The 112072-nt window shown below is 72.0% G+C and carries 107 protein-coding genes and 1 tRNA gene (1 of these 108 only partly in view); 44 read left to right on the top strand and 64 right to left on the bottom strand.

Translation table 11 applies throughout. From position 1 onward, the window contains the following. Positions 1-396: 396 nt before the first annotated feature. From MFF56_RS07725 to MFF56_RS32430, 12 genes are all read left to right on the top strand, one after another. Positions 397-1167 (top strand): ABC transporter ATP-binding protein, encoded by a 771-nt coding sequence (locus MFF56_RS07725; RefSeq protein WP_066925429.1) that lies wholly within the window; start codon positions 397-399, stop codon positions 1165-1167. Between the two features lie 28 nt (positions 1168-1195). After that, positions 1196-2077, top strand: a complete 882-nt coding sequence (locus tag MFF56_RS07730) for an ABC transporter permease (protein ID WP_156453911.1) — start codon at positions 1196-1198, stop codon at positions 2075-2077. A 350-nt stretch (positions 2078-2427) separates the two neighbouring features. Beyond that, on the top strand, positions 2428-3435 hold the full coding sequence (locus MFF56_RS07735; protein WP_066925424.1) for an ABC transporter substrate-binding protein: 1008 nt from the start codon (positions 2428-2430) through the stop codon (positions 3433-3435). Continuing rightward, the gene (locus MFF56_RS07740) at positions 3432-4187 is read left to right on the top strand and encodes a succinate dehydrogenase/fumarate reductase iron-sulfur subunit (protein ID WP_066925421.1); all 756 of its coding nucleotides are present in this window, start codon (positions 3432-3434) and stop codon (positions 4185-4187) included. The genes MFF56_RS07735 and MFF56_RS07740 overlap by 4 nt, the downstream gene beginning before the upstream one ends. Then, positions 4184-4513, top strand: a complete 330-nt coding sequence (locus tag MFF56_RS07745) for a succinate dehydrogenase (RefSeq protein WP_066925418.1) — start codon at positions 4184-4186, stop codon at positions 4511-4513. Before MFF56_RS07740 ends, MFF56_RS07745 begins: the two co-directional genes overlap by 4 nt. 424 nt (positions 4514-4937) lie before the next feature. After that, the gene (locus tag MFF56_RS07750; protein ID WP_066920267.1) at positions 4938-5315 is read left to right on the top strand and encodes a succinate dehydrogenase, cytochrome b556 subunit; all 378 of its coding nucleotides are present in this window, start codon (positions 4938-4940) and stop codon (positions 5313-5315) included. Between the two features lie 32 nt (positions 5316-5347). Next, positions 5348-6220, top strand: a complete 873-nt coding sequence (locus MFF56_RS07755; RefSeq protein ID WP_066920269.1) for a fumarate hydratase — start codon at positions 5348-5350, stop codon at positions 6218-6220. A 91-nt stretch (positions 6221-6311) separates the two neighbouring features. After that, positions 6312-7091 carry a fumarate hydratase C-terminal domain-containing protein gene (locus MFF56_RS07760; protein ID WP_348626801.1) on the top strand — a complete coding sequence of 260 codons (780 nt, stop codon included), beginning with the start codon at positions 6312-6314 and terminating at the stop codon, positions 7089-7091. Beyond that, positions 7088-8821, top strand: coding sequence for an L-aspartate oxidase (locus tag MFF56_RS07765; protein WP_066920273.1), 1734 nt, complete (start codon positions 7088-7090; stop codon positions 8819-8821). The genes MFF56_RS07760 and MFF56_RS07765 overlap by 4 nt, the downstream gene beginning before the upstream one ends. A gap of 11 nt (positions 8822-8832) precedes the next feature. Further along, a complete protein-coding gene (locus MFF56_RS07770; protein ID WP_066920275.1) occupies positions 8833-10455 on the top strand; it encodes a thiamine pyrophosphate-binding protein in 1623 nt (540 codons plus the stop codon). Between the two features lie 45 nt (positions 10456-10500). Further along, positions 10501-11505, top strand: a complete 1005-nt coding sequence (locus tag MFF56_RS07775) for an ABC transporter substrate-binding protein (protein WP_082772937.1) — start codon at positions 10501-10503, stop codon at positions 11503-11505. A 493-nt stretch (positions 11506-11998) separates the two neighbouring features. Next, on the top strand, positions 11999-12472 hold the full coding sequence (locus tag MFF56_RS32430; protein ID WP_505744316.1) for a DUF4279 domain-containing protein: 474 nt from the start codon (positions 11999-12001) through the stop codon (positions 12470-12472). A 52-nt stretch (positions 12473-12524) separates the two neighbouring features. Here the strand turns inward: MFF56_RS32430 and MFF56_RS07785 are convergent, their stop codons facing one another. Beyond that, positions 12525-13268 carry a sulfite exporter TauE/SafE family protein gene (locus tag MFF56_RS07785; protein WP_066920279.1) on the bottom strand — a complete coding sequence of 248 codons (744 nt, stop codon included), beginning with the start codon at positions 13266-13268 and terminating at the stop codon, positions 12525-12527. An 846-nt stretch (positions 13269-14114) separates the two neighbouring features. Between MFF56_RS07785 and MFF56_RS07790 the strand changes: the two genes are divergently transcribed. From MFF56_RS07790 to MFF56_RS07815, 6 genes are all read left to right on the top strand, one after another. Then, positions 14115-14432 (top strand): UxaA family hydrolase, encoded by a 318-nt coding sequence (locus MFF56_RS07790; protein WP_066927131.1) that lies wholly within the window; start codon positions 14115-14117, stop codon positions 14430-14432. 7 nt (positions 14433-14439) lie between these two features. Further along, positions 14440-15720 carry a UxaA family hydrolase gene (locus MFF56_RS07795; protein WP_066927133.1) on the top strand — a complete coding sequence of 427 codons (1281 nt, stop codon included), beginning with the start codon at positions 14440-14442 and terminating at the stop codon, positions 15718-15720. Between the two features lie 150 nt (positions 15721-15870). Continuing rightward, positions 15871-17229: a cation:dicarboxylate symporter family transporter gene (locus tag MFF56_RS07800; protein ID WP_066927132.1), complete on the top strand. Its 1359-nt coding sequence runs from the start codon at positions 15871-15873 to the stop codon at positions 17227-17229. Between the two features lie 13 nt (positions 17230-17242). Continuing rightward, positions 17243-18184: a hydroxyacid dehydrogenase gene (locus MFF56_RS07805; protein WP_238229905.1), complete on the top strand. Its 942-nt coding sequence runs from the start codon at positions 17243-17245 to the stop codon at positions 18182-18184. Positions 18185-18188: 4 nt separating this feature from the next. Further along, positions 18189-19178 (top strand): Ldh family oxidoreductase, encoded by a 990-nt coding sequence (locus MFF56_RS07810; RefSeq protein ID WP_066928076.1) that lies wholly within the window; start codon positions 18189-18191, stop codon positions 19176-19178. Between the two features lie 75 nt (positions 19179-19253). Further along, complete coding sequence (locus tag MFF56_RS07815) at positions 19254-20063, top strand: GntR family transcriptional regulator (protein WP_066928078.1); 810 nt, start codon at positions 19254-19256, stop codon at positions 20061-20063. Positions 20064-20231: 168 nt separating this feature from the next. Here the strand turns inward: MFF56_RS07815 and MFF56_RS07820 are convergent, their stop codons facing one another. Continuing rightward, positions 20232-20462 carry a hypothetical protein gene (locus MFF56_RS07820; RefSeq protein ID WP_066928080.1) on the bottom strand — a complete coding sequence of 77 codons (231 nt, stop codon included), beginning with the start codon at positions 20460-20462 and terminating at the stop codon, positions 20232-20234. A 134-nt stretch (positions 20463-20596) separates the two neighbouring features. Between MFF56_RS07820 and MFF56_RS07825 the strand changes: the two genes are divergently transcribed. After that, a complete protein-coding gene (locus MFF56_RS07825) occupies positions 20597-21670 on the top strand; it encodes a YeiH family protein (RefSeq protein WP_066928082.1) in 1074 nt (357 codons plus the stop codon). Between the two features lie 195 nt (positions 21671-21865). Here the strand turns inward: MFF56_RS07825 and fhuF are convergent, their stop codons facing one another. The 5 genes from fhuF to MFF56_RS07850 form a co-directional block, all read right to left on the bottom strand. Further along, positions 21866-22612, bottom strand: coding sequence for a siderophore-iron reductase FhuF (gene fhuF / locus MFF56_RS07830; RefSeq protein ID WP_238229906.1), 747 nt, complete (start codon positions 22610-22612; stop codon positions 21866-21868). Next, positions 22609-23844 carry an MFS transporter gene (locus MFF56_RS07835; RefSeq protein ID WP_066921657.1) on the bottom strand — a complete coding sequence of 412 codons (1236 nt, stop codon included), beginning with the start codon at positions 23842-23844 and terminating at the stop codon, positions 22609-22611. Before MFF56_RS07835 ends, fhuF begins: the two co-directional genes overlap by 4 nt. A gap of 441 nt (positions 23845-24285) precedes the next feature. After that, positions 24286-24762 carry a response regulator gene (locus MFF56_RS07840; RefSeq protein ID WP_066919433.1) on the bottom strand — a complete coding sequence of 159 codons (477 nt, stop codon included), beginning with the start codon at positions 24760-24762 and terminating at the stop codon, positions 24286-24288. Between the two features lie 222 nt (positions 24763-24984). After that, positions 24985-25197 carry a hypothetical protein gene (locus tag MFF56_RS07845; protein WP_156453531.1) on the bottom strand — a complete coding sequence of 71 codons (213 nt, stop codon included), beginning with the start codon at positions 25195-25197 and terminating at the stop codon, positions 24985-24987. Between the two features lie 3 nt (positions 25198-25200). After that, on the bottom strand, positions 25201-26184 hold the full coding sequence (locus MFF56_RS07850; protein ID WP_066919431.1) for a LacI family DNA-binding transcriptional regulator: 984 nt from the start codon (positions 26182-26184) through the stop codon (positions 25201-25203). A 199-nt stretch (positions 26185-26383) separates the two neighbouring features. Here MFF56_RS07850 and ptsP point away from each other — a divergent pair, with 199 nt between their 5' ends. The 4 genes from ptsP to MFF56_RS07870 all read left to right on the top strand — a co-directional run bounded on the left by ptsP (position 26384) and on the right by MFF56_RS07870 (position 33352). After that, complete coding sequence (ptsP, locus tag MFF56_RS07855; RefSeq protein ID WP_238229907.1) at positions 26384-28930, top strand: phosphoenolpyruvate--protein phosphotransferase; 2547 nt, start codon at positions 26384-26386, stop codon at positions 28928-28930. After that, positions 28927-29877 carry a 1-phosphofructokinase gene (gene pfkB, locus MFF56_RS07860; RefSeq protein ID WP_066924671.1) on the top strand — a complete coding sequence of 317 codons (951 nt, stop codon included), beginning with the start codon at positions 28927-28929 and terminating at the stop codon, positions 29875-29877. Before ptsP ends, pfkB begins: the two co-directional genes overlap by 4 nt. Before the next feature lie 103 nt (positions 29878-29980). Continuing rightward, a complete protein-coding gene (locus MFF56_RS07865; RefSeq protein ID WP_066924669.1) occupies positions 29981-31723 on the top strand; it encodes a fructose-specific PTS transporter subunit EIIC in 1743 nt (580 codons plus the stop codon). A 123-nt stretch (positions 31724-31846) separates the two neighbouring features. Beyond that, positions 31847-33352: a carbohydrate porin gene (locus tag MFF56_RS07870; protein WP_238229927.1), complete on the top strand. Its 1506-nt coding sequence runs from the start codon at positions 31847-31849 to the stop codon at positions 33350-33352. A 16-nt stretch (positions 33353-33368) separates the two neighbouring features. On the opposite strand, the gene MFF56_RS07875 is transcribed toward MFF56_RS07870, so the two are convergent. The 5 genes from MFF56_RS07875 to MFF56_RS07895 all read right to left on the bottom strand — a co-directional run bounded on the left by MFF56_RS07875 (position 33369) and on the right by MFF56_RS07895 (position 36934). After that, complete coding sequence (locus tag MFF56_RS07875) at positions 33369-34607, bottom strand: cytochrome P450 (RefSeq protein WP_066926780.1); 1239 nt, start codon at positions 34605-34607, stop codon at positions 33369-33371. Beyond that, the gene (locus MFF56_RS07880; RefSeq protein ID WP_066926778.1) at positions 34604-35890 is read right to left on the bottom strand and encodes an NAD(P)/FAD-dependent oxidoreductase; all 1287 of its coding nucleotides are present in this window, start codon (positions 35888-35890) and stop codon (positions 34604-34606) included. The genes MFF56_RS07875 and MFF56_RS07880 overlap by 4 nt, the downstream gene beginning before the upstream one ends. Beyond that, the gene (locus tag MFF56_RS07885) at positions 35887-36129 is read right to left on the bottom strand and encodes a ferredoxin (RefSeq protein WP_066926776.1); all 243 of its coding nucleotides are present in this window, start codon (positions 36127-36129) and stop codon (positions 35887-35889) included. Before MFF56_RS07885 ends, MFF56_RS07880 begins: the two co-directional genes overlap by 4 nt. A 93-nt stretch (positions 36130-36222) precedes the next feature. Further along, on the bottom strand, positions 36223-36453 hold the full coding sequence (locus tag MFF56_RS07890) for a hypothetical protein (RefSeq protein WP_066926774.1): 231 nt from the start codon (positions 36451-36453) through the stop codon (positions 36223-36225). Between the two features lie 250 nt (positions 36454-36703). Next, positions 36704-36934, bottom strand: coding sequence for a hypothetical protein (locus MFF56_RS07895; RefSeq protein ID WP_066926772.1), 231 nt, complete (start codon positions 36932-36934; stop codon positions 36704-36706). Positions 36935-37133: 199 nt separating this feature from the next. On the opposite strand from MFF56_RS07895, the gene guaA reads away from it, so the two are divergent. Next, on the top strand, positions 37134-38690 hold the full coding sequence (gene guaA / locus MFF56_RS07900) for a glutamine-hydrolyzing GMP synthase (protein ID WP_066926770.1): 1557 nt from the start codon (positions 37134-37136) through the stop codon (positions 38688-38690). 344 nt (positions 38691-39034) lie between these two features. Here guaA and MFF56_RS07905 read toward each other — a convergent pair whose 3' ends face one another. Then, complete coding sequence (locus tag MFF56_RS07905; RefSeq protein ID WP_066923990.1) at positions 39035-40333, bottom strand: RsmB/NOP family class I SAM-dependent RNA methyltransferase; 1299 nt, start codon at positions 40331-40333, stop codon at positions 39035-39037. Between the two features lie 138 nt (positions 40334-40471). Between MFF56_RS07905 and MFF56_RS07910 the strand changes: the two genes are divergently transcribed. Next, positions 40472-40642, top strand: a complete 171-nt coding sequence (locus MFF56_RS07910) for a hypothetical protein (protein WP_197430627.1) — start codon at positions 40472-40474, stop codon at positions 40640-40642. Between the two features lie 13 nt (positions 40643-40655). Here the strand turns inward: MFF56_RS07910 and panE are convergent, their stop codons facing one another. The 5 genes from panE to MFF56_RS07935 form a co-directional block, all read right to left on the bottom strand. Further along, positions 40656-41591, bottom strand: coding sequence for a 2-dehydropantoate 2-reductase (gene panE / locus MFF56_RS07915; protein ID WP_066923980.1), 936 nt, complete (start codon positions 41589-41591; stop codon positions 40656-40658). Between the two features lie 63 nt (positions 41592-41654). After that, positions 41655-42062: a type II toxin-antitoxin system VapC family toxin gene (locus MFF56_RS07920; RefSeq protein ID WP_066923982.1), complete on the bottom strand. Its 408-nt coding sequence runs from the start codon at positions 42060-42062 to the stop codon at positions 41655-41657. Further along, positions 42059-42325, bottom strand: a complete 267-nt coding sequence (locus MFF56_RS07925) for a hypothetical protein (RefSeq protein ID WP_238229908.1) — start codon at positions 42323-42325, stop codon at positions 42059-42061. The genes MFF56_RS07920 and MFF56_RS07925 overlap by 4 nt, the downstream gene beginning before the upstream one ends. A gap of 43 nt (positions 42326-42368) precedes the next feature. Continuing rightward, positions 42369-43862 (bottom strand): IMP dehydrogenase, encoded by a 1494-nt coding sequence (gene guaB, locus MFF56_RS07930; protein WP_066923985.1) that lies wholly within the window; start codon positions 43860-43862, stop codon positions 42369-42371. 190 nt (positions 43863-44052) lie between these two features. Next, positions 44053-44961: a DUF3313 domain-containing protein gene (locus MFF56_RS07935; RefSeq protein ID WP_066923988.1), complete on the bottom strand. Its 909-nt coding sequence runs from the start codon at positions 44959-44961 to the stop codon at positions 44053-44055. Between the two features lie 251 nt (positions 44962-45212). Here MFF56_RS07935 and MFF56_RS07940 point away from each other — a divergent pair, with 251 nt between their 5' ends. Next, positions 45213-46634, top strand: a complete 1422-nt coding sequence (locus MFF56_RS07940; RefSeq protein ID WP_238229909.1) for an MFS transporter — start codon at positions 45213-45215, stop codon at positions 46632-46634. Here the strand turns inward: MFF56_RS07940 and MFF56_RS07945 are convergent. Together MFF56_RS07945 and MFF56_RS07950 are read right to left on the bottom strand one after the other, a co-directional pair. Then, positions 46631-47131 (bottom strand): DoxX family protein, encoded by a 501-nt coding sequence (locus tag MFF56_RS07945; RefSeq protein WP_066919882.1) that lies wholly within the window; start codon positions 47129-47131, stop codon positions 46631-46633. The two genes, MFF56_RS07940 and MFF56_RS07945, sit on opposite strands and share 4 nt — an antisense overlap. Before the next feature lie 74 nt (positions 47132-47205). Further along, complete coding sequence (locus MFF56_RS07950) at positions 47206-48492, bottom strand: multidrug effflux MFS transporter (protein WP_373324040.1); 1287 nt, start codon at positions 48490-48492, stop codon at positions 47206-47208. Between the two features lie 181 nt (positions 48493-48673). On the opposite strand from MFF56_RS07950, the gene MFF56_RS07955 reads away from it, so the two are divergent. Continuing rightward, positions 48674-48847 carry a YqaE/Pmp3 family membrane protein gene (locus tag MFF56_RS07955; protein ID WP_082772915.1) on the top strand — a complete coding sequence of 58 codons (174 nt, stop codon included), beginning with the start codon at positions 48674-48676 and terminating at the stop codon, positions 48845-48847. 329 nt (positions 48848-49176) lie between these two features. On the opposite strand, the gene MFF56_RS07960 is transcribed toward MFF56_RS07955, so the two are convergent. The 3 genes from MFF56_RS07960 to MFF56_RS07970 all read right to left on the bottom strand — a co-directional run bounded on the left by MFF56_RS07960 (position 49177) and on the right by MFF56_RS07970 (position 52502). Then, complete coding sequence (locus tag MFF56_RS07960; RefSeq protein WP_066927056.1) at positions 49177-50637, bottom strand: L,D-transpeptidase family protein; 1461 nt, start codon at positions 50635-50637, stop codon at positions 49177-49179. A 135-nt stretch (positions 50638-50772) separates the two neighbouring features. Further along, positions 50773-51543 (bottom strand): DUF1796 family putative cysteine peptidase, encoded by a 771-nt coding sequence (locus MFF56_RS07965; protein ID WP_066927055.1) that lies wholly within the window; start codon positions 51541-51543, stop codon positions 50773-50775. Beyond that, complete coding sequence (locus MFF56_RS07970) at positions 51540-52502, bottom strand: acetyl-CoA carboxylase carboxyltransferase subunit alpha (protein WP_066927054.1); 963 nt, start codon at positions 52500-52502, stop codon at positions 51540-51542. Before MFF56_RS07970 ends, MFF56_RS07965 begins: the two co-directional genes overlap by 4 nt. Positions 52503-52700: 198 nt before the next feature. Here MFF56_RS07970 and MFF56_RS07975 point away from each other — a divergent pair, with 198 nt between their 5' ends. Next, positions 52701-53051, top strand: a complete 351-nt coding sequence (locus MFF56_RS07975) for a hypothetical protein (RefSeq protein WP_066927053.1) — start codon at positions 52701-52703, stop codon at positions 53049-53051. A gap of 4 nt (positions 53052-53055) precedes the next feature. On the opposite strand, the gene MFF56_RS07980 is transcribed toward MFF56_RS07975, so the two are convergent. Together MFF56_RS07980 and MFF56_RS07985 are read right to left on the bottom strand one after the other, a co-directional pair. Next, positions 53056-54429: a PleD family two-component system response regulator gene (locus MFF56_RS07980; RefSeq protein ID WP_066927052.1), complete on the bottom strand. Its 1374-nt coding sequence runs from the start codon at positions 54427-54429 to the stop codon at positions 53056-53058. A 54-nt stretch (positions 54430-54483) separates the two neighbouring features. Beyond that, on the bottom strand, positions 54484-54858 hold the full coding sequence (locus MFF56_RS07985; protein WP_066927051.1) for a response regulator: 375 nt from the start codon (positions 54856-54858) through the stop codon (positions 54484-54486). 82 nt (positions 54859-54940) lie between these two features. On the opposite strand from MFF56_RS07985, the gene MFF56_RS07990 reads away from it, so the two are divergent. Beyond that, positions 54941-55234 (top strand): DUF3572 family protein, encoded by a 294-nt coding sequence (locus MFF56_RS07990; RefSeq protein ID WP_066927057.1) that lies wholly within the window; start codon positions 54941-54943, stop codon positions 55232-55234. A gap of 40 nt (positions 55235-55274) precedes the next feature. Here the strand turns inward: MFF56_RS07990 and MFF56_RS07995 are convergent, their stop codons facing one another. The 6 genes from MFF56_RS07995 to MFF56_RS08020 all read right to left on the bottom strand — a co-directional run bounded on the left by MFF56_RS07995 (position 55275) and on the right by MFF56_RS08020 (position 60209). Further along, positions 55275-56180: a cell envelope integrity EipB family protein gene (locus MFF56_RS07995; protein WP_238229912.1), complete on the bottom strand. Its 906-nt coding sequence runs from the start codon at positions 56178-56180 to the stop codon at positions 55275-55277. Between the two features lie 78 nt (positions 56181-56258). Next, positions 56259-56759, bottom strand: coding sequence for a DUF3016 domain-containing protein (locus tag MFF56_RS08000; protein WP_066921814.1), 501 nt, complete (start codon positions 56757-56759; stop codon positions 56259-56261). Next, positions 56756-56971 carry a hypothetical protein gene (locus MFF56_RS08005; protein WP_066921812.1) on the bottom strand — a complete coding sequence of 72 codons (216 nt, stop codon included), beginning with the start codon at positions 56969-56971 and terminating at the stop codon, positions 56756-56758. Before MFF56_RS08005 ends, MFF56_RS08000 begins: the two co-directional genes overlap by 4 nt. Positions 56972-57078: 107 nt before the next feature. After that, a complete protein-coding gene (locus MFF56_RS08010; RefSeq protein ID WP_066921811.1) occupies positions 57079-57615 on the bottom strand; it encodes a ComEA family DNA-binding protein in 537 nt (178 codons plus the stop codon). A gap of 252 nt (positions 57616-57867) precedes the next feature. Next, the gene (locus MFF56_RS08015; RefSeq protein ID WP_066921809.1) at positions 57868-59337 is read right to left on the bottom strand and encodes a right-handed parallel beta-helix repeat-containing protein; all 1470 of its coding nucleotides are present in this window, start codon (positions 59335-59337) and stop codon (positions 57868-57870) included. Next, a complete protein-coding gene (locus MFF56_RS08020; RefSeq protein ID WP_156453680.1) occupies positions 59334-60209 on the bottom strand; it encodes a response regulator transcription factor in 876 nt (291 codons plus the stop codon). Before MFF56_RS08020 ends, MFF56_RS08015 begins: the two co-directional genes overlap by 4 nt. A 411-nt stretch (positions 60210-60620) precedes the next feature. Between MFF56_RS08020 and MFF56_RS08025 the strand changes: the two genes are divergently transcribed. The 4 genes from MFF56_RS08025 (at position 60621) to MFF56_RS08040 (ending at position 64905) form a co-directional block, all read left to right on the top strand. Next, positions 60621-61664, top strand: coding sequence for a hypothetical protein (locus MFF56_RS08025; protein WP_066921806.1), 1044 nt, complete (start codon positions 60621-60623; stop codon positions 61662-61664). 70 nt (positions 61665-61734) lie between these two features. After that, positions 61735-62850, top strand: coding sequence for an acyltransferase family protein (locus tag MFF56_RS08030; RefSeq protein ID WP_066921804.1), 1116 nt, complete (start codon positions 61735-61737; stop codon positions 62848-62850). Between the two features lie 73 nt (positions 62851-62923). Next, positions 62924-64441, top strand: coding sequence for a UbiA family prenyltransferase (locus MFF56_RS08035; protein ID WP_238229913.1), 1518 nt, complete (start codon positions 62924-62926; stop codon positions 64439-64441). After that, entirely contained in the window at positions 64438-64905 is a 468-nt protein-coding gene (locus MFF56_RS08040; RefSeq protein ID WP_066921802.1) for a GtrA family protein, read from the top strand. Before MFF56_RS08035 ends, MFF56_RS08040 begins: the two co-directional genes overlap by 4 nt. A 7-nt stretch (positions 64906-64912) precedes the next feature. Here MFF56_RS08040 and MFF56_RS08045 read toward each other — a convergent pair whose 3' ends face one another. The 7 genes from MFF56_RS08045 to larC form a co-directional block, all read right to left on the bottom strand. After that, positions 64913-65680: a hypothetical protein gene (locus tag MFF56_RS08045; RefSeq protein WP_156453678.1), complete on the bottom strand. Its 768-nt coding sequence runs from the start codon at positions 65678-65680 to the stop codon at positions 64913-64915. Between the two features lie 130 nt (positions 65681-65810). Continuing rightward, a complete protein-coding gene (locus MFF56_RS08050; RefSeq protein ID WP_238229914.1) occupies positions 65811-66899 on the bottom strand; it encodes a CobW family GTP-binding protein in 1089 nt (362 codons plus the stop codon). Between the two features lie 86 nt (positions 66900-66985). Beyond that, positions 66986-67570 carry a HupE/UreJ family protein gene (locus tag MFF56_RS08055; RefSeq protein ID WP_066920517.1) on the bottom strand — a complete coding sequence of 195 codons (585 nt, stop codon included), beginning with the start codon at positions 67568-67570 and terminating at the stop codon, positions 66986-66988. 52 nt (positions 67571-67622) lie between these two features. Continuing rightward, on the bottom strand, positions 67623-68732 hold the full coding sequence (locus MFF56_RS08060; RefSeq protein WP_066920520.1) for an aldo/keto reductase: 1110 nt from the start codon (positions 68730-68732) through the stop codon (positions 67623-67625). 61 nt (positions 68733-68793) lie between these two features. Then, the gene (gene larB, locus MFF56_RS08065; RefSeq protein WP_238229915.1) at positions 68794-69465 is read right to left on the bottom strand and encodes a nickel pincer cofactor biosynthesis protein LarB; all 672 of its coding nucleotides are present in this window, start codon (positions 69463-69465) and stop codon (positions 68794-68796) included. After that, positions 69462-70298: an ATP-dependent sacrificial sulfur transferase LarE gene (larE, locus tag MFF56_RS08070; RefSeq protein ID WP_238229916.1), complete on the bottom strand. Its 837-nt coding sequence runs from the start codon at positions 70296-70298 to the stop codon at positions 69462-69464. Before larE ends, larB begins: the two co-directional genes overlap by 4 nt. Continuing rightward, a complete protein-coding gene (gene larC / locus MFF56_RS08075) occupies positions 70295-71563 on the bottom strand; it encodes a nickel pincer cofactor biosynthesis protein LarC (protein ID WP_066922560.1) in 1269 nt (422 codons plus the stop codon). Before larC ends, larE begins: the two co-directional genes overlap by 4 nt. 272 nt (positions 71564-71835) lie before the next feature. On the opposite strand from larC, the gene ggt reads away from it, so the two are divergent. Then, positions 71836-73425: a gamma-glutamyltransferase gene (gene ggt, locus MFF56_RS08080; RefSeq protein ID WP_066922558.1), complete on the top strand. Its 1590-nt coding sequence runs from the start codon at positions 71836-71838 to the stop codon at positions 73423-73425. An 80-nt stretch (positions 73426-73505) separates the two neighbouring features. On the opposite strand, the gene MFF56_RS08085 is transcribed toward ggt, so the two are convergent. Further along, entirely contained in the window at positions 73506-74909 is a 1404-nt protein-coding gene (locus MFF56_RS08085; protein ID WP_238229917.1) for a Wadjet anti-phage system protein JetA family protein, read from the bottom strand. A gap of 30 nt (positions 74910-74939) precedes the next feature. Beyond that, complete coding sequence (locus MFF56_RS08090; RefSeq protein WP_066924181.1) at positions 74940-75359, bottom strand: FKBP-type peptidyl-prolyl cis-trans isomerase; 420 nt, start codon at positions 75357-75359, stop codon at positions 74940-74942. A gap of 120 nt (positions 75360-75479) precedes the next feature. On the opposite strand from MFF56_RS08090, the gene MFF56_RS08095 reads away from it, so the two are divergent. Continuing rightward, complete coding sequence (locus MFF56_RS08095; RefSeq protein WP_066924183.1) at positions 75480-75818, top strand: hypothetical protein; 339 nt, start codon at positions 75480-75482, stop codon at positions 75816-75818. Here MFF56_RS08095 and MFF56_RS08100 read toward each other — a convergent pair. The 11 genes from MFF56_RS08100 to MFF56_RS08150 form a co-directional block, all read right to left on the bottom strand. Continuing rightward, a complete protein-coding gene (locus tag MFF56_RS08100; RefSeq protein WP_066924185.1) occupies positions 75815-76093 on the bottom strand; it encodes a hypothetical protein in 279 nt (92 codons plus the stop codon). The genes MFF56_RS08095 and MFF56_RS08100 overlap by 4 nt on opposite strands. Then, positions 76093-76299 carry a hypothetical protein gene (locus tag MFF56_RS08105; RefSeq protein WP_066924187.1) on the bottom strand — a complete coding sequence of 69 codons (207 nt, stop codon included), beginning with the start codon at positions 76297-76299 and terminating at the stop codon, positions 76093-76095. Before MFF56_RS08105 ends, MFF56_RS08100 begins: the two co-directional genes overlap by 1 nt. A 105-nt stretch (positions 76300-76404) precedes the next feature. Next, complete coding sequence (locus tag MFF56_RS08110) at positions 76405-77949, bottom strand: FAD-dependent oxidoreductase (RefSeq protein WP_238229918.1); 1545 nt, start codon at positions 77947-77949, stop codon at positions 76405-76407. A 94-nt stretch (positions 77950-78043) separates the two neighbouring features. Continuing rightward, the gene (lpxB, locus tag MFF56_RS08115; protein WP_066920988.1) at positions 78044-79198 is read right to left on the bottom strand and encodes a lipid-A-disaccharide synthase; all 1155 of its coding nucleotides are present in this window, start codon (positions 79196-79198) and stop codon (positions 78044-78046) included. Beyond that, positions 79195-80043: an LpxI family protein gene (locus tag MFF56_RS08120; protein ID WP_066920987.1), complete on the bottom strand. Its 849-nt coding sequence runs from the start codon at positions 80041-80043 to the stop codon at positions 79195-79197. Before MFF56_RS08120 ends, lpxB begins: the two co-directional genes overlap by 4 nt. Positions 80044-80048: 5 nt before the next feature. Continuing rightward, entirely contained in the window at positions 80049-80867 is an 819-nt protein-coding gene (gene lpxA, locus MFF56_RS08125; RefSeq protein ID WP_066920984.1) for an acyl-ACP--UDP-N-acetylglucosamine O-acyltransferase, read from the bottom strand. Next, complete coding sequence (gene fabZ / locus MFF56_RS08130; protein WP_066920983.1) at positions 80864-81328, bottom strand: 3-hydroxyacyl-ACP dehydratase FabZ; 465 nt, start codon at positions 81326-81328, stop codon at positions 80864-80866. The genes lpxA and fabZ overlap by 4 nt, the downstream gene beginning before the upstream one ends. 371 nt (positions 81329-81699) lie before the next feature. Next, a complete protein-coding gene (gene lpxD / locus MFF56_RS08135; protein ID WP_066920980.1) occupies positions 81700-82752 on the bottom strand; it encodes a UDP-3-O-(3-hydroxymyristoyl)glucosamine N-acyltransferase in 1053 nt (350 codons plus the stop codon). A 163-nt stretch (positions 82753-82915) separates the two neighbouring features. Beyond that, a complete protein-coding gene (gene bamA, locus MFF56_RS08140; RefSeq protein ID WP_066920978.1) occupies positions 82916-85480 on the bottom strand; it encodes an outer membrane protein assembly factor BamA in 2565 nt (854 codons plus the stop codon). A 404-nt stretch (positions 85481-85884) separates the two neighbouring features. Continuing rightward, on the bottom strand, positions 85885-87042 hold the full coding sequence (rseP, locus tag MFF56_RS08145) for an RIP metalloprotease RseP (RefSeq protein WP_066920977.1): 1158 nt from the start codon (positions 87040-87042) through the stop codon (positions 85885-85887). A 203-nt stretch (positions 87043-87245) separates the two neighbouring features. Beyond that, the gene (locus tag MFF56_RS08150) at positions 87246-88175 is read right to left on the bottom strand and encodes an AEC family transporter (RefSeq protein ID WP_066920990.1); all 930 of its coding nucleotides are present in this window, start codon (positions 88173-88175) and stop codon (positions 87246-87248) included. Between the two features lie 171 nt (positions 88176-88346). Here MFF56_RS08150 and MFF56_RS08155 point away from each other — a divergent pair, with 171 nt between their 5' ends. Beyond that, positions 88347-89204: a 3'-5' exonuclease gene (locus MFF56_RS08155; RefSeq protein ID WP_066920975.1), complete on the top strand. Its 858-nt coding sequence runs from the start codon at positions 88347-88349 to the stop codon at positions 89202-89204. 10 nt (positions 89205-89214) lie between these two features. Here the strand turns inward: MFF56_RS08155 and MFF56_RS08160 are convergent, their stop codons facing one another. The 3 genes from MFF56_RS08160 to MFF56_RS08170 are packed head-to-tail and all read right to left on the bottom strand — an operon-like array spanning position 89215 to position 92037. After that, positions 89215-89556 (bottom strand): DUF6883 domain-containing protein, encoded by a 342-nt coding sequence (locus tag MFF56_RS08160; protein WP_066920972.1) that lies wholly within the window; start codon positions 89554-89556, stop codon positions 89215-89217. 6 nt (positions 89557-89562) lie between these two features. Further along, positions 89563-89790 carry a DUF4926 domain-containing protein gene (locus MFF56_RS08165; RefSeq protein ID WP_066920970.1) on the bottom strand — a complete coding sequence of 76 codons (228 nt, stop codon included), beginning with the start codon at positions 89788-89790 and terminating at the stop codon, positions 89563-89565. A 45-nt stretch (positions 89791-89835) separates the two neighbouring features. Next, positions 89836-92037, bottom strand: a complete 2202-nt coding sequence (locus MFF56_RS08170) for a 3-hydroxyacyl-CoA dehydrogenase NAD-binding domain-containing protein (protein ID WP_066920968.1) — start codon at positions 92035-92037, stop codon at positions 89836-89838. 95 nt (positions 92038-92132) lie between these two features. On the opposite strand from MFF56_RS08170, the gene MFF56_RS08175 reads away from it, so the two are divergent. Then, positions 92133-92915, top strand: coding sequence for an EAL domain-containing protein (locus MFF56_RS08175; protein ID WP_238229919.1), 783 nt, complete (start codon positions 92133-92135; stop codon positions 92913-92915). A 27-nt stretch (positions 92916-92942) separates the two neighbouring features. Here MFF56_RS08175 and MFF56_RS08180 read toward each other — a convergent pair whose 3' ends face one another. The 5 genes from MFF56_RS08180 to MFF56_RS08200 all read right to left on the bottom strand — a co-directional run bounded on the left by MFF56_RS08180 (position 92943) and on the right by MFF56_RS08200 (position 98531). Beyond that, the gene (locus MFF56_RS08180) at positions 92943-93449 is read right to left on the bottom strand and encodes a DUF2059 domain-containing protein (protein ID WP_238229920.1); all 507 of its coding nucleotides are present in this window, start codon (positions 93447-93449) and stop codon (positions 92943-92945) included. Between the two features lie 112 nt (positions 93450-93561). Then, entirely contained in the window at positions 93562-94770 is a 1209-nt protein-coding gene (locus MFF56_RS08185; RefSeq protein ID WP_066921580.1) for an acetyl-CoA C-acetyltransferase, read from the bottom strand. Between the two features lie 82 nt (positions 94771-94852). Continuing rightward, positions 94853-95080, bottom strand: a complete 228-nt coding sequence (locus MFF56_RS08190) for a DUF4259 domain-containing protein (RefSeq protein WP_066921582.1) — start codon at positions 95078-95080, stop codon at positions 94853-94855. Positions 95081-95094: 14 nt separating this feature from the next. Next, on the bottom strand, positions 95095-96873 hold the full coding sequence (locus MFF56_RS08195; RefSeq protein ID WP_066921584.1) for an acyl-CoA dehydrogenase C-terminal domain-containing protein: 1779 nt from the start codon (positions 96871-96873) through the stop codon (positions 95095-95097). Between the two features lie 143 nt (positions 96874-97016). Next, entirely contained in the window at positions 97017-98531 is a 1515-nt protein-coding gene (locus MFF56_RS08200; protein ID WP_066921586.1) for an alginate O-acetyltransferase AlgX-related protein, read from the bottom strand. 182 nt (positions 98532-98713) lie between these two features. Between MFF56_RS08200 and MFF56_RS08205 the strand changes: the two genes are divergently transcribed. From MFF56_RS08205 to MFF56_RS08230, 6 genes are all read left to right on the top strand, one after another. Beyond that, complete coding sequence (locus MFF56_RS08205; protein WP_238229921.1) at positions 98714-102217, top strand: hypothetical protein; 3504 nt, start codon at positions 98714-98716, stop codon at positions 102215-102217. Positions 102218-102370: 153 nt separating this feature from the next. Further along, positions 102371-102808, top strand: a complete 438-nt coding sequence (locus tag MFF56_RS08210) for a DUF3429 domain-containing protein (RefSeq protein WP_066925955.1) — start codon at positions 102371-102373, stop codon at positions 102806-102808. 122 nt (positions 102809-102930) lie between these two features. Further along, the gene (gene htpG / locus MFF56_RS08215; protein ID WP_066925957.1) at positions 102931-104757 is read left to right on the top strand and encodes a molecular chaperone HtpG; all 1827 of its coding nucleotides are present in this window, start codon (positions 102931-102933) and stop codon (positions 104755-104757) included. 223 nt (positions 104758-104980) lie between these two features. Continuing rightward, positions 104981-105070 (top strand) — tRNA-Ser (locus MFF56_RS08220). 97 nt (positions 105071-105167) lie between these two features. Continuing rightward, the gene (locus MFF56_RS08225; protein ID WP_238229922.1) at positions 105168-106691 is read left to right on the top strand and encodes a site-specific integrase; all 1524 of its coding nucleotides are present in this window, start codon (positions 105168-105170) and stop codon (positions 106689-106691) included. Between the two features lie 309 nt (positions 106692-107000). Next, positions 107001-107234: a site-specific integrase gene (locus MFF56_RS08230; protein ID WP_156453937.1), complete on the top strand. Its 234-nt coding sequence runs from the start codon at positions 107001-107003 to the stop codon at positions 107232-107234. A 492-nt stretch (positions 107235-107726) separates the two neighbouring features. Here the strand turns inward: MFF56_RS08230 and MFF56_RS08235 are convergent, their stop codons facing one another. From MFF56_RS08235 to MFF56_RS08255, 5 genes are all read right to left on the bottom strand, one after another. Then, entirely contained in the window at positions 107727-107864 is a 138-nt protein-coding gene (locus tag MFF56_RS08235; RefSeq protein ID WP_197430712.1) for a hypothetical protein, read from the bottom strand. 438 nt (positions 107865-108302) lie between these two features. After that, positions 108303-109565, bottom strand: coding sequence for a ComEC/Rec2 family competence protein (locus tag MFF56_RS08240; RefSeq protein WP_156453938.1), 1263 nt, complete (start codon positions 109563-109565; stop codon positions 108303-108305). A gap of 54 nt (positions 109566-109619) precedes the next feature. Continuing rightward, entirely contained in the window at positions 109620-109955 is a 336-nt protein-coding gene (locus MFF56_RS08245; protein WP_066925963.1) for a hypothetical protein, read from the bottom strand. Between the two features lie 25 nt (positions 109956-109980). Next, positions 109981-110832, bottom strand: coding sequence for an ImmA/IrrE family metallo-endopeptidase (locus MFF56_RS08250; RefSeq protein WP_197430713.1), 852 nt, complete (start codon positions 110830-110832; stop codon positions 109981-109983). A gap of 127 nt (positions 110833-110959) precedes the next feature. Then, positions 110960-111268, bottom strand: coding sequence for a helix-turn-helix domain-containing protein (locus tag MFF56_RS08255; protein WP_066925969.1), 309 nt, complete (start codon positions 111266-111268; stop codon positions 110960-110962). Positions 111269-111417: 149 nt separating this feature from the next. Between MFF56_RS08255 and MFF56_RS08260 the strand changes: the two genes are divergently transcribed. Next, positions 111418-112072: the 5' portion of a patatin-like phospholipase family protein gene (locus MFF56_RS08260; RefSeq protein WP_082773280.1), read on the top strand. 590 nt of this gene lie beyond the right edge of the window; the window shows 655 of its 1245 coding nt (coding positions 1-655); its start codon is at positions 111418-111420; its stop codon lies beyond the right edge, outside the window.

A 112072-nucleotide genomic window follows, 5' to 3' on the forward strand; every position in this document is an offset into this window, starting at 1 on the left:
CTCTGCCCGTCCGTTCTGTCGGCTCCCCACGATCAAAACCCAGCCCGTCCCGTCTTGCGCTCTGCGAACATATGCGTCCGACAGCGCTCGCGGCCACATGGGCCAAGTACAACATCTCTTATATATGATATATGATCTTGCTGCTGACGTCGGTGGTTGTTATGGAGGGTGGGGATCCGGCGCTGTGCGCGGAGGATGGTCGTCGGGATACGGGAACGCCACCCGGATCCGGAAGGGCCGGAATCGGCACGGCGGAACCGACGTCGGGGCCGGGCGGTGGAGGTATCGCCCGGGATCCAGGAGAGCCGAACGGCCGAGGCGCGGAACCGGACCACGACGGAACAAGACATAGCTCGCAGAAGATCGCGGCCTGAGCCGCGGCGCAGGGAGGAGCGTATGGGCTTGAAGGAAGCATTGCTGCAGGTGGACGGCGTCACGCTGCAGTACAAGACGCCGCATCACCTGATCACGGCGACCTACCGGGTCAGCTTCGACGTCCTGCCGGGCGATCGCTTCGTCCTGCTGGGCCCCTCAGGCTGCGGGAAGTCGACCCTGCTCAAGGCGGTGGGCGGCTACATGCCCCCGACCGAGGGCGAGATCCGGCTCAAGGGCCGGCCCGTCACGGGCCCCGGCCCCGACCGGATGATGGTCTTCCAGGAGTTCGACCAGCTCCTGCCCTGGAAGACGGTCAAGCAGAACGTAATCTTCGCCCTCGAAGCCTCGGGCCGCCTCACGGGACGGGCCGCCGAGGAGCGGGCGATGGCCTATATCGACAAGGTCAACCTCACCAAGTTCGCCGACAGCTACCCGCACATGCTCTCGGGCGGCATGAAGCAGCGCGTCGCCATCGCGCGCGGCATGGCGATGGAGCCCGACATCCTGCTGATGGACGAGCCCTTCGCGGCGCTCGACGCGCTCACCCGCCGCAAGATGCAGGACGAGCTGCTGATGCTGTGGGAGGAGACCCGCTTCACGGTCCTGTTCGTCACCCACTCCATCCCCGAGGCGATCAAGATCGGCTCGCGCATCCTCCTGCTCTCGCCCCATCCCGGCGAGGTGAAGGCCGAGCTCAACAGCGCCGGCTCCGTCATCGAGCAGGCCGAGCTGGAGAGCCGCATCCAGCAGATGCTGTTCGCCGAGGAGATCAAGGAGGCGGAGAATGTCTAGCGCGAACGCCCTCGCGGAGGCCGGCACCATGTCCGCGCCCTCCTCCCTGTCCGCGCCTGCCCGGCCGGAGATCGTCCGCGACCGCACCGGCCCGATGGGCGGCACCGTGGTCGAGAAGCCGCTCTCGACGCTGGAGCTGCTCTACAACCAGGGCTGGCTGCGCAAGATCCTGATCCTGGCCGTGCTGGCGCTGATCTGGGAGGCCTACGGGCGCTACCTCGACAACGACCTGCTCTTCCCCACCTTCTCGGCGACGCTCGGGGCCTTCTTCCGCGGCGTGGCGGACGGCACCCTGCCGCTGCGCGCCTGGGGCTCGGTGAAGATCCTGCTGGTCGGCTACGGCCTCGGCATCCTGCTGGCCACCGTGCTCACGGGCATCGCCATCGCCTCGCGGATCGGCACCGACTTCCTCGAGACCATGACGTCGATGCTGAACCCGCTGCCGGCCATCGCGCTCCTGCCGCTGGCGCTGATCTGGTTCGGACTTGGCAACGGCAGCCTCGTCTTCGTGCTGGTGCACTCCGTGACCTGGGCGATCGCGCTCAACACCCATTCGGGCTTCCTCTCGGTCAGCCGCACGCTGAAGATGGTCGGGCGCAACTACGGGCTCAGCGGCGCGGGGCTGATCCGCAAGATCCTGATCCCGGCGGCCTTCCCGTCGATCCTCACCGGCCTGAAGGTCGGCTGGGCCTTCGCGTGGCGCACGCTCATCGCGGCGGAGCTGGTCTTCGGCGTGTCCTCGGGATCGGGCGGCCTCGGCTGGTTCATCTTCGAGAACAAGAACATGCTCGATATCCCGAACGTGTTCGCCGGACTCCTCACCGTGATCCTGATCGGCCTCGTGGTCGAGAACCTGATCTTCCAGACGATCGAGCGCCACACCATCCGGCGCTGGGGCATGCAGGCCTGACCGGCCCGCCGAATCCGCGCGACCCGCGTCCCGGGGCCCTTTCACGGCGCCCAGGATGCGGGCGCGGCGATCGGCTCCGATGCTCCCCTTCGACGCCCGCGTGGCCGTTCGCCGAACCGCCACCGCGTCGTCACCGCGTCGTCACCGCGTCCTCCACCGCGTATCACCGCGAGGCGCACCGCGTCGTCGCCTCGAGGCTAACGCGCCCGCCGGGCCCCTGCAGGGATCCGCCCCGCCGGGCAAAACATATATAAGACATATGAGTGTTGACACGCCCCGACCCGGGCGTATCCTCGCAACGACGCCGACGGGTCGCACAGATCGGCGCACAGAACGGGTGAGGGAACGCCATGACGGCACGGAGCATCGTCCGGCTCGTCGGCACGGTCGCGGTCCTCTGGGGGGCGCTCGGCGCCGCCCGGGCCGAAGTCTCGACCGTCCGGCTCGCCAAGCAGTTCGGCATCTCCTACCTGCCGCTGACGGTGATGGAGGAGGAGGGCCTGCTGGAGAAGCAGGGCAAGGCCCGCGGCCTCGACCTGAAGGCCGAGTGGCTGCGCTTCACCGGCGGCTCGGGCATGAACGAGGCCCTGCTCTCGGGCAACCTCGACCTCGCCTCGGGCGGCGTCGGCCCGTTCCTGACGATCTGGGGCCGCACACAGAGCAACATCAAGGTCAAGGGCGTGGCCGCGCTGAACGCGATGCCGCTCTGGCTCGTCACGGTCAACCCGGACGTCAAGTCGATCAAGGATTTTGGCGCGAAGGACAAGATCGCGCTGCCCACCGCCAAGACCTCGATCCAGGCGATCACCCTGCAGATGGCCGCCGAGCAGGCCTTCGGCGCGGGCCAGCAGGGCAAGCTCGACCCGCTCACCGTCTCGATGGGCCATCCCGACGCGCAGACCGCGATGATGGGCGGCCGCTCGGAGATCACCGCGCATTTCGGCTCGCCACCCTTCCAGGAGCTGGAGCTGAAGGATCCGCGCGCCCGCAAGGTGCTCGACAGCTACGACGTGATGGGCGGGCCCCACACCTTCAACCTCGTCTGGGCGTCGAGCCGCTTCGTCACGGCGAACCCGAAGGTCACGGCGGCCTTCGTGGCCGCGCTGGAGGACAGCCTGAAGCTGATCCGCGACGATCCGGGCAAGGCCGCCGACCTCTGGATCAAGGCGGAGGGCTCGAAGCTCTCGCGGGAGGAGGCGGTCGCCATCATCCTGGCGCCGCAGAACGCCTGGACGACGAAGCCGCAGCGCATGCTCGCCTACCTCGCCTACATGAACCGCGCCGGCCTGGTCTCGGCCAAGGCGAGCGCCGAGGACGAGCTGTTCTTCCCCGCGGGCGGCGCCGAGGCCGCCCGGTGACGGCGCCGGTCGATCCGGCCGCCGCGGCCGAGGGCGCGACCGAGGCGCTGCGGGTGCGCGTCCGGCGCGGGGACGGCGTGCAGGACTACGCCGTGCCGCGCCGCGCCAACCAGACGGTGCTCGACGTCGTCACCGAGATCCAGCGCGACCAGGATCCGACGCTGGCCTACCGCTTCGCCTGCCGGGTCGGCATGTGCGGCTCCTGCGGCATGACGGTGAACGGGCGCCCGCGCTGGACCTGCCGCACCCGCGTCGCCGCCGTGGCGCCCGAGGGCGAGCTGCTGCTGGAGCCCCTGCGCAACCTGCCGGTGGTGAAGGATCTCGCCGTCGACATGGAGCCCTTCTTCGAGAAGTGGCGCCGGGCCCACGGCTATTTCGAGCCCGGCGAGAACCCGCCCGACGACTTCGCGGCGGTGCCGCCGGAATCGCCCGAGCGGCAGGAGGTCGATGCCGGCATCGAGTGCATCAATTGCGGCGTCTGCTACGCGGCCTGCGATCTCGTGACCTGGAACCCCGATTATCTCGGGCCGGCCGCCCTCAACCGGGCCTGGACGCTCGTCAACGACGTGCGCGACCGCGGGCAGGCGGCGCGGCTCGGCGCGGTCGCGGGGGATGCGGGCTGCCATTCCTGCCACAGCCACATGAGCTGCACCGAGCACTGCCCGAAGGGCCTCAGCCCCACCTTCGCCATCGCCGGGCTGAAGCGCGAGACCGGCAAGGCGGCGCTGCGCCGCTTCTGGAGGCGCGGATGAGCCCGCTCCTCTACCTCGCCCAGCGCGGCACCGCCGCGATCCTGGCGCTCACGGTGGCGGTCCATCTCGGCACGATCCTCTACGCCGTGCGGGGCGGGCTGACGGCCGGCGAGATCCTGGGGCGGACGCAGGGCAACCTCGGCTTCCTCCTGTTCTACGCGGTCTTCGTGCTGGCGGCGGCGATCCACGCCCCGATCGGCCTGCGCAGCATCCTGCGCGAGTGGACCGGCTGGCGGGGCCGCTCCCTCGACCTCGCGATGCTCGCCCTCTCGGCGCTGCTGGCGGGCCTGGGGCTGCGGGCGGCGCTCGCGGTGTACTGGGCATGAGTGCGCGCGATCCCGGCCGGGTCGGCCCGGCCGCTTCAGAAACCCGCGCGGGTCCCCTCTCCCATAGGGAGAGGTCTGCTTTCGCAGAAAGCCGGGTGAGGGGTATGACGTGGCCTATGAGGGCTCGCCCCGAACGCGCGTCGATGGCGTGCTCGGGTCTGCAACGTCATACCCCTCACCCCAACCCTCTCCCTATGGGAGAGGGGGCGCGGTGCAGTTCCGGCCCGAGCCTTGAGCGCGCGTTCACGCACGGCGAGCGAAGGCTGCGCCCCCGATCCTCCGCCAGCCGCGTGCCGGTTCGGAACCCGTCTCCCCGCCCGAAGTCGGGCCTGCCCGACTTCGGTTCCCCAGTGCCAATCTCGGGCAGGCCCGAGATTGGTCGGGGAGAGGGATGTGGTTCGTGTCCCGAGAGGGGAGACCTCGCATGAGATCCGCCGCACGGTCCGCCATCGGCCCCGGCATCACCCACGCCCCCCACCGCCGCCCGGGCTTTGCCGCCGCGCTGATCCACCGGCTCTCCGGCATCGCGCTGGCGCTCTTCCTGCCGATGCACTTCATCGCGCTCGGCACCGCGCTCCAGGGGGCCGACCGGCTCGAGAGCTTCCTCGGGCTGACCCACAACGGCTTCGTGCGGGTGGCCGAGTGGGGTCTCGTCTGCGCGCTCGCCGTCCACATGGCGCTGGGCCTGCGCGTGCTCGCCATCGAGTGGCTGAGCTACCGCGAGCGCACGGCCGTCGTCGTCTCGGCCTGCCTCGCCGCCGCCTTCGCGGTCGGCCTCCTGTTCCTGCTCAGCGGGGCCTGACGCCCCCTCCCCTCGCCTCTCGGAGAACCGCCATGGATCTCGACATCCGCGAATTCGAGGAGGTCTGCCGCGACCTCTACGTCCGGGCCCTGAAGATCCTGCCGCCCGACATCAAAGCGGGCTTCTCGGACCTGCAGAAGGCCGAGACCAGCGCGACCGGGCGCGCCATCCTCGACACGATGGTGGAGAACGTCGCGGTCGCGGAGCGCACGAAGAACATCCTCTGCCAGGATACCGGCATCCCGATCTACAACATCCGCATCGGCCGGGACGTGACGTTCGACGGCGCCGAGCTGAAGGCGGCGATCCGGCGCGGCTGCGAGCGGGCCACCAAGGAATTCTCCCTGCGCTCCTCGGTGGTCCACCCGATCACCCGCAAGAACGAGCAGACTTCCTGCGGCATCCGCGTGCCGATCATCCACGTCGATTTCGACGAGGCCCCCGAGACCGTCGCGGTCGAGATGATCCCGAAGGGCTCGGGCTCGGAGAACGGCTCCTTCCTGCAGATGCTGCTGCCCTCCGACGGGATCGGGGCGGCCAAGCGCTTCGTGATCGACCGGGTGATCGAGCTCGGCGGCCGGGTCTGCCCGCCGACCATCGTGGGCGTGGGGCTGGGCGGCACCTCGGACCTCTGCATGCATCTGGCCAAGGTCGCCGCCACGCGCCCCCTGCGCACGGTCTGCGCCGACCCGGAGGGAGCGCGGATCGAGGCGGAACTGTCGCGCGCGGTCAACGAACTCGGCGTCGGCCCGCAGGGGCTGGGCGGGCGCTCGACCAGCTTCGCGGTGCACGTGGAACTCGCCGCCACCCACATCACCCAGAACCCGGTTGCCGTGAACATCCAGTGCCACTCGGCCCGCCGCGCCCGCGCGACGATCACGCCGGGGGGCATCGCGTTCGATTGAGGCGATGCGGGCCATCACCCGAACGCTCCGAGAACGCGCCCCCATTCCCGGACGCCTGGAACGCAGTGGAAGGTGATCCGGGATCCAGAGAATGGAGTGCCGCGAAGCGGCTCGATCTCGAGCAACCTCGCAGCATTCGGACGCTTCGCGACATCCTGTGCTGGGTCCCGGATCACCTTCCACTGCGTTCCAGGCGTCCGGGAATGGGCGGTCGCGAGATCCGAAACGTCCATCCAGATCCGCTTCCAGGGAGACCCCCGTGGCCCACCACGTCCTCGACATGCCGGCCAATGAGGCCGAGATCCGGGCCCTTCGGATCGGCGACACCGTGACCCTGCGGCGCTGGCTGTTCGGCATCCGCGACGCCACCCTGATCCACATGTTCGACCGGGACCGGCGCACCCGGCTCGACCTCGCCGGCCACGCGGTGATCCACACCGCGCCCAACGTCCACCGGGTCGCCCCCTCTCCCGAGGCGCCGGTCGGCTACGCGCCCTTCTGCATCGGCACCACCACCTCCATGCGCATGGAGCGCTTCACCGAGGCGCTGATGGAGCGGGAAGGCGTGCGCCTGATCGTCGGCAAGGGCGGCATGGGCCCGGCGACGCTGAAGGCCTTTGCCGAGCGGGGCGGCGCCTACCTCGCCATCGTCGGGGGCGCGGCGGCTTTGGAGACCACCTGGATCGAGCGGATCGAGGACGTCGACATGGACGACCTCCACCCCGAGAGCCTGTGGCGCTTCGCGATCCGCGATTTCGGGCCGCTGCTCGTCGGCATGGATTCGCACGGCGGCTCGCTCTTCGCCGAGGTGCAGCGGGACGTGGCCGCCCGCCGCGACGCGGTGATGGCCAGCCTGGAGGACGCCCGATGAACCCGGCCCAGGTCCAGCAGGTCGCGACCGACATCCTGATCCTCGGCTCCGGCGGGGCCGGCCTGTTCGCGGCGCTCCACGCCAAGAAGACGGCGCCCGACCTCGACGTCACGGTCGCCGTGAAGGGGCTGCTCGGCAAGTGCGGCTGCACCCGCATGGTCCAGGGCGGCTACAACGTGGCGCTGGCGCCGGGCGACTCGACCGAGCGGCACTTCATGGACACGGTCGAGGGCGGCAAGTGGCTGAACGACCAGGCGCTCGCCTGGACGCTCGTCACAGAGGCGCAGGTGCGCATCCGCGAGCTCGAGACCGAGCTCGGCTGCTTCTTCGACCGCAACCCGGACGGCAGCGTCCACCAGAAGGCGTTTGCCGGCCAGACCTTCGACCGCACGGTGCACAAGGGCGACCTCACCGGCATCGAGATCATCAACCGGCTCTCCGAGCAGGTCTGGCGCCGCGACGTGAACCGCCTGGAGGACCACCGGGCGCTGGAGCTGATCCCGGCCCGCGACGGCTCGGGGCTCGCCGGCGTGCTGATGCTCGACATGCGCACCGGCGAGCCGAAGCTGGTGCGCGCCAAGGCGGTGCTGCTCGCCACCGGCGGCGGGCCGACCATGTACAAGTACCACACGCCGTCCGGCGACAAGTCCTGCGACGGGCTCGCCATGGCGCTTCGCGCCGGGCTTCCCTTGCGCGACATGGAGATGGTGCAGTTCCATCCCACCGGCCTGCTCGCGGGTGCCGGCACCCGCATGACCGGCACGGTGCTGGAGGAGGGCCTGCGCGGGGCCGGCGGCTGGCTCCTCGATTCCACGGGCGAGCGCTTCATGGAAGCCTACGACCCACGGGCCGAGCGGGCGACGCGCGACATCGTCAGCCGCTCGATCATCCGGCGCATCCGGGACGGCTACGCCACACCGAACGGCGGCGTCCACATCCAGATGAGCCATCTCGGGCCCGAGGACGTGCGCCGCCGGTTCAAGGGCATGGTCGAGCGCTGCGCCGATTGCGGCTTCGACCTCGCGGGCGGCCGCGTCGAGGTGATCCCGACCGCCCACTACATGATGGGCGGGATCCAGTTCGCGGTGGACTGCACCACGGCGCTGCCGCGCCTCTACGCGGCGGGCGAGGACACGGGCGGCGTCCACGGGGCGAACCGCCTCGGCGGCAACGGGGTGGCGAACTCCACCGTCTTCGGCGGGCTCGCCGGCCAGTCGATGGCCCGCGCGGTCTCGCGCGGGGGCTCGCTCGCCGATCCGGATCCGGCCGCGATGGAGGCCGGGCTCGCCCGCGCCTACGGGCCGCTCGGCCGGCCGGCGGACGACCTCCCGGCCATCCGCGAGGCGCTCTACGAGACGATGTGGAACGATGTCGGCATCCTCCGGGACGCGGCCGGCCTCACCCGCGCGCTCGGCGCCCTCGACGGCCTCAGCCAGGCGGTCGCCCGCGCGGGCGCGCCGGACGGCGACCGCCGCTACGCGCTGACCTGGATGGACCGGCTGAACCTCGAGAATCTCGTGCTGGTCTCGCAAGGGATCGCGCGGGCCGCCCTCGCCCGCACCGACAGCCGCGGCGCTCATTTCCGCGAGGACCACCCCGAGACCTCGGATCTCGCCACCTCCGCCTACACGGTGGTGCGGCGCCAGGACGAGGGCTTCGCGATCGCGATGGAGCCGGTCGCCTTCACCCACGTGCGGCCTGGCGGCTCGCTCCTCGACGCGGCGGCCTGAGGGAGGAACCGATGGAGACCTTGCGCGGCGCCGACATCGTCGCCCGGACCCTGGAGGCGCTCGGCGTCACCCGGATCTTCACGCTGTCGGGCAACCACATCATGCCGGTCTTCGACGCGCTCCTGGACACCGGCATCGCGGTGGTCCACGTGCGCCACGAGGCGGCCTGCGTTCACATGGCGGACGCCTGGGGCCGGCTCACCGGCGAGGTCGGCGTCGCGCTCGTCACCGGCGGGCAGGGCCACACCAACGGCGCGGCCGCGCTCTTCACGGCGCTCGCCGCGGAATCGCCCGTGCTGCTGCTCTCGGGCCACGCGGGCGTCGGGGAGATCGGGCGCGGCGCCTTCCAGGAGATGGAGCAGGCCGCGATCGCCCGACCGACCACGAAGGCGTCGTGGACCGCGACCTCGACCGCCGGCCTCGGGGCCGACCTCGCCCGGGCCTTCCGGATCGCCCGCGAGGGCCGGCCGGGCCCGGTCCATCTCAGCCTGCCGGTCGATCTGCTCGAACGGGCGATCCCGGCCGCCACGGTGCGGATCCCCGGCCCGGAGGCCGCCGCCGCCCGTCCGGCCGAGCCCGCGCCGGACCTCGTCGGCGACCTCCTCGGGGCGATCGCGCGGGCGGAACGGCCCCTCCTCCTCTGCGGCCCGGCGCTCTGCGACGCGTCCGGCCGCGAGGCGATGGCGGCGCTCGAGGAGCGGCTCGGCCTGCCCGTCCTCGGCATGGAGAGCCCGCGCGGGGTCAACGACCCGGCCCTCGGCGCCTTCGCGGAGGTCCTGGCGCGGGCCGACCTGCTCGTGCTGCTCGCCAAGCCCCTCGACTTCACCCTGCGCTTCGGCGACGCCCCGGCCGTCGCGCCCGATTGCCGTTTCGCGATCGTCGATCCGGATTCCGTGCTGCTCGCCCGCGCCCCGGCCGCGCGGCTCGCGGTCTCCGGGATCGCCGAACCGCGCCCCACCCTCGCTGCGCTCGCCGGGCGCGCGACCGCCCTGCCCCGCCACGCCGCCTGGTACCGGGAGGCGCGCGCGGCGATCGCCCACCGTCCGCCCGCCTGGGCGGATCTGCAGGGCAACGGGCGCCTGCACCCGGTCGAGCTCTGCCGGGCGGTCGACGGCTTCCTCGCCGGCCACCCCGAGGCCACGCTGATCTGCGACGGCGGCGAGATCGGCCAGTGGCCGCAGGCCCTGGTGCGGTCCGGCCGGCGCCTGATCAACGGCGTGTCGGGCACGATCGGCGCCGCGATCCCCTTCGCGCTCGCCGCCGCCCTGCAGCGTCCCGGCGCGCCTGTGGTGGCGGTGATGGGCGACGGCACCTTCGGCTTCCACATGGCCGAGTTCGACACGGCCGTGCGCCACGGCATCCCGTTCGTCGCGGTGGTCGGCAACGACGCCCGCTGGAACGCCGAGCACCAGATCCAGCTGCGCAGCTACGGGCCGGAGCGGACGCGCCACTGCGACCTCCTCCCCACCCGCTACGACGCGGTGGTCCAGGCGCTCGGCGGCTTCGGCGCGCTGGTGACGGAGGCGGCCGCGCTGCCGGCCGCGCTCGAGGCGGCCCATGCGAGCGGCCTGCCCGCCTGCGTCAACGTGATGATCGAGAGCGTGCCGGCCCCCGCCATCCGGCGCCCGGGCTGAGGACGGACGGCGCCGCGCCCGCGGCGCGCCTTGGGGAGGGTGACGATGCGCAGACGCGATGTCCTGGCGGGTGCAGCCTGTGTGCTGGGGGCGGGCCTCGGCCCGGCCCGCGCGGAGGTCGGCGCGGTGGCGATCGCCCGCCAGCCGAGCCTCGGCCACCTGCCCCTGATGCTGATGGAGGAGCAGGGCCTGCTCCAGAAGGCGGCCGCCGCCCGCGGGGTGGCGGGGCTGGAGGCGCGCTACCTCACCCTCGCGGGCGGGGCCGCGATGAACGACGCGCTCCTCTCCGGGCAGATCCAGTTCGCAGCCGGCGGGGTGCCGCCCCTCGTCCTGCTCTGGTCGAAGACCGAGGGCAGCGCGATGGCGGTGAAGGGCGTGGCGGCGATGAACAGCATGCCGCTCCTGATGAACACCAACAATCCCCGGGTGCGCAGGCTCGCGGACTTCACCGACCGGGACAAGATCGCGCTGCCCGCCGTGAAGGTCTCGGTCCAGGCGATGTTCCTGCAGATGGCGGCCGAGAAGGAACTCGGCCCCGCGCGCCGCAACGACCTCGACCGGCTCACCGTGACCCTGTCGCATCCGGACGGGATGGCGGCGCTGCTGGCCGGCAACGAGATCACCGCGCATTTCACGGCGGCGCCGATCCAGGAGCTGGAGCTGCGCCGGCCCGGCATCCGCACGGTGCTCAACAGCTTCGACGTGCTGGGCGAACCCTCGACCTTCAACGTGGTCTGGGCCTCCTCGGCCTTCGCGTCGGCCAACCCGCAGGTCTGCGCGGCGTTCGGGGCGGCTCTCGACGAGGCGCTCGCCGCGATCGAGGCCGACAAGCCGGCGGCGGCGCGCGCCTACGTGCGGCTCGCGCGCGATTCCAGCGATGTCGGGCTGATCACCGAGATCCTGAACGACCCGCAGGTGCGCTTCACCGCCACGCCCCAGGCGATCGGCAAGGTCGCCGACTTCATGCACCGCACCGGCACGATCCGCCGCCGCCCGGAGAGCTGGAAGGACCTGTTCCTACCGAGCGTGCACGGGCGGGCGGGAAGCTGATAGCGCCTCGCGTCGAACCGATGGATCGCACGCGGCCTACCCGACCAACGGCCGTTCCGACCGAACGCGCGTCTCCGATGCTGCCCGTGGCGTCACGGCACCACAGCGCCGAGATGTGTGAACAGCCTACACCCGCGACCGGGGGTCGGCTTATACAGTCTAGCTTGCGCTTGCCGCTGTGGCATGATGCTCCAAATTGGAGCTTGGTTGAGGTGGGTGCCTCGGGCATGAGCCAGGCAGGGGCATCGCGCTTGCATCATGTGTCTGGGCGGCGATCAGAGGGCGGTGATATGGAGAGGCCAGAAGAGCCCGACCAAAAGCATCGCCCAACGCTTCGGCGTTCCGCCGGATGTCGTCAGAACGGTCATCCACAACGTCAAGGACCGCGAAGGCCTGAACGGAGCCGACAATATCATCATCTACGACAACGGAGACATAGAGGACGAGTTCGACAACTGGTTGGGCAATTTATGCGACGAGCCTGGAGTCCACTGTGGCCCTTAAAGCTTTTGCATCGCTGCGGTTCACCGGCGAGACTTTAGAGCCCTCGCTTGTCGGTGATATCCTACGCACCCGGCCAACCTTGTCTTACCACAAGGGCGAGCCGTTCCCCGTCGGGGAGTCTCGACGTGAGAGGATCGGACGCACGGGACTCTGGCTTCTCAACACGGAGGGCAGGGCGGATCCTCACGATTTGAGCAACCACATCGCACTTGTCGTGAGAACGATCTTTCTCGACGATGCGGGGCGGCCTGATCTACGCAAGGCACTCGATCTGCGCGGATTGGTCATCCGTCAGCAGATCGACATGCGGGTCTCACTTTTTTGGCACGGCACAAGCCTTGAGGAAGAGCCCGCGATCGGAGAAAATTTCCATACCCTGATCCGTCTCGTCGGCGGACGGGTCGAAACGGATTTCGATCGCGAAGAACCTGCATCTTCGGCGAACACATTGCAGATTGCCTGACGGGACAGACCGGCTGCAACGGTCACACTCGTCTCGGCGCGGTCAGGGCATCTCACCCCAGCAGCCCCGGCAGCGCGAGCGCGGTCGTGGTCAGCCCGATCGCCGCCAGCAGCGCCAGGACGATGGTGCGGAACCGGCGCTGGTCGATCCGGGCGAACAGCGAGAGGCCGGCCAGGACACTCACCAGCACCACCGGCAGGGCGAGCGCGAGGTCGCCGACGAGTTCGGGCGGCATCGGATCGAGCCAGAGCAGGATCGCGAGCGCCCAGACCTGCATCACCAGCGTGAAGCTCTGGTAGACCGCCCGCTGGGTGCGCGGCTCCCAGCCGCGCACGAGGCTCCAGGCGGTGGGCAGCGCGCCGGAGAGCCCGGCGATGCCGCCGAGCACGCCGCCGAGGAACCCGACGGCGCCGTCGCTCCAGGGATTGCCGAACGCCACCGTGTAGTCGGCCCGCAACAGGGCGACGGTGCCGCTGTAGAGGATCAGGAAGGCGCCGATCGCCACCTTGATCAGCTGCGGGTCGAGGTCGTGCAGCAGGTGGATGCCGATCGGCGCCCCCACGAGGCCAGGCAAGATCATCGCGAAGGCGGTGTTCCGCGGCGGCCAGGCCCGCAGGCGCAGGATCGAGATCATCTGGGAGACGGTGCTGCAGACCAGCACCAGGGCGGTCGCCTCCACGGGCGAGCGGATCGAGAGCAGCGTGCCCGACGCGATCAGCGCGAAGGCGAAGCCCGTCAGCCCCGAGATCAGGCCCGCGCAGCCGATGCACAGGACGAGGAGCAGCGTCTCGTTCACCGTGCGCGGCCCGCCGCGTCGATTGCCCGCCTCACCATCGCGTGCCCCCCAGGTGCCGCACCGCGCGGCGATCGTGTTTGGAATGTATCTTATATAAGACTTGGGTTGGTGCAAGATGAGGAGACGTCTGCGTGAGGCGGTCTCTCTTCCCGGCTACCCCAGACCCTCTGGGTCATGCACGAACCGCTCGTTCGCACCTCCGAACGGTCGGCTCCCGCGTCCTCCCTCCCCTCTGTGGAGGCGTGGACCGCGGTGCCCGAGTCGGGCCGCGCCCTGCATGACGCCCATCGCCTCAACCTTCACCGTCGCCCCTCACTCCGCGGAACTTCGTCCCGACCGATCCCCTTCGGGGGCCACCCTCCCCGCAAAGCAGGGCGATCGCGTCTGGCAAGCGCCGTGAGGTTTGCACGGGAGCCGCGACGCGCTCCCTCTCCCATAGGGAGAGGGTTGGGGTGAGGGGTATGACGCCCCAGGAGAGCGCTCAGCATCGACGCGCGTTCAGGGCAGCGCCATTCTTGGAAGCCTCATACCCCTCACCCGGCTTTCTGCGAAAGCAGACCTCTCCCTACAGGAGAGGGGACCCGCGCCTCGGCCTGCGGCGAGGCGCGAGCCGCCTCATGCGATCGCCTTGCCCGCAGAGGAACAGGGAGAGCGCGTGGAGGGCGAGGATACGGGACGGCTGCCCGATCCGCCGGCGTCGAACCATCCAGGAAAGGGACACTCGACCTCAGCGTGGTCCCCGTCTCCGGCCCCACCCGCGATCCACCGTTGACGCCGCTCGAGTTATGCGTCTTATATAAGACCAGTCGCCGCCAAGAAGCCGACGACAGCCATCAGGAGGACCGCATGAGCAGCCACGCCGCATCCGGCGAGGGGCGCCGCAAGCCGCATCTTCTCGCCCACTCCCCCGACGACAACGTCGCCGTCGCGGTGATCGAGGGCCTCTCGGCCGACACCGACGCGTTCGGGGTCGTCACCGAGAACGACACGACCTTCGCGGTGCATGTGCGCCACGACATCCCGATCGGCCACAAGGTCGCGCTGACCGACCTGAAGGCCGGGGACACGGCCATCAAGTACGGCCAGGACATCGGCAAGGTCATCAAGGACGTCGCCAAGGGCGAGCACGTCCACGTCCACAACGTCAAGACGAAGCGCTGGTGAGGTGATCATGTTCAAGGAAGCCGCTCAGCTCGAACACGAGATCGCCACCCCCTTCGTGGGCGGGGCCCCCGACCAGTTCGCCACGAAGGCGCTCCAATCCAAGCGCGCCTCCGAGGATTACCGCGGCGCCACCTTCATGGGCTGGCGCCGGGAGAACGGCCGCGTCGGCGTGCGCAACCACGTCGTCCTGCTGCCGCTCGACGACCTCTCCAACGCGTCCTGCGAGGCGGTGGCCAACAACGTGAAGGGCACGATGGCGCTGCCCCACGCCTACGGCCGGCTCCAGTTCGGCGAGGATCTCGAGCTCCACTTCCGCACCCTCATCGGCATCGGCTCGAACCCGAACGTCGCCGCCGTGGTGGTGATCGGCATCGAGGACCAGTGGACCAACCGGGTGGTCGAGGGCATCGCCAAGACCGGCAAGCCCGTGATCGGCTTCGGCATCGAGGGCCACGGCGACATCGCCACGATCGCCAAGGCCAGCTACCAGGCCAAGCGCTTCGTGCAGTGGGCGACCGAGCTGCCGCGCGAGGAATGCCCGATCTCGGACCTCTGGGTCTCGACGAAGTGCGGCGAGTCCGACACCACCACGGGCCTCGCCTCCTGCCCCACCGTCGGCAACATGTACGACAAGCTGATCCCGCACGGGATCTACGGGGTGTTCGGCGAGACCTCGGAGATCACCGGCGCGGAGCACCTCTGCCGGGAGCGGGCGGCGAGCCCGGAAATCTCGGACAAGTGGTACGCGATGTGGAAGTCCTACCAGGACGACGTGATCGAGGCCCACAAGACCGACGACCTCTCGGATTCGCAGCCGACCAAGGGCAACATCGCGGGCGGTCTGACCACGATCGAGGAGAAGGCGCTCGGCAACCTCGAGAAGATCGGCCACGAGTGCCGGTACATCGACGCGCTGCAGCCGGCGGAGGCGCCTGCCAAGGGGCCTGGCCTCTACTTCATGGACACCTCCTCGGCGGCCGCCGAGTGCGTGACCCTGATGGCGGCGGCGGGCTACGTGGTGCACACCTTCCCCACCGGCCAGGGCAACGTCATCGGCAACCCGATCGTCCCGGTGATCAAGATCACCGGCAACCCCCGCACCGTGCGCACCATGGGCGAGCACATCGACGTCGATGTCTCGGGCGTGCTCACCCGCGAGATGACGATCCCGCAGGCCGGCGACGCCCTGATCGACATGGTGGTGCGCACCGCCAACGGCCGGCTCACCGCGGCCGAGTCGCTCGGCCACCGCGAGTTCGTGATGACGAAGCTCTACCGCAGCGCCTGAGACAGCTGCCCAGGGGGCCGCGGACCGGTACAGGGTCCGCGGCCCCTGCCCCGACGCCATGGGGCAGGACACCCGAGCCTGACACGCGAGAGGAGGCGCGACCGCGGGGATACATCGCGGCGGCTTTCGTCCCGTCACAAGGAGGAATGCATGCGGTTGTTGCGGTCGATCTACGGCCAGGTCCTGCTCGGCATCGCGCTCGGCATCGCCGTTGGGGTCGTCGCCCCCGAATTTGCGGTCGGCTGCAAGATTCTCGGCGACATGTTCATCAACCTGATCAAGATGATCGTCGCCCCCGTCATCTTCTGCACCGTCGTGGTCGGCATCGCGCATGTCGGCGACATGAAGGCCGTCGGGCGGATGGGCCTGAAGACCATCGTGTATTTCGAGCTCGCCACCACCGTGGCGCTCGCCGCCGGCCTGATCTTCGTCAACGTCCTGCGCCCCGGCGACGGCGTGAACGCCACGGTCGAGAGCCTGGACGCCAAGCTCGTGGCGGGCATCGCCGGCAAGGCGCACGCCCAGTCCCCGATGGAGATCGTCGCCAACATCATCCCGCACAGCGCGGTCGACGCCTTCGCCAAGGGCGACCTGATCCAGGTGATGTTCTTCTCCGTCCTCGTCGGGATGGGGCTGGCCATGCTCGGCCGCAAGGGCGAGTTCCCCTTGCGCGTGGTCCACGCCTTCGGCGACGTGCTGATGAAGGTGGTCGGCATCATCATGCACTTCGCGCCCGTCGGCGCGTTCGGCGCGATGGCCTTCACCATCGGCAAGTTCGGCCTCGGCATCCTGGCCCAGTACGGGATGCTGATCGTCTCGCTCTACCTGACCTTCATTGTCTTCATCGTGTTCTTCCTCGGCGGGGTGATGCGCTTCTACGTCGGCCTCAGCCTGTGGAAGCTGTTCCGCTACAGCCGGGAGGAGATGTTCATCCTGCTCGGCACCACCAGCTCGGAATCGGTGCTGCCGCGGATCATGGCCAAGCTCAACGGGCTCGGCGTGGACAAGAGCGTGACGGGCCTCGTGATGCCGGCCGGGCTCTCCTTCAACATGGACGGCTCGTGCATCTACCTGACCATGGCGGTCGGCTTCATCGCCCAGGCGCTCAACATCCCGCTGACCTGGGAGCAGGAACTCGGCATCCTGGCGATCGCGCTCGTCACCTCGAAGGGCGTGGCGGGGGTGGCCGGCGCCATCCTGTTCGTGCTGGCCGCGACCCTGCAGGCCTCGCAGCTCCTGCCGGTCGCCGGAATCGCGCTGATCATCGGCGTGGACCGGATCCTGAACGAGCTGCGCTGCGTGACGAACGCGATCGGCAACATGGTGGCGACCCTCGTGATCGCCCGCTGGGAGGGCAAGCTCGACGTGGCCCACGCCCGCGCCGTGCTCGACGGCCGCATCACCCCGAGCCTCGACACCCTGGACGACGAGAGCGACGCCGCCGACCTGCCCGCGCAGGAGCCGGCCGCGCTCCGGAATCCCCTGCCGGCCGCCGTGCCGGCGACCTGAGGAAGAAAGAATCATGCCCAAGGTCGTCATCAGCGAGTTCATGGACGAGGCGGCCATCGCCGCCGAGCTCCAGGGCTTCGACACCCTCTACGATCCCGGCCTCGTCGACCGTCCGGACGCGCTGGCCGCCGCGCTGAAAGGGGCCGACGCGCTCATCGTGCGCAACCGGACGCAGGTGCGCGGCGCCCTGCTCGAGGCCGCCCCCGACCTGAAGGTGGTGGGCCGTCTCGGCGTCGGCCTCGACAACATCGACGTCGCGGCCTGCAAGGATCGCGGCATCGCGGTCTACCCGGCGACCGGCGCCAACGACGGGGCGGTGGCCGAGTACGTGATCGGCACCGCGATGCTGCTCCTGCGCGGCGCCTACGGCGCCACCGCCGAGGTCGCCGCCGGCACCTGGCCGCGCAACGCCCTGATGGGCCGCGAGATCGCCGGCAAGCGCCTCGGCCTCGTCGGGTTCGGCGCCATCGCCCGCGAGACGGCGCGCCGCGCCGCCGCCCTCGACATGATGGTCTCGGCCCACGACCCGTTCCTCGGCGCCGACGACCCGGCCTGGACGCCGCCCTACGGCGGGATCGCCCGCCGCGACCTCGACGCCCTGATCGCCGAGAGCGACGTGCTCTCGCTCCACGTGCCGCTCACCGAGGGGACCCGCGGCCTGATCGGCGCGGAGGCGATCGCCCGGATGCCGAAGGGCGCCGTGCTGATCAACGCGGCCCGCGGCGGCGTGGTGGACGAGGCGGCGGTCGCCGCCGCGCTCCGATCGGGCCATCTCGGCGGCGCGGCCCTCGACGTGTTCGACCGCGAGCCGCTCGACGCCGCGGCCGGCGCCGTCTTCGCGGGCGTGCCGAACCTCGTCCTCACGCCCCACATCGCGGGCGTGACGCAGGAATCGAACGTGCGCGTCTCGGCCGTCACCGCGCGGGCCGTGCGCCGCCACCTCACGGAGCGCTAAGGCGATGGCCACCCTCACCCTCACGGAAGCGGAAGCGCTCGCCGCCGACGCGCTCGTCCGCTGCGGCACCCTCGAGCCCGCCGCCCGCAGCGTCGCCCGCGCGCTCGTCGGCGCGGAGGCCGACGGCCTGAAGGGGCACGGCCTCTCGCGCGTCGCCCCCTACGCGGCCCAGGTGCGGGCCGGCAAGGTGGTGGGCGACGCCCTCCCCCGGGCCGAGCGCCCGCGCCCGGGGCTGCTCGCGGTCGATGCCGCGCACGGCTTCGCCTATCCGGCGATCGACCTCGCCCTCGAGGCGCTGCCGACCATGGCCCGGGAGCAGGGCATCGCGGCCGCGGGCATCCGGCGCTCGCACCATTGCGGCGCCGCCGGCCGCCCGGTCGAGGCGCTGGCCGAGCAATCGTGCGTCGCGCTCCTCTTCGCCAACACGCCCGCCGCCATGGCGCCCTGGGGCGGCCGGCGGGCCGTGTTCGGCACCAACCCGCTCGCCTTCGCCTGCCCGCTGCCGGGCCGCGCGCCGATCGTGGTCGATCTCGCCCTCTCGAAGGTGGCGCGCGCCAACATCGTGGGCGCGGCCAAGCGCGGCGAGGCCATTCCGGAGGGCTGGGCCCTCGACGCCGAGGGACACCCCACCACCGACGCCAAGGCCGCGCTCGCGGGCACGATGGTCCCGCTCGGCGACGCCAAGGGCACGGCGCTCGCCCTGATGGTGGAAGTGCTCGCCGCCGGCCTCGTCGGCGCGCGCTTCGCGGACGAGGCCTCCTCGTTCCTCGACGCGGAGGGCGACCCGCCGGGCACCGGCCAGCTCATCATCGCCATCGACGCCGCCGCGCTGAGCCCGGACGCGCCGGAGCGCTTCGCCGCGCTCGCCGGGGCGATCGAGGGCCAGGATGGTGCGCGCCTGCCGGGCGCCCGCCGGCTCGGCCTGCGGCAGCGCGCGGCGGAGGCCGGCCTCGACCTGCCCGACGCGCTGGTGGCGGAGATCCGGGCCCTGTGAGTGGATCGCCTGTGCGGCGCGGCGAACCTGTGATTGCCCCGGCCGGTGGGGCGACGTAAGCGAGAGGAGGGAGAGGTGCTGGACACATCCTTCGACGCTCTGCCCGCGGGTGGGGCACAGCGTCGTCACGAGATGGAACGGTCAGGCGCAGGTCAGGCGGGTTCGGGGCGCGGCGGCGCGGTCGGTTTCCGGCCGCTCTACCGGCAGGTCTACGACACGCTGCTGAAGCGCCTCGCCGACGCGGTCTGGCAGCCGGGCCAGATCCTGCCGAGCGAGGGGCAGCTCGCCGCCGAGCTCGGGGTCAGCCAGGGCACGGTGCGCAAGGCGCTCGACGCGCTGACCGCCGACAGCCTCTTGGTGCGCCGCCAGGGCCGCGGCACCTTCGTGGCCGACCACGACGACAAGCAGAGCGTCTTCCGCTTCTTCAAGCTCAGGCCCGACGGCGACGGCACCGGCATGCCGACCAGCCGGGTCACGGCGATCGCGGAAGCGCCCGCCAGCGCCGACGAGCGCGGGCGCCTCGATCTCGCGCGCGCCGCCCGCGTGGTGCGGATCGAGCGCGTGCGCCTCGTCGATGCGCGGCTCTGCGTGTCGGAGACGATCAGCGTACCGGCGTCCCTCTTCCCCGGCATCGCCCAGATCGAATTGCCCAACACCCTCTACAGCCTCTACGCCGCCCGCTTCGGCATCACGATCGCGACCGCGAACGAGCGCCTCAAGGCGGTGGCGCTGGGCGCCCGCGAGGCCGGCCTGCTGGAGGTGGCGGAGGGCACGCCCGCGCTCGAGATCGACCGCGTCGCCGTCGATCTGGAGGAGCGGCCGGTCGAGTGGCGCCTCTCGACCTGCCTGACGCAGGAGATCCACTACCTCTCGGTCCTGCGCTGACCGGGGCCCAGCGCCGCCGGCGTTCCGCGGCGAGAAACCAGGGGGAACGCGCTGCATCGGCCGGACGGAGCGCGCGATCGCGGATCGCGGATGACGGAACCTCTCGGGGCGGCACGATCTGCGCATCGGCCGGCGGCCGTGCGGATCCCCGTCGGGCGGGAGCGGGCGTCAGCGCGTCAGCGCGGGGGCGGGGCGCTCGATCGCGGCGGACGGGACGGCCGCGTGGGCGGCGAAGTGGACGCGCCCGGCGAGGATGAGGAGCGCGAGGCCCCAGAACAGGGCGACGCCGAGGTTGCGCGCCCGGTATCCGTCCGGCATCGCGTCGCGGTGGCCGGGCCGCTCGACAGGCTCGCCGAACGGGTCGTAGGCGGAACGCCGCGGGTGGACGAGAGTGGGCATGGGCGGAGTATCGCGCCCGGCCCGGGAGCAGACAATGGTTGCATCGCTGCGATCTTCCACGCTCAGGGAGAACGCCCTTCTTCCCAAGGCGCCGGAGAGAGAGCGTTGTTCCCCTACCGTGTGAGGACGAGACCATGAGCGCCAAGGCACCCGCGAAGGAGGCTCTGCCCGGCACGGCCGCCGGCGAGGCGCCCTCGCTCCTGCCCGGGCTCCTCGTCTGCCTCGCGATCACGGCGGCGGCGGTCGCGGTGCAGGCGGTCGAGGAGCATCTCACGGGCCACCCCTATGTCGAGGCGCTGGTCGTCGCGATCCTGGCGGGCATCGCCTTGCGCACCGTCTGGGTGCCGGGCGAGCGCTACCGGGCCGGCATCGCCTTCTCGGCCAAGCAGGTGCTGGAGGTGGCCGTCACGCTGCTCGGCACCTCGATCAGCCTCGGGGCGATCGTGGCCTCCGGCCCCGCGCTCCTCATCGGCATCGTCGGGACGGTGATCCTGGCGATCACCGCGAGCTACGGGATCTGCCGGGCGCTGGGCCTGCCGGCCCGGATGGCGATCCTGGTGGCGTCGGGCAACGCCATCTGCGGCAACTCGGCGATCGCCGCGGTCGCGCCGGTGATCGGCGCCGACAGCAAGGACGTCGCCGCCTCCATCGCCTTCACGGCGGTGCTCGGCGTGCTGATGGTGCTGGGCCTGCCGCTGTTCCTGCCGCTCGCGGGCCTCAGCGAGCACCAGTACGGGGTGCTGGCCGGGCTCACCGTCTACGCGGTGCCGCAGGTGCTGGCCGCCACGGTGCCGATCAGCCTGCTCGCCACCCAGGTCGGCACGCTCGTCAAGCTCGTGCGGGTGCTGATGCTCGGGCCCGTCGTGGTCGCCTTCGCGCTCATCGCCCCGCACCTGCCGCCCGAGGGCGCGACCGGCAAGGCGGGGCCGCGCCGCCTCGGCTTCTTCAAGCTGGTGCCCTGGTTCATCCTGGGCTTCCTGGCGCTGGCCACCCTGCGCTCCCTCGGGCTGGTGCCGGAGGCGGTGGTGCAGCCGGTCACGCGGCTCGCGGGCCTACTCACGGTGGTGTCGATGGCGGCCCTCGGCCTCGGCGTGGACGTGCGGGTGCTCGCCCGCGTCGGCGCCCGCGTCACCCTCGCGGTCACCGGCTCCCTGCTCGTGCTGCTGGCGATCAGCCTCGTCCTGATCCGCGGGCTCGGCCTCGGCTGAGACCTTTTCGGGCCGAAGGGTTCGGCCGGTTGGGTTGAGCCGCGCCGTGCCCCCTCTCCCTCTGGGCAGGGCGATCGCATATGCCGAGCGAGCCTAGCCCCGGTCAGGCGCGGGTCCCCTCTCCCTACAGGAGCGGGGACCCGCGCTTCGTTCTGGGACGATGCGTTTGGCCGAACCCACCGACCGGAGACCGGTTCAGGCGTCCGCGCGGGGCTCCAGCGGGCAGAGCGCGCCGCAGGAGGGGATGCCCGGCAGGCGGCTGCGCAGGCAGCAGGTGCGGCGGCGGCAGCCGGCGGTGCCCGGGAAGAGCGCCTGCGCGAGCGGCGTGCGGGCGCAGGCGGAGCCGCCGGGGCGCCCGAGGCAGGCGGCGACCTCGCTGCAGGCCGGGGCGTCCCCGTCCCCGAGCTCCCCCGCGACGTAGTCGAGGATCACCGCGGCGTTGCCCCAGATCACCCGCGGGGCGAGACCGCACTGGGCGCAGCACAGCTCCACGAAGGGACGCAGGTGGTCCTCGACCAGCCCCGCGAGCCCCGGCCGCGCCCCGGCGGTGCAGGCCCGGCCGCAGCCCGGCCCGGCGGGCTCCGGATCGACCAGCAGGCGCGCGGGCCGTCCCGCGGCGTCGAGTTCGAGGCTCGTGCGCTCGAAGCCGAGCGGGAGCGGCCGGCCGAGCCGGACCAGGGCGGTCAGGGCGGGCGTCGCCAGGGCGGCGAGGTAGAACTGGCTCCAGTAGGAGACGAGGGCGCGCCGGTCGATCGCGGCGGGCACCGTCCCGCCGCAGATCCCGCGCCCGAAGGTCGCGAGCGTCGCGTCGAACACGGCCGGGTCGCGCAGGGCGGCGAGCGGGCGCGCGCCCGGCCCGCCGGGGCCGGCGGCGACGCCGCCCCGATAGGCCGCGAGCGAATCGGGCACGCGGGCGGCGACCTCGGCGAGCGCGGCGGTCATCGCGCCTCCGCGGGGTCGGCCTGCGGCGTGCGGGCGACCGTGAGCGCCAGCCACGCGACGGCCGCCGCGTAGAACGGCACCGCGCCCGCGAAGTAGCCCGGCCAACCGGCCCAGCCGGCCAGCGCCGGCGAGGCCACCCGCAGGGGCATCGCGGCGAAGAAGGCCGCCCCGAACAGCAGCGCGTAGTCGGTGGCCGGCCGCGGCCCCTGGGCCCAGCGATAGATCATGTTGAACACCGGCACCCCGAGGATGCCGCCGCAGACGAAGTTCAGGACGGTGACGGCGATGGCGAGGTGGACGGCGCCCGCCGCGCAGGCGACCGCCATCAGGCCGCCGGTCGCCAGCACGCCGAGCCCGCCCCCCACGATCAGCCGGACCGTGCCGAAGCGCGCCGCGAGGCCCGCCGCCAGCACCGCCATGACGAGGTTCACGACCGGCAGGACGGTGCCGGTGAGGACGCCGACCTGGGCCAGCGGCACGCCGAGATCGAGCAGCGCCAGGGTGTTGGGCCCGGAGACGAGGTAGGCCGCCGCGAAATAGGCGCCGAGGGCGAGGATCGGCGAGACCAGCGTGCGCAGCCGCGCGAACGAGCCCGCCCGGCGCTCGGGCGTGCCGCCCCCTCTGCGCAGGCGCGCCTCCGGATAGGCGAGGATCGGCAGCAGGCAGAGTGCGTCAAGCGCCGCGCAGGCGAGCACCGCCCCGCGCCAGCCGAGCGCGTCGTAGGATCCGAGCAGAACGCCGACCCCGAGGATGCCCCCGAGGGACGCCCCGCAGAGCTTCGCCGCGGCGGCGTAGGTCCGCCGCCCCGCCGGCACCGTCTCGACCACCAGCGCCTCCAGCGCGATGTCCATGGTGGCGATGCAGGCAGCGGCCAGGATCGCCAGGGCGAGCAGCACGCCGAGCGGCCAGTGCTCGCCGAGGCTGAGGACGACGAGAAGCAGAACGGTGAGCCCGAGCGTTCCGGCAATCCAGCCGATCCGGTGCGCCAGGAACGGCAGCCGCACCCGGTCGAGCAGCGAGGCCCAAAGAAAGGTCAGGCCCACCGGCAGGTTGATGAGCTGCAGGAGGCCGACCTCGGCGAGGTCCATGCCGCGGCTGCGCAGGATCAGCGGCGCCCCGCCGGACAGGAAGCCGAGCGTGGCCCCGAAGGTCACGTACAGGCAGAAGAACGGTGCCAGCGGACGCAGCCCGGCCAGGAGGCCCGCTTCCCGGGAGGGGACGGCCGCGCTCAACGCGCCGGGCGCCCGGAACGGCGGGTGACGGGGCACACGGGACCGGAGGGACGGCAGTTTGGAATCACACTAATCTATTGTTCCGCCTCATCATTTCCGATTAGTCGACACCTCGGCGCGATTCAAGGTGACCGGGGCGGCACGGGGCCGTGACCCCGGCGCGCATATCGGGGGCGGATGCACGGCTTCCGGTCGATAGGTTCCGTCTGACGCATCGTTTCGGAACTGAGCGCGGGTGCCCTCTCCCATAGGGAGAGGTCTGCTTTCGCAGAAAGCCGGGTGAGGGGTATGAGGCTGCCGGAGAAAGCGCAGCGCTGAACGCGCGTCGATGCCGAGCGCTGTTCTGAAGCGTCATACCCCTCACCCCAACCCTCTCCCTATGGGAGAGGGGGCACGGAGCGGTTCATCGCGCGCGTCCGAACTCCTCAGCCGCAAACGATTTCAGGTCTTGTCCGGCCCGCGCGCCGGCGCCGCGGCCGCAAGGTCGAGTTGGACCGAGCCCGTCGGCGATCCTTCGGGCAGGACGGGGGCGGCGGCCAGGCCGCAGCGCCGGATCTCGTCCGCGACCGCGCGCGCCAGCAGCTGGTAGTGGAACGGCTTCCACAGGATCCGGACGTCGGCGGGGATCAGGTCGGGGAGATCGCTCGCCGCACCGGAGGTGATCAGCAGCGCCAGCCCGGGCCACCGCGCCCGCGCGCGGTGGATCAGGCCGATCCCGTCGCCGACCGCCGAGAGCGTCCGGCCGGTGATCAGCGCGCGGGTCCCGGGCCGCGCCTCCAGCTGCGCGAGCGCTCCGGGGACGGTGGAGGTCGCCGCGACCGCGAAGCCGGCATCGCCCAGCATGTCGGTCATGACCATGCGGATCAGCGCGTCGCCTTCGGCGACGAGGATCGTGTCGGACTCGCTCAGCGGTATCACCGGATCGTCTGGGCCCCCGCCACCGCGTCCCGCACCACGGGCGGCCGGGCCGCGGTCGAGCCGCGCCGTCCGCTCTCCTCGATACTGTGTGGATGCATACAGACTTCTGGTTGAGGTATCAATCCGTCGGCGCGGCCGAAGAGCCCGGTCGTCGGAGATCGGTACAACCTTGAATTGATGCGAGCGGCGCACCGCTCCGGCTACGGGAGAGCGCGACCGGCCTCAGACCCGGCCGAGCAGGAACAGGCCGAGCCCGGCGGCGAGCAGGCTCCCGGCGATGCGCGCGCAGGCGACCGCCCCGACGCCGTCCTCGCGCTCCCGCAGATGTGCGAGTTCGGCGAAGATCGCGGCCCAGTAGGCCGCCCAGAGGCCGAGGGCGGAGATCAGCCAGGTGTGCATCGCCGCAAGATGGGCGGCCGGGGTCGAAGGCGGCACCGACTACCCGCGCCGGGTCGAGCCGCGCAGCACGGTCCGGCCGCTGAGCACCACCTTCCGCACGGGCTGGTCGGGCTGGGCGATCCGCTCGAACAGCAGCCGCATCGCCTGCGCGCCGATCTCGTCGACCGGCTGCTCGACCACGGTGAGGCCCGGCTCGACGAGGTCCGTCCAGGGCTCGTTGTCGAATCCCGCCAGCGCGAGGTCGTCCGGAACCCGCAGACCCGCGGCGCGGGCGGCGCGCACCGCCCCCATCAGGATCAGGCCGTTCGAGAGCACCAGCGCCTCCGGCCGATCCGCCTCGGCGAGCCAGCGGGCGGCGGCGGCCTCGGCGGCGGCGGCGTTGGGCGCCACGGTGCGGACGCTGGGCACCAGCCCGTGCCGGACCATGGCCGCCTCGTAGCCCGCCCGGCGCTCGCGCGCGGTCGAACTCGTCGAGCCGAACAGGCCGCCGATGCGCGAGAAGCCCTGGCGGACGAGGAGGTCCACGAGGCCCGCGCCCGCGGCCGGGTTGTCGAGAACCACGCTGTCGTGGGCGCCGGGCGGCCCGGCGCGGTCGATCAGCACCACCGGGAAGCCGAGGGACCGCTCGCGCAGCGACTCGGCCCCGCCGCCCGTCGGCGCGAAGATCACGCCGGTGACGCGCTCCTCCTCCATCAGGCGCAGGTACATCGCCTCGCGGGCCGGGTCCTCGTCGGTGTTGCAGAGGATGACCCGCATGCCCTCGGCGAAGGCCGCATCCTCGACCGCGCGGCTCACCGCGGTGAAGAAGGGGTTGCGGATGTCGGCCACGATCAGGCCGATGGTCCGGGCGGATTGCGAGCGCAGGCGCCGGGCCGAGAGGTTCGGCCGGTAGCCGGTCGCGCGCACCGCCGCCTCGACCTGCTCGCGCAGGGCCTCGCTCACCGGCCCGCTGCCCAGCGCCCGCGAGACCGTCGCGGTCGAGACGCCCGCCGCGCGGGCCACATCGCGGATGCCGACGGTCATCGCTGGGCCGATCCTCAGGAAACGATTACACCACTCTACGGCTGGTTGTGCCATCGCTCGCCGCCTCTCGCAAGCCTGCGCGGCATCGGGATCGAGCCTGTTCGGCTTCTGCCGTTTGACAAGCGCACTGAAAACGTTTTCAGTGCGTCTCACAACAGCCGGCGAACGGTCGGCGATTCGAACGGGAGGAGAGCACGCCATGCTCGCACCGACGCCGTCCTTCAGCCCGCGCCTGCTCGTGCGGCTCGGCGCGCGACCCGCCACCAAGGAGGCGGCGATCCGCGAGGCCGCCCAGCTCCTCACCGCGTCGGGCTGCATCGAGGCCGCCTACGGCGCGAGCATGCTGGCCCGGGAGGCGGTGGCGAACACCTATCTGGGCCACGGCGTCGTGATCCCGCACGGCATGGTCGATGACCGGCACCTCGTCCGCGAGAGCGGGCTCGCGGTGCTGCAGGTGCCCGAGGGCATCGCGTGGCACGACGGCCAGACGGCGCATCTCGTGGTGGCCATCGCCGCGCAGTCCGACACCCACATCACGGTGCTGCGCCGGCTCACCCGCCTGATCCAGGACGAGGCGCGCCTCGAGCAGCTGCGCACCACCACGCAGGAATCCGACATCGCCGCGGCGCTCGGCGAGGACGCGCCGGCGCCGGGCGCCGCCGGCCCGGCGAGCGACCTGCGCCAGCGCTTCGACTGGACCGTCGATTACCCGACCGGCCTGCACGCACGGCCGGCCGCCCACTGGGTCGAGGTGGCCAGGACCTGCCCGGCCCGGATCCAGGTCCGGGCCGGCGCCCAGGTCGCCGACGCCAAGAACCTGATCGCGCTCCTCCAGCTCGGCCTGCGCTGCGGCGACGCGGTGACGATCTCGGCGGAGGGCGACGACGAAGCGGGAGCGCTCGCCAGGATCTGCGCCGCGGTCACGGGCCTGAGCGCGGGCGAGAAGGCGGCGGCGCAGCGCGCGGCCGAAGCCGCGGCCTGGGCCGCCGCCCCCGTCGCCGGCTGGAACCCGGCCGACGCGCCGCGCACCGTCGCCGGCATCGGCGCGAGCCCCGGCATCGCCATCGGACCGATCCACGTGCTGGCGAGCGCCGAGGTCGCGGTGCCGGACGAGCCGGAGCCGCTGACCACCGGCGCCGACCGCCTGCACCGGGCGCTGCAGGCGACGGCCGACCAGTTGCGGGCGCTCGCGGACGACACCGAGCGGCGGCTCGGCCGGCAGGATGCGGGCATCTTCCGGGCGCAAGGGGAACTCATCGCCGACACCGACCTGATCACGCTGGCCTGCCAGCTCATGGTCGAGGGTCACGGCGTGGCCCACGCGTGGCATGCGGCGGTGGAGCGCATGGCCGGGCAGCTCGCGGCGCTCGGCAACCCGGTCCTCGCGGGCCGCGCGGCGGACCTGCGCGACGTCGGGCGCCGGGTGCTGGCGCAGATCGACCCGGCCCTGCGGAGCGGCCACGCCCTGCCGGACGTGCCCTGCATCCTCGTCGCCGCCGACCTCGCGCCCTCCGACACCGCCGGGCTCGACCCGGCCCGGGTGATCGGGCTCGCGACCGCCCAAGGGGGGCCGACCTCGCACACCGCGATCCTGGCGCGCACGCTCGGCATCCCGGCCCTCGTCGCGGGCGGGCCCGGCCTGCTGGCGCTCGCCGACGGCGCGCGGGCGATCCTCGACGGCAGCACCGGGCGCCTCTACCTCGACCCGAGCGCGGCCGACATCGCCTCGGCGGAGGCGTGGCGCGAGCGGCAGCGCGAGAAGGCCGAGGCGGAGGCGCGCGAGCGGGCGCAGCCCGCCCGGACCCGCGACGGGCACCGCATCGCGGTCGGCGCCAACGTCAACAACCCCGAGCAGGTCGGCTTCGCGCTCGACCAGGGCGCCGAGGGCGTCGGGCTGATGCGCACCGAGTTCCTGTTCCTGGAGCGCGGCGACACGCCCTCCGAGGACGACCAGTACGAGACCTATTCGGGCATGCTCCGGGCGCTCGGTGGCCGGCCGCTCATCGTGCGCACCCTCGACATCGGCGGCGACAAGCAGGTCGCCCACCTGCGGCTGCCCCACGAGGAGAACCCCTTCCTCGGCGTGCGCGGTGCCCGCCTGCTGCTGCGCCGCCCCGACCTGATGGAGCCGCAGCTGCGCGCCCTCTACCGGGCCGCCCGCGATCACGTGCCGGCGGATGCCCCCACCGGCAAGGACGCGCCGCTCTCGATCATGATGCCGATGATCACCTCGGTGCCGGAGGTGCTGCGGCTGCGCGCGGTCGCGGAGCGCATCCGTGGCGAGGTCGGCGCGCCGCCGGTGCCGCTCGGCATCATGATCGAGGTGCCGGCCGCCGCGATCCAGGCCGACGCGATGGCCCGGCACTGCGACTTCTTCTCGATCGGCACCAACGACCTGACCCAGTACGCCCTCGCCATCGACCGGCAGAACACGGAACTCGCACCGGAAGCCGACTCGCTCCACCCGGCGGTGCTGCGCCTCATCCACATGACCTGCGAGGGCGCCGCCCGCCATGGGCGCTTCGTCGGCGTCTGCGGCGGCATCGCGGGCGATCCGTTCGGGGCCTGCCTGCTGGCGGGGCTCGGGGTCCACGAACTCTCGATGACCCCGCGCGACCTCGCGGGCGTCAAGGCGCGGCTGCGGGCGGCCGACATGGGCGCGCTGCGCGCGCTCGCCCGCCGGGCCTGCGAGCAGGAGGACGCCGCCGCCGTCCGCGCCCTCGACGATGCGGGAGGCCCCGCGTGAGCCCGATCCTCACCCTCACCCTCAACCCGGCGATCGACCAGACCGTGCGGCTCGACGCGCTGGTGCCGGGCAGCGTGCACCGGGCCCGCGCGGTGCGGTCCCACGCGGGCGGCAAGGGCGTCAACGTCGCCCTCTGCCTCGCCGATTGGGGCCTGCCGGTCGCGGCGAGCGGCGTGCTCGGCTCGGACAACGCCGCGCCCTTCGCGCAGCTGATGGCCGAGCGGGGCATCGACGACCGCTTCCTCCGGATCCCGGGCGAGACCCGGACCAACCTCAAGCTTCTCGACCGGAAGACCGGCGACACCACCGACATCAACCTGCCGGGCCTCGCCGTCTCGCCGGACACGCTCGACGCCGCCCGCGCGGCGCTCATCGACCTCGCGGATGCGGGGAGCCTCGCGGTGCTGGCCGGCAGCCTGCCGGGAACCCTGCCGCCCGAGACCTATCGCGATCTCACGGCGCGGCTGAACGCCCGCGGCGCCCGGGTGGTGCTCGACGCCTCCGGCGGCCCGCTCGCCGCCGCGCTCGCCGGGCCGAGGGATGCGCTGCCCTACGCCGTGAAGCCGAACCGGCACGAGCTGGAGGAATGGGCCGGCCGGCCGCTGCCCGCGCTCGGAGACGTGCTCGACGCCGCCCGGTCCCTGCGCGACCGCGGCATCGCGCTGGTCGCGGTCTCGCTCGGAGCCGAGGGCGCGCTGTTCCTCGGCGAGGCCGGCGCGGTCCACGCCCGACCGCCCGCGACCGCGGTGGCGAGCACGGTCGGGGCGGGCGACGCCCTGGTGGCCGGCCTCGTCGCCAGCCTGCATGAAGGGCTAGCGCTCCCCGATACAGCCCGCCGGGCTCTGGCCTTCGCGGCCGCCAAGCTCGCCCGCGAGGGCGCCGGCCTGCCCCCGCGCCCGGAGGTCGAGGCCATCGCCGCGACGGTTCGGGTGGAGGCGATTGGCTGATGCGATGCGCCCCCCTCCCCCTCTGCGGGGGAGGGAGCGCGCTTTCCGCCACTGACCGGATGTCCTGACGAACAGACCAACACAACCAACCCAGGAGGAAACCATGGCCCCCTTGCTGGCGGTGGTCGGAGGCGCGGACCTCCCCACCCACGCCGTCCTCGCCCTCGAGGCCCTGCGCAAGGCCGCGGGGCGCCGCAACCAGCCGATCGCGCTGGAGCTGCGCGGCACGGGCGGCGGCAATCCCCTGCCGGAGACCGCGATCGGCGAGGCGCGGGCGGTGCTCCTCGTCGGCTCCGGCGATCTCGGCGAGGGCCGGTTCGGCCCGCTCGCCAAGGCGCGGGCCGCGATCGAGGAGGTGCTGACCGATGCGGGCGCCGTGCTCGAGCGGGCGCTGGCGGGCGCGCCCGCGGCCGCATCGTCCGGCCCCGCAAGAATCGTCGCGGTGACCTCCTGCCCGACCGGCATCGCCCACACCTTCATGGCCGCCGAGGGCATCCAGGCGGCCGGCAAGGCGCTCGGCCACGCGGTGCGGGTGGAGACGCAGGGCTCGGTCGGCGCCCGCGACGCGCTGACCGCCGCGGAGATCGCGGCGGCCGACATCGTGCTCATCGCCGCCGACAAGGGCGTCGACCGGGCGCGCTTCGCCGGCAAGCGGGTCTACGCGGCCGGGACCAAGGCGGCGATCCGCGACGGCCGGGGCCTGATCGCGACCGCGCTCGCCGAGGCACGGATGCAGCCGGCGGACGGCGCCGCGGCGACCGGGGATCCGGCGCGGCCCGAGGCGGCGCAGGCCAAGGCCGGCGCCTACAAGCACCTGATGACCGGGGTCTCCTTCATGCTGCCCTTCGTGGTGGCGGGCGGCCTGCTCATCGCGCTGGCCTTCGCAGTCGGCGGCATCGACGCGATGGCGCCGGGCCATGCCGGGACGCTGGGCTACGCGCTGGGCGAGATCGGCGCCAAGGCGGCCTTCGCGCTGATCGTGCCGGCGCTCGCGGGCTACATCGCCTACTCCATCGCCGACCGGCCCGGCATCGCGCCCGGCATGGTCGGCGGGATGCTGGCGGCCAACCTCCAGGCCGGCTTCCTCGGCGGCATCGCGGCGGGCTTCATCGCGGGCTACACGGTGGCCTTTCTCAACCGGCACATCCGCCTGCCCAGGAATCTGGACGGGCTGAAGCCCGTCCTGATCCTGCCGCTGCTGGCCACCGCCATCACCGGCCTGCTGATGATCTACGTGGTGGGCGTGCCGGTGGCGGCGGTCCTCGCGGCGCTGACCGGCTGGCTCAAGGGCATGCAGGGGGCGAGCGCGCTGGTGCTCGGGCTGATCCTCGGCGGCATGATGGCGGTCGACATGGGTGGGCCGATCAACAAGGCGGCCTACGCCTCGGCCGCGGCGCTGCTCTCCTCGGGCGTCGATGCTCCGATGGCCGCGGTGATGCTCGGCGGCATGACCCCGCCCCTCGGGCTCGCCCTCGCCACCCGCCTGTTCCCGGCCCGCTTCACCGCGCCGGAGCGCGAGGCAGGCGGCGCCGCGGCGGTGCTCGGCGCCGCGTTCATCACGGAGGGCGCGATCCCCTTCGCGGCGGCCGACCCGCTGCGGGTGATCCCCGCGATGGTGGCGGGCTCCGCCGCGGCCGGTGCGCTGGCGCTCAGCCTCGGCGTGACGCTGAAGGTGCCCCACGGCGGCCTGTTCGTGCTGCCGATCCCGAACGCGGTGACGAACCTTCCGGGCGCGGTGATCGCTCTCGCCGCCGGCAGCGCGATCACGGCCGTTCTGGTAGGGGCCCTGAAGAAGCGGACCGCCCAAGGCCCGGCGGAAACAGGCGAACAACAGATCTTCAGCTAGAGGCTTCTGGATTTTCCAGTCCCTATCGACTGAAGCCGCCACGCGAAAACACCGCAACCGTCACGAAACCCGGCGCGAGACCGGGAACATGAACAACGCACTCTCCTGGGGGGATGGACCATGATGGGATCGGGCAGGCTCCTGGCCGCTCTCGGCCTCTGCGCCGCGGGCATCGCCGGATACGCGACGGACGCGCGGGCGCAGACCGCGCCGACGGCGGGGGGTGGCGTCGGCATTCCGGCGACCGCCGTGGCGCCGCTGCTGCGGCGGCAGGCGGCGCGCCGGCCGCCGCCGCGCCCGGACGGCCAGGGCTTCGACGGCGCAGAGAGCGCGGCGGGCGCCGCCGACACCCTCGGCCAGACCGCGACGCCCCCGGCGCTCCCGCCCGGCACCTTCGACCTCGGCAACGGGCTCTCGTTCCTGGCGAACTACACCGGCCAGGGCGCGGCCAACCCGGTCGGCGGCATCCGGCAGGGCTCGGCTTACGCGGGCCAGCTCTTCCTCGGCATCGACGGCGACCTGCAGCGGCTCGCCGGCATCGCGGGCGGCTCGTTCCACGTCGCGGTCACGAACCGCCACGGGCGCAGCCTCGCCAACGACGTCATCGGCAACAACACCAGCGTGCAGGAGATCTTCGGAGGCGGGCAGACCACGCGGCTGACCCTGCTCTCCTACCAGCAGAAGCTGTTCGACGACCGGCTCGACATCGAGTTCGGCCGGCTGGTGGCCAATATCAGCTTCCTGAACTCGCCGCTCTACTGCAACTTCCAGACGAACTCGGCCTGCGGCAACCCGACCTTCGTGTTCAAGACCTCGAACTTCACGTTCTGGCCCGTGTCGAGCTGGGGCGCGCACGCCAAGGCGTGGCTCACCGACAGGGTGTTCGTCCACGCGGGCGTCTACGAGGTGAACCCGCTCCACCAGCAGCCCGGCGACAACGGCCTCGACTTCTCGATCAAGGGCGCGACCGGCGCGATCGTGCCGTTCGAGCTCGGCTTCTCGACCACCTTCGCCAACGACGTTCTGCCCAGGAACTACGGCATCGGCGGCTGGTACGACGCCTCCGACTACGCCGACCCGGTGCGGGACGTGACGGGCCGCGCCGCCGTTCTCACCGGCCTCCCCCCCGCGACCCGCTTCGGACGCTCGGGCGTCTACGCCCGCTTCGACCAGATGGTCTGGCGGCCCGACCCCTCCGGCATCCAGGGGCTGACGCTCTTCGGCGTGGCGATGGCCGGCACCTCGGGTCGTCTGATCGAGGACTACTTCCTGGAGATCGGCGCGGTCCAGACCGGCACCTTCGCGGGCCGGCCCTACGACACGGCGGGCTTCGTCATCAACACGCAGCGATTCAGCCCGCTGGCGCTCCAGACCATCGCGCTGGCGCAGAACGCGATCGGCCGGAACCGCTCCCTGCCGGGGCAGCAGATCATGATGGAGCTGAACTACGGGATCCAGGTCACGCCCGCGATCCGGCTGACGCCGAACCTGCAATACATCGTCAACCCGGACCAGACCCGCTTCCCCTACCGAAACCGCAACATCCCGGACGCCTTCGTGGTCGGCGCCAAGCTCTCGATCGACCTGTTCACGCTGGCGGGCCTGGCGCGGGGGCCGGGCAGCCGCTGAGGACGCCGCAAGGACCTCACGCCGCCGCGATGCCCGCGATCGCCAGCGGCAGCGCGCTCGGCCCCCGCAGCGAGGCGCCCGGGCGGTAGGGCGGCGGGTCGGCGAGCAGGCGCGGCTCGCGCAGCCGGCGGCTCAAGGCCACCAGGGCGATCTCCGCCTCGATCCGGGCGAGCGGGGCGCCGACGCAGTAGTGCAGCCCGCCGCCGAATCCGAGATGGCGGTTGTCCCGCCGGTCCGGATCGAAGCGCTCGGGATCCGCGAAGCGGGCCGGGTCGCGGTTGCCCGACGCGATCAGCAGGACGACCGGCGCCCCCTCGGGGATCGTCGTGCCGGCGAGCGGGATGTCGGCGAGCGCGAGGCGCGTCCGGTACTGCACCGGCGGCTCGTAGCGCAGGAACTCCTCGATCAGCCGCGGGGCGATCTCCGGCTCGCGGCGCAGGCGCTCCAGGTGCTCGGGGAAGCGCAGCAGCGTCAGCACGCCGTTGGTGATCAGGTTCACGGTGGTCTCGTGGCCCGCCACCAGCAGCAGCACCGCCGTGGCGATCAGGTCGTAGTCGTTCATCCGCTCGGCATCGTCGCCGGCCGCGAGGTCCGAGAGGATGTCGTCCGCGGGCTCGCGGCGCTTGGCCTTCACGAGATCCTGCAGGTAGTCGGCGATCTCCGCGAAGGTCTCCTCGTTCTTGATCTGGGTCTCCTCGTCGCCGCGCTGGTTCGGCTCGAGGGCGGTGGCGAGCTGCGTCGCCCAGCCGTGGAAACGCGGCTCGTCCTCCGGCGGCACGCCGAGCAGGTGGCAGATCACCGTGACGGGGAGCGGGTAGGAGAACGCGTCGACGAGGTCGATCCGCGCCTTGCCCGCGAGCTTGTCGATGAGGTCGTGGGTGAGCCGCTCGGTCTTCGCCCGCATGCCGCGCACCCGCTCGACGCTGAAGGCGCGCATCACCCGGCCGCGGAGCGCCTCGTGGTCCGGCGGATCGCGGAAGATGAAGGGGCGATGGCGCTTGCGGATCTCGGCGCGCACCGGCCGCACGAGGAGGTCGGTGATCGGGTGCCCGGTCCAGCGGAAATGCTGCGGGTCGGGCAGGTCGTCGGAGCTGATGCGGGGATCGTGCAGCAGGCGGTCGATCTCGGCATGGGTGCCGACCACGTAGGTGCCGTCCTCCTGCCGGCAGACCGGCTCGCGCCGCAGCTCGGCGAAGAGCCCGTAGGGGTCGGCGCGGTTGTCCGGGTCGAGGAACCGCTCGAACAGGGTGCTCACCGGGCGGTCTCCTCCAGAACCTGGGTCTCGATCCGGCGGGGCGCGTCGAGCCCGCCCGGGAGCGGCGGGAACGGCGCCCCCTCCAGGATCGCGCTCCGGTAGGCCGGGAGCCAGCGGGCGGAATCGACCGAGGCGACCGCGACGGTGCGGCCCGCCTTGCCGAAGACCGCCAGGAAGCGCCGCTCCGCCATCGCGCCCCGCACCACCGCGAAGGCGTCGGCGCCGGCCGTGAGCCCGAGGAGCTTGATGGTCAGGCCGAACTGCTGCGACCAGAAATCCGGCAGGTGGTCGTGCGGCACCATCCCGGCGGGGTCCTGCGCCAGCATGTTGCGGGCGGCTATGCGCGCCTGCGCCACCGCGTTGCCCCAGTGCTCCACCGCCACCAGCGCGTCGCCGTCGTGGGGGTTGGGCCAGTGCGCCACGTCGCCGGCCGCGAAGATCCCGTCGGCCGCCGTGCCGTCGGCCCGCAAGGCCCGGCAGAACCGGTCGCAGCGCAGGCCGTTGCGGTCCGCCGCGAGGCCGGCCCCGTCGAGCCACTCGACGTTGCGCGCGGCGCCGATCGCCACCACGAGGCAGTCGGTCTCGATCCGGCCGCCGTCCTCCAACACCAATCCGGCGAGGCGTCCGCGCCCGTCCGCCTCCATCCGGGCGATCGCGGCGCCCAGCCGCAGGTCCACGCCGGCATCCCGCGCCACCTCGGCCATGAAGGCGCCGAGCGGCGCGCCGATCGCGCGCGCGAGCGGCACGGCATCGCGCACCAGCACCGTGACCGGGATGTCCAATTCCCGGCAGACCGAGGCGACCTCGAAGCTGATGAAGCCGCCGCCGACGAGGACGACGCGGGCCGGGCGCTCCCGCAGGCGCTGTCTGAGCCGCTCGGCATCCGCGCGGGTGCGCAGCGTCGCGACGCCGGCGAGCGCCGCCTCCGCCGGGTTCGGCCAGGGCCGCGCCCGCGTCCCGGTCGCCACGAGGCAGCGATCGTAGGCGAGGCGCTCGCCGTCCGCGAGGATGACGGCGCGCCCGTCCCGGTCGAGCCCGGCCGCCGCCGTGCCGGTCCGGACCGCGATGTCGAGGTCGGCCGGCTGCGGCAGGGTGGTGTCGGGGCCGAAATCCCCGCGCAGGACCTGCTTGGAGAGCGGGGGCCGGTCGTAGGGCCGGTGCGGCTCGTCGCCGACGAGCATGAGACCGCCGGAGAATCCGTGCGCCCGCAGGGCCTTGGCAGCGCTGAGACCGGCCAGCGAGGCCCCAACGATCACGATGCGGCCGGGATCGTGGGCGCTCACCGGGCCTCTCCCGCGGCCGCGGCCCGGTCGGCGGAATCGTCCGCGGGGTCGTCGGCGCAGGCGGTGATGGCCCGGACCGGGCAGGCCTGCGCGGCGCGCTCGATCGCGGCCCGGTCGGCGTCGTCCGGCGCGGTGTCGTAGACCAGGGCCTCGCGGCCGTGCAGGACGAAGTGCCGCGGCGCCGCGTAGACGCACTGCGCGTAGCCCTGACACCGGTTGAGATCGACCACGACCCTCACGCAACGCTCCCGTGCCCACGGGGCGATGCCGCGCTGCCCCACGGCCTAGATCGGCCGCCCGCGTCCGGTATCAAGCGGCGTCCGGGGCCGGGGTCAGTTCATCAGTTGTCGCAGCGCGTTCCGGTCTTGGTGTGCGAGCCGCTTGCCGACGGCCAGCAGCAGCATCTCGGACAGGCGGTGCAGATCGGGATCGTTCAGTTCCAGCACGGCCTCGTGGGCCGCGATGCAGCGGTCGGCCGCGAGGGCGAGCGGTCCCTCGTCCTGCGCGCTGGATCCGCAGGACCGGCGATCCGGCGATCGGCGGCCGTCCCTGGGTTTGGGCATGATCGGTGGGTCCCTCCGCCGGACCGCCTCGACATCCGACAGGTCTCTCGTGTCTGCCGAGAGCCCTGGATATACCAGTTCAGCGAAGGTCTGTAAGCGGTCGGCCACATCGGCCCAATTTCGCCACCGAACCTGAAGACTGACTTAGATCAGATCAGGGCGCCCTGTCGAGGGCGACGCCGCCGGGATCGTGCGGAGATGGCCGGCGCCGTCGCCCGAGCGGGGGGGGAGGCGTCCCCCCGCGGGCGGCTCAGAAGCAGCGGCGGCTCCGCACCACCGTCACGCGACCGTAGGGCCCGCGCCGCTTGGTGACCACCGTGCGGCAGCGCGGGCCGCGGATGACGGTCCGGCGCACCACGCGGACCTGCTCGACGCCGTGGCCCGGCGCGACGACCGGGCCCGGGCCCAGCGGAAGGGCGGAGGCCGGGGCGGTGAGTCCGGCCAGGGTGAGGGCGGCAAGTCCGACGAAGATCGCTTTCAAGGATCGAGCTCCTGCTTCGGTTGCGGGGGCGGCGGTGTGGCCCGCAAATCCTGAACGAGCCCTTAATCCGGGGTTGAGGTTGCGCCCGAACCTCAATTGGGGGTTGAAGCAACGGAGCCCTGCGGGGGCGCGCGTTGCGCGCGTCCCGGCGCTCGTCTAATCGCGGGTCCATGGCGATTTCCCTGATGACTGACCCGGCATGACGACCGACCACGACAAGATCCTCATCGTCGACTTCGGCAGCCAGGTGACGCAGCTCATCGCGCGCCGCGTGCGCGAGGAGGGCGTCTACTGCGAGATCGTGCCCTTCACGAAGGCCGCGGAGGCCTTCGCGGAGACGCGGCCGAAGGGCGTGATCCTCTCGGGCGGCCCGGAATCGGTGACGACCGAGGCCTCGCCCCGCACCCCGCAGGTGGTGTTCGATTCGGGCGTGCCGGTCTTCGGCATCTGCTACGGCCAGCAGACCATGGCGGCCCAGCTCGGCGGCGAGGTCGAGGGCGGCCACCACGCCGAGTTCGGCCGGGCCGAGATCGAGATCCTCTCGGATTGCGCACTGTTCCGGGGCGTCTGGCACGTCGGCGAGCACTATCCCGTCTGGATGAGCCACGGCGACCGCGTCACCAAGCTGCCGGACGGCTTCACCACGGTGGCGATCTCGAAGAACGCCCCCTTCGCGGCGGTGGCAGACGAAGCGCGCAAGTTCTACGCGGTGCAGTTCCATCCGGAGGTGGCGCACACGCCGCACGGCGCGCTGCTGATCCGCAACTTCGTGCGCGACATCGCGGGCTGCTCCGGCGACTGGACCATGGGTGCCTACCGCGAGGAGGCGATCGCCAAGATCCGCGAGCAGGTCGGGTCCGAGCGGGTAATCTGCGGGCTCTCCGGCGGCGTCGATTCGGCGGTGGCGGCCGTGCTGATCCACGAGGCGATCGGCAGCCAGCTCACCTGCGTCTTCGTCGATCACGGCCTGTTGCGCCAGGGCGAGGCCGAGGAGGTCGTGCGGCTGTTTCGCGACCACTACAACATTCCGCTCGTCCACGTCGAAGCGCAGGAGATGTTCCTCTCGGCGCTCGAGGGCGTCAGCGACCCGGAGGTGAAGCGCAAGACGATCGGGCGGCTGTTCATCGACGTGTTCGAGGCCGAATCGAAGAAGATCGGCGGCGCGGCTTTCCTGGCGCAGGGCACCCTCTACCCGGACGTCATCGAGAGCGTCTCGTTCACGGGGGGGCCGTCCGTGACGATCAAGAGCCACCACAACGTGGGGGGGCTCCCCGAGCGCATGAACATGAAGCTCGTGGAGCCCTTGCGCGAGCTGTTCAAGGACGAGGTGCGGGTGCTCGGGCGCGAGCTGGGGCTCCCGGAGGGCTTCGTCGGCCGCCACCCCTTCCCGGGCCCGGGCCTCGCCATCCGCTGCCCCGGCACGATCACGTCCGAGAAGCTCGACGCGCTGCGCAAGGCCGACGCGATCTACCTCGATGAGATCCGCAGAGCCGGGCTCTACGACACGATCTGGCAGGCCTTCGCGGTGATCCTGCCGGTCAAGACCGTCGGCGTGATGGGCGACGGGCGCACCTACGACCATGTCTGCGCGCTGCGCGCCGTCACCTCGGTCGACGGCATGACGGCCGACTTCTACCCCTTCGACATGGCCTTCCTGAGCCGGGTCGCGACCCGGATCATCAACGAGGTCAAGGGCATCAACCGGGTGACCTACGACATCACCTCGAAGCCCCCCGGCACGATCGAGTGGGAGTAGCGGGCCCGCGCGCGGGGCATCATACGGGATCCGGTTGAAGCGCTCGGTTCTGCGGGATCCTCTCAGGCTGAAGCTCGGGTCCCCTCTCCTATAGGGAGAGGGACAGGGTGAGGGGTATGACGTTCCCGAAAGAGGCGAGGGCCTGAACGCGCGTCGACCGCGTGCGCCGTCCTGAAATGTCATACCCCTCACCCCAACCCTCTCCCTATGGGAGAGGGGGCGCGGCGCGGTTCCAGTGGCGATCGAGGAGACGACCCGCGCCATATGCGATCGCCCTGCCTGTAGGGAGAGAGGGCGCGGCGCGGTTCGCCCGACACCTCCGAACCATTCGACCGGAAACCGTATCAGCCCCGCCGCTCCAGGCTCGCCACGTAGAACCCGTCCGTGCCGGTGCGGGCGGGGCTCATCTGCAGCCCGTGGCGGGTGAAGCGCACGGCGTCGGCGAGCGCCGGCAGCACCCGCGCGACGACGTCGCGCGCCGGCACCACGGCGAAGCCCTCCGCCCGTCCCAGGAAGGCGTCGAGCGCGCCGTCGTTCTCCTGCGGCAGCAGCGAGCAGGTGATGTAGCTGATCCGCCCGCCCGGCCGCACGAGGCGGCCCGCCCGGTCGAGCACCGCGGCCTGCTCGGCGAGGCGGGTCGAGAGGCTGCCGGGGCGCAGGCGCCACTTGGCGTCGGGGTTGCGCCGCCACGTGCCCGCGCCCGTGCAGGGCGCATCGACCACGACCCGGTCCACCGTGCCGTCGAGATCCGCCAGCACGTCCGTGCGCGCCCGGCCGCCCCGGGGCGTGCGCACCTCGGCCTCCGCGCCCGAGCGGCGCAGGCGCTCGTGGATGGGCGCGAGGCGGCGCGGATCGTCGTCGCTGGCGATGAGCCGGGCGCCGTTGCGGGTCTGGCTCGCCAGCGCCAGCGTCTTGCCGCCGCCGCCCGCGCAGAGATCGACCACCATCTCGCCGGCCCACGCCTCGCTCAGCAATGCGGCGAGTTGCGAGCCCTCGTCCTGGATCTCGTACCAGCCCTCAAGGAATTCCGGCTCGACATGGAGCGCCGGCCCGCGCCCGTCGGCGCCGATCGGGATGCGCAGGCCCTGCGGCGCGAAGGGCGTCGGCTCCGCGTTCAGGTGCGCCAGGGCGGGAAGCGCCGCGTCCCGGTCCTGCCGGAGCGCGTTCAGGCGGATGTCGAGCGGGGCCCGTCGGGCCAGCGCCTTCAGCTCGGGCAGCAGATCGTCGCCAAGCAGGCCCGCGAGGTCCGGCAGCACCCACTCGGGCACGTCGCCCGCGACGTGCGGCGGCGCCTCCGCGAGGTTGCCCTGATCGAGCCGCGCGCGCTCCCCGTCGCTCAAGGGCTCGGGCGCGAAGCGCTCGCCGGTGAAGAGCTGGGCGATCGAGGGTGCGGCCAGCCCCTGTTGCAGGCGCAGCGAGCCGAGCAGCACGGCGCGCGGCGCCTCGTCCTGCATGATCCAGGCGGCGGAGGCGCGGCGGCGCAGCGCGTCGTAGACGAGGCTCGCGATCGCGGCGCGGTCGCCCGAGCCCGCGAAGCGGTGGGCGAGGCCCCAGTCCTTGAGAGCGTCGGCGGCCGGGCGTCGGCGCGCGGCGATGTCGGCGAGCACCTCGATGGCGGCGGAGCAGCGGGCGGAGGGTGTCAGGTCGGTCTCCTGTAATCTTCTGTTCACGCTGCCGTGAAACGGCCACGCTTCCTGCGCCGCAGGGCCACGATACGGCCGAGCTTCGGGCCCGATCCGGGCCGACAACGCCTCTCGCTTCAACGAAGGCCGGAGAGCCCGATGTCCCCCCTCCCCCGTCTCACTCTGGCGGCGCTCGCCGCCGCCGCGCTCGCGGCCTGCTCGCAGGCCCCGGCGGCACCGGGTCCGGAACTCAGCCCGCCGCCGCCGCGCGTCGATGCCAAGACGCAGCTCGAGTACGGCGGCCCGCCGCCCCGCGGCCCGCGCTACTGAGCCTCGCCCGGCGCTACCGGGCCTCGCGGGCCCGGCGCGCCTCGTAGGCCTTCAGGCCCGTATAGACGATCCCGAGGAGCGGGTGCGGGACGCCGGCCGCGCGCGCCCGCGCGATCAGGTCGCCGACGACGTGGTCGGCCTCGATGCGGCCGCCGCCCAGGATATCGCGCAGCATCGAGGCCGTCATCGGCGAGCCCTCCGCCGTCAGCGTCGCGCGGGCCTGCGCCGCGACCTTGTCGCGGGGCGCGTAGCCGGCGGCGGCGGCGGTGGCGAGGCACTCGCCGTGCAGGCCGCCGATCAGCTCGCGGCCGCCGGGCGCCGCGAGGATGTCGCCGAGCGCCGCCCGCATCAGGGTCGTGGCGCCCGCGAGCGTCGCCAGGAACACCCACTTCTCCCACATCTCCAGCAGGATCCTGTCGCTGAGGCGGGCCTGGAACTTGGCGCCCTGCATCAGCGCGTCGATGGCCTGCGCCCGGTCGGAGCGACCGCCGTCGCGCTCGCCGTAGGTGATGGTGCAGAGCTCGCTCATGTGGCGGATCTCGCCGTCCGGGCCCACCGTCGAGATGATGGCGCAGGAGCCGCCGAGCACCCGCGCCGGCCCGAAGGCGGCGTCGAGGGCGTCGAGATGGGCCATGCCGTTCAGGATCGGCAGGACCACCGTGCCCTCGGTCACGGCGGGCGCCATGTCGGCGATCGCCGCGTCGAGGTCGTAGGCCTTGCAGGAGAGGACGACGAGGTCGAACGCCTGTTCGCCCAGCCGGTCGGCCGTGACGGTCCGCGGGGCCGGCAGCTGCAGGTCTCCGAACGGGCTCTTCAGGTTCAGCCCGCGCGCCGCCAGGATCTCGGCCCGGGCCGGGCGCACCAGGAAGGTGATGTCACGGCCGATCTCGGCGAGCCGCGCCCCGAAATAGCCCCCAGTCGCCCCGGCCCCCACCACCAGCACGCGCATCTTCGTAAATCCCTGTGAGGTTTGGCGCCGGCGGCGCAGCCGAGATACCGCTATGGGAACCGGTCAGGTCCCGATCATTCGAATCGATCCGCTCCAACCGGCGGAACGAAGCTGCCGAACGAGCCGGCCGTCGGCGGTTGCGAGCGTTGCACCCCAGCGCTCCGCGGCCGCGAGGTAGAGCGCATCGTAGTTCGTGCAGCCGACCCGTACGGCGATCTCCAAGGCAGCAGGCGCGATCTCGTGGATTGCCTGCAACTGCACCAATCGCGTCGGAGCAGCAATGGCCTCGTGCGCATGATCGCGTGTGATGGCCTCGGACCGATATGCCTTGAGCAGCGTATTGCCGACTTCGACGAGGATGTGCTCCGGCGCAATGCGCACGTCACCCTCCGCCAGGATCGCCTCCGCCGCATCGCTGTGAGGCTCGGGCAGAAACCACTTCGCCGCGACGCAGGCATCGATAACGATCATCCCGCGTCGCGCTCGGCCCGGATCGTCAGCGCGCTGTCCGGCAGCGGATGCTTCAACGCACGGGCGCGGATGCCGCGGGTCAGGGCGACGGCTTCGTCTGCCGTGAGGACGTTCGCATCCCGTATGCCGTCGGTGCGCCGCCGCAGCTCGGACGGCGCGGCCGCGCCGTCCTCTCGTGCGCGCTCGTAAGACGGTTCCGAGCCCATCGATGAAAACCGAAACGACATCGTCATGCTTGGGGCCTCCGTCGTGGATTCTGCCACGCGACACCCCGGTTCCGATAGACCGCCGAATGGCCGGCCCCACTCAGGTCCGCGACGGGTAGTTCGGGCTCTCGCGGGTGATGGTGACGTCGTGGACGTGGCTCTCGCGCAGGCCCGCATTGGTGATGCGGATGAACTGCGCCCGCTCCTGAAACTCGGGGATCGTGGCGGCGCCCACGTAGCCCATCGCGGCGCGCAGGCCGCCTGCGAGCTGGTGCAGCACCGCGCCGACCGGGCCCTTGTAGGGCACCTGCCCCTCGATGCCCTCCGGCACGAGCTTGTGGGTGTCGCTGACCTCGGCCTGGAAGTAGCGGTCGGCCGAGCCGCGGGCCATCGCGCCGACCGAGCCCATGCCGCGGTAGCTCTTGTAGGAGCGGCCCTGGTACAGGAACACGTCGCCCGGCGCCTCGTCGGTGCCGGCGAGCAGCGAGCCCAGCATCGCCACCGAGGCGCCCGCCGCGATCGCCTTGGCGAGGTCGCCCGAGTACTTGATGCCACCGTCGGCGATCACCGGCACGTCGGCCTCGTGGGCGGCCTCGACCGCCTCCATCAGGGCGGTGAGCTGGGGCACGCCGACGCCCGCGACGATGCGGGTGGTGCAGATCGAGCCCGGGCCGATGCCGACCTTGATGGCGTCGGCGCCCGCGTCGATGAGCGCCTGGGCGCCCTCGCGGGTCGCGACGTTGCCGGCCACCACCTGCACGGCGTTCGAGAGCTGCTTCACCCGGCGCACGGCGTCGAGCACCTTGATCGAGTGGCCGTGCGCCGTGTCGACCACGATCACGTCGCAGCCGGCATCGATGAGGCGCTCCGCCCGCTCGAAGCCGCCGTCGCCCGTGGTGGTGGCGGCCGCCACCCGCAGGCGGCCGTGCTCGTCCTTCACGGCGGTCGGGTAGGCGACCTGCTTCTCGATGTCCTTGACGGTGATCAGGCCGATGCAGCGGTAATGGTCGTCGACGACGAGCAGCTTCTCGATGCGGAACTGGTGCAGCAGGCGCTTGGCCTCGTCCTGGGTCACGCCCTCGCGCACGGTGATCAGCCGGTCGCGGGTCATCAGCTCGGCCACCGGCTGGCTGGCATTGGTGGCGAAGCGCACGTCGCGGTTCGTCAGGATGCCGACGAGCTTGCCGCGCGAGCCGTTCGGTCCCCGCTCCACCACCGGGATGCCGGAGATGCGGTTCTGCTTCATCACCTCGAACGCCTCGGCGAGGCTCGCGTCCGGGTGGATGGTGATCGGGTTCAAGACCATGCCCGACTCGTACTTCTTGACGAGGCGGACCTGCTCGGCCTGCTCCGGCGGCTCCAGGTTGCGGTGGATCACGCCGAGGCCGCCGAGCTGGGCCATGGCGATGGCCATCGGCGCCTCGGTGACGGTGTCCATCGCCGAGGAGAGGATCGGCAGGTTGAGCTTGATCGTGCGGGTCAGGCGGGAGCCGACATTCACCTCGGTCGGCATCACCGAGGAGGCCGCGGGCCGCAGGAGGACGTCGTCGAAGGTCAGGCCCTCGATGATCGAGGCGGCGCTGATGGGGGCCATGTGCCAACTTCCCTGCAGGTGCGCGGCGCCTGATCCAGGGCCACCGGCGTGATTGGGTTGGCACGGGCCGATATCACGGGGGTACCCGCCCCGCCAAGGCGGCGAAACCGCGCCGCACCGGCTTATTCGCGCCGGGCCCGCCTGCGCGGACCGCATGGCGAGGCCCGGACCGGGCGGGAATCCCGGCGCCTCAGCGCGCCGGGAGCCCGTTGGTCGGTCCCTTGTCGGTCCAGTCCGGCGGCAGGCCGATATAGTCGCCCGCGATGCCGTTGACGCCGGGCGCCCGGCCGAAGGCCTCGCAATCCGGGTCGAGCGGCGCCTCGCCGAGCGTCGTGATGCGCACGCGGTCCCAGGTCGGGAGCGAGAGCGGCGCCTTGAACGGGTCCTCGCCGGTGGCGATGAGGTAGCCGAGATCCTGGCCGAAATCGCCCGCGAGGTCGTAGGCGTCGCTGGCCGGCGAGAAGCGCGGCTGGCTGGTGAAGGAGTTCGAGGCGCCGCCCCAGACCATCGCCACCCGTTGCTGCCGGCGCCGGTCGAGCGCCTCGGCCTCGACCGTCAGGCTGCCGAGCCCGATCGGCACGCGCGGGATCGGCACGCGGCCGATGCCCTCGGCGACGCCGACGCCGACCTGCGAGGCCACCGTGACGGCGGCCGAGAGGCCGATGGTCGAGCCGGCGCCCACGAGGTTCGTCGGCTCGACGCGCGTCACCTGGGCACGCACGGTGAGGTCGGCGTCGCGCGTCGAGACCACGTCGTATTTCAGGGAGAGCTCGTAGCAGAGCGCCCGGTCGGCGTTGTTGGCCACGACCCTGCGCTCGACCTCCGTGAGGCCGGCCGCGCCCGCGGCGTTGGCCGGGAAGCGCGTCGGGATGATGCGCACCGTCCGGGTGCCGGCGAGCGCCGCCCGGTCGGCGTAGAGCCTGGCCGTGGTCGAGGCCTCGGTGCTGGCGCGCAGCAGGTCGTAGCGGGTGAGCGAACCGGTGTCGTTCAGGAGCACGGTGCCGCAGGCGGCGACCGAGAGCATCAGGGCGGAGGCCGCGGCGAGCCGCGGCAGGGATCGGGGCGATAGCGATCGGGGCGTCTTCGGCCTCGTGATCATCCGGGCACTTTCTCGAGGAGCGGTCCCGTCTCCCGCCGCCCGACCGGGCGCGGAGGGCCGCGTACAGTACGGCAGAGCTTAGGGCCCGCGGGCGCCCCCCGGAAGGCCCGGCCCGGGACCGGGCCGCGTTCGGAAACAATCCGTGGCCGATCCGCCACGGAATCGGGCAGATCCCGCGCGCGGTCGGTCACATTCAGGGCAGGCGCGCCCCGCATGCAACCGCCCGTTCACCAAATCGCTTGTCGAGACCGATGTCCCCGACCCGGATCGTACCCCTCGTCGTCGCAACCGCCCTGTTCATGGAGAACACGGACGCGACCGTGATCGCCACCGCGCTGCCGACGATCGCGGCGAGCCTCGGGGAGGATCCGATCGCGCTCAAGCTCGCGCTCACCGCCTACCTCGTCAGCCTCGCGATCTTCATCCCCGTGAGCGGCTGGATGGCCGACCGGTTCGGGGCCCGCACGGTGTTCCGCGCGGCGCTCGGGGTGTTCATGGCGGGCTCGCTCGCCTGCGCGGCGGCCGACGGCCTCCTGAGCTTCGTGGCGGCGCGCTTCCTCCAGGGCCTCGGCGGGGCCATGATGGTGCCGGTCGGCCGCCTCGTGATCCTGCGCAGCGTGCCGAAATCGGAACTCGTCACGGCGCTCGCCTACCTCACCATCCCGGCACTGATCGGCCCGATCCTCGGCCCGCCGCTCGGCGGCCTGATCACCACCTGGCTCGACTGGCGCTGGATCTTCCTGATCAACATCCCGATCGGGATCGCCGGGATCGTGCTGGCGAGCGTCTACTTCGAGGATCTGCGCGAGGCCGAGCGGCCGCCGCTCGACGTCGCGGGCTTCCTGCTGCTCGGGCCGGGCCTGGCCGGGCTGATGCTCGGCCTCGCCTCGCTCGGGCGCCACCTGCTGCCGGCTTGGCTCACCTGGGGCTGCCTCGGCGGGGGCGCGGCGCTGCTCGGCCTCTACATCCGCCATTCCGCCCGCGTGCCGCACCCGGTGCTGCGGCTCGGCCTGCTCGGCTACCCGACCTTCCGGGCCGCGGTGACGGGCGGCTCGCTGTTCCGCATCGGCACGGGGGCGATCCCCTTCCTGCTGCCGCTGATGCTGCAGATCGGCTTCGGCCTCGACGCGCTGCAATCGGGCCTGATCACCTTCGCGGCGGCAGCGGGCGCGATGCTGGTGAAGACGGTCGGCCCCCGCATCCTGCGCACCTTCGGCTTCCGCGCCGTGATGGTGACGAACGCGGTGCTGGCGGCCGCCTTCCTGGCGGTGAACGGGCTGTTCACGGCCCAGACCCCGCACCTGCTGATCATCGGCCTGCTGTTCCTCGGCGGCTGCCTGCGCTCGCTGCAATTCACCTGCATCAACGCGATCGCCTACGCGGACCTGGAGCAGCGGGAGATGAGCGCGGGCACTAGCCTCGCCAGCGTCGCGCAGCAGCTCTCGCTGAGCCTCGGCGTGACGCTCGGCGCCCTGGCACTCGAGGGCGCCGCCGCGTGGCACGGGCGCGCGGAGATCCGGGCGGAGGATTTCGGCCCGGCCTTCCTGGCGGTAGCGCTGATCTCCGGCGCCTCCGTGTTCCCGTTCCGGCGGCTCAGCCCGGATGCCGGCGCGGAGATCTCGGGGCGGCGCGCGGTCGAGGCGGCCCCGGCCGGGGCGCCGGGGCGAAACTAGGCCGCGGCGCGGGCGGGTCGGCCGCCGCGCTTCGGTCCGTTGCTGTTGGCGGGCTTGCGGGCCGGCGCCTTCTTGGGCGCGGAGCGGGCGCCCGCGCGCCAGCCCTGCCAGCTCCAGGCGCCGGGGCCCTGCAGGGCGTAGAGGAGGAAGCCGCCGGCGAGGCCGAGATCGGCCAGCAGCAGCGTGCGTTCGGCGATCGCCGCCGCGCCGCCGAACTGCCAGAACGGGTGCAGCACCACTGCCATGCCGGCGGCGAACAGCGCCAGCGCGAGCCCGGTCAGCCGCGGCAGCACGCCGAGGATCAGCGCGAGCGGTCCGAAGACCTGCACGACGACCATCGCGGTCGCGACCGCGTTCGGGGCCGGTACGCCGGCGCCCGCCAGCGTCAGCGCGAAGCCCGAGACGTTGAGCGCCCGGGCGATGCCCGTCGGCAGGAGGGCGGAGGCCAGCAGCAGGCGCGCGGCGAGGCTGAGGGCGTCGGGGGCTCTGGCGATCACGGACGGGCTCCTTCGGGCGGGCCGGAGGAGCCTTGGGGCGGGTGCGTGTAGGCCGGGTTAAGGACGCGGCGCCATCAACCGGAGACGCCGCCGCGGAACAGCCGTCCGTGCTCGGTCCAGGCCACGACGAGGAGCGCGAGGCCGCCGAGCGTCGCGTAGCCGATGCCGATCGGCAGCACGGTTCCGTCGAAGGCCTGCCCGATCAGGTAGCCGCACAGCGCCCCGAGGATCGTGGTGTAGAAGCCCAGGAAGGACGAGGCGGTGCCGGCGATGGCGCCCAGCGGCTCCAGCGCCAGCGCGTTGAAGTTCGGCATGGCGAAGCTGATCAGGAACTGGTTCAGCGCCAGCACCCCGAGGAACAGGGCGAGCGGCGGGTGCCCGTGCCAGGCGAGGCCGACGCCGACCTGGGCGAGCCCCACCATCACGAAGGCCGCGAGGCCCGCATGCGAGAGCGGGCGCATGCCGAGCCACCGCACCACCCGCGCGTTGACGAGCGTCGCCGCCCCCATGGCGCCCGCGACCGCGCCGAAGGCCAGCGGGAAGAGCGCGCCGAGATGGTAGAGGCCGGTATCGAAGATCTGCTGGGACGAGCCGACATAGCCCATGATGCAGCCGGTGAGCAGGCCGAGCGCCGTGGCGTAGCCGACCGCGACCCGGCAGCGCAGGGTCGTCCGCACGGCCTGGATCGTGGCGCGGAGCGAGAGCGGGCGGCGGTATTCCGGGTGCAGGGTCTCGGGCATGCGCCAGGTGAACCAGAGGGTGCAGATCGCGGCCAGCACCAGCATCGAGACGAAGACCCAGACCCAGGAGCCCAGCGCCAGCATCGCGCCGCCGACGGCGGGCGCGATCATCGGCACGATCAGGAACACCATCATGATCAGCGACATGACGCTCGCCATCTCGCGGCCGGCGAAGCGGTCGCGCACGATCGCGGTCGAGAGCACGCGCCCGCTCGCCGCGCCGACGCCCTGGATGATGCGGGCGGCGAGCAGCCAGCCGAAGGAGGGCGCCACCATCGCCAGCGCCGTGCCGGCCGCGTAGATCGCCAGCCCCCCGAGGAGGACCGGCCGGCGGCCGAGCGCGTCCGAGACCGGCCCGTAGACGATCTGCGCCAGCCCGAAGCCGATCATGTAGACGTAGACGAGGAGCTGGAGATGGTTGGCGTCGGCGACCCCGAACCGCGCCTGGATCGCCGGAAAGGCCGGGAGCAGGTTGTCGATCGAGATCGCGGTCACGGCCATCATCAGGGCGACGATGGCCACGAACTCGGCGAAGCCCGGGCCGGCCCACGCCGCGGGGACGGCGACGGGGGCGCTGGCACGCGCCCCCTCGGGCGGGTTCGGCCGGATCGGTGCGGTCACGGATGCCTCGGAGCGGAGCTGCGGGAGAGCCCCCTCCCGGGCTCCCCGTCCCCCGACAACGCGGCGGCGATGTGACGGTGCGCATGTCCGCGTCGCGACCGTGGCCTGCGGAAGCCGCGGCGCCGGAACGGAGAAGGCTCAGCTTCGTTGGGCGCGCGAGCCCCTTCCACTGGAGAGACCGATGTCCAGCCTCGTCCGCATCCTCCTCGCGATCTTCCTGCCGCCCGTCGCGGTGCTGCTGACCACCGGCTTCGGCCTGCAGTTCCTGCTCAACATCCTTCTGTGGATCCTGGGCTGGCTGCCGGGCACCGTCCACGCCCTCTGGCTGATGAACCGCGAGCGCCCGCTGCTCTGAGCGGAGCGGCCGCGCGCTCTCGCTCCCCACTCTGCGGGCAGGGCGATCGCATATGGCGTGGGTCGTCTCCGAGATCGCCACTGGAACCGCGCCGCGCGCCCTCTCCCAGAGGGAGAGGGTTGGGGTGAGGGGTATGACGCCGCAGACCTGAGCACGCGGTCGACGCGCGTTCAGTTCAGAGCCTCACTCTGAAGCCTCATACCCCTCACCCGGCTTTCTGCGAAAGCAGACCTCTCCCTATGGGAGAGGGGACCCGCGCCTGACCGGGGCTAGGCTCGCTCGGCATATGCGATCGCCCTGCTCTGCGGGGGAGGGAGAAGCGCGCGGCCTCAGCGCGCCGGCTCGGCCTTCGGGGCCGGCTTCTTCGCCTCGGCCACCTTGGCGGGCGGCGCCTTCTTCTCCGCGATCGCGCCGGTCGCGGTCGGGGGTTTTGCCAGATGCGCCTGGATGCGCGCGCGGGCGGCGTGGACCTGCTTGGCGGGCTCGGCCGTCGCGGCGTCCGCGGCGGGGGTCGCCGGCTCCGGCGCGGGCGCGTCCTTGCGGGACAGGCCGCCGAACACCTGCTGGAAGGCCGAGACGTCGCCCTCCGCGTCCGCCACCGTGACGCGGGCGGGCTTGCCCGCCTCGGCGGCGGCCGGCTCGGCCTGCTTGGCGAGCATGAGAGGCGCCGGGGCCGGCTTGGCGCCGGCGGCGAGGGCCGCGGCGGCGGCCTTGGTGGGGATCGGCGCGGCCGCGAGCTGCGTGCGGCCCTTCGGACCGGCAGGGCCGGCCTTCGGCTCGATCGCGATCTCCTCCGGCGCGCCGGCGAGCGTCTCCGGACGGCTCACCTCGCCGAGATTGTGCCGGCCGAACTCCTTGGCGCTGTAGGGCATCTCCTCCTCCTTCGCGCCGAGGCTCGCGAAGGCGGTGACGTTCTGCGGCCGGAAGACCGGGTTCTGGCCGCCGTCCTGGTAGACGACGCGGGTCGCGGGCGTGCCCTTGGCGACGAGCTCGGCGATCTGGTGATCGTCCCGCGCGCGCTTCTCGGCGACCAGCGGATCGACCCGCGGGCTGCAGGAGCCGGCGGCCGCGTCGGCACCGCCGAACACGTACTTGGCTCCGCACAGGCCGACCTTGGGCTCCTGGCGCAGGGCCTCGAAATAGTCTGCGCCCTCCTTCAGGTTGTTCCAGAACGGCGCGTTCGGGTCGTTGCGGAACTTGGCCATGTTCTGGGCCGTCATCCGGAACGGGTAGGACTGGAACTGGAAGGCGCGCTGGCCGCCCGCGAAGGCCTCGCGGGCGATGGCGTAGATCTCGCCCATCGAGGCGTCGGTCATCGCGAAGCAGCCGGCCGACGAGCAGGTGCCGTGCACCATGATGTAGTTGCCGGTGCGCCCGTTCGCGCGGTCGAAGGCGTTCGGGTAGCCGGTGTCGAAGGAGAGGTAGTAGGAGGAGTTCGGGTTCATCTGGCCCGGGGTGATCGTGTAGAAGCCCTCGGGCGCCTGCCGGTCGCCCTGCTTGGTCTTGGGGCCGAGCTGGCCCGACCAGCGGCAGATCGGGAACGTCTTGAGGAGCGCGTACTGGCCGGTGCCGTCGCGCTTCCACACTTCCAGCTCCGACTCCTTCTTGTAGGCGCGGATCAGGATCGGGTCGGACTGGCTCATCCCCTTGGTCTGCATCAGCGACAGGGTCTGGGCGGGGACCGGGGTCAGGTGGCGGGTGGAGGCGCCGCCGATCAGGCCGTCCTGGCAGGCGCCGAGGCCGAGCGTGACGGCGATGAGACCAGCAGCCGCGAGCGGGCGCACAGCCATGGGGAACCTCGTCTCGATACTCCGCCCGCGGGTCCGTTCGACCTGCGTCGGGCGTCACTCCCCAAACCCGTAGATCGGTTAAACTTGACCCTCCGTTACCGCAATGACGCCGGAGCCACACTCCACGCGGATAAATCAGTCGAGATGTGCGGGATTGCACGCCGCCTCGGCGCGAATCAGGTCGAGCAGGCGCGCGTCGTCCGCCGGGTCGGCGAGGCGCAGGCCGACCGGCGCGGAGGGCGTCTCGAGGGTGATGTGCAGGAGGTCGGGACGCGGCTCGGCCCGCCCGGCCACCCGCACGGTCGCGGTGCCCGGCAGGAGCTGGATCACCGTGAGGTGGCTGCGGGCGGCGTCTCCCGCCAGCGCGTCGCAGAGCGCCGCGGCCTCGGCCGGCGCGACGTGGAGGTGGCTCATCAGCCAGTATCGGTTGCGCCCGCCCGCCAGGGCGCGGGCGGCGCGCAGCCGCCGGACGCCCGCCTGCAGGAAGGCGAAATCCGCGTCGTCCGCGGCCGGGTCGTGGTGGTTGAAGATGCAGTCGAGGCCGTAGCGCTCCCGGTAGAGCCGGTGCCGGCCGCGGGTGATGTCGGGTCCCTCGCGCTCGGAGAGCGGGATCGTCTCGAGCTGCGCCCGGTCGGTGAACGCCCGGAAATCGTCCGCGAGGCAGTCGCGCACCATCGGCGGCAGGGTGAAGACCCAGTCGAACGGGCCGGACCACCCGCGCAGTCCGAGCCGCTTCAGGGCGTGCGCCATCTGGCAGTTGCTGCCGAGCGAGACGTGATTGAACGCGCCCGGCTCGCGCCGGTCGGGGCCGCGCAGGCCGAGACGGCGGCGCAGGGTCCCGAGAAGGCCTGTCCCGAAAAGGCCTGTGCCGAGAAGGCCTGGGGGGCCCTCCCCGTCCCGTCTCACAGCCGCCGGCCGATCTCGAGGAACTTCTGCGCCCGGCGGTCGCGGATCTCGTCGCGCCCGAGGCCCTCGAAGCTCCGCAGCGCCTCGTCGAGCGCCGCGCCCGCCGCCGCCACGGCGCCGTCGCGGTCGCGGTGGGCGCCGCCGGTCGCCTCCGGCACGATGCCGTCGATGACGCCGAGCCGGAGCAGGTCCTGCGCGGTGATCTTCATGGCGGTGGCGGCATCGTGCGCCCGGCCCTGGTCGCGCCAGAGGATCGAGGCCGCCCCCTCGGGCGAGATCACGCCGTAGATCGCGTGCTCCAGCATCAGCACGCGGTTGGCGGTGGCGAGCGCGATGGCGCCGCCCGAGCCGCCCTCGCCGATCACGAGCGCGACGTTCGGCACGCCCAGCGCCAGGCAGGCCTCGGTCGAGCGCGCGATGGCCTCGGCCTGCCCGCGCTCCTCCGCGTCGATGCCCGGGAAGGCGCCCGCGGTGTCCACGAACGCCAGCACCGGCAGGCCGAAGCGGTCGGCGAGCTCCATCAGGCGCACCGCCTTGCGGTAGCCCTCGGGCCGGGCCATCCCGAAATTGTGGCGCAGGCGCGCCTCGGTGGTCGCGCCCTTCTCCTGGCCGATCACGCAGACCGGCCGGCCGCGGAAGCGCCCGAAGCCGCCCACCACCGCCGCGTCCTCGCCGAAGCTGCGGTCGCCGGCCAGGGGCGTGAATTCCTCGATCAGCCCGGCGCAGTAATCGACGAAATGCGGGCGCTGCGGGTGGCGGGCCACCTGCGTCTTCTGCCAGGGCGTGAGGGCGGCGTAGATCTCGGCGAGCGCCTGGGCAGCCTTGGCCTCGAGCCGGCCGACCTCCTCGCTGATCGAGACGGCGCCGTCGCGGGCGCCGACCGCCTTCAGCTCCTCGAGCTTGGCCTCGAGTTCCGCCACGGGCTTCTCGAAATCGAGATAGGAGCGCGTCACCGCCATCGGTTCACAAATGTCCTGCGCGTCGTGCGAGAGCCCGGGGCGCGGGCCGCGCCGCCGGGCGGGGCGAGGTGTTGGCGATGCGGGAGGGCGTGTCAACCGCGCGCGGGGCGGGATGTGCATGCCCGCGGGAGGCCGGCGGCCGGCGCGAAGCCCGGCGCCGCCTTCCTCAGGCCCTGATTGCGGCGCCTGTCTGGGGGCATGATCCTGCGCCCGCTCCTCGCCCTCGCCGCCCTGGTCTCGTTCGGCCTGCCCGCCGCCGCGCAGCCGCCCACGCCGGCCGCGCCGCCGAGCCTGGAGCAGATCGAGCGCCTGGAGGCGCGCCCGCGGCGGCGCGACCTCTATCTGAGCCCCGAGGCGGCCGAATCGGCCCGCGCCGCCGAGGCCAAGATGGAGGCGATGCAGCGGAAGATGGACGCGCGGGTCCGCCGCGCGACGCGCAGCATCTGCGAGGGCTGCGCCGGCCAGGCTCCCCGCCGCCGCGACGCCGCCGCGGCAGCGCGCGACGACGTGCCGGGACAGCTGGATCCCGCCCAGGCTCCCACGGAGTAGCCCTTCAGGCGGCGTCGGCCTCGACGCGGTTCCGGCCGAACGTCTTGGCGCGGTAGAGCGCGAGGTCGGCCCGCTTCATCATGTCCCCGGCCCCCGCGTCGTCGCCCTGCCGGGCCGCGACGCCGATCGACACGGTGACGGGCACGCTGCGGGTGGCGCGCTGGACCGGGAAGGGCAGCGCCTCGATCCGGGCGCGGATGCGCTCGGCGATCACCTGCGCCTCGGCGAGGCCGACATCGGGCAGGATGATCACCACCTCCTCGCCGCCGTAGCGGGCGACGATGTCGATGCCGCGGGTGTGCAGCCGGACGCGCTCGGCGAAGGTGCGCAGCACCTCGTCGCCGGCCTCGTGCCCGTAGGTGTCGTTGATCGTCTTGAACCGGTCGATGTCGAGGATCAGCGCGGCGACCGGGCGCTGGCGCAGGTTGGCCTCCGCGAAGAGCGCGCCGAGATGGCTGTCGAGGTAGCGCCGGTTGTGCAGCCCCGTGAGGGCGTCGGTCACGGCGAGCTGCATCGAGTCCTGCACGGCGCCCCGCAACACCTCGGAGAAGCGCTTGCGCCGGACCTGGGTGCGCACCCGCGCCGTCAGCTCGTTCCGGTCGATCGGCCGCAGCAGGTAGTCGTGCACGCCGAAATCGAGCCCGCGCACGATGCGCTCGCGCTCGTGCGCCTCGCCCAGCATCACGAGCGGGACGTTGCGGGTGCGGTCGAGCGAGCGGAGCTGGCTGCACAGGCGCAGGCCGTCCGAGCCCTGCAGGTCGAGGCTGACGAGGATGCAGTCGAAGGTTCCCTCCGCCGCCCGCATCAGGGCGCGCTGCGGGTCGGCCTCGACGCTCACCCGGTGGTGCTGGCCGAGCGCCGCCGCCATCCGGTCGGCCGCGCCCGCCCGGTCCTCAACCAGCAGGATCTCGGCGTCGAGGCCCGTCTCGGCGGCGGCGCGCGCCAGCGGGTCGCCGAGGCCGGCCTCGCGGGAGGCGAGCGCGCGGCTCAGAAGCTCGTCCGTCACCGCCTTCAGGCGCACGAGGCTGCGCACCCGGGCGAACAGGGCGACGTCGTCCACGGGCTTCGTCAGGAAGTCGTCCGCCCCGGCCTCCAGGCCACGGAGCCGGTCGGCGGGCTGGTCGAGGGCGGTGACCATGATCACCGGCAGGTGGGCGGTGACGGGGTTGCCCTTCAGGTGCCGGCAGACCTCGAACCCGTCCATCCCGGGCATCATCACGTCGAGCAGCACGACGTCGCAGAGACCCTGCTCGCAGAGCGCGATGGCGTCGCGCCCGTTCATGGCCGAGACGGTGTTGAAATACTCGAGCGCGAGCTTCGTTTCGAGAAGCTTCACGTTCGGAAACAGATCATCGACGATCAGGACGCGCGCCGACATCGTTCCTCGCGGGCGATCGGAGTGGTCGCCCGCGCGGAAGGACCGCGTCAGGCCTCAGGATTTGGCCTCAAGATAAGTCCGAACCGTTGCCAAAAACTTCGCGACCGAGATCGGCTTGGACAAATAAGCCTCACACCCGCCCTCGCGGATCCGCTCCTCGTCGCCCTTCATGGCGAAGGCCGTGATCGCGATCACCGGAATGTGCTTGAGGTCGTCGTCCTCCTTCAGCCACTTGGTCACCTCCAGGCCGGAGACCTCCGGCAACTGGATGTCCATGAGGATGAGGTCGGGGTGATGCGCGCGCGCCAGCTCGATCGCCTCGATGCCGTGCGCAGTCTTCAGCGTCGCGTAGCCCTGCGCCTCGAGCAGGTCGTTGAAGAGCTTCATATTGAGCTCGTTGTCCTCGACGATCAGCACCGTTTTCTTCATGAGGCGTTCATCCCGGTGCGCGCGACGCTTGTCGTTAACGGGCCGTCACCCTGTCGGAATCCATTCTAGGGTTTACATGTTGATGAAACGCAAATCCCTTCAAGGGACTGAGGCGACCGATTCGCTGCCCTTGGACGTTCTGCTGTGGATGGTCCAGGACCCGGACCGCCTGCTCCCCTTCCTCAACGCCACCGGCCTGACGCCCGACGCGCTGCGGCGGGCGACGGAGGATCCGGCGATCCTCGACGCGGTTCTGGACCACGTCATGGCGGACGAGCCGGTGCTGCTCGCCTGTGCCCGTGCCCTCGACTGCCCCCCGGAACGGATCGCCGCCGCCTGGGCGCGCCGCAGGCCGCCCGAGTTCGAGGCGCCCTGAGGACCGGGGAGCGCCCCGATCCGCGGGGCCGCCCCGGCCTTCAGGGCCGGCAGGGCTTGTCCGCGCCCTTGTCGAGGTCGAGGCGCGTGAGATCCCCCAGGATCGCGAAATCGCCGTAGTCGAGCTTGAGCGCGCCGCTGACGCCGTTGTCGTAGAGGTCGAAACTCAGCGTGTAGATCGGCGTGCGCTCGCCGCGCCCCTGCGTGAAATAGCTCAGCGTCACCGGCCAGCGCTGCACCGAGGCCAGCGCGCCCTCGCGCAGCGGCTTGTCGCGCTCGGAGCCCGAGGCCTGGGTCGGGCCGGTGCCCGGGCGGCCGATGACGGCGAGCGTGTCGTAGACCTTGCGGCCGTCGTCCGAGCCGTCGAACACCTTGGCGGAGAGCGTCGTCTCGCCGGCCCGCGCCGCCTCGATCAGGCGACGCATGTGCAGGCTCGGGAACAGGACCGGGCCGCCCTCGCCGAACTGGTCGCGCTTGGGCTCCTTCAGCCGCACCTTGAAGGCGCTGCCCTCCGTCGTCGCGTTGCCGTCGACGGTCGGGCTCGGCGTGCCGTTGGTGGCGCTCGCGGTCCGGAAGCGGAACTCGTGGCCGTCGCCGCGCTCGAAGGTCGTGTTGCGCAGGTCCGAGGTGCGGCTGCCGGTCTCGGAGGATTCGAGCACGGTCACCTGCCGGGTCTGCATGGTGTAGCCCTGGCAGGCGTCGCCCTTGAAGTCGAGGGCGATGCGCCCGCGGGCGCTGTCGACCGCGCGCGTGCCGCCGCTCGAGGCGAGCGAGAGGTCGTAGACCGCCCGGTGGTTGGCCAGCACGACCGGTGCCGCGGCCGGCTTGGCGGGCGCCTCGGCCGCCGGGGCGGGGGCCGGCGCGGCCCGGGCGGCGTCCGCCGGAACGAGCGCGATCGGGGCGGTCGCCCCGACGAGAACGAGTGCGAGAGCAGGGCGCAGCCGCATGCGGGATCCTCCGGTCACCATGCGGGGCAGATAGGGGTCGCGCCGGGGCCGGGCAATGCGCCGGGCCCGCGCCCCGCGTCAGCCCCGCTCGGGGAAGCGCCGGGCGAACCAGTCCCGCACGAGGATCCGCTCGTAGGCGAGGCTGCCCGTCGCGAGCCGCGCGCCGAGGAGGAAGTCGCTGTCGGTGAGCGTCTCCTCGGCCCGGGCCACCGCTCGCCCGCCCCGCCGCAGCACGTAGGCCAGACGGATGCGCGGCGGGCTGACGTCCGTCACGACCCGCACGCCCTGCGGCGCGCCGAAGCTCGGCCGCTCGATCCCCGCGAGGTCGATGTCGAGCACGCTCACCGCGAGGTCGTCCCCCGGGGCGAGGCGCCGAGCTCCGGTCTCCTCGAAGATCCGGGCGATCTCGGCAAGCGTCGCCCGCAGGGTCTGGCCCGAGCCGTAGCGGTTCTCGGCGTCCGTGAAGCGCTCGGGCGCGACGAAGCGCACCTGGACCGCCTGCGCGCCGGCCGGCCCGGCGGCGAGGACGCCCGCCAGGAGCGCCGCCGCCGGGAGGGCGGCCGCGCCGCCCGGCCTCATTGCTGCGAGCGGGTGATCACCGCCAGCAGCGCCCGCGCCACCGGCTCGGTGACGGTGCGGCGGTACTTGCGGTGGACGAGCTGCCCGTTGTGGTAGACGTCTTGCTCGACGTAGAGGCGCTCCCCGTCCCAGCGGACGATGTTGTCGCTCTCCGTCGTCTCCTCGACGCCGAGATCGGATCTCAGGATCGTGCTCCCGGTGTGCGTCAGCATCCGCAATAGCCCCGATTGTGTGGCCCCGACGGCCGAAGGAGGGGGAGCATAGGCGGGGGCGGCGGCGCGCGCCAGACGGCGCGACCGACCTGTCCCGCGGTCCCGCGCTACTGCACGGTGACCTGGTCCTTGATGCGCTCGTAGGTCGCCCGGCTCAGCACGCGCTTGCTCAGGAGCTGATCGACGGCGCCGTAGGGCCGCCGCTGGATGATGGCGCGCCCGATCGTGCCGCCGCCCTTCAGGGCGTTCAGCTGGGCCAGGGTCGCGGTGTTGAGATCGACGAGCGCCACCGCCCTCGGATCCGCGCTCTCCTGCGCCGGGACGGTCGGATCCGGCGCAGGCGGCGGGAGCGGCGCGGGCTCGGGAGCCCGGGCCTGCGCCGGAACCTGCGCCGGAGCCTGGGCCGGAGCCTGGGCCTGCGCCCGGTCCGGCTCCCGGAGGGCGGGCGGGCGAGCCGCCTCGGGCGCCGCCCCAGTCTCCGGCGCGGGCTCGGGGGCCCTCTCCCGCACCGGCGCGGCGACCGTCGGCACCTCCGCGGGCGCCTCGCCCGTACCCCGCAGCCACAGGTACTGCATCAGCGCCGCCAGCAGGCCCGCGACGACGAGCAGCACGGACACGCGCACGATGGCCGAGCCGCTGAGCATGGCGTTTTCCCCCCGCTGCCATGGTTTGTCTCACCCTCCGGGACGGAGTGGCAAGTTTCCGGGTTCGCGGAAGCGGGCGGCGCGGGCGCGCATCCACTGTAAATGCCGTCCAGACGGGGGGATGTCGCCGGTCCGGGTCGTCCGACCTCGGTCGGGGCGCGCGACCGGCCCTGTGAGCACCGCACGAAACGCCCGATCAACGGGGGGCCTCCCCCTGCGCATGGCGGCGCGGCGGGCGTGTCGCGAGAGGCTCTAAGGCTCCGCCTTCAGGATCCCGGCCCGCTCCTGGCCCGCGGCCCGGAACTGCGCGAAGTCGATGATGTCGTGGCCCCAGATGAAGCGGGGCGGCGTGGCGGCCGGGAAGGCGTAGCGGTTCCGGTCGAAGCTGTTGCCGCCGGTCTGGATCACGCGGAAGTTCGGCGATTCCGGCTCGGCATCCGAGACGCCGCCGGCGCTGCCGGCGCCCTGGAACGTGAATCGGTTGTCGTGGACCCGGTTGCGCGCGGTCCGGTACAGGCCGCCCTGCGCCCGTTCCCGGGCCTGATCGACCAGCACCACGGCGTGGCCGCCGGGCCGTACCGTGATGTCGTTGTCGCTGACTTCGACATCCTCGGAGGCCGCGACCTGGATGTCCCCGTCCCAGAACCAGGTCGCGCGCGGGTCGCCGTTGAGGCGCAGCGTGTTGCGGGCGATCACGGCGGCGTAGGAGATCTCGTAGAAGATGCCGGGCCCGAGATTTTCCGCGGCGTGGTTGCCCTCGATGCGCACGTCGCGGCAATCGATGTCGCACCAGAGGCCGGGACCGCCGTTGCGCTCGACGCGGTTGCCCCTGAGGACGACCGACCGGCTCGCGGTGATCTTCAGGCCGCCCGCCTCCCAGGCGGGATCGAAGTCGGCGGTGTTGTTGGCGTAGATCCGGTTGTTCTCGAACAGGATCCCGGTGCCGCCCGCCGTCGCGCCGAGCTGGCCGTTGTGGTGGATCGTGCAGTCGCGCACCACGCCGCCCGAGGCGATGCCCACGCCCGCGCCGGAATTGTGGCGCAGCTCCGTCGCCTCGACGCGCCAGCCCGGGCCGCCGGCCTCGATGGCGCCTTCCTGGACGGGCGAATCGTACTTCTCGACGAGGAGACCCCGGATGCGCACGTCCGGCGCCCGCCCGCGGAAGGCGAAGCGGGTGCTCGCCACCTCGACGAGGCGCCCGTTCGGGTCGTCCCCGAGGGTGACGCGCGCCTCCGCGGTCTCGACGAGGTAGCGACCGGGGCCGAGCTCGGCCCGCGACGCGACCCGGCGCAGGGGCTCCCCGTCGAGGAACAGGGCGAGGGGCTGCAGGCAGAGGGTGCCAGAGCGGCACTGTCCGGGCCCTCCGCCGCGCGGCCGCGGGCCGAGGACCTGCCAGTAGGGGCCGGCGCGCTCGAAGCCGCGCAGCACCCGGGCGCCGTTCAGCACCGCGCCCGGTGCGCCGAGGAAGCTCTGACCGGCGAGCGGCGCCACCTCCTGCATCCGGTACAGGCCGGCGCCCAGGCAGACCGTGCCCCCGGGGCCGGCGCGCAGGGCCGCGCGCTGGATCGACTCGCCGGCCGAGATCCTGACCGCCCCGTCCGGGCAGGCCACGGCGCCGGCGGGATCCGCGCGCCTCCCGGCCGGCACCGCCGGGCCCGGCAGGCCGACCGGGGCGAGCGCCGCGACGAAGCCGGCGGCGCGCGCCAGGGTCCGGGTCCTCACCGGACGTGGATGGGCTCGGCGCCCCAAGCCGCCGCGGCGGCGGCCGGCAGGTCCTCCGCGTCGATCTCCTCGGAGACCAGCTCCGCGACCGCGCAGCCCCGGACCTCGCCCCCGTACGGCAGCTCGGTGCCCTGCGGCATCTCGGTGCCGGCGAGGTGCTTCATGCCCCAGATCGCCGCCTGGGTCCGGTTCTTCACCTGGATCTTCCGCAGGATCGCCTTGACGTGGCCCTTCACGCGGCCCTCGGCGATCGAGAGGCGGTCCGCAATCACGCGGTTCGACTCGCCCTTCACGAGGCAGGCGATGATCTTGATCTCGCGGGCGCTCGGGCGGAAGGCCTCGCCGCCCTCCTGACGCTCTGGCCGCGCCGGCTCCGGCCGCTCCCCCGGGGCGCCCTCCTCGGCCGCCTCCGGGGCCGCCTCGCGCAGCGCCGGGATGGCGAGATGGGGCACCACCCGCTGGCCGAGCAGGGCCAGTTCGAGGGTCTGGACCAGGGTTTCGGCGGCCACCGTGCGCAGCAGGATCGCGGCGACGCCGGCCTCGAGCATCGGGAGCACCTGGGCCTCGCCGCAGCCCGCGCACAGGCAGACGACCGCGGCCTCCGGATAGAGCGTGCGGGCCTGCGCGATCCGCTCCCGGTCCTCCTCCCGCTCCGGGTCGATCGAGAGCAGGATGACGAGGGCCTCGGCGGCGAGCGCGGCCGGCTCGATGCCGTCGAGGCGGTCGGCGACGGCCACCACGTCGAACGGGGATCCGGCGAAGATGTGCCGCAATCCCTCACGGAACAGGGCCGTATCCCCGACGATGGCCACGGCCGCACCCGAAAGTGGGATCGCGTCCTCCAGCCGTTCACTCGAGACCAGACAATTCATATCGCAACCCTCTCGATGCGGGCCTGCCCCATGCGAAGGACCGTATGCTCAAATACGTTCCGATAACGACTATGTATGAGGGCGGACTACACCTGAAACAACAAAAGATAAGGCACTGCTCCTTTGGTGACTAACTAAGGCGTTACCACTTCGCGAAGCTGAGACTGATGAGCGCTTCACCTGCTCACAAATGTCCCCTTGATGCCTGCGCGTTTCTCTGGATGCGTGCCGTTTATGCAGTTTTCACCGACGCTCCCGCCCCAACGGGGTAGGATTCCGTCCCGACGGCCCGGGCGACGGGTTAGATGGGGACGAAACCCCGCCATTCGGGGTAGTCCCGCAGCGGACCTTCCGAAACGCGGTCGCGCTGTAGGATTCGCCGGGCCGGATACAGTCCAGGCGGAGTTCGACATGCTCGACGACCGCGCGCGCGCACCTTCCCTTCACCTCGGCCAGAGGACGACCGCCGCCGCGATCCCGGCCGAGCCGCGCGACTGGGTCGCGGAGTTCCGGCGCGAGCAGGCCCACCTGATCAAGCCGGCGCCCCGTCCCGGCGCGTCCCGGATCCTGGCCTACGGGCTCGGCGCGGCGCTCGCCGTCGCCCTGGCGGCCGGGCTCGCCGCGTCGCTGCCGGCCCGCCTCTCCGGCCCCGTCGTCCCGGCGGCCGCGACGGGGCCCGCCGCCGGCCCGGCCGCGACAGAGCTGGCCGAGGCCCGCGAGGAGGCGCTGAGCTTCGATCTCGCTCGCGTGCGGCAGGAGGCGCGGCAGCAGGCCGAGGCGGCGCGGCAGGAGATCGAGGCGGCGCGGCGGGAGGCCGGGGCGGCGCATCTGCGCGAGGTCGAGGCGCTGCGCGCGGCGGCGGAGCGATCCGAGGCCGACAGGGCGCGGGCGGAGGCCGCGCGGACGGCCGTCGAGGCCGAGGAGAGCGCGCTCGCCCGGGACCTCGCCCAGGCGCGGGCCGAACTGGCCGCGGCGCAGCGGCAATCCGCCGAGGCGCGGAGCGAGGCCGCGGCCGAGCGCGCGAGGTCCGCGCAGATCGCGGAGCGGCTCGACGGGGCGGAGGCGCGGGCGCGCGAGAGCCGCGCGTCCGGCGAGGCCGCCCTGGCGCGGGCCGAGCGCGAGCGGGACGAGGCCCTGGCGGGCCTCGCCGGGCTCGCGCGGAGCGCGCCCGCGGCGGCCCCCGAGACCGCGGCCGCGCCGCAGCCCGTCGACTGGACGCTCTTCAGCCTGCGCCTCTCCCCGGACGATCCCGCGGCGCCGATCGCGCGCGAGCCGGTGCGCGCGGCGCCCGTCCGGAAGGCCGGCCGCAGGACGCGCGAGAGCGCCGCCGAGCCCGCCCCGCGCGCGGCCCGCGGCGGCCGGACGAAGGCCGGCCCGGAACGGGCGCCGGCGGCCGGCAGGCCGGAGCCGGACCTGCGCCTGCGCGGACCGATCGCCGCCGGTCCGGACGCCTGAAACGCCGCCCCGATCCTCACCCCGATCCGGCACCGCCCCGGCGCCGGTCCAACCGCTCGTGGAGAGACCTGTGACACATCCGGGCCGGCGTCCCGACCTCGAATGGCTGAAGGCGCTGGCGGCGCTCGAAGTGGTGGTCTGCCACTCCGACCTCGCGGTGAAGCACTTCTCGGGGGCTCTGCTGTCCCGGTCGTGGTACCTGCCGGTGAGCGGGATCGGGGTCGAGGTCTTCTTCGTCGTCTCCGGCTACCTGATCTGCCTGCGGGCGTCGGCCTATCCGAGCGCGCTGGCCTTCATGCGCGCCCGCTTTCTGCGGCTGCTGCCGCTCTACGCGCTGTTCACCGGCCTCGCTGTCGCGGCGCGCCTAGCCAACCCGGCCTGGGCCTGGAACGCCTGGGACGTCTCGGCCCGCACGATCGTCAGTTCCTTCCTGATGCTGCCGCAGTCGCGCTACCCGATCGTCGGCGTCGGCTGGTCGCTCGAGCACGAGGTGATCTTCTACGCCCTCGTGGCGCTGCTGATCCTGGCGACGCGGCTCGCCGGGTCGGCGCCGATGCGGTTCGGCGTGGCCCTGTTCGGGCTGGGCTGGTGCGGAGCGGTCCTCGGCATCGCCCCGAGCGATCCCGCCTGGTATCTCCATCCCTTCAGCGTGCTGATGACGGGCTTCGCCGCGGGCTGGCTCTACCGCTGCCACGAGGCGGCGGGGCGGCGCGGCGTGCCCTGGCTCCTCGTCGGCTGCCTCGCCGTCACCGCGGCGCTGAGCCTCGTGGCGGACGCGGCGAACGCCGAGCGCATCCTGCGGCTCACCGGCGCATCGGGCCTCGTCGTCCTCGTCATCGCCTTCCGGGAGACGATCCTGCGGCTCCCGCTCGCCGACCGGGTGCTGTTCCCGATGGGCCTGGCGACCTACAGCATCTACCTCTCGCACTGGTTCACCCTGTCGGCCCTCGGCAAGGTCGCGGGCCGGCTCGGCCTGCCCCCGTCGGCGCAATGGCCGGTGCGCCTCGTCGCCATCGCCCTCGGCGTCGCGGTCGGCATGGCGGTCTACCGCCTGCTCGAATGCCCCCTCGACCGCTGGCTGCGGGCCGGCGTGCCGGTTCAGGAGGCCTTCCGCCTGCCCTTCCGGCGCCGGCCGGCGCGCTCGCCTGAGACCGGGATCGCTCATCCCATCGGCGTCCTCAAGTAATCCGGAAGGTCGCGCCGGCCCATCGGCCGTCTCTGGCAAGGTCGATCTGCATTCTCAAGGAGCAGAGACGGAGATGGCCGAGGCACTGTCCGGGGGAATGGCCGTGAACGGCGCGGCGACGGCCGGGGCCGGGTCGGGGGCGGCCGGGGCACCCTTGCGCCCCCTCGTGATCGACCTCGACGGCACGCTCCTGCGCACCAACATCCTGGTCGAGTGCGCGCTGGCCTACCTGCGGCGGGAGCCGCTGGCGCTCCTGCACATCCTGTTCTGGCTGTTCCAGGGCCGGGCGCGGCTGAAGCAGGAGCTGGCCTGCCGGGCGCTGGTCGATCCGAAGCTCCTGCCCTTCGACGCCGCGCTGCACGCCTACATCACCGCCGAGCGGGCCCGGGGCCGCAAGGTCTACGTCGCGACCGCGGCGGATGCGGGCATTGCCCGCGCGGTCGCCGCCCTCCACGGCCCCTTCGAGGACGTGCTGGCGAGCGACGGCGTGATCAACCTGAAGGGCCGCCGCAAGGCCGAGGCGCTGGCCCGCCTGTTCCCGCAGGGCTTCGCCTACGCGGGCGACAGCCGGGCCGACATCCCGGTCTGGTCGCGGGCCGACGAGATCATCGCGGTCGGGCGCCCGCGCTTCACGGCGCACGCTGCCGGAAGCCTCGGGGCCGGCCACGGCAAGCCGTCGCTGGTCTTCCCGACGCCCGCGATGCTGCCCGCCCTCGTCGCCTGCGCGCGCCCGCACCAATGGGCCAAGAACCTGCTCGTCGTCGCCCCCGCGATCCTCGGCGGCGTCGTGCTCGACGCGAGCCGGATGCTCGACGTGGCGCTCGCCTTCGCGGCGCTCTGCATCGTCGCCTCCTCGACCTACATCCTGAACGACCTCTGGGACGTCGCCGACGACCGGCGCCACTGGTCGAAGTGCCACCGCCCCATCGCCAGCGGGCGCCTGCCGATGGCGGCTGCCGCGGGCGCGGTGCCGACCGGGCTCGCCGCGGGCTTCGCGCTCGGCGCGCTCGTCGGCCCCTCGACCGTCGCGGCGCTCGCCGCCTACACGGCGCTGACGGTGGCCTACTCGCTGGCCCTGAAGCGCGTCCCGATCCTCGACGTGGTGGTGCTCGCGAGCCTCTTCACGACCCGTCTCGTCCTCGGCACCTTGGCGGCGGCGGTGGCGCCCTCGCCCTGGCTCCTCGTCTTCTCGATGTTCCTGTTCGGCTCGCTCTGCTTCGCCAAGCGCTACGTCGAGGTCGAGCGCTGGAAGGAGCGCGGCGCCGGCACCACCACGAGCCGGGGCTACGAGACGCGCGATACGCCGATCCTGCTGGTGCTCGGGGCCGGCACCGGGGTCGCCAGCATCGTCACGCTCGTGCTCTACGTGATGTTCGACGCCTTCCGGCTTGATCTCTACGCCAGCGCGGGCTGGCTCTGGGCCTTTCCGCTGATCCTGTTCCTGTGGCTGGCGCGGATCTGGCTCGTGGCGGGTCGCGGCCGGCTCGACGACGACCCGGTCGCCTTCGCGCTCAACGACGGGCCGAGCCTGATGCTCGGCGCGGCGCTGGTCGGCGCCTTCGTGCTCGCCTGGTCGGGGGTGCTGTCGTGAGGCGGCCGCGCGCGGGATCCGGGCCGGTCCGCCGCCTCGGCGACCTGCCGCAGCCGGTGCGGTTCCTGCTGGCGGGGGGCTTGGCGGCCCTCGTCAACTGGCTGGCGCGCTTTCCCCTGTCCTGGTTCCTGCCCTACGGGTTGGCCGTGGTCGGGGCCGCCTGCATCGGCATGGCCTTCGGCTTCTTCGTCTACCGGGTCTGGGTCTTCCGGGATTTCGGCCGGGGCGGCCTGCGGCAGGCGTCGGATTTCCTGCTCGTCAACGCCGTCACGACGATCCTGGTGACGGCGGTGGCGCTCGCCGGGCGGGCGCTGCTCGTCCGCCTCGGCGCACCCTGCGAGCCGGCGGAGGCGGTCGCCCACGCCGCCGGCATCGCGGCGGGCGCCGTGGGCAACTATTTCGGCCACGCGGCGATCACGTTCCGCACCCGGCGGACGCGCCTCCCCGTCGCGGCGGAGGGATAGGATCGCCTCAGGCCGGCACCGGATCCGGGCCCGCATGCCGCCACGCGATCGCGCCGTGGCCCTGGCCCAGATGGATCGTGCCGGCCACCAGCCCGCCCGCCCGGCTCGCCAGCGCGATGGCGAGCTGCTGGCGCCGGGCGAACAGGCGGGTCACCACCCGCACCATGGCGGCTTCCTGCGGCTCGGCGATGATCGGCCGCCGCGCGGTCCGCGCGTCGAGCGCCAGGAGGGCCTCGACCGCGTCGCGGACGCGCTCCGGCTCCCGGATCGTCTCGACCGTCGCGTTCGGCGGGACGTAGCCCTCGGGCCGGACGCCCAGAACGCTCTCGGGCGGGACGGTCCGGCGCCGCACAGAGAGGGCGCCCTCCCGGGGCTGCGGATCGTAGGCGACGGGCCGCGGGCGCGCCCGCAGATGGGCCGCGACCGCGGCGTGGATCGCCGCGCCGCGGCCGGGATCGACCAGGGAGCGCGCGGTGAGTCCCGGAGGCCACCACGGGCGCGCCCGGGAGGCGCGAAACAGCGGCTCGGCGATCGCCAGCGGCACCACGCCCCGCAGGATCGGCTCCGGCCGCTGCTCCCAGGCGAGCGCGAAGGCGATCGTCTCGCCGCCCGCGAGGTGCCGGGCGGCGGTGAGGAGGTAGTCGGGATCGGTGCGCGGATCGAGCACGGCGTTGCGGGCGAGGAGCCCCCGCCACCCGGCGATCGCCTCCGCATCGACGCCCGCCGCCGCCTTGAGATCGACGCGCCAACCCGCGCCGACGGCCGGCCCAGCCACGTGGCCGCCTTGGATCAGAACGAACCGCTGCACAGGCGCCCCCGATCGATTCCCGACACAGCCGTCCCAGTCTGGGACGGGCGCGGCCGGCGGCCGCTCAGATCGCGGAAACCCTTCACGAACGGTGCCGTCAGCCGCCCGGGATGGCGAGCGGGTTGGCGGTGAGCGCGGCGGCATCCGGCGCGTCCGGCCGCGGGCGGCCGAGGAACGCGTCCCAGAGCCGCGTCACGAAGCTCGGGTCGAGGTCACGCACGATGAGGACGAGGCGCGAGGTCCGGTCCGCGTCCGGCCAGGCGGGCAGCGTGACGGGGGCGTGCACCACGTGCTGCACCCCGTGCACGACGACCGGGCGGTCCGGCGCGTCGGCGAGGGCCACCAGCCCCTTGAGCCGCAGCAGGTTCGGGCCATGGGAGGAGCGCAGCAGGTCGAGGAACATCTCGAAGGCCGCGCGCGGCACGGGCACGTCGCTCGTCAGGGAGAAGGCGCGGATGGCGGCGTCGTGCCGGTTCGGATCGTGGGCGTGTGTGTGTTCGTGCGTCTCGACCGCACCGAGCCAGGCGCGCACGTCCGCCGCCTTGCCGTCGAGCCCGAACAGGCCGCCGAGCAGGGTCTCGGCCGGGGCATCGGGCGGCGCGATCGGGGCGGCGGGGTTGAGGGCGGCGAGCCGCGCCCGCAGGGGGGCGGTGTTTCCGGCCAGATCCGCCTTCGTCAGCACGATACGGTCGGCCACCGCGGCCTGGCGCAGGGCTTCCGGATGCGCGTCCAGGGTGGCGGCCCCGTTCACCGCATCGACCACCGTGACGACCGCCTGCAGCCGGTACCGCAGCACGAGGTAGGGATGGTAGATCAGCGCGTGCAGGATCGGCGCCGGGTCGGCGAGGCCGGTGGTCTCGATCACGACGCGGCGGAACGGCGCGATGCGGCCGTTGTCGCGCTTGCGCAGCAGGTCCTCGAGGGTGGCGATCAGGTCGCCCCGGACCGTGCAGCAGAGGCAGCCGGCGCCCAGCAGCACCATGTCCTCGTCCACCCGCTCGATCAGCAGATGGTCGAGCCCGATCTCGCCGAACTCGTTGACGATCACCACCGTGTCGGCGAGCGCCGGGTCCCCGAGCAGGCGGTTGAGCAGCGTCGTCTTGCCGGCCCCGAGGAAGCCGGTGAGCACGGTGAGCGGGATCGGCTCGGGGCGGACGGGAGGACTGGGCTGGGTGGTGGCGGACATGGGGTTGGCCTAGCGCGGGCGGTGCGCGGGCTCAACCGGGGGGCGCCCCCCTCCCCCGCGGACGGGGGAGGGAGAGCGGCGGCGGCTCAGAACGCCCCGGCGAGCAGCGTGAGCCCCGACAGCGCCACGGCAGCGCCCATGGCCGGGGCGGCGCGTCGGCGCTCGGCGCTGACGAGGAAGCCGAGCCCGAGGCCTGCCGCGTGCAGGAGCGCGGTCGCGGAGAGGAAGCCCATCCCGTAGGCGAGGCCCGAGGCGGTCTCGGGCATCTCGGCGCCGTGGGCGTAGCCGTGGAACACCGCGAACACCCCGACGAGGCCGATCAGCGCCGGCAGCGGCAGCCGGGCGGCGAACACGATGGCGAGGCCGAAGGCGACGAGGGAGAGCGCGATGCCGGCCTCCGCGAAGGGCAGTCCGATCCCGAACACGCCGAGCCCCGCGCCCGCCGCCATCATAGCCATGAAGGCGACCGGCAGGCCCCAGCGGGCCGGCCCGCCGCGGAGCGCCGCCAGCAGGCCCACCGCGACCATGGCGAGCACGTGGTCGAGCCCCCCGATCGGATGCGCGAAGCCGTGCGCGAAACCCACCGCCTCGCCGTGGCCCGGATGGGCGAGCGCAGCGCCGGGGGCGAGCAGCAGGAGAGCCGGCAGCAGCGGCAGGACGCGACGGATCATCGGGGGCCTCGGGGTCGATGTTGCGGTGCTCATGGAAGACCTAATCCAAACCCTATTCCATCGTGGGCGCAAGCTTCTGCACGCTCGGCACGTCCTCGCCGAGCCAGGCGGCGTTCTTGGCCGTTCCGTCGAAGGTCGCGCTCGTCTTGAAGAGCTCGTACTTGCCCTCCAGCGCGTAGGGCCGGCTGCGGCCGAGGAGTTCGGCGACCCGGGCCTTGTCCATCGGCCGGAAGGTCTTCACCGCCTCGAAGGCTTGGTCGAGGTCGCGCTGGTTCTGGATCCCGGTGATCACCACCGAGACCGGCAGGTTCAGCGAGAAGTGGAGATATTCCAGCGGCTTGATCGGCGCGTCGCTCTTCAGGATGACCCCGTCGCCGAAGGTCTTCATCGCCAGCGGCGCGATGCCGTTCCGGACGAGGTAGGGCAGGATGAGATGCCCGAACGAGCGGAAATGCGCGTCCATCACGTTGAGCGGCATCTGCACGGAATCGAACTGGAAGCCGCGCTCGGCCGCCACCTCCAGCATCTGCAGGTGGATGCGCGGGTCCTTGTGGCCGGTGAAGCCGATGTAGCGCAGCTTGCCCTGCTGCTTCGCCTCCACGAAGGCCTCCATCGCCCCGCCCTCGGCGAAGACGCGGTCGGGATCGTCGTAGCGCAGGATCTCGTGGTGCTGGACGAGGTCGATCCGGTCGGTGCGCAGGCGCTTGAGCGAGGTGTCGATCTGGCGCATCGCCTCGTCCTTGGTCCGCCCGTCCATCTTGGACATCAGGAAGACCTTCTCGCGGTAGCCGCCCTGCGACAGGGCCTCGCCCATGCGCAGCTCCGAGCGCCCCTCGTTGTAGTCCCAGCAATTGTCCATGAAGGTGATGCCGCGCTCGATCCCGGCATGGATCAGGCGCGTGGCCTCGTCGTCCGAGACGGCGTTCTTGCCGAGATGGAAGCCGCCCATCCCGATCGCCGAGATCTTCTCCGCGTGGCGCCCGAACGGGCGGTAGAGCATCTCGCCCCGCATCTCGCCGGGATCGGAGACGAACGGCAGGTCGGCGGGATCCTGCGGGCGCGTCTGGGGCAGGCCGGGGGCGTTCACGGCCGCCCCCGCGCTGCCGGCGCCCGCGAGGCCGGCGCCGAGGACGGCGCCCTGGAGGAAGCTTCGGCGTTCCATGCGGATTCTCCCGGCTGGGGGCCCCTCTGTGGGGCGGGACAGGTCGCGTTCAGGCTCGGCTTCATGGGGACAACTCCCTCAGGGCGCGGGCGGCGTGGAGCACGCGCAACGCCGCGCAGGCGGCGCCGTAGCCGTTGTCGATGTTGCAGACGGTGATGCCCGGGGCACAGCTCGCCAGCACGGCATCGAGCGCCGCGCGCCCGCCCTCGGCGACGCCGTAGCCGACCGAGGTCGGCACCGCGATCAGCGCGCCCGGCACGAGGCCGCCGACGACGCTGGGCAGCGCCGCATCCATGCCCGCCGCCACGATGACGACCGGGTGCGCCCGGATCTCGTCGAGGCGCCGCTGCAGGCGCCAGAGGCCGGCGACGCCGACATCGGCGATGAGCGTCGCGGCCACGCCCGCATAGGCCAGCGTCCGCTCGGCCTCGCGCGCCACCGGCACGTCCGAGGTGCCGGCCGCCACGATGGCGACCGCGGCCGCGCCCGCGATCCGGTTCGGTGCCCCGAACACGGCGGTGCGCGAGACCGGGCAGTAATCGAGCGCGTGGCCGAGCGCGGCCCGCTTGTCGGCGTCGAGCCGGGTGAGGAACAGGCGGGCGCCGCGCTCGGCCGCCGCCGCCAGGATGGCGTCGATCTGGTCGGCCGACTTGCCGGCGGCGTAGACGGTCTCCTCCAGCCCGATCCGCTCCGGCCGGGCGAAATCGAGCACGAACTCCTCGGCGACGCTCACCGGGCGCCCCCCGCGGCGGCCTTGGCCCCCTTCGAGCCCAGGAAGGCGCTGCCGTTGCGGTAGGGCTCGAACCGCACCGGGCCGGCGAGCGCGGGCGCGGGCGCCCGCTCGCGGATCGCGCTGCCGAGATCCGCGCGCAGGCCCGTGTCGAGGAGCGCGAGGCAGCGCGGATCGAGTTCCACCACGACGCCCTCCGCCCGGACGCGGCAGCGCACCCGCGCCTCCGCCCCACCGGCTGCGAGCGCCCCCCCGACGATGCGCTCGACCGCGTGGATGAAGGCGAGCGTCTCTGGCTCGATGCGGATGCCGGTCTCGACCCGGCTCGACAGGCAGGGCGAGGCCGGGAGTTCGGCGACCTCGCCGAGGCCCAGCTCCCGCGCCAGCGCCCGCACCGCCGCCTTGCCGAGGCCCGCGGCCACGAAGGGATGGCGCACCCCGTGCTCGCGCGCCGCGTCGAGGCCGGGCCGGTACTCGCCGAGGTCGTCGAGATTGGCGCCCGACACGATCTGCCGGTCGGTGACCCCGCGGATCGCGCCGTACAGGTTCGTCTTGCAGAAGAAGCAGCGGTTGACCGGGTTCGCCCGGTACTGCGGGTCGGCGAACTCGCCGGCCTCGATCACGCGCAGCCGCCAGCCCTGGCGGGCGGCCTCGGCCCGCACGCGGGCGGTCGCCTCGGCGGGCACGGCCGGCGAGGCCGCGTGGACCGCGAGCATCCCGGTCCGGCCGAGGCTGCGCTGGCTGAGCGTCGCGAGCGTCAGGCTGTCGACGCCGCCGCTCACCGCCACCGCGAGCGGCCCCATCCCGGCGAGAAGGCTTTCCAGCGACGCGCTCATGTCCGATCCTCGTCAGCGTGCTCCGCGAGCGCCAGTTGCTCGGCCGCGCGGCGCAGGCTCTCGCGGGCGGCGTGGCCCTCGTGGGCCAGGGCGTCGTCGGCCTCCGCCTTGGCGGTGGCCCCGCCCGGCCGCGCCACCGTCTTCACCCGGAGGTCGTGGCCGCCCACCGCCACCGTGCGGCTCGTTCGGTCGAGCGCGATCCCCGAGTCGATCCGGTGGCGCAGGCCGATCGTGGTGGTCTCGCGGAAGCAGGCTTCCGCGACGGCTTCCAGCGCCTCGGCGCGGGCCAGCACCCGCACATGGGTCATCATCCGCCCCTTCTTGCCGAAGACCGGCATCTGCACCGCGTCGAGCACGTCCGGGAGCGCCCGCAGCCGGTCGAGGCCCATGGCGAGATCCTCCGCCGACTGGTCGTCCACCTCGAACTCGATCACCGCGAGGTCGCGGTGGCGGCCGACCGCGCGCGCGCCGCTCCCGGCCTCCGCGAAGACCAGGGCCCGCACGCAGTTGCTCAGGGCCGGCAGGGTGCGGGTGCCGAAGCCGATACCGCTGCGGGCGAGCCTGCGGGGCTCGCGCGACGGGCCGCCCTGCCCGCAGAGATGGCGCAGGATGGCGGCGCCCGTCGGCGTCACCCGCTCGCCCGGCACGCCGTCGTCGATGGTGGCGAAGCCTTCGATCAGCAGGGCGGTGGCGGGTGCTGGCACCGGCAGGAATCCGTGCTGCGTGCGGACCCGCCCGGAGCCGAGCGGCAGCGCCGACACGCTCCAGCGCGTGGCGCCGGTCGCGGCCGCGAGGTGGGCGGCGGCCACGATATCGGCGATCGAGTCGAGCGCGCCCACCTCGTGGAAGGCGACGTCCGCGACCGGGATGCCGTGCACCCGCGCCTCCGCCTCGGCGAGATGCCCGAAGATCGCGAGCGCGTGGTCGCGCACCGCGGGGTCGAGACCGGCGTCGCAGAGCCCGGCGCGGATCTCCGACCAGTGCCGGTGGGCGTGCGCGCCGTGCTGCCCGTGCGCAGGCTCGTGCGCGTGGTGATGGGCATGGTGATGGTCGTGGTGATGGCCTGGCTCGTCCCGCTCCGCGACGACGAAGCGGCGCCCCTGCAGCACGCCGTCGTTGTGGGCGATGAGCGCGCAGTCCGCGCCCCGCGCCGCCGCCCGCACGCTCGCGAGGACCCCGGCCTCGTGCTCCGGGAAGGCGTCCAGCAGGGCGGCGGCGAACATGTCGCCGGCCATCCCGCCGATGGCATCGAGGTGAATCTGCATCCGGAGACGACAGCCTGGGTGAGCCGCAACGATCGTGATGCAGCCACATCGTTCGCTGCGCCCCCGCGACAACCGCTCGCGGCGCGGGGCGGAAGGCCGCAGCCGAGCGGGCCGGCGGCTTGACACGGGCGCGACGCGGCCCGCGATCCGTCGCACGGGCCATCTTGGCATGCCGCATGCCTTGTGCATCCTGCGGTAGCCGCGCCCGCGTTCGGTTCGGGCGCGCGGACGGGACGGGTCCGTCCACCGCATCAACCGGGAGTTTCAGCGTCGTGAGAGATTTCAGCAGGCCCGGGCGCTCGCCCGTCTACGCCGGCAACGGGGCGGTGGCGACCTCGCACCCGCTCTCGACGCTCGCGGCGATCGAGGTGCTGCGCGCGGGCGGCAACGCGGTCGATGCGGGAATCGCCGCTGTGGCCGTGCAGTGCGTGGTCGATCCGCTGATGACGGGCATCGGCGGCGACTGCTTCGCGCTCTACGCGCCGCGCGGGGCGGCCGTGCCCTACGCGTTGAACGGCTCGGGCCGCAGCCCGGCGGCGGCCTCAGACGCGTGGTACCTCGAGAACGGCGTCACCATCACCCCGACCTCGCCGCACGCGGTCACGGTCCCGGGTGCGGTCGCGGCCTGGGCGAAGCTCCTGGAGGAGCACGGCACGCGCACGCTCGGCGAGCTGCTCCAGCCGGCGATCCGCTACGCCGAAGAGGGTTTCCCGGTGCAGCCGCGGGTCGGCTGGGACTGGGCGCGCAGCGTCGAGCGGGTGTCGCACGATCCGGGCGCCGCCGCGACCTATCTCGTCGACGGCAAGGCACCGGCCATCGGCGCGACCGTGCGCCTGCCGCAGCTCGCCGCCACCCTGCGGCGCATCGCCGAAGAAGGCCCGCGCGGCTTCTACGAGGGCCCGGTCGCCCGGGACATGGTCGCGCGCCTGCGGGAGCTCGGCGGGCTGCACACCGAGCAGGACTTCGCCGAGGCCGCGCCCGAGGTGGTCACGCCGATCACCACGCGCTACCGCGGCTACGACGTCTACGAGTGCCCGCCCTCCGGCCAGGGGCTCGCCGTCCTGATGATGCTGAACGTGCTCACGCCCTTCGACGTGGCGGCGCTCTCCGATCTCGACCGGGCGCACCTGCTCGCGGAGGTGTGCAAGCAGGGCTACCACCATCGCGACGCGCTCTTCGCGGATCCCAGCCTGCACCGCGTGCCGGTGGAGCACCTCCTCTCCGACGCGTGGCGGGCCTCGGCGCGGGGCGCCATCGACATGGCCCGGGCCAGCGTGCCGGAGGTCTACCCGGAGATCGTCAACGAGGTCGCGCACCGGGACACGGTCTATCTCAGCGTGGTCGATCGGGACGGCAACGCGCTCTCGCTGATCAACTCGATCTTCCAGGGCTTCGGCAGCGGCATCCTGGCGCCGGAGAGCGGCGTGCTCCTGCACAACCGCGGCTACAGCTTCCGGGTCGAGCCGGGCCACCCGAACACGATCGCGCCGAAGAAGCGCCCGATGCACACGATCATCCCCGGCATGCTGATGCGCGACGGCCGCGCGGTGGCGCCCTTCGGCGTGATGGGCGGGCACTACCAGGCGATGGGGCATGTCCAGCTCCTCACCAACATCATCGACCTCGGCCTCGACGTGCAGGAGGCCCTCGATGCGCCGCGCAGCTTCGCCTACGAGGGCGTGGTCGAGATGGAGACCGGGTTTTCGGACGACATCCTGGCCGGCATGCGCGACCGGGGCCACAAGGCGGTCACGGCGCCGCTGCCGATCGGGGGCGGCCAGATCATCTGGATCGACCACGCCACAGGCACGCTGGTCGCGGGGTCGGACCCGCGCAAGGACGGCAGCGCGCTGGGGTATTGAGGCGGACGAGGTCGTCTACGGAAGCGGCACCTCCCCTCTCCCCGCCTGCGGGGAGAGGGGATCCGTCGGCGGTCCTGCGGCTACTTGGAAACGTGCGCGGCTGTGTCGACGGCAGGACCCTCCCCCACACGCCGCAGCACGAAATCCGGGCAGTCGAGCCAGCCGTTCGAGACCCGTTCCGTCAGGTGCGTGACCCCGTAGCGGGCGCCCAACTCGCCCTCGAACAGCACGTCGATCTCGCGCAGGCGCTGGAACACCACGAAGGCGTCGATGTCCGTGACCGGGATCTCGGACCCGCGCAAGCTGCCGTCCGCCGCGAGCCGCGCCTCCACGAACTCCGCCATGGAGCGCGGCGTCACGGTGGTGCGGCGGCGGAACTCCGCCTTGGCGGTGACGAAGGCCTCGATGCGCGGGTCGATGAAGATCTCAGGGAGCGGATCGTTGTCGATCGGCGGCCGGGTCCGGCGGGGCGTCGAGAGATGCGCCTCGCCGAGCGGCGGACGCAGCAGCGAGACCGCCGCGGGCAGGTCCGGCGCCGCAGCCGCCGCGCCGACCGCGCGGAGCGCCGCCGCGGTGCGCTCGACGCCGCCCGCGTCCGGCCGGTCCATGTAGCGCACGGCGGCCGCGATCCGCCGCTCCATGCGGGCGACGACCTCGTCCACCGCGTCGAGGTGGCGGTCGATGCCCTCGAAGACCGAGAGGATCTCGGCGAGGTCGGCACGGACCGCGCGCTCGCCCGCGTCGAGGTCGGCGGCGCGACCCTCGCGCACCAGACCCTCGGCGAGCGCCCGAATCAGCAGCGCGTCCCGCAGCGCCCGGCCCGCCTCGCGCACGATGGCCGAGCGGAAGCGGAACGGGTTGAAGCGGGTGTGCAGCGTCCGGTAGTCGCTGATCAGGTGCCGCTCGACGAAATCCTCGAAATAGAGGCGGAAGGCGGCGCGCCGGTCCTCCTCGCGCAGGATCCGATCCTCGATCTTGCGCATCGAGCCGGCGAGGCTGCGCAGGTGGGCCAGGAAGGCCCCGGCCTCCCGGGCGGCGTTGGCCAGCGCCTCCGAGCGCTCGCCGGGATTGGCCAGAGCGCTCTCCAGGCTGCCCAGCACCTCCAGCACGGCGCCGCCGTAGGAGCGGGTCTCGCCGCGCTCGATCCGGGACAGCTCCTCGAGGAGAAGGCGCGCCTCGGGGTCGAACTCGACCACCGGCACGTAGCGCTCGCGCCGCTCGATCAGCCAGCCGGATTCGAGGAAGCGGCGGTAGAGCGCCGAGCGGCGCTCGATCGCGTCGGGCGGGAAGCTCGCGTCGTCGGCGAGTTCCGGCGTCTCGCGGCCGGCGGCGAAGTCGCCGATCTCGGCCAGCAGGTCGGCCTTGCGCATCGGCTCCGAGCCGATGACGCGGCGGTGCAGGTGCAGCAGCAGGGCCGCGTTGAAGGCGCGGCTCGGCGAGGCGAGCGGCCGGAACAGGTCGTCGGGAAGCTGCGCGAACAGCACTGTGCTCTGACCCGTCCCGGCCTGGTCGGCTTACTTCGAGCCGATCAGCTCGACGTCGAAGATCAGCGTGGCGCCCGGCGGGATCACGCCGCCCGCGCCGCGGGCGCCGTAGCCCAGCTCCGGCGGGATCACGAGGATGCGGCGGCCGCCCGCCTTCATGGTGGCGACGCCCTCGTCCCAGCCGCGGATGACCTGGCCGGCGCCGATCTGGAAGCTGAAGGGCTGGCCGCGATCGCGCGAGGAATCGAATTTCTTGCCCTGCTTGCCGTTCTGGTCGAGCCAGCCGGTGTAGTGCACCGTGACCTGCTGGCCGGTCTTCGGCTCGGGGCCGGAGCCGACCACCTCGTCCTTGTACTTCAGGCCCGAGGGCAGCGTGGTGTAGGCGTCGGCGTTGGCGGCAGCGGTCATGGCGATCAGCGCGGCTCCTGCTAGCGGAAACAGACGAGACATGTGGCCTCCCCTCGGGTCGGCGTCGCGTGCCGCCCGTCGGCGCGCCTCTTAACAGCCTCGGGCCGCTCGAGGCCAGCCACGGGACCGGAGCCGTTCGCCGGGCAAGCGCGTTGGGAGGCCATGGAGACCCGCCCCCTGCACCCCGAGATCGTCCGCCCCGAGGATTGGGACGCCCGCGTCGATCGCCTCTCGGAGAAGATGCCCGATGGGCTTCGCCGGGCCTTCGACTGGCTGCGCGAGCCCTCGCGGCTCTGGCTGCGGGTGGGCGCCGCGATCCTGTTCATCCTCGGCGGCATCTTCGCGATCCTGCCGGTGCTCGGCCTGTGGATGCTGCCGCTGGGCCTCGCCCTGCTGGCGCAGGACGTGCCGGGGCTCAAGGTGCCGCTGGAGAAGTCGGCCCGCTGGATCGAGGCGACCTGGAAGCGGCTCAAGGAGCGCTGGCGGAACCGGAACCGCTAGATCTCGGCCCGGGCGTCCTCGAGGAGTTGCGCGAGCCCCGCATCGACCTCCTGGGCCAGCAGGGCGCGCTCGGCCTCGCTGAGGTCGCCGGCCCAGCCCTTGGCCCCGAACCCCTCGGCGCAACGTGCCCGCTCGGAGCCGATGAAGGCCTCGGTCTCCTCGGGGCGCGTCCGCATGGCGTGGACGAGCCCGAACCACGCGGCGCGCTCCACCACGGCGAGGCGGGCGCGCAGGCGGATCATCACCGCCCGATCGGGGGATACCGTCTCGCTCATCAGCGGCGCTGCTCGCAACGGGTCTTCACGTAGCTGTCCTTCGCGATCTCGATGCCCGAATTGGCGGCGATCACCGGCCCCTGGACGAGGCATTCCTGAAGCGTGTGGGCCGGGCCCGTCACCACGTCGATGGCGGTCTCGCGGGTGCAGTCGGGCGCCGATACCGATTTCGCGCAGATCAGGGCGACGACGATGATCTGGTTCATGACACCTCCCGCGGACGCAGCCTCTTCGGGTCTGCTCCGGGAAGTTGTCGGCCGGCACGAGGGTTCCGGTCGAGCGGACGTGGTGACGCGGCCGTGATCCGCGCCTCAGATCCGCGTGCGCGGATCGACCCCCGCATCGATCTCGGCGGGGCTCGGGGCCCGGCCCTCGCCCAGGAGGTGCAGGAAGGCCGTGAACTCGGAGTTGCGGCCGATGCTGCAGGCCGCCGTCACGCGCTCGCCACGGACGTAGTAGGCGATGAAGTCGAGTTCGTCCGGGCTGCCGCGCAGGACGATGCGGTCGAAGCCGGGGGCATAGCCGCCGTAGTCGAGCCGCTTGTCGCCCTGGTTCGACCAGAAGAACGGCGCGCCGGCAAAAGGCCCCGTCTCGTTCAGGATCTGGCGGGCGATGTGCGTGCCGTGCTGCTGGGCGAGGCGCCAGTGCTCGATCCGCGCGGTCTCGCCGCTCGCCCGCTCGGGGAAGGCCGCGATGTCGCCCGCGAGCCAGACGTTCTCGGCCAGGCGCAGGGCCGAATCGACCGCGACGCCCCCATCCTCGCGCACCGAGGCGCCCGCGACCGCACCCGTCTCGGGCGCCGCGCCCGCGCCGATCAGCACGATATCGGCGGGCAGGCGCTCGCCCGCCTCGGTCTCGACAGCCTCGACGCGGGCGGCTCCGGCAATGCGCGCGACCTTCCCTTGCGCGAAGTGCACGCCGTTGCCCGCGTGGTAGCGCTTCAGCGCGGCGCCCACCGCCTCGCCGAACCGCTTGGCGAAGGGCACCGCCTCGCGGGCCAGCACGGTCACGTCGAGGCCCCGCTTCGTCAGGAAGGCCGCGGCTTCCAGGCCGATGAAGCCCGCTCCGATCACCACGACGCGCTTCGCGTCCTCGGCCGCGGCGCTGAGATGCACGGCATCGTCCAGGCTGCGCAGGGTGTGGACGCCGTCGAGATCGGCGCCGGGGAAGTCCGGCACCACCGCACGGCTGCCGGTGGCGATCACCAGCGCATCGCCCGTGAGCGCGCGCCCGTCCTCCAGGGTGACGCGGCGCGCCTCCGGCTCGATCCGCGCCACCGTCCCGTGCACCGGCTCAATCCGGTGGGCGGCGTAGAAGTCGGGTTCGAGCAGCGTCTTCTCGGCGGGCGTGGGCTTGGCCAGGAACTGCTTCGAGAGCTTGGTGCGGTCGTAGGGCGGGTGCGCCTCGCGGCCGACCATCGTGATCGCGCCCGCGAAACCGAGGCGGCGCAGGCTCGTCGCGCAGGCGACCGCGGCGGCACCCGTGCCGACCACGAGGACGCGCGTCTCGGGGTCCCGCGGGGCCGGAATGGGATGGGCGAGCGGCTCCAGCGTCGCCACCACCGCGTCGCCCTCGATGCGGACGGGGTAGCGCGTCAGCGCCTCGAGCGCGGGCGGCTCCTCCAGACCGCCGTCGGAGAGGGCGAAGGCAGCCTTGTGCCAGGGGCAGTAGAGCCGGCCGCCGCAGATCTCGCCCTTGGCGAGCGGCGCGCCGAGATGCGGGCACTTGGCCTGGAAGGCACGAACGCCCGAGGCGTCGCGCACGAGGAGCACCTTGGCCTCGCCCGAGGCCGCCTCGACCATGCCGCCGAGGGGAATCGCCTCGAGCGGGTGACGGATCTCGGTCGCCTCGGCCATGCTCGTCCCCGCTCGCTCGTCGCGGGCCGCGCCCGCACACGGCGACACAAGTCGCGAGCGGCGCGAAGGCTCCGGGGCGCGGTGCCACGCCCCGTCAGCGATCGGCGCCGCGCGCCGCCGCGAGCACGATCTCGGCGGCGCGCTCGCTCGGGGCGGCCCCGTCGGGCAGGCGCATCAGGTCGTCGAGGCGGGCGAGCGCCGCGCCCTGCGCGTCCCGGGCCGGGCCACCCGCCAGCAGGGGCCCGAGCGCGCCCGCGAGGTTCGCGGCCGTGCAGTCGGCCTGGATGAATTCCGGCATCGCGTTCGTGCCGAGGATCAGGTTCGGCAGCACGATGGTCGGCACCTGGATCAGGCGCCGGCCGATGAACTCCTCGACGCGCGAGACCCGGTAGGCCACCACCATCGGCACGCCTGCGAGCGCGAGTTCCAGCGTGACGGTTCCGGATGCCGCGAGCGCCGCGCGGGCGCGCCGGAACAGGGCGTGCTTGGCCTCCTCGCCGGAGACGATCCGCACCGGCAGGTCCCAAGCGGCGGCGAGCGCCTCGATCCGGGCGCGGTGGCGGGTGACGGCCGGCAGCACCGCCTCGAAGGCCGGCCCGTCCTTGAGGCGCGCCAGGGTCTCGCCGAAGACCGGCATCAGCCGGTCGATCTCGGAGCGGCGCGAACCCGGCAGCACCGCCAGCGTGAAGGGCGCGGCCACGCGGGCCAGCGCCTCCGCCGGGTCGGGGCGGAAGGCAGCGAGGCGCTCGATCAGCGGGTGGCCCACATAGGTGCAGGCGGGGCCGCCGAGGCGGCGGTGCGCCTCGGGCTCGAAGGGCAGCAGCGCCAGGACGTGGTCGATGAAGGCGCGCATGCCCTTTGCCCGCCAGGGCCGCCAGGCCCAGACGCTCGGCGAGACGTAGTCCACGACCGGCAGGTCCGGCAGGCGCTTGCGCACCCGCGAGGCGACCGCGTGGGTGAAGCCCGGACTGTCGATGATGACGAGCACGTCGGGACGGGCGGCCACCACGTCGTCCACGGTCTCCCGGATGCGGCGCAGCAGCGTGCGGGCGCGGGCGAGCACCGGCAGGTAGCCCATCACCGCGACGTCATCGAGGGGGAAGAGCGAGGGGAAGCCCTCCGCCGCCATCGCCTCGCCGCCGACGCCGCCGAGGACGAGCGGCCCCGGCACCCGGGCGCGCAGCGCCGGGATCAGCTTGGCGCCGAGCTGGTCGCCCGAATCCTCGCCCGCCACGAGCCAGATCTTCACGGGACGCCCTCCAGGCCGACGAGGAAGAGGCCCCTGCGGTCGGCCTCCGCGACGGTCGCGGCCCGGTCGATCAGTAGCGTGCGGCCGGCCTCGACGGCGATTCCAGCGCAGCCCGCGGCGGCGGCGTTGCGCACCGTGCGGGGCCCGACCGCCGGCAGGTCGATGCGCAGGTCCTGGCCGGTCTTGGCGAGCTTCACCAGCACGGTCCCGGGCGCGGGGCGGCCGCGGCCGAAGGGTCGTCGCCCGAGGGCGCGGGCGCGGGCGAGCATCCGGTCGGTGCCCTCGGGGCCCTCAACCGCGAGAATGCGCTCGGCGGCGGCGACCGCCGCCTGCCCCACGTCGTAGGGCGAGAGGGCGCCGAGCAGCGCCCGGCCGGCCCGGATCGAGGCCTCGGCCTCGGCGTCCGGCGCGTGGCGGCCGAGGCGGCCCGCCGGGCTCAGGAGATCGGGCGCGGCCTCGTGAACGCCGAGCACCCGGTGGCCGTTCTCCTCCAGGAGGGCGAGCACGGCCCGCAGCAGCCGGTCGTCGCCCCCGCCCGCGATGGCGCGGAGCGCCGCGCGGTTGCGCAAGGCCGCGCCCGCGTTGAGGAGGGCGGCCGGGCTCGGACGCGAGACGCCGCCGGCCGGGATCACCACGGCCGGACCCCAATCCTTCAGAATCGCGAGCGTCGCGCCGACGTCGAGCAGATCCACCGTGGCGTCGGCCCGTGCGCGCAGGCGTCGCTCGGTGAAGCCGCGCACGGCCAGGACCTTGTGGGCATGGCCGGCCCGCTCGAGCGAGCCGGCGACCAGATCGGGCAGGCGCCCCGCCCCGGCGACGAGGACCAGGGTGCCGCTGTCGGGCATGAGGCTCAGGCCGCGCTCGCAGGCGTCGGCGCCTCGCGCGGCGTGCAGATCGAGCGCTTGCCGCCGACGCGGATGAAGGCGAGGATCTCGCTGACGGCCGCGTGGGACTCGAACTCGGCCGCCACGTCCTCGACGCGCTCCATCAGGGTACCCTCGGGCGCGAAGAGCAGGCGGTAGGCCCGGCGCAGGGTGTGAATGTCCTCGCGGGCGAAGCCCCGGCGCTGCAGGCCGATGATGTTGAGCCCCGACAGGTAGGCGCGGTTGCCGAGCACCATGCCGTAGGGGATGCAGTCGTTCTCCAGGCCGGAGAGGCCGCCCACGAAGGCGTGGGCGCCGACCCGCGCGAACTGGATCACCGCCGCGCCGCCGCCGAGGATCGCGAAATCGCCGACCGAGCAATGCCCGGCCAGCATCACGTTGTTGGAGAAGACGACGCCGGAGCCGACCCGGCAATCGTGCCCGACATGGGAGTTCGCCAGGAAGGTGCAGCGGTCGCCCACCACCGTCTCCGAGCCGCCGCCCGCGGTGCCGGGGTTCATGGTGACGCCCTCGCGGATCGTGCACTCGGCGCCGATCGTCAGGGTGGTCTCCTCGCCGCGGTACTTCAGGTCCTGGGGCGGGTGGCCGATCGAGGCGAAGGGGTAGATCCGCGTGCGCGCGCCGATGCGGGTGTTGCCGGCGAGCACGACGTGGCTGACGAGTTCGGCGCCTTCGCCCAGCACCACCTTCGGCCCGACATGGCAGAAGGGGCCGATGCGCGCGCCCGCGCCGATCTCCGCGCCGTCCTCGACGACCGCGCTCGGATGGATCAGGGCGGCGCTCACGCCGTCACCAGCATGGCGCCGATCTCGGCCTCGGCGACCAGCGCGCCGTCCACCCGGGCCTCGCCGCGGAACCACCACATCGTCTTGCGCTGGTTGAGCTTCTTCATGTGGAAGCGCACTTGGTCGCCCGGCACCACCGGCTTGCGGAACTTGCACTTGTCGATGGTCATGAAGAAGACCTGCTTGGTCTGGACCGTCTCCGACATGATGTGCCGGCAGCAGATCGCGCCCGCGGTCTGGGCCATGCCCTCGATCAGCAGCACGCCCGGAAAGACCGGCATGTTCGGGAAATGGCCGGTGAATTGCGGCTCGTTCACCGTGACGTTCTTGATGCCGATGCAGCTCTCGTCGCGGTCGATCTCGATGATCCTGTCGATCATCAGGAACGGGTAGCGATGGGGCAGCAGTTCCAGAACCTTCTGGATGTCCGCCGCGCCGAGTTCCTGCACCGTCTCCGTCATCGCCTCTGAAGCCCCGTGTCCTGCCCGGGCGCGGCCGGGTTCATGCGTCGTTCGTGGCGGTGTTTCGTCCGAAACACCGCGGGATGGCAAGTCGCTCGGGTTGCGTCCGGTGCCGGTGGGTCGTGCCCATCGCCGGGACGGTCTCCCCGACATGTGAAAGGCCGCCCTTTTCCCGGACGCCTGGAACGAAGTGGACGGTGATCCGGGATCCAGCGCACGACGGCGCGCAGCGTCCGAATCCAGCAGCGGTATTGGGGATCGAGCCGCTTCGCGGCACTTCTCCCTCTGGGTCCCGGATCACCCGCCGCTGACGCTCCGGGCGTCCGGGAAAAGGGCGGAGACTTGCCGGAAGCAACGTGCCGGCTTCCGCATCACCCCTCTGCGTCGTCCCGGCCCGAGCGCTCGGCGAGCTTGGCCAGCGTCGTCAGCTCGCGGAACCACGCGCGCACGGGCTTGGCCGGCGTGCCGCCCCAGCGGCTGCCGGGAGGAACGTCGCGGTTGACGTTCGAGGAGCCGGCGATCTGCGAGCCGCGCCCGATGGTGAGATGGCCGACGACGCCGACCTGACCGCCGAGGACGACGTAGTCCTCCAGCGTGGTCGAGCCCGAGATCCCGACGCCCGAGACGATCACGCAGTGCCGGCCGATCACGACGTTGTGGGCGATCTGCACGAGGTTGTCGATCTTGGTCCCCTCCCCCACCACGGTGTCGCGGCTGGCGCCGCGGTCGATCGTGGTGTTGGCGCCGATCTCGACGTCGTCCTGCACGATGACGCGGCCGACCTGCGGCACCTTGAGGTGGCTGGCGCCCATGGCGAAGCCGAAGCCGTCCTGGCCGATGCGCGCGCCCGGATGCACGATCACCCGGTTGCCCATCAGGGTGTGGGTGAGGCTCGCGGACGCCCCGATCGAGCAGTCGCGCCCGACCCGGCAGCCGGGTCCGACCAGCGCGCCGGGACCGATCACCGAGCCCGCGCCGATCTCGGCGCCCGGCCCGATCACCGCGCCCGGATCGACCGTCACCCCCTCCTCCAGCCGCGCGTCCGGGTGGACGTGGGCGCCGGGCGCCACGCCGCGGGCGCCGAACTGCGAGCCGGGGCGCAGCGCGTCCGGGTGGAGGCGCCCGAGGAGGGCCGCGTAGGCGCGGTAGGGATCGCGCAGCACCAGCGCGACGGTGGCGGCGGGCACGCGGGCGGCGAAGCGCGGCGAGACGAGGCAGATCGCGGCCCGGGTCGCCGCCAGCGCGTCGCCGTAGCGGGCGTTGTCCATGTAGGCGAGATCGTGCGGGCCGGCGCGGTCGAGGGGCGCGGCGCCCGTCACGAGGCGGTCCGGGTCGGCGCCCGCGGGGAGCACGACGCCCGCCGCGTCGGCGACGGCCGCGAGGCTGAGACGGGTCTGGGAGACGAAGAACTGGGGGTCGGACATGCTCTGAACCGTGGTGCGGGCCGGCGCGCGCGAGGTCCCGTCCGCGGCGCCGCCGGGTCCGGCGGCGTATCGGGTCCTCAGGCGGGTGGAAAGGGGCACCAATATGACGAAAGGGCCGCCCCGGCTGACCGGGGCGGCCCTTTCTCGCGTCCGTTCGTGGGGCTCAGAAGCGCGAGCCGCCCGAGAAGCGGAAGGCCTGGATCTGATCCTTGCCGACCTTGCCGAGGAACGTGCCGTCCGCAGCGTAGACCTTCTGGCCCTCGTCCTTCGAGAGCGCGTAGGCGTAGTCGAAGCGGATCGGGCCGAGCGGCGAGTTCCAGAGGATCGAGGCGCCGATCGAGGAACGCAGCACCGCCTTGTCGCGGACGTTCAGGCACTCGGGCTCGACGCCGATCGACAGGGTGTTGAAGTTGCAGCCCGAGCCCGGCGCGAAGCCGTTGATCAGCGCGTCGCCGTTCACGTTGAACACGCGGCGGCCGTTGTAGCCGAACAGCGTGCCGGCGTCGGCGAAGACGGCGCCCTTCAGGCCGAGATCCTTCGGGATACCCCAGATCGGGAACTGCACCTCGACCGTACCGCCCACATAGGTCGAGCCGCCGACCGCGTTGGAGCGGGCGTCCGTCGTGCCGATGTCGCGCGGGCCGATGCCGTTCGGAGCGAAGCCGCGCACCAGCGACGGGCCGAGGAAGAACTGGTCGGTCAGGCGCAGCGGGTTGCCGTCGAGCGCCGAGATGTGACCGCCCTGGATGCGGACGAAGCCGACGACGTCCTCCCAGAGCTCCTTGTAGTAGCGAGCATCGCCGGTCACGCGGAAGAACTTCGAGTCGCCGCCGAGACCCGCGACGTCGGGCTTCAGCTCTGCGTAGAAGCCGTTGCGCGGCGCGCCGATGACGTCGAGCGTCGAGTAGGCGAGCGTGACGCCGGCCAGCGAGGTCAGCGTGTTGCCCTGCGAGCCCTTGAGCGCGATCGAGGCCTCGCCGTTGTAGGCGCAGTCCGGGTACTTCGCGAGGCCGCCGACGTTCTGCCCGTTGATGATGGTGCCGGCGGGCTGCAGCTCGGTCAGGCCCGGGATCGGCACAGAGCAGTCGTTGTAGGGCCGGCGGAGCGTGTTCGGCACCTTCAGCTCGGTGTTGTAGAGCGAGTAGCGCAGCGTGACGCCGAACTCCTCGGTGATCGGCAGGCCGAGGCGGAGCTGGCCGCCGTAGACCGTGGTCTCGTAGCGCGAGTACCGGGTCAGGTCGCTGTACTTGTAGAAGGCGTCGAAACCGGCGGCGAGCCGGTAGCCGAGGAAGTACGGCTCGGTGAACGAGAAGTCGACGCCGCGGGCGTACTGGCCGCCGGTGCCGGCGACGCGCACGTACTGGCCGCGGCCGAGGAAGTTCGACTCGGAGACCGAGACCTCGCCGATGATGCCGTCCTGGGTGGAGTAGCCGCCCGCGACGGAGAACGAGCCGGTGGGCTGATCCTCGACGTCGATGTTCACGATGACCCGGTCGGGCGAGGAGCCCGGCTCGTTCGAGAAGCGGACCTTCTTGAAGAAGCCCAGGCCGTTGAGCCGGCGCTCGGCCCGGTCGGTGAGCACGCGGTTGTAGGCGTCGCCCTCGCCGAAATCGAGCTCGCGACGGATGACGTAGTCGCGCGTGCGGGTGTTGCCGCGGACGTTGATGCGCTCGACGTAGACGCGCGGGCCGTCCTCGACCACGAAGCCGAGCGAGACCTGATGGGTGGCGCGGTCGCGCTGGCCGGTCGGACGGACCTGCGCGAAGGGGAAGCCCTGGCGGTTGACGTCGTTGGTCACGCCCGAGAGCGTCTTCTCGACGTCCTCGGCGTTGTAGACGTCGCCGACCTGGGCGCGCACCTCGTCCTGCAGGCGGCCGGTGTCGATGCCGGGCAGGCGCGAGTCGATCGCCACCGCGCCGACGCGGTACTGCTCGCCCTCGGCGACCGTGACGGTGATGACCCAGCCGCTCTTCTCCTCGCCCTCGACGTAGCGGGCGTCGGCGTTCACGACCTGGAAGTCGGCGTAGCCGTTGCGGAGGTAGTAGCGGCGGACGAGATCGAGGTCGTTGGCGATGCGGTCGGGATCGTAGACGTCCGAGGTCTTGACGAAGCTGAGCAGGTTCATCTCGGACGAGGTCATCAGACCCTTGAGCGTCCGCTCGGAATAGGCGCTGTTGCCGACGAAGTTGATCGAGACGATGCCGGTCTTGTCGCCCTCGTCGATCTGATAGATCACGTCGACGGTGCCGTTGGGCAGATCGACGGTGCGGTAGGTGACCTTGGCGGTGCCGCGGCCGGCGCGGCGGTAGACTTCCTTGATGCGCTGCAGGTCGGCGTTGACGACCGCCGGGCTGAAGGCGCCGCGGGACTTCGCCTCGATCTGACCCTCGAGGGTGGCCTTCTCGACCTTCTTGTTCCCCTCGAACACCACGCGATTGATGATGTTGTTCTCGCGCACCGTCACGACCGTGCGGCCGCCGCCCTGGGCGACCTTCACGTCCTGGAACATGCCGCTGGCGAGCAGGTTGCGCCGGGCCTCCTCGGCGGAGCCGGAGGCGGTGCCGGTGACGTAGGAGCGGATGGTGTCGGCATCGACCCGACGGTTGCCCTGGACGACGATCTGCTGCGCCTGGGCGGCGGTGCCCGCGAGCACGCCGGCCGTCGCGGCGACTAGGACGATGGTCCGCTTCACCGACTCGCGCCGGCGCTTCCCCGTCATCGACATCATGTAATCGCCCGTCCGCGTTGTTCTTTCGAGAGCGTGCTCTCGCCTGCCGACGAGCAGCCGTTGTCCGGCCATCCCGTCACCTGGTCCAAGCGTAGCTCTTAACGGGATTCCCCTGCCAAGCAAACGCCGCCGGGGCCTCTCGCCTGGGGAATTTGCCGGGTCGTGGCCTTCGCGCCACTTAACGCCGGACGGGTTCCGGGAAGGATCGCCGAACAGGGTAAACCGCACGTAAATGCCGGCCGCGGAAGGTCTTTCCGGGCCGGCACACGATCACGTCAACGATTCGCAAAGGCTCTTGCGGCGGCTCTTCGGGGGGTACGATACCCCTCGAAACCCGGACCCGATCGCGGCGCAAAGACGGCGATGGTGCGGTGCCGGGAGGGCGGCGTCCCGCCCGTGCGCCCTCAGGTGTTGCGGCCCCAGGAGGCGCCGAGGTTCAGGATGTCGTTCCAGGCCGCGAACAGCATCAGCATCAGAACGAGGGCGAGGCCGATGCGGAATCCGATCTCCTGTGCCCGCTCGCTCAGGGGACGCCCGCGCACCACCTCGAAGGCGTAGAACAGGAGGTGCCCGCCATCGAGCAGCGGCACGGGGAAAAGATTCAGCAGGCCGATCGAGACCGAGAGGAGCGCCACCAGCCCGACGAGGCCGCCGACGCCGCCGGTCTTGGCCACCTCGCCCGAGACCCGCGCGATGCCGATCGGCCCGGAGAGCTGGTCGGCCGATTCCCGGCCGGTGGCGAGCTTGCCGAGATACGAGAAGGTGCGCTCGACCACGAAGTAGGTCTCGTGCACGCCGAGGTTCAGGGAGGCCAGCGGGCCGTACTCGACGAGGCGCGCCTCGGAGCCGTTCGGCGAGCGGATGCCGAGCCGCCCGACCCGGTGGCGGCCGAAGGGCGTGCGGTCCTCGTGCACGCGCGGCGTCGCCGTGATGGTGCGCTCGGCGCCGTCGCGCTCGATCGTGAAGAGCAGGGTGTTGCCGGCGCTGCCCGTCACCGTGCGGTACATCGCGTTGAAGTCGCGCACCGGCTGGCCGTCGATGGCCTTGATCAGGTCGCCGGCCTCGAAGCCGGCCTCGGCCGCCGCGCTGTTCGGCTCGACGGCGGCGACGCGGGCCGGCAATTCGTAGCGGCCGCCGAGCCAGATCGCGCCCGCGAAGAGCAGGATGGCGAGCAGGAAGTTGGCGATGGGGCCCGCCGCCACGATCGCGGCGCGCTTGGCTACCGGCTGGGTCGGGAAGCTCGTCGCCCGCTCCTGGGGGCTCATCCGGGCGAGCGCCTCGGGGTCGGGCACGCTGGCCCCGTTCACGTCGCCGTGGAACTTCACGTAGCCGCCGAGCGGGATGGCGCAGAGCTTCCAGCGGGTGCCGCGCCGGTCGTTGAAGCCGACGAGTTCCGGCCCGAAGCCGATTGAGAAGGCGTGGACGCCGACGCCGCACCAGCGGCCCACCAGGAAATGGCCCATCTCGTGGACGAAGACCACGATGGTCAGCACGATCAGGAACGGGATCACCGCGCCGAAGAAGCCGGTGGCGGTGCCGCCCATCGCGTTCAGGAAGTCCATCTCGTCGATCCTCAAGACCTCGACCGGGCGCCGCGACGGCCGGACGGCCGTGCCGGCCGCGTGCGCTCTAGCAGATCGTGACGCTCGGGGGCCAACGCAAACCTGCGCGAGGGGGAGAGAGCGTCGCACGGCGCGCCGGCCTTGGCGAGCCCCCGCCCTCCGCTCTGCCCGCTATTCCCAAGGCGCCCCGCCCGGACGCAGCCTCAGGCGTGGCCGAGCAGGGTGAGCCAGGCGATGGTGGTCACGGGCGCGATCAGCGTGGAGACCAGCACCGAGGCCGCGATCAGGCCGGTCTCGGTCTTGTAGCGCACAGCCAGCAGGTAGGCGTTGATGCCGACCGGCATCGCGGCGAACAGCGTCGCCACGCCCGCATAGGCCGGCGGCATCGCGAAGACGTGGAAGGCCAGAAGCCAGACGGCGAGCGGGTGCAGCACGCATTTCAGCACCGCCACGGCGATCGCGCCCGGCAGGTCGAACATCACCCGGTAGCGGCGCAGGCCGGCGCCCAGCGCCACCAGCGCGCAGGTCGAGGCGGTGGCCGCGAACGCGTCGAGGATCGCCTTCACGGGTCCGCCGGGCGTCAGGTGCAGGACCTTCAGCGCCATGCCGACGAGGAGCGCGACGAAGATCGGATTCTTCAGGAGCACCAGGGCGAGGCCGCGCAGGCGCACCAGCAGCGGCTTGTCGCCCTCGGCCTCGAGCAGGAAGGTGGCAAACCCCATCATGATCGGCAGGTGGACGGCGAGCAGCAGGAAGAGCGGGAAGGCGCCCTCGTCGCCGTAGGCCTGCAGGATCATCGGCACGCCGACGAAGATCGTGTTGGACTGGCTCGCCGCGAAGCCGTGCAGGATCGCGCCCTGCCGGCCGATCCCCGTGCGCCGCATCGCGATCAGGGAGCCCGCGAGCCAGGACAGGCCGGCGCCGCCGAAATACGAGATCCAGTAGGACCACGCGATCTCGCCATCGAGGCCCGGCCGCGTCAGGGTGACGATGATCAGCGCCGGCACGGCCACGGCGAAGACGTACTCGGACAGGCCGTCGCTGACGCGGTCGGAGAGCAGGCCCGCCACGGCCGCCGCCCAGCCGATCAGGATGATCCCGAAGATCGGGACGATGATCGTGAGGGCGTGCACGGGCGGGTTCGGCTTCCGGGAGGCGAAGATCGGTCGCGCGCATACCATGTTCCGGCCGGGCCACACGGGGCGTGCGGCGCATGGCGCGTCTGCAACCTGACAGAACCGTCCGCCTGACCCCATTTCGGCCCGGATCCTGCGGGACAGGCCGGCTCCGGCTATGATCCACCGATGACCACGATCGCGATCGATTTCGAGACGGCCAACGAGCGGCGCGACAGCGCCTGCGCGGTCGGCCTCGCCTGGATCGAGCACAGGCGCGTGGTCCGGCGGGAATCGCGGCTGATCCGGCCGCCGGAGCTGCGCTTCGCGCCCGGCAACATCCGGGTCCACGGCATCCTGCCGGCGGACGTGCGGGATCGACCCGGCTTCGCCGCGGTGATGGCGGAGTTCATGCCCGACCTCGCGGCCGGCACGATCCTGGCGCACAACGCCAGCTTCGACATCGGCGTGCTGCGCGCATCGCTCCACGCCTGCGGGCAGGCGGCGCCGCCGCTGGCCTATCTGTGCACCGTGCAGGTGGCCCGGCGCGTCTTCCCGGATCCCGCCGGCTGCGGGCTCGCCAAGGTCGCGGGCCGCCTCGGGATCCGGTTCAGCCACCACGACGCGGGCGACGACGCCTATGCCTGCGCCGAGATCGCGCTCGCGGCGATGCGCGAGACGGAGACGGTGGACATCGCGGGCCTGAGCCGCGCCATCGCCCTGCCGCTCACCCGGATCGACGGCGGCCCTCCCCCACCGCCGCGCCCGCCGCGCGGGCCGATCGCCGAGCGGGCGCTGCGGACGTTCCGGCCGGCGGAGCCCGCACGCCCGCGCTTCGCCGTCCGGGGCAGCACCGGCAACCGCTACGAGGTCACGCTGGACGAGCGGGCGGGCGCCTTGAGCCTGCGCTGCACCTGCATGGCCGGTCGCCACGGGATGCGCTGCCGCCACGTGAAGGCGCTCGCGGTCGGCGACGTGACGGACCTGCTCTCGGACAACGCGGCGGATCTGGCGCGGGTGCTGGGGCTGCTGGCGGCGGTGCCGTAGTTCACGCGGTCTAAACCGGGAAGGCCGTGATCAAGCGGATCGGGCCGGTGCTGCCATGGTTTAGCATCCAACTGGTTCTGATCGTCGGTGCGCGGCCGTCGGGCGTGTGGAGTGGCCCATCCACCTCGAAGTGGATGCCCCACTCGTCGGCCCAAGTTTCGCGAATCAGATTCTCGATTGCGTGCTCTCGAAGGGCGGAGGCCAAGCCTTCCGGCTGGTCCGGATCGAAGCCGAAGCGAACAAAGAACGCCGCCTTCGCAGCGGCTTCTGGACCATTATCAAAACAGAGGAGATAGCGGGTGATCTTGAGCAGCGGGACATCGACCCGGCTCAGCACCCTGTCGGACGCCATAGATGCCTACCGCAGAGCGGTTAGATCTTCGGCCCGCACTGTCAGGACAGCCTGCACGGGATCGACGAACTCCACGATGCAGGCCTGTCCGCCACCGAGGATCTCGACCACGGTGCCGGCCGCGCCTGCCGGGACCCGCGTGCCGTCCCGCGCCTGCCGCTCAGCCCGCAAGCGAGCCCTGCCGAGAAAGGACAGGGCTCCGGACTTGGTCAGGATGTCTGGCTCGTTCGTCATGCCCCCAAGATGAGCCGACGAACGCCCACCGGCAAGGGCGCCCCGTCAGGCCGCCTGCTTCCCCGCCGTGCCGTAGAAGGTGCCACCATCCCGGGCCATCGCCAGGACGTTCTCCGGCACGCTGAAGCGGGCGCCGTGCTTGGCCTCGAGCGACTGGGCGAGCGCCACGAAGGTCTGCGCGCCCATGAAGTCGATGTAGGAGAGCGCCCCCCCGGTGAACGGCGCGAAGCCGAAACCGAGGATCGAGCCGACATCGGCCTCGCGCGGATCGACCACCACGCCCTCGCCCACCGTGCGGGCGGCCTCCAGCGCCTGGACCACGAGCAGGCGGTGCTTCAGCTCGGCGAAATCGACCGCGTCCGGATCGAGATGCGTCGGCTGAAGATCCTTCAGGCCCGGCCAGAGGCGCTTCGGGGCGCCCTCCGGATAGTCGTAGAAGCCCTTGCGGTTCTTGCGCCCGAGCCGGCCCTGGTTCTCCACCAGCTCGACCAGGAGCTGCTTCTGGCCGGGATCGACCGCGTCGGGCCCGAGCTGCGCCTCGGTGGCCCGGGCGATCTTGAGTCCGAGATCCAGCGCGACCTCGTCGTTGAGCGAGAGCGGGCCCACCGGCATGCCGGCCTGTCGGCCCGCGCTCTCGATCATCGCGGGCGGGACGCCCTCCAAGAGCATCTTGTGGCCCTCGAGCAGGTAGGCCGTGACGCAGCGGTTGGCGAAGAAGCCGCGGGAATCGTTGACCACGATCGGCGTCTTCTTCACGGCGCGGACGTAGTCGAGCGCGGTCGCCACCGCCCGGTCGCCGGTGGCGCGGCCGCGGATGATCTCGACCAGCATCATCTTCTCGACGGGCGAGAAGAAGTGGATGCCCACGAACTGCTCGGGCCGGGCGCTCGCCTCGGCGAGGCCGCTGATCGGCAGCGTCGAGGTGTTCGAGGCGAAGATGGCATCCGGGCCGATCGCGGCCTCGACCTGACGGATCACCTCGGCCTTGACCTTCGGATCCTCGAACACCGCCTCGATGACCAGTTCGCAATCCCTGAGGTCGGCGTAGTCGGCCGAGGTCGTGATGCGCGCGAGCAGCGCCTCGCGGTCGGCCGTCTTGGCGCGGCCCCGGTTGATCTGGTCGGTGACGAGCTTGTGGGCGTAGGCCTTGCCCTTCTCGGCCGCCTCGATCGACTGGTCGATCAGCACCACGTCGAGCCCGGCATTGGCCGAGACGTAGGCGACGCCCGCGCCCATGAAGCCGGCGCCGACCACGCCGACCCGCTTCAGGGCGGTGGGCGGCACGTCCTTGGGCCGGCGCGCGCCCTTGTTGAGCTCGCCCATCGAGATGAACAGGGTGCGGATCATCGCCTGCGCCTCGCTGGTGCGCAGGATCATCGCGAAGTACCGGCTCTCGACCTTGAGGGCGAGGTCCATCGGCAGCTGCAGGCCCTCGTAGACCGAGGCCAGGATCGCCTTGGCGGCCGGATAGTTGTCGTGCGTCTCGCGACGGTAGATCGCGTTGGCGGGCGGCCAGATCATCATGCCGGCCGGCGAGTAGACCTTGCCGGACGGCGCCTTGAACTTCGGCACGTCCCAGGGCGCTACGGCCGAGCCGCCGCCGAGAATCCACGCCTTGGCCTGGGCGACGATCTCGTCCTTCGGCGCGACGGCGTGGACGAGACCCATGCCCTTGGCCATCTGCGGCCGGATCTGCTCGCCCTTGAACAGCATCTGCAGGGCGTCGCCCGTCTGCATCAGGCGCGCGACGCGCTGGGTGCCGCCGCCGCCCGGGAACAGGCCGACCTTGATCTCCGGCAGGCCGACGCGGGTCTTGGGATCGTCCGAGGCGACGCGGTGATGGCAGGCCAGCGCCAGCTCGAAGGCGCCGCCGAGGCAGATGCCGCTGATCGCGGCCGCGAAGGGCTTGCCGCAGGTCTCGAGCCGCCGGAACAGCAGCGAGAGGCGGCGCGATTCCTCGAAGAAGCGGACCATCGCCGCCTCCTCGCCCGCCGTCGCCCGCAGCTCCTCGTAGGCGCGGCCGAGACCCTGCAGCATGGTCAGGTCGGCGCCGCCGGAGAAGTTGTCCTTGCCCGAGGTGATGACGCAACCTTTGATCGCAGCATCTTCAGATACAATCTGGACGATCTGGGCCAGATCATCCATCACCCCCTCGGTGATGACGTTCATCGAGCGGCCCGGCATGTCCCAGGTCGCCAGCGCGACGCCGTCGGCATCGGTCTCGAAGCGGAAGTTCTTCAGATCCATCTCACGTCCTCGCGTCTGGCAGGGGCGGGTCTTAAGGTTTCGGTGAGGTTGCCGGGCCATGGTCGCGGCCGGGGGCACGAGAGAAAAACTGTGCCATGAAGACTGCCCAAGCCTGCCGTGCCTGCCGGGACGGCGCGGAGCTCGACTTCGCCTTCACCATGGCGTTCCAGCCGATCCTCGACCTCCGGGCCGGCACGGTCTGGGGCTACGAGGCGCTGGTGCGCGGGCCCGAGGGCCAGGGCGCCGGCACGATCCTCGACCGGGTGACGGACGAGACCCGCTACCGCTTCGACCAAGCGGCTCGGGTGAAGGCGATCGAGCTGGCCGGCCGTTTGTTCCCGCGCGGCGGGGCGGAGCGGCTGTCCATCAACTTCATGCCGAACGCGGTCTACGAACCCAACGCCTGCATCCGCGCCTCGCTGGAGGCGGCCCGCCGCGTCGGCTTCGGGCACGAGCGCATCATGTTCGAGTTCACCGAGAACGAGCGCTTTCGCGACACCGCGCACGTCCGGAATATCGTTTCCGCCTACCGGCGCCAGGGCTTCTTGACGGCGCTCGACGATTTCGGGGCCGGCTTCGCGGGCCTCTCCCTGCTCGCGAACTTCCGGCCGGACCTCATCAAGATCGACATGGACCTGCTGCGCGGCATCGACGCGGATGCCGGACGTCAGGCCATCGTCGCCGGCCTGATCGCGATCGCGCGGGCGCTCGGCGTCACGGTGCTCGCCGAGGGCGTCGAGACCGCGGCGGAGTGCGAGACCCTGCGCGGGCTCGGCGTCGGCCTGTTCCAGGGCTATCATTTCGCCAAGCCCCTCCTCGAAGGCCTGCCGGCGGTTGCGGGCTTCCGGGTCGATCCGGCTGCCGCGATGGTGGCGTGAGATCCGCACCCGCCGGCCTTCCACGGCCTACTTGGCGGGCGCCGGGGCCGGGCTCGGCGCCGCGGCGGGCGGGCTGCCGGGCTGCGGGCCCTCGCCGCCGGCGGCGGCGACCGCCAGCATGTTGAGCAGCTTCGTCACCGAGCCCTGCGAGATCGCCGTCACGCTGGAGGACGGGTCGGCGTTGAGGGCCTGGAACTTCTGGTAGGTCTTGTCGTCGTAGATCTCGTTGAGGTGCTTCAGCTCGGTGAGACTGAACTTGCCGGCATATTCCTTGGAGAGACCCTCGACCATCACCTCGCGCTGGCGGTCGAACTCGGCGTTGAGTTCCTTGCGCACGGCGTCGGCCTTCTGGTCGGGCATCGCCGCCACGGTCTTCTCCAGGGCCGCGCCGAAGCCGGTCTGCAGGTTCTTGATCAGGGTCTTCGAGACGAGGGTCTTGGCCTCCGCGATCTTGTCGGCAGCCTCGTCGGCGCGCGCGGCGAGCGGCAGCGCGAGGGCGGTCGTCAGGCAGAGGGTGGCGATGAGGCGCGTCATCTGAAGCGTTTCTCCCATGAGGCTTCGGTTCCGCCTTGCTCGGCGGTCGCGTCGGCCTCTAGCAGCGTTTGGCACGCGAGGGGAGCGGCCGGCCCGGCCGCTCCCGCGACCGTCAGACGCGCTCGATGATGGTGGCGGTGCCCATGCCGGCGCCGATGCAGAGCGTGACCAGAGCCCGCTCCTTGCCGGTGCGCTCCAACTCGTCCAGCACCGTGCCCAGGATCATCGCGCCGGTGGCGCCGAGCGGGTGGCCGAGCGCGATGGCGCCGCCGTTGACGTTGACCTTCGCCGGGTCGAGGTCGAAGGCCTGCTGGAAGCGCAGCACCACCGAGGCGAAGGCCTCGTTGATCTCGAACAGGTCGATGTCCGCGACGCTCATCCCGGCCCGGGCGAGCACCTTGTGGGTCACGTCCACGGGCCCGGTCAGCATCAGGGCGGGGTCGGAGCCGATGTTGGCGAAGGCCCGGATGCGGGCGCGGGGGCGCAGGCCCGCCGCGTCGCCCGCCTCGCGCGAGCCGATCAGCACGGCCGCGGCGCCGTCCACGATGCCCGACGAGTTGCCCGCGTGGTGGACGTGGTCCACCGCCTCGACATCCGGGTGCGCGTCGGTCGCCACCGCGTCGAAGCCGCCCATCTGGCCCATCTGCACGAAGGAGGCCTTCAAGGAGGCCAGCGACTGCATGTCGGTGGAGGGCCGCATGTGCTCGTCGCGGTCGAGCAGCGTGATGCCGTTGACGTCCTTGACCGGGACGACGGCATTGCGGAACAGCCCCTCCTCCCACGACCTGGCGGCGCGCTTCTGGGATTCGACCGCGTAGGCGTCGCAATCGGTGCGGGAGAAGCCGTACTTCGTGGCGATGAGGTCGGCCGAGACGCCCTGGGGCATGAAGTAGGATTTCACCGCGATGGCCGGATCCACCGGCCAGGCCCCGCCGGAGGCGCCGAGGCCGACGCGGCTCATCGATTCCACCCCGCCGCCGACCGTCATGTCGTGCTGGCCGGCCATCACCTGGGCGGCGGCGAAATTCACCGCGTCGAGGCCCGAGGCGCAGAAGCGGTTGATCTGCACGCCCGGCACGTGGGTGCCGTAATCGGCAACGAGGGCGGCGGCGCGGGCGATGTCGCCGCCGGCCTCGCCGACGGGATCGACGCAGCCGAGCACCACGTCGTCCACCCGCTTCGTGTCGAGGGCGTTGCGCTCCTTGAGCGCGCGGAGCGCCGTCTCGGCGAGGCGCAAAGCCGTCACCTCGTGCAGCGCGCCGTCGGGCTTGCCGCGGCCGCGGGGCGTGCGGACGTGGTCGAAGATGTAGGCCTCGGGCATCTGATTCTCCTTGCACCGCCCCGCTCACGAGCAGGTCTCGGCGCCTCTTGGCACAGGTGCGGGCAGCGCCCGCCCGATCTCTTCAGATCTCGATGTCGCCGAGGCGGCGGTCGAGTTCGGCGACGTGGGCGCGCCAGGCATCCCCGTTCGCCGTGTCGGCCCACAGCTCCGCGAGTTCCGAGCCGTCATCCGTCACGCGGGCGAGCGCCGCGCGGGCCTGGCCGATCAGGCGGACGCCATCGTTGCGCAGAACGATCCGCCGGTCGAGAGCACCGTCGCTGTCGAACGATCCCATGCCCCAGCTGCCCATCGGCCGGGATCCCGTCAGAAGGCCTCGGCGGAGAGCGCCATCGTCGTGTCCGAGCCGGCCTTGATCCGCGCGAACCGCAGGGACGTCTCGGGCAGCATCCGCTCCATGTAGAAGCGGCCGGTGACGAGCTTGGCCTCCATGCGGGCATCGCCGGACTTGGCGGAGGCCGCCTTGGCGATGCGCGCCCACATGTAGCCGATCGCCACGAGGCCGAGGAGGTGCATGTAGTCGGTCGCCCCCGCGCCCGCGTTGTCGGGCTTGGCCATCGCGTTCTGCATGAACCACATGGTGGCGCCCTGCAGGTCGTTGAGCGCGGCCTGGAGCGGGGTGCAGAAGGGCTTCAGCGCCTCGGTCTCGTTGTGGTCCTTGATGAAGGTCTGGACCTCGCCGAGGAAGGTCATCATCGCCCGGCCGCCGTCGCGGGGGAGCTTGCGGCCGATCAGGTCCATGGCCTGGATGCCGTTGGCGCCCTCGTAGATCATGGCGATGCGGGCGTCGCGCACGAACTGCGACATGCCCCATTCCTCGACGTAGCCGTGCCCGCCGAACATCTGCTGCGCCTCGACCGCGTTGGCGAAGCCGCGATCGGTCAGCACGCCCTTCACCACCGGGGTCATCAGGCCGAGCTGGTCGTCCGCGGCCTGGCGCTGCTTCGCATCCTCCGAGCGGTGGACGATGTCGGATTGCAGCGCGGTCCAGAGAACCAGCGCGCGGGCGCCCTCGTTGAAGGCGCGGATGCCCATCAGGGTCCGGCGCACGTCCGGATGGACGATGATCGGGTCGGCGGCCTTGTCGGGCGCCTTGGCGCCGGTCAGCGCGCGGCCCTGGAGCCGGTCCTTCGCGTAGGCCACCGCATTCTGGTAGGCGACCTCGGACTGGCCGAGGCCCTGGACGCCGACCGCGAGGCGGGCCTCGTTCATCATCACGAACATCGCGTTGAGGCCGCGGTTGGCCTCGCCGACGAGCCAGCCCTTGGCCCCGTCGTAGTTCATCACGCAGGTCGAGTTCCCGTGGATGCCCATCTTGTGCTCGAGCGAGCCGCAGGAGACGCCGTTGCGCTCGCCCACGGAGCCGTCCGGATTCACTAGGAACTTCGGCACCACGAAGAGCGAGATGCCCTTCGTGCCGGCGGGCGCGCCCTCGATCCGGGCGATGACGAGGTGGACGATATTCTCGGAGAGGTCGTGCTCGCCCGCCGAGATGAAGATCTTGGTGCCGGTGAGGCTGTAGGAGCCGTCCGCGTTCGGCACCGCCTTGGTCTTGAGCAGCCCGAGATCCGTGCCGCAATGCGGCTCGGTGAGGTTCATGGTGCCGGTCCAGCCACCCGCGACCATGTTGGGGATGTAGGTCCGCTTCTGCTCCTCGGAGCCGTGCACGAGGAGCGCGGCGACGGCGCCCTGCGTCAGGCCCGGATACATGCCGAGCGCGAGGTTGGCGCCGGAGACGAATTCCTGCATCGCGGTGTTGAGGGTGTGGGGCAGGCCCTGGCCGCCGAACTCCTCGGGTACGGAAAGCCCCATCCAGCCGCCCTGCGCGTAGGCGTCGTAGGCTTGACGGAAGCCCTTCGGGGTCGTGACCGAGCCGTCCGGATGCCGGGTGCAGCCCTCGAGGTCGCCCGCGCGGTTGACCGGGGCGAACACCGTTTCGGCGAGCTTGGCGCCCTCTCCCAGCACCGCCTCGACCACGTCCGGCGAGGCCTCGGCGAAGCCCGCGAGATTCGCGTGGTTGTGGAAGCCGAGCACGTCGTTGAGGAGGAACAGGGTGTCCTCGACGGGGGCGCGATAGCTCGGCATGTGCTCTCCTCCGATGGCGACTTGCGATGGCGGCTTACAGGGTCGAACCGAACCCCTGCCGCTCGATAGTTCATATCTAAACTATCTGGCCGCCGGGCCGCAAGGGGTGGCGGCTGACAACCGGTCCGAACCTGTCGCACGGTTCACGTTTCCGGGACCTCGATCAGGAACCGCTCGACGGTCTGGCAGACCACGATGTCGGGCCCGAGCCTCTCCACGAGCCCCGCCGGAACGTGGGCGTGCCACACGAAGTGGTAGCTCCGGAACCAGCGCGCGAACCACCACGACATCCGGCCCTGGTGGACTTCGGCGGGTCCGCAATAGGAGTTTCCGAGCACCAGGAGGCTGGCGTCGATCGGCGCGTCCGGATTCCGCCACGACTGGCTGAAGCCGACATGCCCGCCCGGCGCCGGCCTGTGGAATGTCAGCTCCGCGCGGCCGAAGGCGAAACCGGGCGCGCCCGGATCCGTCTCCCGGCGCAGGTCGAGGATCGGCACGCCGAAGAATCGGAGCGCCAGATCGCCGGATGCCGCCCGCCGCGTGCCGAAGTCCGGCTCGGGGCCGGCCGGCAGGCCGAGATGTTCGAGGATCGCCCGGAACGCCGTCCAGGTGCCGTAGGGCGAGAGGTGCGAGTCGGTCTTCAGCACCGTCTCGGCGGGATCCCGCACGTTTCCGAGGGCGTGCCGGGCCGAGACGTAGCAGGCGGCGGCTCCGGGCTCATGCCGAAGCCCGGCCTCGATGCCGCGCAGGATCGCCCCGGGCGTCCGCACGGGATGCGGGAACAGGTGCGGCAGAAGGGTCAGCGTCTCCGGAAGGATCACCTGGGCGTAGCGGGCGCCCGCCGCCTCGAGGCGCGCGCGCCTTCGCGCCATCAGCGCGACCCACGCTGCCGCGAGCGCACGCGGGCGGGGGTCGTCGTCGGTGCGGGCGTACTCCTCCAACAGCCGATTGCGGCCGCCGACGAGAAAGATCTGGCCGTCCCGCCCGAGCAGCGCGGCCCCGTCCCCCGAGCGGGTGCCGACCGGCACGAGCAACGGCGCCAGGGCACGCGAGGGGTCGCTCACCGGCTCGCCGGCCGTCCGGTCGAAGAGCGCCCGCGCCCGGCCCAGCGTGCCCGCCGCCGACAGGCCGGGATGGTTCGCGGCGCCCTCCCCCAGCAGGGCGCGCAATCGCTCCAGCGTGGCCGCGTGGGCGGGCTCGGGGAGCGCGGCGACGTGGTCGAGAAAGTCGAGCGCCGCGCGCGCGCGAAGCGCCTCGGCGAGATCGGGCGCCAGCGGGATGCGGGCGAGCGGTCGTCCGTCCCGCATCAGGTGGACGGTGAGGTCGCCGGAGGCCAGATCGCGCGCGACGTGGCCGCCGTCCACATGGACGGCGAAGCTCAGGCGCGCGCCGTCCGGGCCGACGGGCGCGATCGCCACCGTGAGCCCGACCCGCAGCCCGACGCGGTAGACGCCGATCACGGGCGTCGCGCGGTCGGCCCAGACGTCGGCCCGGACCCAGCCCGTCAGGTCGTCGCCCGGCCAGGCGCCCTCGACCGCGCCGATCCGCTCCGCCTCGAGGCCGCGGCGGCGCCAAGCCCGATACAATCGACGCCCGCCCGCCTCCAGGGCGGTGAGCAGTCTTCGCGGCCGGATGAGATCGGGGAGACGGGAGAGCATCTGAGATGGATCGGGCGCGTGCAGCATTTCGTCCGGCGGCGTACGAGCCGCAGCGGTCTTAACCGGGTGTTTACCAAGAAAGTTAATGGTCCGTGCTCGAAGACCCGCATGCCCCGCCCGATCCGCGCACGACGCACGGATCGGGAGGACCAGCTGCCGCACGCCGTTCGAGGCAGGCCAGGATGACACGCACCGCGAAGCCGGATTTCCACAGCTTCGATCCCGACGTGCTCGAAGCGGCTCGCGACGTCGCGCGCAGGGCGGGCATTCCCCTCGAGGAATGGATCGCCCGGAACGTGCCCCAGGGCGGCCCGCGCCGCCGCCGCCCCGGCGACCAGCCCCGCAAGGCGGAGCGGGCGGCCGAGGAAGCCGGGCGCTTCCGGCCCGGCCGTCCCCAGGGGGCCGCCGACACGCGCCGGCCCTTCGCGGCGGGGGACGCCGACGAGGGCGCGCTCGCGGCCCTGATGGCCCGCCTCGACGGGCTGGACCGCAACCTCGCCGACGAGCGGCGCGCGGCCGAGACCGCGGCGAGCCGGCGCCTGGAGGAGATCGAGCACCGCCTGACGCGCGCGCTCGATGCCGGCGCGGCGCCCGTCGAGAAGGTCACCGAGCGCCTCGGCGACATCGAGCGGCGGATGTCCGAACTCGGCGACAAGGTCGCCGCCGCGCGTCCCTATCCGCGCCGCGGCCGCGGCCCGGCGGAGATGCGCGAGGCGGTCGAGGAGATCCGGCAGCGCCAGCGCGCGCTGGGCGAGCACCCCGTGCAGCCCCGCCGCGCCGCGGATGAGCCCAACGTCGTCGCGGGCATGCGCCGGGACCTCGCGCGGCGACTCGATGCCGGCCTGCACGAGGACCTGATGATCGACACCGCCGAGGCGGTGTCCCAGTTGCAGCGCGAGACCCTGCGCCTGCGCGAATCGATCGGCGGCCTCGCCACCAGCCGCGACGTCGGTGCGCTGGAGCAGGCGATGATCTCGCTCGCGACCAACGTCGAGCGGGCCCAGCCCTCGGCGGATCTCGTCGCCATCACGGCCCCGATCGAGTCGATCCGCGAGCATGTCGAGCGTCTGGCCGGCGAAGTCGCCGACAACGTGCACGGCCGCGTGGCCGACGAGGTGACGCGCCTCGCAGCGCGCCTCGACAGCGTCGCCGCCGCGGGCCCGGGCTCGGACGGGCGCGCGCTCGACACCCTGTTCCAGGAACTCGACGAGATCCGCCGCCTGCTCGGCACCCTGGCCGGGCCGGAGCGGATCCAGAGCCTCGCCCAGGGGATGCAGGCGATCAGCGCCCAGATCGCGCAGCTCCAGGAAGCCGCCAGGGAAGCCGCGAAGGCCGACGACAGCGCGACCCTGCGCCCGCTCCTCGAGGAGATCCGCAGCGGCCTCGGCGCCCCGGCTCCGGCCGCCTTCATCGATCAGATGCGGGCGATGGCCACGAAGCTCGACGCGCTCCACGAGCGGGCGGGCGGCCAGGATCCCGCCGAGTCGCGCAGGATCCTCGGCCGCATCGACGCGCTGGCCGACAAGGTGGAGCAGGCGAGCACCCGGCCCGTCGACGACCTGATCGGCCGTCTCGAAGGGCTGAGCGACAGGCTCGGCGAACAACTCGGCGAACGGGCGGGAGAGGGCCGGGGCGACGGCCTGCGCGGAGGCGCGCTGACGGGCGACGCGTTCGCCTCGATCCAGGCCATGCTCAGCAACCTCGCCGAGAAGGTGGACCGTGTCGGCGACCGGGCGGGCGACCGCGCCGGCTCGGACGGGCTCGACGCGCTGGAGAAGCAGGTTCTCACCCTCGCCAAGCGCCTCGAGTCCCGCGGCGCCGATCCGGCGCTGACGAGCCTTGAGCGCAGCATGGGCGACCTGCTGGCCCAGGTTGCCGCCCTGCGCGAGCAGGCGCCCGACGCGGACGCACTCGAGCGCGCGGCCCGCGAGGCGGTCTCCGCCGGCCTGGCCGACCGCGCGGGTCCGCAGGACCGTGGCGAGATCGGCCTGCTGCGGGCGGGCCTCGCCGACCTGCAGGCCCGGCAGAGCGCCTCCGACCAGCGCCTCGGCGCGATGCTCGACGGCGTCCAGTCGGCCCTCGACCGCCTGATGAGCCGCCTCGACCCGGCCGCCGAGCCGGGCAGCGCCCTCGCGGCGGGCCCGCGTCCGCCGAGCCTGGACGAGCAGCTGATGGCCTCCACGGCCGCCGACCTCGCCCGGGGCGAGGCCGAGCGCCGCCGCCGCCCGGAGATGAAGCGGGCGGCGCCCGCCGCGCATCCCAGCGACGAGTTGCTCGAACCCGGCGCGGGCCGGCCGCAGCGCGAGGTCCAGGGCCGCACCCTGCCGGAGGCCGGACCACGGCCGGCCCGCGGCCTGCGTGAGGAGCCGGCCGCTGGCGACGACGGCGCCGGAGACATCAAGACGAGCTTCATCGCCGCGGCCCGGCGCGCCGCGCAGGCGGCCCAGGCGGAACTCGCGAGCGAGGCGGCGAGCGAGCGGCGCGACCTGCGCCTCGGCGCCCGGCTCGAGAAGCCCGGGATCCCGGGAGCGGCGCCGGCCGGCGGACGCTTGGCGCGGCTGCGCGCCGAGATCGATCGCCGCCGCCGTCCGATCCTGCTCGGCCTGGCGGCGATCGTGCTGGCGCTCGGGGCCCTGCAGGCGATCGGCACCCACATGGCCGAGCCCGATCCCTCGATCCCGGCCCCGCGCGCGGCCGCCGCCCCCGAGCCCGCCCGGAGCGAGGCGACGGCGGAGGCTGCCAAACCCGAGGCCCCGAAGCCCGAGGCCCCGAAGCCCGAGGCGTCGAAGTCCGAGGTCCCGAAGTCCGCGGCGTCGAGCGCCGAGCGGGCCGCCGAGGCGCCGAAGACCGCGCTCGCGGACCCGCTGACCACGCAGGCGATCCCGTCCGACCCGGCCGCCCCGCCCGCCCCCGGCCGCGCCCGCTCCGGACCGCCCCGGATCTCGGCGGCCGTCAGCCTCTCGGGCGACCTCTCGGGCCTGCCCGCCGGCCTCGCCAAGCTGCGCCAGGCGGTCCTCGACGGCGACGGCGCGGCCGCGTGGGAACTCGCCGCGCGCGCCGCGGACGGCCGCGGCCTGACTCGCGACCTCGCGCTCGCCGCCAAGCTGTTCGAGAAGCTGGCCTCCGCCGGCTACGCCCCGGCCCAGTACAAGCTCGGCGGCCACTACGAGAAGGGCTCGGGCGTGGTGCGCGACCTCGCCCAGGCCAAGCTCTGGTACGGCCGCGCGGCCGAGCAGGGCCATGCCCGCTCCATGCACAACCTTGCGGTGATCTACGCCGAGAGCCCGGGCGCCAACGGCAAGCCGGACTACGCCTCGGCGGCCTCGTGGTTCAGGCAGGGCGCCGAGTACGGCCTGCGCGACAGCCAGTACAACCTTGGCGTGCTCTACGCCCGCGGCCTCGGGCTCGGCCAGGATCTGGTGCAGTCCTACGTCTGGTTCTCGGCCGCCGCCGCGCAGGGCGACGAGGACGCGGGGCGCAAGCGCGACGACGTCGCCAACAAGCTCGGCCCGGCCGATCTCGCCAGCGCCAAGACGCTGGCGGCCACCTTCAAGCCGCGCAAGCTCGATCCGGTGGTGAACGAGCCGCCGCAGGCGCCGGAGGGGGGCGGGGCGATGACGCTGCTCGGCGCGCCCGCGCCCAGCGCGCCCGCCTTCACCCCGGCCTCGCGCGCCCGCGGTGTCTGACGGGGCGGGTCGCCGCATGCGGGAACCCCTCCCGGCGGCATCCGTATAACGCTTGGCCGTGCGGCTCGCGCCGCACGGTCCCGTCGCGGCCATGTCGGCCGCGATCTTGCCGCGGCCCCGCCGGTCCGCGGACGGCGGCCGAGCGGAGGGTGAATGGCGCGCCTGAATCCGGTCCCGATGGGGGCTGTCATCCTCGGCGTGGCCGGGCTGATCCCCTTCCTCGGCTTCGCCGCCCTGTCGGTCGCGGGCAACGACGGCGGGCTCGGCACGCTGGGCCTGAGCCCGCGCACGATCCTCTCGGCCTACGGCGCGGTCATCGCCTCCTTCCTCGGCGGGATCCGCTGGGGCGCGGCCGCCGCGCGCAACGCCGGCAGCGGCGACTACCTGCTGGCGATCGTGCCCTCGCTGGTCGCCTGGGCGGCGCTCGCCGCCCCCGCCCCCTGGGACCTGCGCATCCTCGGCGTCCTCGTCCTGGCCTGGGGCCTGGTCGATCAGGACATGCCCCGGCGCGGTATCGTTCCGCGCTGGCTCGGGCGGCTGCGGCTGGTCCTCTCGGGCGTCGCCGGCGCGGCGCTCCTCGTGGCCGCCTGAGCGATCCTTCGCCGATCCGTGCCGCCCGCCCGCCGGGCCCGTTGCATTCGCCCGCGCGCGACCGCATATCGCCTCCGCGTTTTTTCGGGCCGGTCCGGCTCGGTCGCGATGGAGGCGCTGCGGTGAGCGAGACGGTGGAGCGACACGAATTCGGTGCCGAGGTCGGGCGCCTGCTCGACCTCGTGGTGCACGCCCTCTACTCCGACCGCGAGATCTTCCTGCGCGAGCTGGTGGCCAACGCCGCCGACGCGATGGACCGGCGCCGCTTCGAGGCCCTGACCTCGGCCGCCAGCGCCCTGCCGCCCGACGCGAAGGTGCGCATCGCCCCCGACAAGACGGCGCGCACGCTCACCGTCTCGGATGCCGGCATCGGCATGACCCGCGAGGACCTGGCGCAGAACCTCGGCACCATCGCGCGCTCGGGCACGCGGGCCTTCTCGCAGACGCTGGAGAGCGCCCGGGCCGAGGACCGGCCGAGCCTGATCGGCCAGTTCGGCGTCGGCTTCTACTCCGCCTTCATGGTGGCCGACCGCGTCACCGTCACGTCGCGCCGCGCGGGCGCGGAGGAGGCCTGGACCTGGGCGTCCGAGGGCCAGGGCAGCTACACGCTGGAGCGCGCCGAGAGACCTGAGCCCGGCACCGACATCGTGCTCCACCTCAAGGCCGACGCGGACGAGTACCTAGAGCCCTACCGGCTCGATCACCTCGTGCGGAAATGGGCCGATTTCATCACCGTGCCGATCGCGATCGTCCAGGACGGGCGCGACGAGGCGGCCAACCAGGGCACCGCCCTGTGGCGCAAGCCGCGGAGCGAGGTCACGCCCGAGCAGTACGAGGCGTTCTACCGCTCCGTCGGCATGAACTTCGACAAGCCCTGGGCGACCCTGCACTGGCGGGCGGAGGGACAGCTCGAGTTCTCGGCGCTGCTCTTCGTGCCCGGCATGAAGCCCTTCCAGGCGCTGGAGAACGAGCGGCAGAGCAAGGTGCGGCTGCACGTGCGCCGCATGTTCATCACCGACGAGGCGGAGTTGCTGCCGCCCTGGCTGCGCTTCGTCCAGGGCGTGGTCGACACCGAGGACCTGCCCCTCAACGTCTCGCGCGAGATGCTGCAATCGACGCCGGCGCTGGCCCGCATCCGGCGCGCCGTCACCGGCCGCGTCCTCTCAGAACTCGCGACCCGCGCGAAGGATGGAGCGGAGTACCAGAGCTTCTGGGAGAATTTCGGCCCCGTCCTGAAGGAAGGCATCTACGAGGACCACGAGCGCCGCGAGGAGATCGCGCCGCTGCTGCGCTTCCGCTCCTCGGCCGTCGAAGGCTGGACGAGCCTGCCCGACTACGTCGCCCGCATGAAGGACGGCCAGGAGGCGATCTACTACCTCGTCGCCGACGACGCCGAGGCACTCGGATCCTCGCCCCAGCTCGAGGGCTTCCGGGCTCGCGGGCTGGAGGTGCTTCTCCTGTCCGACCATGTCGACGCCTTCTGGCCCGAGGCGCTCGCGCGCTTCGCCGACAAGCCGCTGCAATCCGTCACGCAGGGCGGCCTCGACCTCTCGAAGTTCCCCGCCGCGGGTGAGGCCGAGGCGGCGCCCGCCGGGATCGACGTGCTCGTGGCGGCGATCAAGGCGGCTCTGGGGAGCGACGTCGCGGACGTGCGCACCACCGACCGTCTGGTCGACAGCGCGGTCGTGCTCTCGGCCGGCAGCGGCCCGGACCTGCAGATGCAGCGCCTCCTGCGCCGCGCCGGCCGCGGCGGCGGCCAGGCGGTTCTGGAGATCAACCCGCGCCATCCCCTGATCCGCGCGCTCGCCGAGGGCGAGGCCGAGGCCGTGCCTGCGGCCGCGGGCACCCTCCTCGATCTGGCGCGAATCCAGGATGGGGACATTCCACGCGATCCCGTGGCCTTCGCCCGGACGATCACCGCCGCGCTCGCCGCGGAGCGGGGAGCCTGATCCGAGCGGTCCTGCGGCTGGCCCGGATCAACTGGCATCTGGGACTTGCCGGGGATGGCCGCTTTCCGAACCCGAAGCGGCGCCGGACCGGCTTGCCACACCGCCGACGCTTCGCTATAGCCCCGACATCGAGACACCGGCCGTAGCCCGCCAGCGCGCGGGCGATCCCGCGGGCCGGTTCATCGATGCGACGCCAGGGTGCTGAAGCGCCGACGGCGTCGTTGGAGAGGTGGCAGAGCGGTTGAATGCACCGCACTCGAAATGCGGCATGGGTGCAAGCCCATCGGGGGTTCGAATCCCCCCCTCTCCGCCAGTCTTGCTAAAAGCTCAATCGTCACGGTAAGTTGCTGATACGCAACGTGTTCGTACGGCCCGACTGGTACATTCGGGTGGTACATATGCCCTTACCGATGGCACGTCCCTGGAAGCATCCCGACAGCGGCATCTACTACGTCCGCAAGGCCGTCCCTGCTCAGCTGCAGCCGCTTGTCGGCCGAGCCATCGAGAAGCTCAGCCTTCGCACGAAGGATCCCGAGGTCGCCCGCGCCCGATTCGCTGATGCGATCCGCGAGATCGAGGCACGCTGGGCGACGCTCGCATCTGGCCCGCAGGAGCTGAGCGAGCGCGAGGCGCACGAACTAGCCGCCCCGGCCCATGACCGTTGGATCGCCCTGCACCGCGACAACCCGAGTCAGAATCTCTGGCGCACCGACCTTTTCGCGCGCCTGTGGCAGCCCCGCCGTGTCGGGCTGTGGGGCCATCCCGACGTCGTCCACCAGGTTCTGCACGGCGCCTACGCCGACAGGGGCGAGGACGACATGGAGGCGTGGTGCCTCAAGCAGGCCGACTTCCTGATCGCAAAAAAGGGCTTGCAGCTCGACGCCGACGGGCGTCGCACGCTGGCTCAGGCGGTCTCTGCGGCCATCCAGCGCGCGAGTCTGGCCCTCGAACGGCACACGCTCGGCGACGTGGCGGAGACGCTGCCTGAGCGTGCACCGTTCGCGGGTCGAGCGCCCGCGCCGCGCCCGGCGCCGACGGCAAAGGTCCTATTCGACGACTTGGTGAAGGGGTGGGCTGCCGAGCGCAAGCCGGTGGAGAAGACGGTCTACGACTGGACGCGGGTCATGCAGCAACTCGCCGCGTTCCTCGGCGACGACGATGCCACGCGGGTCACAGCCGACAAGCTCGTCGCCTGGAAGGACAGCCTCGTGGCATCGGGACTATCCGCCAAAACTATCCGTGAGAGCCGTTTGGCGCCGGTGCGGGCGGTGCTGCGCTGGGGTGTCGATAACAGACGGCTTCCCGAGAACCCAGCCGAGCGCATCACCATCAGCGTCAAGCAGAAGCCGGGCCAGGGCAAGCGCGGCTTCAAGGACGCCGAGGCGGCTCAGATCCTCGCGGCAGCGGCGGGCGAGCGCGACCCGGTCAAGCGGTGGGTGCCGCTGGTGTGCGCATACTCGGGCGCTCGGCTGTCGGAGGTCTGCCAATTACGCGTGGAGGATTTCAGCGAGGTCGACGGCGTCGCGGTGATGCGCTTCGATGCCGAGGCCGGCTCGCTCAAGAACGTCGGTTCGGAGCGCACCGTGCCCTTGCACTCCGCGCTCATCGCCGCAGGCCTCCTCAACTATGTACGTGGGCGCGGGGGAGGTCCGCTGTTTCCCGACCTGCCACCGGACAAGTTCGGCAAGCGCGGCGGCAACGGTACGAAAATCCTTGGGCGATGGGTGCGCAGCCTAGGGCTAACCGACACACGGCTTGCACCGAATCATTCCTGGCGGCACCGGTTTAAGACGCTCGCGCGCAACCACGGCCTCGCTGGCGATGTGACCGATGCTATCACCGGTCACGCGCATCGCTCCGTCGGTGATCAATACGGCGAGTACGACGTCAGGGCGATGAAGCGTGAGCTTGAGAAAATTCCGTCAGGGCCATGATCGTGAACAGACCTAACGTCGTGACGTGATCATCGAGCACTGGCGCTCATGGGTGCCCTTAGGGGAGCTTCCGTGGGGCCGCCGCCGAGCCCCGCGCTGGGTCGAGGACGAGGGCCGATTCGGCGGCGTATGGGTGCTCTGGATCAACCCGGAAGCGGGTAAGGTGAAGACGAAGCAAGGTCGTGAGGTACCTCTGCACCCACAACTCGTCGAGATGGGCTTCCCGGCATCCGTCGTGGGCTTACGCGACGAACGCTTATTTCTCGTGCCGGACCGCGGAGGTCGGCATCGCGGGACCGCTGCAGGGGGGTGGAGAACCGCCTGAGCGAAGCTGCGCGCGAGCACATCGACGATCCAGGGGTAAGCCCGAATCACAGCTGGCGGCACCGCTTTCGCACGATAGCCACCGACGCGGGCGTGGCGGGCAACGTGATCGACGCGATCTGCGGCTGGTCTGCCAAGAGCGTCGGCGAATGTTACGGCAGCGTCTCGCTAAAAGCTCGCGCGGATGCTATTGCGCGTTTGGAAAGAGTTGAGATCTAATATTCAGACCTAGCCATTCCGACGTAAATTTCTTATTCATCCGATGAAGATCCTTCGTTCGCCGGTTCGGATATCCGTCTCAGAGACGGTAGCACGCCTGACAGCGGCGGCCACAACATCAGCATGTCGTGCCACATTTCGCGATGATCAGCTATCCTCCGTCCTTGAGGCGAACCCCCCGCATAAGGGGTGTTGGCGACCATGTGTCGGTTGAGGTCGGGAGACCCGCCGTTCCACTATGGCGGCCCCCGCTCGCCGAGGGCGGTCTTGGCCTTGTCCACGCTTGCGCGTGCCACCGACGAGGCATCTTCATCGCGAGCATTCCTGGCATTCCTGACCGCCCGCCTGGCCGCCATGAGCTCACGGACGAGCCCCTGCCGGCGCGCCTCCGGCAGCAAAGGGTTCGTCATCCGCCAGAGCCGGCCGCGAACGACGAAGTAGCGTCCATCCGGCGTGACGGGATACACCTGTCGGCCCACATGAGCGGCCACGTCACTTGCTCTTGCCGCCCTCCTTGCCGAGCTCGGCCTGGGCGGCCGACGACGAACGCGGGTTCGACTTGCCCTCCTTGGCGGCCTTGGCGTTCGATTTTTTGGCGGTCTCGCTTCCGTGGCCCTTCTTCTCGGTCATGGCCATCCCTTCCGTCCTGATCGAGAACGCCAGGATGGGGAGGTGGTTTGCCAAGGCGTGGGCAACGGGTTGCGCATCGAAACTGCCGGAGATGGTTGAGGAAGGGTGCCGTTCCCGTAGCGGCATTCCCGACAGCTTCGGCCGACGCGCTACTTTCGAAGGCGCGCTACTCGTCTATCCCGAGGGCCGACAGACGTTACCTACCTGACTGAACCATCAGGTCGGCGACCAGGTGGAAGGCCGATTGCCTATCGATTTGGACCGGATGGTACGGCCAGAAATCCCGAAGCACGGGAGCGTGCGGGTGCCTGAACCTCTTGTGCCCCGGATCGGAACTGAACAGGCTTGCCGCGGGCGAAATCTTCTCAGCGAAGTCGGGCTGCCAGTTCTTACGCGATCCATGGTGCATGACCTGGAAAATAGCCGTTCGGCAGATCCTCACGTCGCCGAAGAACTGCAAAAAGCCGTCACATCTCTGGGGACTGTCGAGAAACATATCCCCAGTGTGCAGTTGGGAAAATCGGTTTGCCTCGTCCCTAAGGCCAACAGGATGAGACGTCCAAACCGTAGACAGCTTTGACGAACGCCCAGGGGACCCGAGTACAACGAAAGCGATATGAGGTTGCGCGGCCTCGAAAATGACCCGAAATTTTGATCGTAGGCAGCTTTTAGGTCGTCGAGCGCCGTCACCCGATTGGCGTGGTCAGTGCGAAATCGGTCAAGGATTGGCGCGACCTTGCTCAGGAACGCTGATGTGACGCGCGGTAGCATTCGAGCGTCGTTGTAGGGCACGAACTCCCAGAAGGTCGGAACGACGATCCTCCCCGCCTCCGCGAGAAAGCTTACGCGAGGGTCCGACCCGGCGGTCAGGCCTAGGTCGTCCGAGACTTCATCGGGCGGCTGCCCAAGCTCGGGTTTGAGGTTCCCGTCGCCGACGTCGACGGGGCCATCGATAGGCGCGTCAGGTGGCTGCGGCTTCGGTCCTTCGCCGTCCACCGATGGAACGAACACCACGCGTTGTATCTCGCTACCTTCAAGTCCGGAGAGGAACCCTGCGGGATCTACGAAGAAGCCGAAAATCTCGTCCGTTGCGCCTATCCTGTTCTCGATGGCGATCATGAGCCTTTGCCAGAGAGGTACGTAAGGCAACAGCACTAGCTCGACGACTTGACCCCTCAGCAGCGCAACGAAGCCGCTGATGTGATCTCTGTCGAAATGGGAAATCGTAACCAGATTCAGCCGATCAGGGCCGCAATGGTCGCGTCGGTCGCCGTAGAACATGATCGCGTCGTCGAGCAGTGACTTTGTCGACGTCGTGCCGCAGTCGAATACCCATCCGATTGAGCTGCCGCGGCCGAATCTGCGGATGATGCCTGTCGCGAAGAGCCCTTGTCCGACCGGCCACCAGTCGAGGATTAGCTCGAACGCGGTGCCCTGTACGCCTCCCTGCACGAATTTATCTGGTGATGGGCGAATGATCGTTCCCGCCGCTGCCATGTAGGCGTGAGCCTCGGCAAGAGTTGCTGGGGCTAGGTTAGAGTGACTGCCGCCCTTGATCTGGGCGATGACACGGTGATTGATGTCTCGGCCGGGCCTAGTGAAGTGTGCGAGGATCTGCTGATTGTTCAACGGTGGATTCAGCGCGAGCATCCGCTTGATCAGTCGAATTTCGCCAACCGTCAGTGTCTTGGCGCCGCTCATAGAAGCTTGCCTGCCCCATTCGTCGGTTCAAGGTGTCGGTCCGGTTCAAGCCCGTCAATCTGCGAACCGCACCATGCCATGGGACATACCAGCCAGACGCTCGATCCGGGCGGCGGCACGCACGACGACGTTCATGTCAATCCGGGTCAGATCCGCCGACAAAGCATAGGCCCTCAGATACTCGGCCGAGGCCGGCTTCAGGCCCGCCCGTGCCGAGACAAGGTACGCCACCGCCTCCCCCTCTACCTCCCTCTCGTCGTTGCCCAGACCTTTCCGCGAAGGCCATCCGCTCTCGACCTTGGAGCTGCCGGCCTCGCAGCCTCCCATATGGCCGCAAAAGATGTGTCCGAGTTCGTGAGCGAGGGTGACGAACATCTTGAAATCGCTCATCCGCAAGGTCGAAAGGGCCGACAGGTCAGCGGATGCGCTTCAGCGACGCGAATCGGTCCACGACGTCGGGTTCGACCTCCTCGACAGGCATCGACCATCGCGGTCGCGCCTCTCCGAGATGCAGAAGCGTGATTGCCTGATCGAACGCCGCGGCATGGACGGTGAATTCTTCGACCTCCTCGTCGAACCACACCCCGGCGGGATGAGCGATGCCAGCACGGCACTCGTCGACGAGGTGCGGCTGTGCGGCGCCCGACGTAGCCGGGATTTCGAGCGGTTCGCCCGAGGTCTTGAAGTATCGGCCCGTCTTGAAGGCGGCCTCGCTTGATCGACCCCATAGCGCGAACCCTTCGGTCGAGACGACCATCACCGACCGCCGCTCCGTGTGCCTTAACCACCGTAGGACGGCCGCGGTCAGGGATACGCCGTACCGGTCGGCGAGCGCGCCAAGCTCGTCTAAGGTAGGCTTCGCCTTGGGGTCGATCTGCCGCCGGAGGTCGTGGGACGGCATCAGCAGCGTGGCCGCGAACTCGTCGGCCTCCTTCTCAATGTCCTGGCCGGCTGCCCGACCGACACTGTCCGCCTTGCACCGAATGCCGTCGGGCGGGAGAAGATGGCGGTGAAGCAGATAGTGGCCGACCTCATGCGCGACGGTGAAGCGGCGACGACCATCCCTGGCCGCCGAGTTGCTGATGATCAGCCAGCCACCCTTCTCCCGCACGGGGACCAGGGCGCCCTCGAACCCTTCAAGCTCCTCGCTCACGATCTCCAGCACGGGGTCGCCCGGCCAGACGTTGCGAGAGTAGTCGATGATGAGCGCCTCGACGTCGACGGGATAGCGGTCAGCCGCGTCGATGCCTTTGACAAGGTCCAGCATCTGCGTGAGTTGGTTCGCCCACCTTGCGGGGGACCTGTGCGCCGGCGCTGCCATTGCTGACCCGATTCGATTTCAAGCACAGCGTCTCAGGGCTCCTGGATCGGCGCAACGTCGGGTTGGCACTGCGCTACTTCTTGAACGTCTCGGTGATGCGCCGGATCTGCTCCTTCACGCTCGGGTCCAGGCCCTTGTACTTCCGGAAGAAGGCCTCGTCCTCTGCTGTGGCGAGGTCGGCCCGCTCGTCCATAAGGTAATCAGAGGTCACCCCGAGCGCCTTGGCGATCCTGTCGATCTTGTCGGCTGAGGGGCGCGGCGGGTTCTTGTTCTCCAACTCCCACACGTACGACTTGCTGGAGCCGGTCATCTCGCCGAGCTGATCCAGGGTCAGCCCGGCCTTCTTCCGGAGCTCCTTGATCTTCTCACCGAAGGTCGCCACCGCCGCCGTCTCCCTGGCCGCTCGAAAAAGAATCGTAAAAGTTCGCCGTAGCGTAACACCTGGGCCTTGCATCGCGATACGGCCGCACCCATGTTCGGTCTAGACATACTTTTTAACACGCTAACGAGGTAGCGTCGCCGGAGCTCGCCATGGACGCGAAAGCCCCTTCGACCCCTACCGAAGACGCCCTGGGCGCAACGTCTTCGGATACGGCATCGCCCGACCAGGGCTTGCCCATCCGACTTGCGTTGTCCGGGGGCGGCGTCCGTGCCGCCGCGTTCCACGCAGGCGTGCTTCGCCGGCTGGCTGCCGACGACCTGCTGGAGCGGGTCACACACGTCTCCACGGTCTCGGGCGGCAGTCTCCTCGTCGCTGCGGCCATGTCGGCGAATGGCTTGAGCTGGCCGAGCTCGGCCACTTATCGCGACAGCGTCTTCCCGGCCCTGCGACGCCTGCTCACGACGGTCGATCTGTTCTCCGCCCCCGCGATTGGCTGGACCGGGTTGATGCGCTTCAACCGTAGGCTGCTGACCGCGCGGTCGAGCGTGGTGGCGGACCTCCTTGTCGAGCGATGGGGAGTGAAAGGTCGCGTCATGGACCTGCCAGCCACGCCGTGCTGGTCGATCAACACGACCTCCCTGCACAGCGGCAAGAACTGGCGGTTCTCCTCTCGCGAGATGGGCGACTGGGTCTTCGGACGCCATTATGCCCCGGACGTCAGGCTGGCCGACGCCGCGGCCGCTTCCGCCGCGGTGCCCTATGTCCTGGGCGCCCTCTGGCTCGACCTACCCGCCGAGGGCTGGT

The sequence above is a fragment of the Methylobacterium hispanicum genome, assembly GCF_022179285.1.
Lineage (GTDB): Bacteria > Pseudomonadota > Alphaproteobacteria > Rhizobiales > Beijerinckiaceae > Methylobacterium > Methylobacterium hispanicum.

What these genes read in the sequence shown, in the direction of transcription:
- MFF56_RS07725 (WP_066925429.1), top strand. Translation starts at nt 397, where the DNA reads ATGGGCTTGAAGGAAGCATTGCTGCAGGTGGACGGCGTCACGCTGCAG.
- MFF56_RS07730 (WP_156453911.1), top strand. Translation starts at nt 1,196, where the DNA reads ATGTCCGCGCCCTCCTCCCTGTCCGCGCCTGCCCGGCCGGAGATCGTC.
- MFF56_RS07735 (WP_066925424.1), top strand. Translation starts at nt 2,428, where the DNA reads ATGACGGCACGGAGCATCGTCCGGCTCGTCGGCACGGTCGCGGTCCTC.
- MFF56_RS07745 (WP_066925418.1), top strand. Translation starts at nt 4,184, where the DNA reads ATGAGCCCGCTCCTCTACCTCGCCCAGCGCGGCACCGCCGCGATCCTG.
- MFF56_RS07750 (WP_066920267.1), top strand. Translation starts at nt 4,938, where the DNA reads ATGAGATCCGCCGCACGGTCCGCCATCGGCCCCGGCATCACCCACGCC.
- MFF56_RS07755 (WP_066920269.1), top strand. Translation starts at nt 5,348, where the DNA reads ATGGATCTCGACATCCGCGAATTCGAGGAGGTCTGCCGCGACCTCTAC.
- MFF56_RS07760 (WP_348626801.1), top strand. Translation starts at nt 6,312, where the DNA reads ATGGAGTGCCGCGAAGCGGCTCGATCTCGAGCAACCTCGCAGCATTCG.
- MFF56_RS07765 (WP_066920273.1), top strand. Translation starts at nt 7,088, where the DNA reads ATGAACCCGGCCCAGGTCCAGCAGGTCGCGACCGACATCCTGATCCTC.
- MFF56_RS07770 (WP_066920275.1), top strand. Translation starts at nt 8,833, where the DNA reads ATGGAGACCTTGCGCGGCGCCGACATCGTCGCCCGGACCCTGGAGGCG.
- MFF56_RS07775 (WP_082772937.1), top strand. Translation starts at nt 10,501, where the DNA reads ATGCGCAGACGCGATGTCCTGGCGGGTGCAGCCTGTGTGCTGGGGGCG.
- MFF56_RS07790 (WP_066927131.1), top strand. Translation starts at nt 14,115, where the DNA reads ATGAGCAGCCACGCCGCATCCGGCGAGGGGCGCCGCAAGCCGCATCTT.
- MFF56_RS07795 (WP_066927133.1), top strand. Translation starts at nt 14,440, where the DNA reads ATGTTCAAGGAAGCCGCTCAGCTCGAACACGAGATCGCCACCCCCTTC.
- MFF56_RS07800 (WP_066927132.1), top strand. Translation starts at nt 15,871, where the DNA reads ATGCGGTTGTTGCGGTCGATCTACGGCCAGGTCCTGCTCGGCATCGCG.
- MFF56_RS07805 (WP_238229905.1), top strand. Translation starts at nt 17,243, where the DNA reads ATGCCCAAGGTCGTCATCAGCGAGTTCATGGACGAGGCGGCCATCGCC.
- MFF56_RS07810 (WP_066928076.1), top strand. Translation starts at nt 18,189, where the DNA reads ATGGCCACCCTCACCCTCACGGAAGCGGAAGCGCTCGCCGCCGACGCG.
- MFF56_RS07820 (WP_066928080.1), bottom strand. Translation starts at nt 20,462, where the DNA reads ATGCCCACTCTCGTCCACCCGCGGCGTTCCGCCTACGACCCGTTCGGC.
- MFF56_RS07825 (WP_066928082.1), top strand. Translation starts at nt 20,597, where the DNA reads ATGAGCGCCAAGGCACCCGCGAAGGAGGCTCTGCCCGGCACGGCCGCC.
- fhuF (WP_238229906.1), bottom strand. Translation starts at nt 22,612, where the DNA reads ATGACCGCCGCGCTCGCCGAGGTCGCCGCCCGCGTGCCCGATTCGCTC.
- MFF56_RS07850 (WP_066919431.1), bottom strand. Translation starts at nt 26,184, where the DNA reads ATGACCGTCGGCATCCGCGATGTGGCCCGCGCGGCGGGCGTCTCGACC.
- ptsP (WP_238229907.1), top strand. Translation starts at nt 26,384, where the DNA reads ATGCTCGCACCGACGCCGTCCTTCAGCCCGCGCCTGCTCGTGCGGCTC.
- MFF56_RS07865 (WP_066924669.1), top strand. Translation starts at nt 29,981, where the DNA reads ATGGCCCCCTTGCTGGCGGTGGTCGGAGGCGCGGACCTCCCCACCCAC.
- MFF56_RS07870 (WP_238229927.1), top strand. Translation starts at nt 31,847, where the DNA reads ATGGGATCGGGCAGGCTCCTGGCCGCTCTCGGCCTCTGCGCCGCGGGC.
- MFF56_RS07890 (WP_066926774.1), bottom strand. Translation starts at nt 36,453, where the DNA reads ATGCCCAAACCCAGGGACGGCCGCCGATCGCCGGATCGCCGGTCCTGC.
- guaA (WP_066926770.1), top strand. Translation starts at nt 37,134, where the DNA reads ATGACGACCGACCACGACAAGATCCTCATCGTCGACTTCGGCAGCCAG.
- MFF56_RS07910 (WP_197430627.1), top strand. Translation starts at nt 40,472, where the DNA reads ATGTCCCCCCTCCCCCGTCTCACTCTGGCGGCGCTCGCCGCCGCCGCG.
- panE (WP_066923980.1), bottom strand. Translation starts at nt 41,591, where the DNA reads ATGCGCGTGCTGGTGGTGGGGGCCGGGGCGACTGGGGGCTATTTCGGG.
- MFF56_RS07920 (WP_066923982.1), bottom strand. Translation starts at nt 42,062, where the DNA reads ATGATCGTTATCGATGCCTGCGTCGCGGCGAAGTGGTTTCTGCCCGAG.
- guaB (WP_066923985.1), bottom strand. Translation starts at nt 43,862, where the DNA reads ATGGCCCCCATCAGCGCCGCCTCGATCATCGAGGGCCTGACCTTCGAC.
- MFF56_RS07935 (WP_066923988.1), bottom strand. Translation starts at nt 44,961, where the DNA reads ATGATCACGAGGCCGAAGACGCCCCGATCGCTATCGCCCCGATCCCTG.
- MFF56_RS07940 (WP_238229909.1), top strand. Translation starts at nt 45,213, where the DNA reads ATGTCCCCGACCCGGATCGTACCCCTCGTCGTCGCAACCGCCCTGTTC.
- MFF56_RS07955 (WP_082772915.1), top strand. Translation starts at nt 48,674, where the DNA reads ATGTCCAGCCTCGTCCGCATCCTCCTCGCGATCTTCCTGCCGCCCGTC.
- MFF56_RS07960 (WP_066927056.1), bottom strand. Translation starts at nt 50,637, where the DNA reads ATGGCTGTGCGCCCGCTCGCGGCTGCTGGTCTCATCGCCGTCACGCTC.
- MFF56_RS07970 (WP_066927054.1), bottom strand. Translation starts at nt 52,502, where the DNA reads ATGGCGGTGACGCGCTCCTATCTCGATTTCGAGAAGCCCGTGGCGGAA.
- MFF56_RS07975 (WP_066927053.1), top strand. Translation starts at nt 52,701, where the DNA reads ATGATCCTGCGCCCGCTCCTCGCCCTCGCCGCCCTGGTCTCGTTCGGC.
- MFF56_RS07980 (WP_066927052.1), bottom strand. Translation starts at nt 54,429, where the DNA reads ATGTCGGCGCGCGTCCTGATCGTCGATGATCTGTTTCCGAACGTGAAG.
- MFF56_RS07985 (WP_066927051.1), bottom strand. Translation starts at nt 54,858, where the DNA reads ATGAAGAAAACGGTGCTGATCGTCGAGGACAACGAGCTCAATATGAAG.
- MFF56_RS07990 (WP_066927057.1), top strand. Translation starts at nt 54,941, where the DNA reads ATGAAACGCAAATCCCTTCAAGGGACTGAGGCGACCGATTCGCTGCCC.
- MFF56_RS07995 (WP_238229912.1), bottom strand. Translation starts at nt 56,180, where the DNA reads ATGCGGCTGCGCCCTGCTCTCGCACTCGTTCTCGTCGGGGCGACCGCC.
- MFF56_RS08000 (WP_066921814.1), bottom strand. Translation starts at nt 56,759, where the DNA reads ATGAGGCCGGGCGGCGCGGCCGCCCTCCCGGCGGCGGCGCTCCTGGCG.
- MFF56_RS08005 (WP_066921812.1), bottom strand. Translation starts at nt 56,971, where the DNA reads ATGCTGACGCACACCGGGAGCACGATCCTGAGATCCGATCTCGGCGTC.
- MFF56_RS08010 (WP_066921811.1), bottom strand. Translation starts at nt 57,615, where the DNA reads ATGCTCAGCGGCTCGGCCATCGTGCGCGTGTCCGTGCTGCTCGTCGTC.
- MFF56_RS08020 (WP_156453680.1), bottom strand. Translation starts at nt 60,209, where the DNA reads ATGAATTGTCTGGTCTCGAGTGAACGGCTGGAGGACGCGATCCCACTT.
- MFF56_RS08025 (WP_066921806.1), top strand. Translation starts at nt 60,621, where the DNA reads ATGCTCGACGACCGCGCGCGCGCACCTTCCCTTCACCTCGGCCAGAGG.
- MFF56_RS08035 (WP_238229913.1), top strand. Translation starts at nt 62,924, where the DNA reads ATGGCCGAGGCACTGTCCGGGGGAATGGCCGTGAACGGCGCGGCGACG.
- MFF56_RS08050 (WP_238229914.1), bottom strand. Translation starts at nt 66,899, where the DNA reads ATGTCCGCCACCACCCAGCCCAGTCCTCCCGTCCGCCCCGAGCCGATC.
- MFF56_RS08055 (WP_066920517.1), bottom strand. Translation starts at nt 67,570, where the DNA reads ATGATCCGTCGCGTCCTGCCGCTGCTGCCGGCTCTCCTGCTGCTCGCC.
- MFF56_RS08060 (WP_066920520.1), bottom strand. Translation starts at nt 68,732, where the DNA reads ATGGAACGCCGAAGCTTCCTCCAGGGCGCCGTCCTCGGCGCCGGCCTC.
- larE (WP_238229916.1), bottom strand. Translation starts at nt 70,298, where the DNA reads ATGAGCGCGTCGCTGGAAAGCCTTCTCGCCGGGATGGGGCCGCTCGCG.
- larC (WP_066922560.1), bottom strand. Translation starts at nt 71,563, where the DNA reads ATGCAGATTCACCTCGATGCCATCGGCGGGATGGCCGGCGACATGTTC.
- MFF56_RS08090 (WP_066924181.1), bottom strand. Translation starts at nt 75,359, where the DNA reads ATGTCTCGTCTGTTTCCGCTAGCAGGAGCCGCGCTGATCGCCATGACC.
- MFF56_RS08095 (WP_066924183.1), top strand. Translation starts at nt 75,480, where the DNA reads ATGGAGACCCGCCCCCTGCACCCCGAGATCGTCCGCCCCGAGGATTGG.
- MFF56_RS08100 (WP_066924185.1), bottom strand. Translation starts at nt 76,093, where the DNA reads ATGAGCGAGACGGTATCCCCCGATCGGGCGGTGATGATCCGCCTGCGC.
- MFF56_RS08105 (WP_066924187.1), bottom strand. Translation starts at nt 76,299, where the DNA reads ATGAACCAGATCATCGTCGTCGCCCTGATCTGCGCGAAATCGGTATCG.
- MFF56_RS08110 (WP_238229918.1), bottom strand. Translation starts at nt 77,949, where the DNA reads ATGGCCGAGGCGACCGAGATCCGTCACCCGCTCGAGGCGATTCCCCTC.
- MFF56_RS08120 (WP_066920987.1), bottom strand. Translation starts at nt 80,043, where the DNA reads ATGCCCGACAGCGGCACCCTGGTCCTCGTCGCCGGGGCGGGGCGCCTG.
- fabZ (WP_066920983.1), bottom strand. Translation starts at nt 81,328, where the DNA reads ATGACGGAGACGGTGCAGGAACTCGGCGCGGCGGACATCCAGAAGGTT.
- lpxD (WP_066920980.1), bottom strand. Translation starts at nt 82,752, where the DNA reads ATGTCCGACCCCCAGTTCTTCGTCTCCCAGACCCGTCTCAGCCTCGCG.
- bamA (WP_066920978.1), bottom strand. Translation starts at nt 85,480, where the DNA reads ATGATGTCGATGACGGGGAAGCGCCGGCGCGAGTCGGTGAAGCGGACC.
- rseP (WP_066920977.1), bottom strand. Translation starts at nt 87,042, where the DNA reads ATGGACTTCCTGAACGCGATGGGCGGCACCGCCACCGGCTTCTTCGGC.
- MFF56_RS08155 (WP_066920975.1), top strand. Translation starts at nt 88,347, where the DNA reads ATGACCACGATCGCGATCGATTTCGAGACGGCCAACGAGCGGCGCGAC.
- MFF56_RS08160 (WP_066920972.1), bottom strand. Translation starts at nt 89,556, where the DNA reads ATGGCGTCCGACAGGGTGCTGAGCCGGGTCGATGTCCCGCTGCTCAAG.
- MFF56_RS08165 (WP_066920970.1), bottom strand. Translation starts at nt 89,790, where the DNA reads ATGACGAACGAGCCAGACATCCTGACCAAGTCCGGAGCCCTGTCCTTT.
- MFF56_RS08170 (WP_066920968.1), bottom strand. Translation starts at nt 92,037, where the DNA reads ATGGATCTGAAGAACTTCCGCTTCGAGACCGATGCCGACGGCGTCGCG.
- MFF56_RS08175 (WP_238229919.1), top strand. Translation starts at nt 92,133, where the DNA reads ATGAAGACTGCCCAAGCCTGCCGTGCCTGCCGGGACGGCGCGGAGCTC.
- MFF56_RS08180 (WP_238229920.1), bottom strand. Translation starts at nt 93,449, where the DNA reads ATGACGCGCCTCATCGCCACCCTCTGCCTGACGACCGCCCTCGCGCTG.
- MFF56_RS08185 (WP_066921580.1), bottom strand. Translation starts at nt 94,770, where the DNA reads ATGCCCGAGGCCTACATCTTCGACCACGTCCGCACGCCCCGCGGCCGC.
- MFF56_RS08190 (WP_066921582.1), bottom strand. Translation starts at nt 95,080, where the DNA reads ATGGGCAGCTGGGGCATGGGATCGTTCGACAGCGACGGTGCTCTCGAC.
- MFF56_RS08195 (WP_066921584.1), bottom strand. Translation starts at nt 96,873, where the DNA reads ATGCCGAGCTATCGCGCCCCCGTCGAGGACACCCTGTTCCTCCTCAAC.
- MFF56_RS08200 (WP_066921586.1), bottom strand. Translation starts at nt 98,531, where the DNA reads ATGCTCTCCCGTCTCCCCGATCTCATCCGGCCGCGAAGACTGCTCACC.
- MFF56_RS08205 (WP_238229921.1), top strand. Translation starts at nt 98,714, where the DNA reads ATGACACGCACCGCGAAGCCGGATTTCCACAGCTTCGATCCCGACGTG.
- MFF56_RS08210 (WP_066925955.1), top strand. Translation starts at nt 102,371, where the DNA reads ATGGCGCGCCTGAATCCGGTCCCGATGGGGGCTGTCATCCTCGGCGTG.
- MFF56_RS08225 (WP_238229922.1), top strand. Translation starts at nt 105,168, where the DNA reads ATGGCACGTCCCTGGAAGCATCCCGACAGCGGCATCTACTACGTCCGC.
- MFF56_RS08235 (WP_197430712.1), bottom strand. Translation starts at nt 107,864, where the DNA reads ATGACCGAGAAGAAGGGCCACGGAAGCGAGACCGCCAAAAAATCGAAC.
- MFF56_RS08240 (WP_156453938.1), bottom strand. Translation starts at nt 109,565, where the DNA reads ATGAGCGGCGCCAAGACACTGACGGTTGGCGAAATTCGACTGATCAAG.
- MFF56_RS08245 (WP_066925963.1), bottom strand. Translation starts at nt 109,955, where the DNA reads ATGAGCGATTTCAAGATGTTCGTCACCCTCGCTCACGAACTCGGACAC.
- MFF56_RS08250 (WP_197430713.1), bottom strand. Translation starts at nt 110,832, where the DNA reads ATGCTGGACCTTGTCAAAGGCATCGACGCGGCTGACCGCTATCCCGTC.